At 68.4% G+C, this 114744-nt stretch carries 108 protein-coding genes and 1 riboswitch (2 of these 109 running past the window's edge); of the genes, 37 read left to right on the forward strand and 71 right to left on the reverse strand.

The window, feature by feature from the left end:
• Positions 1–254, reverse strand: the beginning of a protein-coding gene (locus ACZ50J_RS16745; RefSeq protein WP_464298287.1) for a thymidine phosphorylase. 1030 nt of this gene lie to the left of the window's left edge; 254 of the gene's 1284 nt are visible here — the first part of the coding sequence; its start codon is at positions 252–254; its stop codon lies beyond the left edge, outside the window.
• A 172-nt stretch (positions 255–426) separates the two neighbouring features.
• On the opposite strand from ACZ50J_RS16745, the gene ACZ50J_RS16750 reads away from it, so the two are divergent.
• A complete protein-coding gene (locus tag ACZ50J_RS16750; protein WP_464298288.1) occupies positions 427–789 on the forward strand; it encodes a hypothetical protein in 363 nt (120 codons plus the stop codon).
• A 98-nt stretch (positions 790–887) separates the two neighbouring features.
• Complete coding sequence (locus ACZ50J_RS16755) at positions 888–1334, forward strand: hypothetical protein (RefSeq protein ID WP_464298289.1); 447 nt, start codon at positions 888–890, stop codon at positions 1332–1334.
• 12 nt (positions 1335–1346) lie between these two features.
• Here ACZ50J_RS16755 and ACZ50J_RS16760 read toward each other — a convergent pair whose 3' ends face one another.
• From ACZ50J_RS16760 to ACZ50J_RS16805, 10 genes are all read right to left on the reverse strand, one after another.
• Entirely contained in the window at positions 1347–1775 is a 429-nt protein-coding gene (locus tag ACZ50J_RS16760) for a cytidine deaminase (RefSeq protein ID WP_464298290.1), read from the reverse strand.
• Positions 1762–3111 (reverse strand): ABC transporter permease, encoded by a 1350-nt coding sequence (locus tag ACZ50J_RS16765; protein ID WP_464298291.1) that lies wholly within the window; start codon positions 3109–3111, stop codon positions 1762–1764. The genes ACZ50J_RS16760 and ACZ50J_RS16765 overlap by 14 nt, the downstream gene beginning before the upstream one ends.
• A complete protein-coding gene (locus ACZ50J_RS16770; protein WP_464298292.1) occupies positions 3108–4436 on the reverse strand; it encodes an ABC transporter permease in 1329 nt (442 codons plus the stop codon). Before ACZ50J_RS16770 ends, ACZ50J_RS16765 begins: the two co-directional genes overlap by 4 nt.
• Positions 4433–5950: an ABC transporter ATP-binding protein gene (locus tag ACZ50J_RS16775; RefSeq protein WP_464298293.1), complete on the reverse strand. Its 1518-nt coding sequence runs from the start codon at positions 5948–5950 to the stop codon at positions 4433–4435. The genes ACZ50J_RS16770 and ACZ50J_RS16775 overlap by 4 nt, the downstream gene beginning before the upstream one ends.
• A gap of 126 nt (positions 5951–6076) precedes the next feature.
• The gene (locus ACZ50J_RS16780; protein WP_464298294.1) at positions 6077–7189 is read right to left on the reverse strand and encodes a BMP family lipoprotein; all 1113 of its coding nucleotides are present in this window, start codon (positions 7187–7189) and stop codon (positions 6077–6079) included.
• A gap of 192 nt (positions 7190–7381) precedes the next feature.
• Positions 7382–8590, reverse strand: a complete 1209-nt coding sequence (locus ACZ50J_RS16785; protein WP_464298295.1) for an amidohydrolase — start codon at positions 8588–8590, stop codon at positions 7382–7384.
• The gene (locus ACZ50J_RS16790) at positions 8587–9009 is read right to left on the reverse strand and encodes a barstar family protein (RefSeq protein ID WP_464298296.1); all 423 of its coding nucleotides are present in this window, start codon (positions 9007–9009) and stop codon (positions 8587–8589) included. The genes ACZ50J_RS16785 and ACZ50J_RS16790 overlap by 4 nt, the downstream gene beginning before the upstream one ends.
• Entirely contained in the window at positions 9006–9431 is a 426-nt protein-coding gene (locus tag ACZ50J_RS16795) for a guanyl-specific ribonuclease (RefSeq protein ID WP_464298297.1), read from the reverse strand. The genes ACZ50J_RS16790 and ACZ50J_RS16795 overlap by 4 nt, the downstream gene beginning before the upstream one ends.
• 95 nt (positions 9432–9526) lie before the next feature.
• Complete coding sequence (locus tag ACZ50J_RS16800) at positions 9527–10576, reverse strand: quinone-dependent dihydroorotate dehydrogenase (RefSeq protein ID WP_464298298.1); 1050 nt, start codon at positions 10574–10576, stop codon at positions 9527–9529.
• 2 nt (positions 10577–10578) lie between these two features.
• Positions 10579–11679, reverse strand: coding sequence for a mannose-1-phosphate guanylyltransferase (locus ACZ50J_RS16805; RefSeq protein WP_464298299.1), 1101 nt, complete (start codon positions 11677–11679; stop codon positions 10579–10581).
• Positions 11680–11776: 97 nt separating this feature from the next.
• Here ACZ50J_RS16805 and ACZ50J_RS16810 point away from each other — a divergent pair, with 97 nt between their 5' ends.
• From ACZ50J_RS16810 to ACZ50J_RS16825, 4 genes are all read left to right on the forward strand, one after another.
• Positions 11777–12874, forward strand: coding sequence for a glycosyltransferase family 4 protein (locus ACZ50J_RS16810; RefSeq protein ID WP_464298300.1), 1098 nt, complete (start codon positions 11777–11779; stop codon positions 12872–12874).
• 63 nt (positions 12875–12937) lie between these two features.
• Positions 12938–15676 carry a beta-N-acetylglucosaminidase domain-containing protein gene (locus ACZ50J_RS16815; RefSeq protein WP_464298301.1) on the forward strand — a complete coding sequence of 913 codons (2739 nt, stop codon included), beginning with the start codon at positions 12938–12940 and terminating at the stop codon, positions 15674–15676.
• Between the two features lie 81 nt (positions 15677–15757).
• Positions 15758–16888, forward strand: a complete 1131-nt coding sequence (locus ACZ50J_RS16820; RefSeq protein ID WP_464298302.1) for a glycosyltransferase family 4 protein — start codon at positions 15758–15760, stop codon at positions 16886–16888.
• A 381-nt stretch (positions 16889–17269) separates the two neighbouring features.
• On the forward strand, positions 17270–18208 hold the full coding sequence (locus ACZ50J_RS16825) for a hypothetical protein (RefSeq protein WP_464298303.1): 939 nt from the start codon (positions 17270–17272) through the stop codon (positions 18206–18208).
• A gap of 406 nt (positions 18209–18614) precedes the next feature.
• Here ACZ50J_RS16825 and ACZ50J_RS16830 read toward each other — a convergent pair whose 3' ends face one another.
• From ACZ50J_RS16830 to trpS, 5 genes are read right to left on the reverse strand one after another with little or no spacing between them, the layout of a single operon-like run.
• Positions 18615–19349: a succinate dehydrogenase/fumarate reductase iron-sulfur subunit gene (locus ACZ50J_RS16830; RefSeq protein ID WP_464298304.1), complete on the reverse strand. Its 735-nt coding sequence runs from the start codon at positions 19347–19349 to the stop codon at positions 18615–18617.
• The gene (locus ACZ50J_RS16835) at positions 19349–21340 is read right to left on the reverse strand and encodes a fumarate reductase/succinate dehydrogenase flavoprotein subunit (RefSeq protein ID WP_464298305.1); all 1992 of its coding nucleotides are present in this window, start codon (positions 21338–21340) and stop codon (positions 19349–19351) included. Before ACZ50J_RS16835 ends, ACZ50J_RS16830 begins: the two co-directional genes overlap by 1 nt.
• 10 nt (positions 21341–21350) lie before the next feature.
• Complete coding sequence (locus ACZ50J_RS16840) at positions 21351–22079, reverse strand: succinate dehydrogenase cytochrome b subunit (RefSeq protein ID WP_464298306.1); 729 nt, start codon at positions 22077–22079, stop codon at positions 21351–21353.
• 49 nt (positions 22080–22128) lie between these two features.
• Positions 22129–22644, reverse strand: coding sequence for a 2'-5' RNA ligase family protein (locus ACZ50J_RS16845; RefSeq protein WP_464298307.1), 516 nt, complete (start codon positions 22642–22644; stop codon positions 22129–22131).
• Complete coding sequence (gene trpS, locus ACZ50J_RS16850) at positions 22644–23705, reverse strand: tryptophan--tRNA ligase (RefSeq protein WP_464298308.1); 1062 nt, start codon at positions 23703–23705, stop codon at positions 22644–22646. The genes ACZ50J_RS16845 and trpS overlap by 1 nt, the downstream gene beginning before the upstream one ends.
• Before the next feature lie 206 nt (positions 23706–23911).
• On the opposite strand from trpS, the gene ACZ50J_RS16855 reads away from it, so the two are divergent.
• Complete coding sequence (locus ACZ50J_RS16855) at positions 23912–24706, forward strand: DeoR/GlpR family DNA-binding transcription regulator (RefSeq protein WP_464298309.1); 795 nt, start codon at positions 23912–23914, stop codon at positions 24704–24706.
• A 4-nt stretch (positions 24707–24710) separates the two neighbouring features.
• Here the strand turns inward: ACZ50J_RS16855 and ACZ50J_RS16860 are convergent, their stop codons facing one another.
• A complete protein-coding gene (locus ACZ50J_RS16860; protein ID WP_464298310.1) occupies positions 24711–26183 on the reverse strand; it encodes a peptidoglycan DD-metalloendopeptidase family protein in 1473 nt (490 codons plus the stop codon).
• A gap of 93 nt (positions 26184–26276) precedes the next feature.
• Here ACZ50J_RS16860 and ACZ50J_RS16865 point away from each other — a divergent pair, with 93 nt between their 5' ends.
• Together ACZ50J_RS16865 and ACZ50J_RS16870 are read left to right on the forward strand one after the other, a co-directional pair.
• Positions 26277–27761 carry a S10 family peptidase gene (locus ACZ50J_RS16865; RefSeq protein ID WP_464298311.1) on the forward strand — a complete coding sequence of 495 codons (1485 nt, stop codon included), beginning with the start codon at positions 26277–26279 and terminating at the stop codon, positions 27759–27761.
• Between the two features lie 49 nt (positions 27762–27810).
• Positions 27811–28755 (forward strand): UDP-glucuronic acid decarboxylase family protein, encoded by a 945-nt coding sequence (locus ACZ50J_RS16870; protein WP_464298312.1) that lies wholly within the window; start codon positions 27811–27813, stop codon positions 28753–28755.
• Between the two features lie 13 nt (positions 28756–28768).
• Here the strand turns inward: ACZ50J_RS16870 and ACZ50J_RS16875 are convergent, their stop codons facing one another.
• The 5 genes from ACZ50J_RS16875 to ACZ50J_RS16895 form a co-directional block, all read right to left on the reverse strand.
• On the reverse strand, positions 28769–29569 hold the full coding sequence (locus ACZ50J_RS16875) for an HAD-IIA family hydrolase (protein ID WP_464298313.1): 801 nt from the start codon (positions 29567–29569) through the stop codon (positions 28769–28771).
• Positions 29570–29606: 37 nt separating this feature from the next.
• A complete protein-coding gene (locus tag ACZ50J_RS16880; protein WP_464298314.1) occupies positions 29607–30491 on the reverse strand; it encodes a LamG-like jellyroll fold domain-containing protein in 885 nt (294 codons plus the stop codon).
• Positions 30488–31300 (reverse strand): S24/S26 family peptidase, encoded by an 813-nt coding sequence (locus ACZ50J_RS16885; protein WP_464298315.1) that lies wholly within the window; start codon positions 31298–31300, stop codon positions 30488–30490. The genes ACZ50J_RS16880 and ACZ50J_RS16885 overlap by 4 nt, the downstream gene beginning before the upstream one ends.
• Positions 31301–31308: 8 nt before the next feature.
• Positions 31309–31944 (reverse strand): hypothetical protein, encoded by a 636-nt coding sequence (locus tag ACZ50J_RS16890; RefSeq protein ID WP_464298316.1) that lies wholly within the window; start codon positions 31942–31944, stop codon positions 31309–31311.
• Between the two features lie 236 nt (positions 31945–32180).
• Complete coding sequence (locus tag ACZ50J_RS16895) at positions 32181–33398, reverse strand: NADP-dependent isocitrate dehydrogenase (protein ID WP_464298317.1); 1218 nt, start codon at positions 33396–33398, stop codon at positions 32181–32183.
• Positions 33399–33571: 173 nt separating this feature from the next.
• Between ACZ50J_RS16895 and ACZ50J_RS16900 the strand changes: the two genes are divergently transcribed.
• Complete coding sequence (locus ACZ50J_RS16900; RefSeq protein ID WP_464298318.1) at positions 33572–34558, forward strand: malate dehydrogenase; 987 nt, start codon at positions 33572–33574, stop codon at positions 34556–34558.
• Between the two features lie 74 nt (positions 34559–34632).
• On the opposite strand, the gene ACZ50J_RS16905 is transcribed toward ACZ50J_RS16900, so the two are convergent.
• The 5 genes from ACZ50J_RS16905 to ACZ50J_RS16925 form a co-directional block, all read right to left on the reverse strand.
• A complete protein-coding gene (locus ACZ50J_RS16905) occupies positions 34633–34908 on the reverse strand; it encodes a DUF3017 domain-containing protein (protein WP_464298319.1) in 276 nt (91 codons plus the stop codon).
• Positions 34905–35765 carry a bifunctional methylenetetrahydrofolate dehydrogenase/methenyltetrahydrofolate cyclohydrolase gene (locus tag ACZ50J_RS16910; RefSeq protein ID WP_464301366.1) on the reverse strand — a complete coding sequence of 287 codons (861 nt, stop codon included), beginning with the start codon at positions 35763–35765 and terminating at the stop codon, positions 34905–34907. Before ACZ50J_RS16910 ends, ACZ50J_RS16905 begins: the two co-directional genes overlap by 4 nt.
• 48 nt (positions 35766–35813) lie before the next feature.
• Positions 35814–36218 (reverse strand): YjbQ family protein, encoded by a 405-nt coding sequence (locus ACZ50J_RS16915; protein WP_464298320.1) that lies wholly within the window; start codon positions 36216–36218, stop codon positions 35814–35816.
• A 50-nt stretch (positions 36219–36268) separates the two neighbouring features.
• Positions 36269–39382 carry an adenylate/guanylate cyclase domain-containing protein gene (locus ACZ50J_RS16920; RefSeq protein ID WP_464298321.1) on the reverse strand — a complete coding sequence of 1038 codons (3114 nt, stop codon included), beginning with the start codon at positions 39380–39382 and terminating at the stop codon, positions 36269–36271.
• Positions 39383–39564: 182 nt separating this feature from the next.
• A complete protein-coding gene (locus ACZ50J_RS16925; protein ID WP_464298322.1) occupies positions 39565–42633 on the reverse strand; it encodes an adenylate/guanylate cyclase domain-containing protein in 3069 nt (1022 codons plus the stop codon).
• A gap of 236 nt (positions 42634–42869) precedes the next feature.
• Between ACZ50J_RS16925 and ACZ50J_RS16930 the strand changes: the two genes are divergently transcribed.
• Positions 42870–43295: a cyclic nucleotide-binding domain-containing protein gene (locus tag ACZ50J_RS16930; RefSeq protein ID WP_464298323.1), complete on the forward strand. Its 426-nt coding sequence runs from the start codon at positions 42870–42872 to the stop codon at positions 43293–43295.
• Between the two features lie 68 nt (positions 43296–43363).
• Here the strand turns inward: ACZ50J_RS16930 and purH are convergent, their stop codons facing one another.
• The 3 genes from purH to ACZ50J_RS16945 all read right to left on the reverse strand — a co-directional run bounded on the left by purH (position 43364) and on the right by ACZ50J_RS16945 (position 46944).
• Positions 43364–44971, reverse strand: a complete 1608-nt coding sequence (purH, locus tag ACZ50J_RS16935) for a bifunctional phosphoribosylaminoimidazolecarboxamide formyltransferase/IMP cyclohydrolase (RefSeq protein ID WP_464298324.1) — start codon at positions 44969–44971, stop codon at positions 43364–43366.
• Between the two features lie 29 nt (positions 44972–45000).
• A riboswitch (ZMP/ZTP riboswitch) is annotated at positions 45001–45077 on the reverse strand.
• A gap of 1 nt (position 45078) precedes the next feature.
• Entirely contained in the window at positions 45079–45696 is a 618-nt protein-coding gene (purN, locus tag ACZ50J_RS16940; protein WP_464298325.1) for a phosphoribosylglycinamide formyltransferase, read from the reverse strand.
• Positions 45697–45723: 27 nt separating this feature from the next.
• Positions 45724–46944, reverse strand: a complete 1221-nt coding sequence (locus tag ACZ50J_RS16945) for a cell division protein PerM (protein WP_464298326.1) — start codon at positions 46942–46944, stop codon at positions 45724–45726.
• Positions 46945–47152: 208 nt separating this feature from the next.
• On the opposite strand from ACZ50J_RS16945, the gene ACZ50J_RS16950 reads away from it, so the two are divergent.
• From ACZ50J_RS16950 to ACZ50J_RS16960, 3 genes are all read left to right on the forward strand, one after another.
• Positions 47153–47524, forward strand: a complete 372-nt coding sequence (locus ACZ50J_RS16950; protein ID WP_464298327.1) for a DUF192 domain-containing protein — start codon at positions 47153–47155, stop codon at positions 47522–47524.
• Positions 47521–48180, forward strand: coding sequence for a prepilin peptidase (locus ACZ50J_RS16955; protein ID WP_464298328.1), 660 nt, complete (start codon positions 47521–47523; stop codon positions 48178–48180). The genes ACZ50J_RS16950 and ACZ50J_RS16955 overlap by 4 nt, the downstream gene beginning before the upstream one ends.
• Positions 48181–48244: 64 nt before the next feature.
• The gene (locus ACZ50J_RS16960) at positions 48245–49327 is read left to right on the forward strand and encodes a hypothetical protein (protein WP_464298329.1); all 1083 of its coding nucleotides are present in this window, start codon (positions 48245–48247) and stop codon (positions 49325–49327) included.
• On the opposite strand, the gene ACZ50J_RS16965 is transcribed toward ACZ50J_RS16960, so the two are convergent.
• From ACZ50J_RS16965 to ACZ50J_RS16975, 3 genes are all read right to left on the reverse strand, one after another.
• The gene (locus tag ACZ50J_RS16965; protein WP_464298330.1) at positions 49324–49869 is read right to left on the reverse strand and encodes a hypothetical protein; all 546 of its coding nucleotides are present in this window, start codon (positions 49867–49869) and stop codon (positions 49324–49326) included. The genes ACZ50J_RS16960 and ACZ50J_RS16965 overlap by 4 nt on opposite strands.
• A 132-nt stretch (positions 49870–50001) precedes the next feature.
• Positions 50002–51369: a hypothetical protein gene (locus ACZ50J_RS16970; protein ID WP_464298331.1), complete on the reverse strand. Its 1368-nt coding sequence runs from the start codon at positions 51367–51369 to the stop codon at positions 50002–50004.
• Positions 51366–51821: a hypothetical protein gene (locus tag ACZ50J_RS16975; RefSeq protein WP_464298332.1), complete on the reverse strand. Its 456-nt coding sequence runs from the start codon at positions 51819–51821 to the stop codon at positions 51366–51368. The genes ACZ50J_RS16970 and ACZ50J_RS16975 overlap by 4 nt, the downstream gene beginning before the upstream one ends.
• Positions 51822–52106: 285 nt before the next feature.
• On the opposite strand from ACZ50J_RS16975, the gene cpaB reads away from it, so the two are divergent.
• The 9 genes from cpaB (at position 52107) to ACZ50J_RS17020 (ending at position 60232) form a co-directional block, all read left to right on the forward strand.
• Positions 52107–52841 carry a Flp pilus assembly protein CpaB gene (gene cpaB / locus ACZ50J_RS16980; RefSeq protein WP_464298333.1) on the forward strand — a complete coding sequence of 245 codons (735 nt, stop codon included), beginning with the start codon at positions 52107–52109 and terminating at the stop codon, positions 52839–52841.
• The gene (locus tag ACZ50J_RS16985) at positions 52838–54451 is read left to right on the forward strand and encodes an AAA family ATPase (protein ID WP_464298334.1); all 1614 of its coding nucleotides are present in this window, start codon (positions 52838–52840) and stop codon (positions 54449–54451) included. The genes cpaB and ACZ50J_RS16985 overlap by 4 nt, the downstream gene beginning before the upstream one ends.
• On the forward strand, positions 54448–54798 hold the full coding sequence (locus ACZ50J_RS16990) for a hypothetical protein (protein ID WP_464298335.1): 351 nt from the start codon (positions 54448–54450) through the stop codon (positions 54796–54798). The genes ACZ50J_RS16985 and ACZ50J_RS16990 overlap by 4 nt, the downstream gene beginning before the upstream one ends.
• A complete protein-coding gene (locus ACZ50J_RS16995; RefSeq protein ID WP_464298336.1) occupies positions 54795–56153 on the forward strand; it encodes a CpaF family protein in 1359 nt (452 codons plus the stop codon). Before ACZ50J_RS16990 ends, ACZ50J_RS16995 begins: the two co-directional genes overlap by 4 nt.
• A gap of 2 nt (positions 56154–56155) precedes the next feature.
• Positions 56156–57082 (forward strand): type II secretion system F family protein, encoded by a 927-nt coding sequence (locus tag ACZ50J_RS17000; protein WP_464298337.1) that lies wholly within the window; start codon positions 56156–56158, stop codon positions 57080–57082.
• A gap of 1 nt (position 57083) precedes the next feature.
• A complete protein-coding gene (locus ACZ50J_RS17005; protein WP_464298338.1) occupies positions 57084–57986 on the forward strand; it encodes a type II secretion system F family protein in 903 nt (300 codons plus the stop codon).
• Positions 57987–58008: 22 nt separating this feature from the next.
• Positions 58009–59145, forward strand: a complete 1137-nt coding sequence (locus ACZ50J_RS17010; RefSeq protein WP_464298339.1) for a sensor histidine kinase — start codon at positions 58009–58011, stop codon at positions 59143–59145.
• 16 nt (positions 59146–59161) lie between these two features.
• A complete protein-coding gene (locus ACZ50J_RS17015; protein ID WP_464298340.1) occupies positions 59162–59836 on the forward strand; it encodes a response regulator in 675 nt (224 codons plus the stop codon).
• A gap of 186 nt (positions 59837–60022) precedes the next feature.
• A complete protein-coding gene (locus ACZ50J_RS17020) occupies positions 60023–60232 on the forward strand; it encodes a hypothetical protein (RefSeq protein WP_464298341.1) in 210 nt (69 codons plus the stop codon).
• A 192-nt stretch (positions 60233–60424) separates the two neighbouring features.
• On the opposite strand, the gene ACZ50J_RS17025 is transcribed toward ACZ50J_RS17020, so the two are convergent.
• The 10 genes from ACZ50J_RS17025 to ACZ50J_RS17070 all read right to left on the reverse strand — a co-directional run bounded on the left by ACZ50J_RS17025 (position 60425) and on the right by ACZ50J_RS17070 (position 70444).
• Positions 60425–61060 carry a hypothetical protein gene (locus ACZ50J_RS17025; protein WP_464298342.1) on the reverse strand — a complete coding sequence of 212 codons (636 nt, stop codon included), beginning with the start codon at positions 61058–61060 and terminating at the stop codon, positions 60425–60427.
• Positions 61057–61710 carry a hypothetical protein gene (locus tag ACZ50J_RS17030; protein ID WP_464298343.1) on the reverse strand — a complete coding sequence of 218 codons (654 nt, stop codon included), beginning with the start codon at positions 61708–61710 and terminating at the stop codon, positions 61057–61059. Before ACZ50J_RS17030 ends, ACZ50J_RS17025 begins: the two co-directional genes overlap by 4 nt.
• Positions 61707–62756 (reverse strand): OmpA family protein, encoded by a 1050-nt coding sequence (locus ACZ50J_RS17035; RefSeq protein ID WP_464298344.1) that lies wholly within the window; start codon positions 62754–62756, stop codon positions 61707–61709. The genes ACZ50J_RS17030 and ACZ50J_RS17035 overlap by 4 nt, the downstream gene beginning before the upstream one ends.
• 46 nt (positions 62757–62802) lie before the next feature.
• Positions 62803–63471, reverse strand: coding sequence for a pilus assembly protein TadG-related protein (locus ACZ50J_RS17040; RefSeq protein WP_464298345.1), 669 nt, complete (start codon positions 63469–63471; stop codon positions 62803–62805).
• 58 nt (positions 63472–63529) lie between these two features.
• Positions 63530–63706: a hypothetical protein gene (locus tag ACZ50J_RS17045; protein WP_464298346.1), complete on the reverse strand. Its 177-nt coding sequence runs from the start codon at positions 63704–63706 to the stop codon at positions 63530–63532.
• Between the two features lie 172 nt (positions 63707–63878).
• A complete protein-coding gene (gene sucD, locus ACZ50J_RS17050) occupies positions 63879–64763 on the reverse strand; it encodes a succinate--CoA ligase subunit alpha (RefSeq protein WP_464298347.1) in 885 nt (294 codons plus the stop codon).
• Between the two features lie 35 nt (positions 64764–64798).
• Complete coding sequence (gene sucC / locus ACZ50J_RS17055) at positions 64799–65971, reverse strand: ADP-forming succinate--CoA ligase subunit beta (protein ID WP_464298348.1); 1173 nt, start codon at positions 65969–65971, stop codon at positions 64799–64801.
• Between the two features lie 306 nt (positions 65972–66277).
• Complete coding sequence (locus ACZ50J_RS17060; RefSeq protein WP_464298349.1) at positions 66278–69070, reverse strand: ABC transporter permease; 2793 nt, start codon at positions 69068–69070, stop codon at positions 66278–66280.
• 58 nt (positions 69071–69128) lie between these two features.
• Positions 69129–69854, reverse strand: coding sequence for an ABC transporter ATP-binding protein (locus ACZ50J_RS17065; RefSeq protein WP_464298350.1), 726 nt, complete (start codon positions 69852–69854; stop codon positions 69129–69131).
• Complete coding sequence (locus ACZ50J_RS17070) at positions 69851–70444, reverse strand: PadR family transcriptional regulator (RefSeq protein WP_464298351.1); 594 nt, start codon at positions 70442–70444, stop codon at positions 69851–69853. The genes ACZ50J_RS17065 and ACZ50J_RS17070 overlap by 4 nt, the downstream gene beginning before the upstream one ends.
• A 206-nt stretch (positions 70445–70650) precedes the next feature.
• On the opposite strand from ACZ50J_RS17070, the gene ACZ50J_RS17075 reads away from it, so the two are divergent.
• Entirely contained in the window at positions 70651–71460 is an 810-nt protein-coding gene (locus ACZ50J_RS17075) for a M23 family metallopeptidase (protein ID WP_464298352.1), read from the forward strand.
• A 92-nt stretch (positions 71461–71552) separates the two neighbouring features.
• Here the strand turns inward: ACZ50J_RS17075 and pcrA are convergent, their stop codons facing one another.
• The 3 genes from pcrA to ACZ50J_RS17090 are packed head-to-tail and all read right to left on the reverse strand — an operon-like array spanning position 71553 to position 75678.
• On the reverse strand, positions 71553–73973 hold the full coding sequence (gene pcrA / locus ACZ50J_RS17080; RefSeq protein WP_464298353.1) for a DNA helicase PcrA: 2421 nt from the start codon (positions 73971–73973) through the stop codon (positions 71553–71555).
• A 57-nt stretch (positions 73974–74030) separates the two neighbouring features.
• Positions 74031–74366, reverse strand: a complete 336-nt coding sequence (locus ACZ50J_RS17085; protein WP_464298354.1) for a TfoX/Sxy family protein — start codon at positions 74364–74366, stop codon at positions 74031–74033.
• Positions 74367–74406: 40 nt separating this feature from the next.
• The gene (locus ACZ50J_RS17090) at positions 74407–75678 is read right to left on the reverse strand and encodes an MFS transporter (protein ID WP_464298355.1); all 1272 of its coding nucleotides are present in this window, start codon (positions 75676–75678) and stop codon (positions 74407–74409) included.
• A gap of 65 nt (positions 75679–75743) precedes the next feature.
• Between ACZ50J_RS17090 and ACZ50J_RS17095 the strand changes: the two genes are divergently transcribed.
• The 3 genes from ACZ50J_RS17095 to ACZ50J_RS17105 are packed head-to-tail and all read left to right on the forward strand — an operon-like array spanning position 75744 to position 77354.
• Positions 75744–76355, forward strand: a complete 612-nt coding sequence (locus tag ACZ50J_RS17095; RefSeq protein WP_464298356.1) for a TetR-like C-terminal domain-containing protein — start codon at positions 75744–75746, stop codon at positions 76353–76355.
• Positions 76356–76368: 13 nt separating this feature from the next.
• Positions 76369–76728, forward strand: coding sequence for an MmcQ/YjbR family DNA-binding protein (locus ACZ50J_RS17100; protein WP_464298357.1), 360 nt, complete (start codon positions 76369–76371; stop codon positions 76726–76728).
• Between the two features lie 56 nt (positions 76729–76784).
• Positions 76785–77354, forward strand: coding sequence for a GNAT family N-acetyltransferase (locus ACZ50J_RS17105; protein ID WP_464298358.1), 570 nt, complete (start codon positions 76785–76787; stop codon positions 77352–77354).
• Positions 77355–77371: 17 nt separating this feature from the next.
• Here ACZ50J_RS17105 and ACZ50J_RS17110 read toward each other — a convergent pair whose 3' ends face one another.
• From ACZ50J_RS17110 to ACZ50J_RS17120, 3 genes are read right to left on the reverse strand one after another with little or no spacing between them, the layout of a single operon-like run.
• Complete coding sequence (locus ACZ50J_RS17110) at positions 77372–77938, reverse strand: dihydrofolate reductase family protein (RefSeq protein WP_464298359.1); 567 nt, start codon at positions 77936–77938, stop codon at positions 77372–77374.
• 53 nt (positions 77939–77991) lie between these two features.
• Entirely contained in the window at positions 77992–78915 is a 924-nt protein-coding gene (locus ACZ50J_RS17115) for an exodeoxyribonuclease III (RefSeq protein ID WP_464298360.1), read from the reverse strand.
• A 15-nt stretch (positions 78916–78930) separates the two neighbouring features.
• Positions 78931–80406 (reverse strand): HNH endonuclease, encoded by a 1476-nt coding sequence (locus ACZ50J_RS17120; RefSeq protein WP_464298361.1) that lies wholly within the window; start codon positions 80404–80406, stop codon positions 78931–78933.
• Between the two features lie 672 nt (positions 80407–81078).
• Here ACZ50J_RS17120 and ACZ50J_RS17125 point away from each other — a divergent pair.
• The 4 genes from ACZ50J_RS17125 (at position 81079) to ACZ50J_RS17140 (ending at position 83961) form a co-directional block, all read left to right on the forward strand.
• Positions 81079–82431 (forward strand): serine hydrolase domain-containing protein, encoded by a 1353-nt coding sequence (locus tag ACZ50J_RS17125; protein ID WP_464298362.1) that lies wholly within the window; start codon positions 81079–81081, stop codon positions 82429–82431.
• A gap of 48 nt (positions 82432–82479) precedes the next feature.
• Positions 82480–83109 carry a DedA family protein gene (locus ACZ50J_RS17130; protein WP_464298363.1) on the forward strand — a complete coding sequence of 210 codons (630 nt, stop codon included), beginning with the start codon at positions 82480–82482 and terminating at the stop codon, positions 83107–83109.
• A 176-nt stretch (positions 83110–83285) separates the two neighbouring features.
• Positions 83286–83573: a hypothetical protein gene (locus ACZ50J_RS17135; RefSeq protein ID WP_464298364.1), complete on the forward strand. Its 288-nt coding sequence runs from the start codon at positions 83286–83288 to the stop codon at positions 83571–83573.
• A 16-nt stretch (positions 83574–83589) separates the two neighbouring features.
• Entirely contained in the window at positions 83590–83961 is a 372-nt protein-coding gene (locus ACZ50J_RS17140) for a hypothetical protein (RefSeq protein ID WP_464298365.1), read from the forward strand.
• An 11-nt stretch (positions 83962–83972) separates the two neighbouring features.
• Here the strand turns inward: ACZ50J_RS17140 and ACZ50J_RS17145 are convergent, their stop codons facing one another.
• Both ACZ50J_RS17145 and ACZ50J_RS17150 read right to left on the reverse strand, forming a co-directional pair.
• On the reverse strand, positions 83973–84635 hold the full coding sequence (locus ACZ50J_RS17145; RefSeq protein WP_464298366.1) for a LuxR C-terminal-related transcriptional regulator: 663 nt from the start codon (positions 84633–84635) through the stop codon (positions 83973–83975).
• On the reverse strand, positions 84632–85936 hold the full coding sequence (locus tag ACZ50J_RS17150) for an ATP-binding protein (protein WP_464298367.1): 1305 nt from the start codon (positions 85934–85936) through the stop codon (positions 84632–84634). Before ACZ50J_RS17150 ends, ACZ50J_RS17145 begins: the two co-directional genes overlap by 4 nt.
• A 125-nt stretch (positions 85937–86061) precedes the next feature.
• On the opposite strand from ACZ50J_RS17150, the gene ACZ50J_RS17155 reads away from it, so the two are divergent.
• Positions 86062–87453 (forward strand): PspC domain-containing protein, encoded by a 1392-nt coding sequence (locus ACZ50J_RS17155; RefSeq protein ID WP_464298368.1) that lies wholly within the window; start codon positions 86062–86064, stop codon positions 87451–87453.
• On the forward strand, positions 87450–87893 hold the full coding sequence (locus ACZ50J_RS17160; protein WP_464298369.1) for a hypothetical protein: 444 nt from the start codon (positions 87450–87452) through the stop codon (positions 87891–87893). Before ACZ50J_RS17155 ends, ACZ50J_RS17160 begins: the two co-directional genes overlap by 4 nt.
• Before the next feature lie 4 nt (positions 87894–87897).
• On the opposite strand, the gene ACZ50J_RS17165 is transcribed toward ACZ50J_RS17160, so the two are convergent.
• Positions 87898–88986, reverse strand: a complete 1089-nt coding sequence (locus ACZ50J_RS17165; protein ID WP_464298370.1) for a glycosyltransferase family 4 protein — start codon at positions 88984–88986, stop codon at positions 87898–87900.
• A gap of 92 nt (positions 88987–89078) precedes the next feature.
• Between ACZ50J_RS17165 and ACZ50J_RS17170 the strand changes: the two genes are divergently transcribed.
• On the forward strand, positions 89079–89882 hold the full coding sequence (locus ACZ50J_RS17170; protein ID WP_464298371.1) for a PIG-L deacetylase family protein: 804 nt from the start codon (positions 89079–89081) through the stop codon (positions 89880–89882).
• Positions 89879–91042, forward strand: coding sequence for a lysylphosphatidylglycerol synthase transmembrane domain-containing protein (locus ACZ50J_RS17175; protein WP_464298372.1), 1164 nt, complete (start codon positions 89879–89881; stop codon positions 91040–91042). The genes ACZ50J_RS17170 and ACZ50J_RS17175 overlap by 4 nt, the downstream gene beginning before the upstream one ends.
• A 21-nt stretch (positions 91043–91063) precedes the next feature.
• Here the strand turns inward: ACZ50J_RS17175 and ACZ50J_RS17180 are convergent, their stop codons facing one another.
• The 9 genes from ACZ50J_RS17180 to ACZ50J_RS17220 form a co-directional block, all read right to left on the reverse strand.
• On the reverse strand, positions 91064–91933 hold the full coding sequence (locus tag ACZ50J_RS17180) for a phosphatase PAP2 family protein (protein ID WP_464298373.1): 870 nt from the start codon (positions 91931–91933) through the stop codon (positions 91064–91066).
• Positions 91934–92042: 109 nt separating this feature from the next.
• Positions 92043–93620: a glutamine-hydrolyzing GMP synthase gene (gene guaA, locus ACZ50J_RS17185; RefSeq protein WP_464298374.1), complete on the reverse strand. Its 1578-nt coding sequence runs from the start codon at positions 93618–93620 to the stop codon at positions 92043–92045.
• A gap of 23 nt (positions 93621–93643) precedes the next feature.
• Positions 93644–94024, reverse strand: coding sequence for a DUF3817 domain-containing protein (locus ACZ50J_RS17190; protein ID WP_464298375.1), 381 nt, complete (start codon positions 94022–94024; stop codon positions 93644–93646).
• Entirely contained in the window at positions 94017–94814 is a 798-nt protein-coding gene (locus ACZ50J_RS17195; protein WP_464298376.1) for an SURF1 family protein, read from the reverse strand. The genes ACZ50J_RS17190 and ACZ50J_RS17195 overlap by 8 nt, the downstream gene beginning before the upstream one ends.
• A gap of 34 nt (positions 94815–94848) precedes the next feature.
• Positions 94849–96573 carry a GMC oxidoreductase gene (locus ACZ50J_RS17200; RefSeq protein WP_464298377.1) on the reverse strand — a complete coding sequence of 575 codons (1725 nt, stop codon included), beginning with the start codon at positions 96571–96573 and terminating at the stop codon, positions 94849–94851.
• The gene (locus tag ACZ50J_RS17205; protein WP_464298378.1) at positions 96570–98189 is read right to left on the reverse strand and encodes a succinic semialdehyde dehydrogenase; all 1620 of its coding nucleotides are present in this window, start codon (positions 98187–98189) and stop codon (positions 96570–96572) included. Before ACZ50J_RS17205 ends, ACZ50J_RS17200 begins: the two co-directional genes overlap by 4 nt.
• 67 nt (positions 98190–98256) lie before the next feature.
• A complete protein-coding gene (locus ACZ50J_RS17210) occupies positions 98257–99378 on the reverse strand; it encodes a GuaB3 family IMP dehydrogenase-related protein (protein ID WP_464298379.1) in 1122 nt (373 codons plus the stop codon).
• Positions 99371–100768 (reverse strand): MFS transporter, encoded by a 1398-nt coding sequence (locus tag ACZ50J_RS17215; protein WP_464298380.1) that lies wholly within the window; start codon positions 100766–100768, stop codon positions 99371–99373. The genes ACZ50J_RS17210 and ACZ50J_RS17215 overlap by 8 nt, the downstream gene beginning before the upstream one ends.
• Before the next feature lie 50 nt (positions 100769–100818).
• Positions 100819–101280: an NUDIX domain-containing protein gene (locus ACZ50J_RS17220; RefSeq protein ID WP_464298381.1), complete on the reverse strand. Its 462-nt coding sequence runs from the start codon at positions 101278–101280 to the stop codon at positions 100819–100821.
• A 167-nt stretch (positions 101281–101447) separates the two neighbouring features.
• Here ACZ50J_RS17220 and ACZ50J_RS17225 point away from each other — a divergent pair, with 167 nt between their 5' ends.
• A complete protein-coding gene (locus ACZ50J_RS17225) occupies positions 101448–102701 on the forward strand; it encodes a phosphodiester glycosidase family protein (protein ID WP_464298382.1) in 1254 nt (417 codons plus the stop codon).
• A 34-nt stretch (positions 102702–102735) separates the two neighbouring features.
• On the opposite strand, the gene guaB is transcribed toward ACZ50J_RS17225, so the two are convergent.
• The 10 genes from guaB to ACZ50J_RS17275 all read right to left on the reverse strand — a co-directional run bounded on the left by guaB (position 102736) and on the right by ACZ50J_RS17275 (position 113715).
• A complete protein-coding gene (gene guaB / locus ACZ50J_RS17230; RefSeq protein ID WP_464298383.1) occupies positions 102736–104283 on the reverse strand; it encodes an IMP dehydrogenase in 1548 nt (515 codons plus the stop codon).
• Positions 104284–104336: 53 nt separating this feature from the next.
• A complete protein-coding gene (locus ACZ50J_RS17235; RefSeq protein WP_464298384.1) occupies positions 104337–105230 on the reverse strand; it encodes a hypothetical protein in 894 nt (297 codons plus the stop codon).
• Entirely contained in the window at positions 105227–105805 is a 579-nt protein-coding gene (shbA, locus tag ACZ50J_RS17240) for an RNA polymerase sigma factor ShbA (protein WP_464298385.1), read from the reverse strand. The genes ACZ50J_RS17235 and shbA overlap by 4 nt, the downstream gene beginning before the upstream one ends.
• A gap of 293 nt (positions 105806–106098) precedes the next feature.
• Complete coding sequence (groL, locus tag ACZ50J_RS17245) at positions 106099–107706, reverse strand: chaperonin GroEL (protein WP_464298386.1); 1608 nt, start codon at positions 107704–107706, stop codon at positions 106099–106101.
• Between the two features lie 144 nt (positions 107707–107850).
• Positions 107851–108147 carry a co-chaperone GroES gene (groES, locus tag ACZ50J_RS17250; RefSeq protein WP_464298387.1) on the reverse strand — a complete coding sequence of 99 codons (297 nt, stop codon included), beginning with the start codon at positions 108145–108147 and terminating at the stop codon, positions 107851–107853.
• Between the two features lie 294 nt (positions 108148–108441).
• Complete coding sequence (locus tag ACZ50J_RS17255; RefSeq protein ID WP_464298388.1) at positions 108442–109485, reverse strand: hypothetical protein; 1044 nt, start codon at positions 109483–109485, stop codon at positions 108442–108444.
• Positions 109482–110600, reverse strand: coding sequence for a hypothetical protein (locus tag ACZ50J_RS17260; protein ID WP_464298389.1), 1119 nt, complete (start codon positions 110598–110600; stop codon positions 109482–109484). The genes ACZ50J_RS17255 and ACZ50J_RS17260 overlap by 4 nt, the downstream gene beginning before the upstream one ends.
• 63 nt (positions 110601–110663) lie before the next feature.
• Positions 110664–111650 carry a ribose-phosphate diphosphokinase gene (locus tag ACZ50J_RS17265; protein ID WP_464298390.1) on the reverse strand — a complete coding sequence of 329 codons (987 nt, stop codon included), beginning with the start codon at positions 111648–111650 and terminating at the stop codon, positions 110664–110666.
• A gap of 69 nt (positions 111651–111719) precedes the next feature.
• Positions 111720–112397: a potassium channel family protein gene (locus tag ACZ50J_RS17270; protein ID WP_464298391.1), complete on the reverse strand. Its 678-nt coding sequence runs from the start codon at positions 112395–112397 to the stop codon at positions 111720–111722.
• Positions 112387–113715: a TrkH family potassium uptake protein gene (locus ACZ50J_RS17275; protein WP_464298392.1), complete on the reverse strand. Its 1329-nt coding sequence runs from the start codon at positions 113713–113715 to the stop codon at positions 112387–112389. The genes ACZ50J_RS17270 and ACZ50J_RS17275 overlap by 11 nt, the downstream gene beginning before the upstream one ends.
• Before the next feature lie 61 nt (positions 113716–113776).
• Between ACZ50J_RS17275 and ACZ50J_RS17280 the strand changes: the two genes are divergently transcribed.
• Positions 113777–114744, forward strand: the 5' portion of a protein-coding gene (locus tag ACZ50J_RS17280; RefSeq protein WP_464298393.1) for a class I SAM-dependent methyltransferase. 259 nt of this gene lie beyond the right edge of the window; 968 of the gene's 1227 nt are visible here — the first part of the coding sequence; its start codon is at positions 113777–113779; the stop codon falls past the right edge of the window.

Raw genomic sequence — 114744 nt, forward strand, 5'->3', positions numbered from 1 at the left:
TTGTCCGAGGTCGGACGCGACAGCGACCCGAAGTCCATCCGCTCACCGGACGCGATCATCGCCGCCGTCCAGTGCTTGATCTCCTCACGGCTCATGCCGTTGAGGAAGATCGCCATGGCGAGCGCGGACATCTGCTCGTCCGCGACGACACCCCGCGTATAGGCGTCGATGACCCAGTCGATCTGCTCCTTGCCCAGCGGCTGCTTGTCCCGCTTGGTGGCAATCACGTCGACGGCATCAAAGTTCTCGCTCATAAAGCCAGATCCTGCCAGCCGGCGCCCAATGCCCGAAACCGGCCGCGGATAGGGCACAGTAGTCTGCGGCCCGGACTGGGAGGACACCGGGAACCATCACCCCCGCCGGTGCGTCCATGCTCCGGAAACCAACGACCTCACACCCCACAGAAACACGCCACACGGAGGAACCATGAAGCTCATTTCCCGCACCGCGGCCGCCGCCCTGATCATCAGCCTGCCGATGGCGCTCGGTGCCTGTGGCGGCGGCAAGCCGAGCAAGGCCGACGTCAAGGCCGGTTACGTCAAGAGCGTCAAGGCCCAGGCCAAGAAGTCCGGTGTCAAGATCCCGGACTCGACCCTGGACAAGATGGCCGGCTGCATCATCGACAAGTCGTACGACGACGTCAGCAGCGACAGCCTGAACAGCATCAAGGACGGCAAGACCAACAGCGACGGCGAGATCAAGGTGACCTCGAAGGACAAGCCGAAGTTCGAGTCCGCGTCCACGGCCTGCCAGACGAAGTACAAGGACGAGCTCAGTAAGCTCGGCTGATTCGTCCCGCACGACAGCACGAATGCCCCGGCCGGTGTGCAACCGACCGGGGCATTCCTGCGTCACACCTTCGACATCGCCCCTCCGGAGAGGACATCATGCGTTCGCTTCCCACCAAGCAGGCTGCCGCCGCCGCCCTCCTGCTCACCCTGCCGTTGAGCCTGGCCGCCTGCAGCTCGGGCTCGTCGGACAAGGCGACCAGCCCGAAACCGTCGGCCAGCTCGACCAGTGCACCCACGTCGAATGGCACACCGGGCGGCGGCGACAGCTCCGCCGCCGACAGTGGCAAGCCGAGCAAGGCACAGGTCGCGGAAGGTATGACGAACTACTTCGTGGGCAAGGGCGTTCCGCGTTCGCTGGTCGGTGACGTCGCGAGCTGCGTTGCCGACAAGGGCTATTCGCAGTTCTCCGATGCCACGCTGCGCGCCCTGAAGAGCGGCAAGGTCAACGAACTCAACCCGCTGGACAGCGGCAAGCTGACCAAGGTCACCACGACCTGTCTGGCCGGTGGCAAGGGCGGGTCGCTGCCCAGCAGTGTCGGCTGACCGCCGAGACGGTCAGTCGCCCGATCCGGCCTGTTCGTCGGCGACGTGCTGCAGGTCCGCGAGACCGAAGGCCTGCGGCAGCACCTGATCCATCGACAGGACGCCCTGCGGCGTCAGGAGGTGGCATTCCGCGCCGCCGTGCTCCCAGAGCAGCTGGCGGCACCGTCCGCACGGCATCAGTGACTCGCCGAGCGCGTTGACGCACGACACCGCCACGAGACGACCGCCGCCGGAACGGATCAACTCACTGACCATGCCGCACTCGGCGCACAGTGTGACGCCGTACGCGGCGTTCTCGACGTTGCAGCCGGACACCACACGACCGTCGTCGACCAGGCCGGCGACGCCCACCGGGAACTTGCTGTAGGGCACGTAGGCGTGCCGTGCCGCCTCCACCGCCTCGGCAGTGAGGGCGTCCCAGTTCACCTCATCCCTTGACATACGGCTCGCCGTCGGCGGCGGGTGCGCGCACCCGGCCGACGAGTCCCGCGACCGCGAAGATCGTCGCCAGGTAGGGCAGCATCTGCAGCAGGTTGGAGTCGATCTTGACCGGTGTTGCCAACAGAGACAGCGCCGTCTGCAGGGCGCTGGCGAAGCCGAAGAACAACGACGCACCGAGCGCGCCGCGCGGCGTCCAGCGACCGAAGATCAACGCGGCCAGCGCGATGAAGCCCTGCCCGGAGGTCATGTTCTTGTTGAACTGACCGACCGACCCGATGGTCAGTGCCGCACCGGCCAGGCCCGCGATGCCGCCACCGATGATGACATTCTGGTAGCGCAGCCGCAGCACGTTGATGCCGACGGTGTCCGCCGCCTTCGGGTGCTCACCGACGGCGCGGGTGCGCAGGCCCCAGCGGGACCGCAGCAGCATGACGTCGATGACGATCACGATGACGTACATCAGGTAGGTGATGATCGTCTGGTTGAACAGCAGCGAACCGACCACCGGCAGGTCGCCCAGCCCGGGGATCTTGATCGGGTTGAAGACGCTCGGCTGGTTGGTGCTGGTGCCGTCGTTGGCCATCACCGCGTCATACAGGTACCCGGTGAGGCCCAGCGCGAACGCGTTGATGACGACGCCGAGGATCACCTGGTTGACGGTGAACTTGATCGCGAACACCGCGAGCAGCGCACCCGCGAGACAACCGATGACGACAGCGGAGAGCAACCCGAAGTAGCTGCCGGCGATGGTTCCGAAGAGGGCGCCGGCGAACGCGCCGAAGAGCATCTGCCCCTCGATCGCGACGTTGATGACACCGGTCTTCTCACACATCACACCGGCCATCGAGCCGAGGATCAGCGGCGTCGCCAGGAACAGTGTCTGCTGCAACAACGAGCCGACCTGCACCGACTGCTTGCCCTCGGTGCCAGCCCAGACCAGGAACGCCACCAGGAACAACACGCCGGCAGCGATGCCGACCCAGCGCAGCGTGCTCTTGCTGAAGCCGCGCACGATCTGCGCGACGCCGAGCAGCATGATCACGACGCCGCAGGCGACGATCACGCCGACACCGGGCACCGAGAATTTCGGCACCGAGATGCCGGGGTCGGAGCCGTTGAGGTCGAACTTCGCCGAGTGCGAACCGGCCGACATACCGAGCACCACGGCCGCGACCAGGCCGAGCACGACGATGGCCGCGCCGGTGCCGATCCGGCGGGCGGTGGTCTGCTTCAGCTCGACGACGTGCTGCTCGACCACCTCGCCGGGCGCGACCTCGACGGTCGCGACCGCGGAGTCGACGACGTCGACGGAGTCCTTGTTCAGCTCGGGGCTCATCCGTTCCATCCCTTCGCCAGGACCGCCGAACCGGACGACTTGCTGCGCCGCAGGCGGAAGATCAATCGGATCAGGCCGGGCGCCGCGATGAAGATCACGACGAGGGCCTGCAGGACCTGCACGAGGTCCGGTGGGGTCGGGGTCGACGCCTGCAACTGACCACTACCGGCGGTCAGTGCGCCGAACAGCAGGCCGGCGGCGAACGTGCCCCATGCGGTACCGCGCCCGAGGAGGGCGACGGTGATGGCGGTGAAGCCGACGCCGCCGTCGACACTGGCGGTGATCTGGTAGTTGTTCGCGTCGCCGAGGACCTGCGAGGCACCGGCGAGACCGCAGAGCGCACCGACGACGATCATCACGCCGATGTAGGTCGCCGAGATGCTCATGCCGGCTGTGCGAGCCGCGTCCTGGTTGGCGCCGACCGCGCGGATGCGGAAGCCGAAGGTGCCGTACTTCAGCAGCCACCAGACGAACGCCGTCGCGGCGATCGCCAGGATGAACGAGAAGTTGACCCGCAGGTCGGAGCCGAACAGGTGCCAGAACTGCGCGTTGCCGTCGACCGTCCGCGACACCGCCTGGTTGTATGGCGGGGCCTGGAACCAGGTCTCGGTGAGCAGCCAGTTGATGAAGAAGACCGCGATGTAGTTGAGCATGATCGTGGTGATCACCTCGTGTGCGCCGGTCTTCGCCTTGAGCAGACCCGCGAGCGCGGCCCAGATCGCACCGCCGACGATGCCGCCGACGATCGCAACCACGATGTGCAGCACGGCCGGCAGGTGCCAGGCGAAACCGATGTACCCGGCGAGCGCCGCGGACATCAGGATCTGGCCCTGGGCGCCGATGTTGAACAGTCCCGCGCGGAACGCGAGCGTGACCGACAGGCCGGCCAGGATCAGCGGGGTCGCGTAGACCAGCGTCTCGGAGATCGGCGCCAGGACCTGCGCGCCGTTCGGGTTGTAGATCGCGCCCTGGAACAGCGCCACGTAGGCGTTCTTGACGGCGCTCCAGCCGGCGCTGAGCGTGTCGCCCGGCGCGGCCGTGAAGTACTTCGCGTTGTTCCGGGTGTTCTCGTCCGACGCGACGATCAGGATCGCGCCGACGATCATCGCGCAGATGACCGCGAGCACCGTGACCACCGCGGGGTGGTCGCTGCGCAGGATCTGGGCGATCGACTCGTGGGTCTTGTCGTCGTCGGAATCGGCTTGCTTGACCAGGGTGTCGCCCTCGGCCGCGGAGCCGGTCGCAGTCTCCTTCTCGGGTGCAGGAGTGCTCTCCTCGCCCGGATCCTGCTTCCCGAGGTCGGGCCCGCTGTCTTCTGGACTCATGAAGCTTCCTTGGTTTCCGAGGTCTGGCCGGCCATCAGCAGGCCGAACTCCTCCGCTGTCGCGGTCGGCGGCAACTCGCCGATGATCTTTCCGGCATACATGACGCCGACGCGGTCGGCGAGGCCGATGACCTCGTCGAGCTCGGTGCTGACCAACAGCACCGCGGTGCCGCGGTCGCGTTCGGCGACGATGCGCTTGTGCACGAATTCCTGGGACCCGACGTCCACGCCGCGGGTCGGCTGCGAGACGACCAGCAGCCGCAGCGGTCGGCTCATCTCGCGCGCCAGCACCACCTTCTGCTGGTTTCCGCCGGACAGGGTCGACGCTGCGGCCTCCGCACTCTGGGTGCGCACGTCGAACTCGTCGACGCGCTCGCGTGCGTTGCGGGAGATCGCGCCGAGGTTGAGGGACACCGAGTTGCCGAAGGGCGCCTCGTCATACGTGTCGAGCACGAGGTTCTCGGCGATGCTGAAGCTGCCGACCAGGCCGTCGTGCATGCGGTCCTCGGGGACGTAGCCCACGCCGCGGCCGAGGATCTTGTCGGTGCTCTCGTCGGTGATGTCGGCGCCCTCCAGGTGGATGCGCCCGGCGGTCGGCTCGATGAGCCCGACGATCGCCTCGGTGAGCTCGGACTGGCCGTTGCCCTGCACGCCGGCGATCGCATAGATCTCGCCGCCGCGGACATCGAGCGAGACGTCGTCGACCAGCACCTGCCCGGTGGGTCCGGTGACGCTCAGTCCGTCGATGTCGAGGATGACCTCACCCTCTTCCGCGGGCTTCTTGTCGACCTTCAGCTGCACCGGGCGACCGACCATCATGGCCGCCAGTTCGGCCGGGCTGGCAGTGGGTTCGGCCTGGCCGACGACCTTGCCGCGGCGGATGACGGTGATCGTGTCGGCGATCGCGCGGACCTCGCGCAGCTTGTGGCTGATGAAGACGATCGACGTGCCGCTCTCCTTGAGCGAGCGCATCACGTCCATCAGGTGGTCGGTCTCCTGCGGGGTGAGCACGGCGGTCGGCTCGTCGAGGATGAGCACCTTCGCCTCACGGGCCAGCGCCTTGAGGATCTCGACGCGCTGCTGGATGCCGACCGGCAGGTCCTCGACGAGGACGTCCGGGTTGACCTCCAGGTGGTAGTCCTTCGACAGCCGGCGCACGACGTCGCGGGCCTTCTTCTGGTCGAGCAGCCCTGCGGAACGGGTGTATTCGTCGCCCAGCATGACGTTCTCGGCAACGCTCAGCACGGGCACGAGCATGAAGTGCTGGTGCACCATGCCGATCCCGGCGCGCATCGCGTCGCCCGGGCCGTTGAACGTCACCGGCTCGCCGTCCACGACGATCTCGCCGCCGGTGGGTTCGTACAACCCGTAGAGCACGTTCATCAGGGTCGACTTCCCGGCGCCGTTCTCACCGAGGAGGGCGTGGATCTGCCCCGGCTCGACCACCAGGTCGATGTGATCGTTCGCGGTGAACGACCCGAACTTCTTGGTGATGCCGCGCAGTTCGAGTTTCACTCGTGCTCCTTGTCACGTCGTCGGCGGGCGTGGTGGATCGCACCGCTTCCCCGCCATACTCCCCACACAGAACTGTGGGTGGTCGGCAGCATAACTGCCGACCACCCACGCCCTGCTGGTAGTTGCTTACTTCGGCTGGCTCGGCGAGGTGATCTTGATCTTGCCGGAGCTGATGTCCGCCTTGACCTGCGTGATCTCCTTCTGCAGCGCACCCGGGACCTTCGACGAGAAGTCGTGGTACGGCGCGAGGCCGACACCGTTGTTCTTCAGGTCGCCGACGTAGTTGCCGGTCGGGAAGGTGCCGTCCGATGCCGACTTCAGGTAGGTCTCGACACCACCGGAGAGGTTCTTGGTGGCGCTGGAGATGAAGTACTTGCAGTAGTTGGCGGCGCTCTGGCAGCCGTCGGTGTCGACCCAGATCAGGTTGAGCTTGCCACCGGAGGCGGCGGCCGCCGCACCGGCGCCGAGGCCCGACGCGCCGGCGACCGGGAAGACGATGTCCGCGCCCTGGCTGACCATGGCCTGGGTGATCGACTTGCCCTTGTTCTGGTCGGTGAACGAACCGGAGAAGGTGCCGGCCTTCTGGTTCTTCTCGTTCCAGCCGAGCACCTTGACCGACTTGTTCTTGGCCTTGTTGTAGTACTGGACGCCCTCCCAGTAGCCGTCCATGTAGATCGTCACCGGCGGGATGGACAGACCGCCCCAGGTGCCGACGGTGCCGGTCTTCGTCATACCGGCTGCGAGGTAACCGGCCAGGAAGCCTGCCTGCGCCGTGTTGTACTCGATGCCGTAGATGTTGCTGGCGCTCTGGTTGCCGTTGTCGATCTCGGCGAAGTGCACCTTCGGGTACTGCTTGGCGACCTTCTTCAGCGCGTCGCCCATCAGACCGCCGACGGCGATGACCGAGTCACAGTTGCCCTGGGCGTACTTGGTGAGGTTCGGGGTGTAGTCGCTGCCGGAGTTGGACGGCACGTACTTGACCGAGATGTTCGGGTTGGCCTTCGACGCTGCCTGCATGCCGGCCCAGGAGTTCTCGTTGAACGACTTGTCGTCGACACCACCGGTGTCCAGCACCATGCAGGCGCTGAGCTTGTTGCCCGAAGCGGTTCCGGTGGCAGCGGCTCCCGACCCCGAGGCGCCGCCGCTGGCGGAGTTCTTGTCTGCAGGTTTGCTGCCGCAGCCGGCCACGGCCATCGCTGCAACGGCCGAGACGGCCGCAATCTTCATCACCGAACGCACGGTGTCTCCTTTTCGTGGTGCAACTTCTACTGAAAGCCTGGGCGGTGGCTCCGCGGTTGCGGGTGCCTGAGGCGTTGATGGATCCCCCGAGGTTCAGTCACCCGTGTGGGGCAAGTCGGCAGCCTAGCCTGCCGATCGTGACCGGAGCCACATATCACGTTTCTGCGACCGAACCGTTATGCGTCCGCCGCGTCATACCTCGCTCAGGGCTGCTACGGCCAGCAGTCGGGTGCCGACGCCGATCGCCGTCTCGTCGATGACCAGGTCGCCCTGGTGCAGTTCGTAGGTCGCGCCGCCGGGAGCACGGGTGCCGAGGCGGGCCAGTGCTCCGGGGGTCTTCTGCAGCAGCCAGGAGAAGTCCTCCCCGCCGAGCGACTGCCGGGTCGGGACGACGCTGCGCTCCCCCGCCGTCGCGCGGGCCGCGGCGGTGAGCGCGGCAATGGCCGCCGCGTCGTTGACGACCGGCGGCACACCGCGGATGTGCGCGACCTGCGCCGCCACCTTGTATGGCGCCACGACCTCCTGCACCACCTGCTCGACGAGCCCGTCCACACGTTTCCATTCGTCGGCGTCGAGCATCCGCAGCGTGCCGACGACCCGTCCGCTCGCGGGTATGACGTTCGCGGCGTGCCCGGCATCGACCCGTCCCCACACCAGCGCGACGCCGGACCGGGGGTCGAGGCGGCGGCTGAGCACGGCGGGCACGTCGGTCAGCACCTTGCCGAGCGCGAAGGTGAGGTCTGCGGACAGGTGCGGCCGGGAGGTGTGCCCGCCCGGGCCGGTCAGCGTCACCTCGACCTGGTCGCAGGCTGCCGTGATCGGTCCGACGGTCAGGCCGACGGTTCCGACATCGATACTCGGGTCGCAGTGCACGGCGAGCGCCCGATCGACGCCGTCCATCGCTCCCGCGTCGAGCACGTCGTGCGCGCCGCCGGGCATGACCTCCTCGGCGGGCTGGAAGATGCAGCGGATCGCGAGGCCACGGTCGACCAGGGACGGCTCGATCGTCTTCAGTGCCAGGGCGACTCCGAGGACGACGGTCGTGTGCACGTCGTGTCCGCAGGCGTGGCAGACGCCGTCGGTGGTGGACCGGAACGGCAGGCCGCTGCGCTCGGGCACCGGCAGTGCGTCGAGATCCGCTCGCAACGCGACGCGGCGGACCGGCTCGGTCGCGCCGAGGTCGGCGAGCAGCCCGGTGCCGGGCAGCGCGGTGACCTCGATGCCGGCGGCGGTCAGGGTGTCGTGCAGGAAGGCGGTGGTCCGGGTCTCACGGCGTGCCACCTCGGGGTGGGCGTGCAGATCGCGGCGCCAGGAGACCAACTGCGGGAGCAGCCGCTCGATCTCGGCGACGACGGCCGCAGCGGGGTCCACGGTCGCGCACGAAGGGGCAAGGTCACTCACAAGTCGTTCATGGTACGTCCGGCGCCCGAGTCATTGCCGACCAGCACCAGGAACGTGCTCAGTCCGCGACTCGTCGCCTGCTCCGCGCGGTCGGCGAAGATCTCGGCCGCGGTCTCGCGCACCGGTGCCTCGAGTGAGCCGGCACCCTGCCAGAGGACGAGTGTGCCCGGGGTGTTGTCGACGTCGGTGAGGCTGTCGGCGAGAGCGTCCCAGTTGTTGCCGAACCAGTCCGGCAGGTCGAACGCCGTGCGGCATACGGCCAGGAAGTGCGCCTTGTCCGTGCCGGCGGAGGTGTCGAGTTCGACGACCCGCCAACCCTTTTCACGCGCGACGAGCCGAGCGCCCGTGATGTCGTCGGTGGGATGGAGGCCGGAGGCGCCCCGGTCGATCAGGTCGGCCGGTGAAGTCGATGGAGTCACTGCACGATCCTCTTGAAGCTCTCGTAGTGATCGGAGGTGTAGTAGAGCGTGCCGTCGCGTGCCTTGATGATGCGACGGGCGCCGCGGTCCGATGAGCCCGGTGTCCTGACGGTGTATTCGTGGTAATAGCCGGAGGATTCGCGCGGCAACAGCCGCTCGCGGTTCTGGAAGACCACCCCGTCCTGGCGGTAGGGGAAGGGCCCGCCGGTCTTGATCAGCGACAGCGTCGTCCGGGCCTCGTCCGGCAACTGGGCGACCGCCACGGTCGACATGCCGTCCTTGTGCTGGTTGCCCTGTCCGCCCTGGCTCGCTCCGGAGCTGGTCGTGCAGCTCGCCAGCACACACACCAGCGCGATGAGCGCGAGCAGGGCGAAGACACCGGGTATGAAGAGTTCGCGAATCCGCTTGACCCGATGCAGCATTCACTCAGGTTACCGGCGAGCCCATCGTTCGTCGGGGACGCCGCCGGACCGAGTCGTCCGGGCTGTGGTCGCCGGACTGTGGTGGCCGAGGTACGTCAGTGCAGCGCACGGTTGAGTTCGGCGACGAGCGCCGGCCCGCGGTAGATGAATCCGCTGTAGACCTGCACCAGCGATGCGCCGGCGTCGATCATCGCGCGGCCGTCGTCGGCGTTCATCACTCCCCCGACACCGATGACCGGCAGCGACGAGCTCGACGCGATGCGCTGCACGACATACCGGGCACGGCGAGTGAGCGGCGCGCCACTGAGCCCGCCCGCCTCGTCGGCGAGCGGCAGGTCGGCGGCGGCGAGACCCTCCCGCGACAGCGTGGTGTTGGTCGCGATCACGCCACTGGCGTCGGCCCGCTGGGCCACCTCGAGGACGTCGTCGATCGCACTGTCGGTCAGGTCCGGCGCGATCTTGACGAAGATCGGCGTCTTCGAGCGCGCGGCGGTCGCCGTCACCAGCTCGGCCAGCAACTCGGCGAGCGGTTCCTTGTCCTGCAGCGAGCGCAGACCGGGGGTGTTCGGGCTCGAGACGTTGATCGCGAAGTAGTCGGCGTGGGCGTCGAGTGCGGCGAGGCTGGTGAGGTAGTCCTCGATCGCGTCCTCGACCGGCGTCACCTTGGTCTTGCCGATACTCACGCCGATCGGTATGCCGATCGGGCCGGCCTGCGCCAGGCGGTCGGCGAGCGCACGGGCCCCGTTGTTGTTGAAGCCCATTCGGTTGATGATCGCGTCGCTGCCGCGCAGCCGGAACAGTCGCGGCTGCGGGTTGCCGGGCTGGGCCTGCGCGGTGACCGTGCCGAGTTCGATGTGCCCGAATCCCAGGTGTTTCCACACCTTGACCCCGAGGCCGTCCTTGTCGACTCCGGCGGCGAGGCCGACGCGGCCGGGGAAGCGCACTCCGGCGACCTCGACCGGCGACGACGGCTGCGGCATACCCAGCGCCAATGCCCGTATGGCGGAAGGCTTTTCGCCGAGTTGCGCCATACGGCGGAGCGTGAGGTGGTGCGCGGCCTCGGCGTCACCGCCACCCACGCGGAAGAGTGCAGGTCGAACGGCGGCGCGGTATCCGGCACCGAGCGCCCAGGTCGGCAGCGCCATGGTCAGACGAGCTCCCCGCGACCGCCGGACTTCAGACGTTGCACGACGCTCTTGACGTCCTGCGCCCGCTCCCGGGTCGTCACGAGCAACGCGTCCGGGGTGTCCACCACAATGATGTCCTGCACCCCGAGGGTCACCACGACCCGGCCGGAGCGCGGCGCGATGACACCGCTGGTGTCCTCGGCGACGACGTCCTCGGCATTGCCGAGGACCTTGACCCCGTCGATCGAGTCGTTGAGCAGCGAGCCGAGCGAGTCGAAGTCACCGACGTCGTCCCAGTCGAAATGCCCTGGTATCACTGCGACTCTGCCGTCCGCTGCGGCCGGTTCGGCGAGTGCCTTGTCGATCGCGATCTCGGTCAGCCGCGGCCACAGCTCGGTGAGCCGCAGCGGGTTGTCCGCGATGGCGCGCAGGTCGCTCGCCAGACCCGGCTGGTAGTGATCCAGCATGTCCAGCAACATGCTCGCTCGGAATACGAACATGCCCGCGTTCCAACGGTATTCGCCGCTTGCAAGGTAGGAGCGAGCGGTCTCGACATCGGGCTTCTCGACGAACGAGTCGACCCCATGCGCACTCGGAGCACCTTCGACGTCGAGCGGCTTGCCGAGCTTGATGTAGCCGAATCCGGTTGCCGGACCTTTGGGTTCGATGCCGATGGTCACCAACCGGCCGGTACGGGCGACCGCGATCGCCTCACGCACACTGACCCGGAACGACGCGTCGTCACGGATGACGTGGTCGGCGGCGAAGGACCCGATGATCGCGTCGGGGTCCCGCTGCTCCAGGATCGCCGCAGCCAGACCGATGGCCGGCATGGACTCCCGCGGCGACGGCTCGACCAACAGCGCGTCGATGCCGAGGTCGGGCAATTGCTGGCGCACCTCGGGCGCGTGCCGGAGTCCGGTGGCGATCAGCAGCCGATCCTCGGACAGCGGCGCCAGCCGGTCGACGGTGCCCTGCAGCAGCGACCAGCCGGACCCGGTCAGGTCATGCAGGAACTTCGGCGAACCGCTGCGCGACAGCGGCCACAGCCGGGTGCCCGAACCACCCGCGGGGATGACGGTCCAGAACCCCTCGATGGGCCCGGTCTCCTCGGTCGACATGAGCAACAAGCTAATGCACGTTTCTTCATCGTCCGCTCACGGGTTCGGACACGCTCAGTTCACCTTCCGGCCACCTTCCACGAGGACCCTGTGGAGCGTGCGAATTGCGATCGTCACCGATTACTTCATCCCGACATTCACCGGTGTGACCACCAGCGTCTGCCAGGTGCTGGATCGGCTCGCCGCGACAGGCCACGAGGCGATGGTGTTGTGCCCGGGTCCCGCACCGTCGTCATACCGCGGCTTCCCGGTGCACACGGTGCGCGGTGTGTCCGTAGGTGGCCTGCGGCTGCGCGGCCGCACCGCCGAGCTGGAGCGCCACCTGACCGACTTCGCGCCCGACGTCGTGCACGTCGCCTCCCTGCTCGGCCTCGGCACCCGCGGCGTGAACGCCGCCGATCACCTGGACATCCCGAGCGTCGCGGTCTTCCAGACCGACCTGCCCGACCGGCTGGCGCACCCGTCGTCGAAGTCGTTGCGACGTGCCCTCTCGGTCGCCGGTATGACGCTGGCCCCGAGCACCGCCGCCATGCAGCTGCTCGCCGACAGCGACGTCCCGCGCGTCGGGCACTGGGCCCGCGGCGTCGACACGACCATCTACCACCCGGATCGGCGCGGCAGTGAACTCACCCGCGAACTGCGCCAGTGCCTGGCACCCAACGGCGAGACGATCGTCGGGTATGTCGGCCGGCTGACGCCGGAGAAGGAGCTGCACCGGCTCGCCGAACTTGCCGACCTGCCGGGTGTCTCGCTGGCGATCGTCGGGGACGGTCGGGAACGCGACCGGCTCGAGCAGCTGATGCCGCGGGCATCGTTCCTCGGCCACCGTCAGGGCATGGAGCTCGCCGGCACCTACGCCGCCTTCGACCTGTTCGTCCACCCCGGCCGCCACGCGACCTTCGGACAGACGCTTCAGGAGGCCATGGCCTCGGGCCTGCCGGTCGTCGCCCCTGCCGCCGGCGGACCACTGGACATCGTCCGACCGGGGGTCACCGGACTGCTCTTCGACCCGGACCGGTGCGGCGCACTGCGCGAGACCGTCGGCGGACTCGTCGCGGACCCGGCCATGCGCACCCGGATGGGACAGAGCGCCCGCACCAAGATCACCCGGCGGAACTGGCCGATCGCGGTCGACGAACTCGTCGGCATCTACCGCAAGGTCACCGCTCCGTCATACATCCGGCGGGTCGCCTGACCCTTTCGGATCGCCTGGCTCGGGCACCACTGCGGGACACCGAGATTCGCTAGCGTCGTTCGCGTGATCACACTCATGCCACGACACAGGACAGCAGCGCTCTGCACGGCCGTCGCCGTCGCGTTCGGACTCACCGGTGCGGCCGTCTCGCCGTCCCGGGCGAGCACGCCGTCCGCCTCCGGATCGGCCGGGTCCGGACTGCCCACCGTCTTCCCCGCGCCACAGGAGATGCACGCGTCCGGCGAGCAGGTGCCGCTGAGCGGCAAGGTGCTCATCGTGACCGGGGACGACCCGGACGCCTCGACGGTCGCTCTCGTCCGGCAGATCGTCACGGCAGCCGGGGGTCACCCCGTCGTCAGCCGGACCGCCACCGGCGGCGGCAAGCGCATCTACCTCGGCACCGTCGCCGACAACCCGGCGATCGCCGATGCCGTCGACGGCCTCGGCGCGAAGGATGCCGGCGGGCTCAAGGCGGACGGCTATGTCCTGGCCAGCGGCCGGTATGACGGACACCCCACCGTCGCCCTGAACGGCGTCGACCAGCGGGGCACGTTCTACGCGGCACAAACCCTGCGGCAACTGGTCACCCACAAGAAGGTGCCCGGCGTCAGCATCCGCGACTGGCCGCTGATGTCGATCCGCGGCGCGATCGAGGGCTTCTACGGCATCCCCTGGTCGCAACAGGCCCGCCTCGACCAGCTGAAGTTCTACGGCGAGCACAAGATGAACACCTACATCTACACGCCGAAGGACGACCAGCTGCTGCGCGCGAAATGGCGCACGCCATACTCGGGCGCCGACTTGGACCGGATGAAGGAACTCGTCAAGACCGCGAACGACAACCACGTCGACTTCACCTTCGCGCTGTCGCCGGGCAACGACATCTGCTACTCCTCCGACGCCGATCTGAAGGCCACCGAGGCGAAGTTCGACCAGCTGCGTGACCTGGGGGTGCGCTCCTTCTACATCGCGCTGGACGACATCCCGCTGCAGTTCCACTGTGCCGCGGACAAGGCGAAGTACCCCGACAACGGCGACTGGCACTGGCTGGCCGATGCGCAGGCGGACTACCTGAACCGGCTCAACCAGGACTACATCAAGCCGAATCACCTGGCGCCGCTGCAGACGGTGCCGACCAACTACAACGGCTCCGGCCCGGATCCCTACAAGGCCGAGTTCGGGACCCGACTCGACGACGACATCCTGGTGCAGTGGACCGGGGAGGGCGTCTTCTCCGACACCATCACCGCCGCGTCGGTGCAGCGCGCGAGCACGTCATACAACACCGACCACCTCTACATCTGGGACAACTTCCCGGTCAACGACGGCAAGCGGGGCCGGTTGTTCCTCAACCCGCTGACTGGTCGGGCCCCCGACCTCTACAAGTACATCGACGGCTTCACGTCCAACCCGATGATCGAGCCGTACGCCTCGATGCCGGCCCTGGCCAACTACGGCGACTACACCTGGAACGGCCCGGAGTACGACGCGAACGCGTCGATGTCGGCCGTGCTGGACGAGTTGGCCGGACCGGATCAGGGCACCCGCGACGCCCTGCGGACGTTCGCCGACCTCAACCAGGAATGGCCCTACCGCAGCAGCACCGAGAAGGCGCCCGCGCTGAGCAAGGACATCGCAGCGTTCTGGGCGGCGCGGGACGGCGGGACCACGGGCACCGCGGCGCTCACGAAGCGGCTCGCGGCGATCGTCGCACTCCCCCACACCCTCGCCGGTATGGCGCAACCGGGGTTCGCCAGCGACGCCGGGCCGTGGATCAATGCCGCCGCGCAATGGGCGACCGCCCTGCAGCACGAGATCAAGATGCTGCAGGCGATCGATGCCGGTGACGGGTCCACCGCGGCGCGGGAGTACTTCGCGGCGCAGGACGCGATCACCAAGGCCAAGAAGCCGACCGTTCCGGACCAGGGATCGGACGGCAACCCCGTCCCGAACCAGATCGTCCCGTCCGTCGGTGACGGTGCGTTCGAGGCGTTCACCGCGAAGGCCAACCAGGAGTTCATCAGTTGGCTGGGCGCGAAACCCATTGACACCAAGGGCTATTCGAGCACGCCCAGTAGCTCCATGGGCACCTACCAGACGTATGCCGTCAGCCGGATGACCGACAACGACCCGACGACCTACTACTGGTCGAACGCGGCTCCGAGCACCGGCAGCAGCGTCCAGGTCGACCTGGGCTCGGTGAAGACGGTCGGCAACGTGGTGGTCCGCCAGTCCGACAACGACAGCGAGACCGGCGACATGATCTACCACGCGGCGCTGGACTACTCGAGCGACGGTGAGCACTGGACCACGGCCGCCGAGTTCGACACGCAACCGGTGGTCCGCCATACGTTCGACAGCCCGGTGCAGGCACGCTACGTCCGGTTGCGGGCGGCCGCTCCCAACCCCGGCGGCCAGTGGGTGAAGATCCGTGACTTCGCCGTGTCCGCGACGTCACCGGTCTCGTCGAATCTGCCGGCTGCGAACGGCAGCGGCCCGGCGGACGCCTTCGATGCCGACCTGAGCACGGCATACCGCGCGGGTTCGCAGCCGGTCGACGGTTCCTATCTCGCCCGCACGTATGACGCGCCCGTGTCGTTGCACGAGGTCGCGGTGGTCGGCACCGGCGCCGGCGAGTTGCAGGTGCAGCACGACGGGCAGTGGTCGACCGTCGGCCGGTTGGCGACCGGTTCTTCCTACGCCCACGGTGCCGTCGACCCGTCCTGGCAGGTCACCGGCGCGCGGGTGCTCTTCACCGCGGGCTCGGCGGCACCGGTGATCAGTGAGTTGGTCGCGCGCTAGCCCCAGGACACCGCACCACCTTCGGCAACACGCCACCTCGGATTCATCACCCGGCCAGTTCAGGTCGGGAGCGTTGCCGACGTGCGAGTTGCCATCGTCACCGAGTCGTTCCTCCCGACCTTCAACGGAGTGACCACGAGCGTGTGTCACATCCTCGATCGCCTGGCCTCGGCCGGGCATGAGGCGCTCGTCGTGTGCCCCGGCCCCGCGCCGGCGACATACGGGGAGTTCCCGGTGCAGACCGTCCGCGGGGTGACCGTCCGCGGCTTCCGGGTCGGGCTGCCCACGGTCGACCTAACCCGGCAGCTGCGTGACTGGCAGCCGGACATCGTCCACGCGGCATCGCCGTTCGGGCTGGGCGAGCGCGGGCTCGCCGCCGCGCACGAACTCGGCCTGCCGAGCGTCGCGATCTTCCAGACCGACATGTCCACCTACCTCGCGCAGCACGCCGGCGGGCTGCGTGGTCCGGTCGGTCGCCTCACCTGGCGGTGGCTGCGACACGTCCACTCACTCGCCGATCTCACGCTCGCACCGAGCTCGGAAACGCTGAACGCCCTTGCGGAGAACGGCATTCCGCGGACCGCACGGTGGGCACGCGGGGTCGACGCCGAGATGTTCCACCCCCGGCACCGTGACTCCGCCCAGACCCGTGAACTGCGGGAACGGCTCGCGCCGAACGGCGAGACGATCGCCGGGTATGTCGGCCGGCTGGCACCAGAGAAGGAACTCGAGCGCCTGCAGGAGATCGCCGACCTGCCCGGGTTGTCGCTGGTGCTCGTCGGCGACGGCCCGTCCCGCACCCGGTTGGAGCGGCTGCTGCCGCGGGCGACGTTCCTCGGCTACCGCGAAGGACTCGAACTTGCGAGTGGTTATGCGGCATTCGACATGTTCGTGCACACCGGCAGCCACGAGACGTTCGGCCAGACCCTGCAGGAAGCGATGGCCACCGGCCTGCCGGTCGTGGCACCGGCCGCCGGCGGACCGCTGGACATCGTGCGCCCCGGAGTCACCGGTCTGCTCTTCGAACCGTCGCGTCCCGGCTCGCTGCGGGAGACCGTCGGTGGCCTCGCTGCCGATCCGGCGATGCGGGACCGCATGGGTCGCAGCGGCCGCGCCCGGGTCGAGCACCTGTCCTGGTCGGCCGTGGTCGACGAGCTGATTGGCATCTACGCGGAGGTGTTGCGCCCGGTCACCGGACGGCACGCCGCCTGACGTGGTTGTCCGCCGTACCCATCCCTCCCCTGGGTAGGGATCGGTACGCCCGCACCCGCCCCGCCGTACCCAAGCCTCCCCAGGGTAGGGATCGGTACGCCCGCACCCGCCCCGCCGTACCCAACTCTCCCCAGGGCAGAGATCGGTACGCCCGCACCCACCCCGCCGTACCCAACTCTCCCCAGGGCAGAGATCGGTACGCCCGCACCCACCCCGCCGTACCCAACTCTCCCCAGGGCAGAGATCGGTACGCCCGCACCCACCCCGGCCGTACCGAACCTGACCCTGGGGAGACTTCGGTACACCCCTTCGGGTCCGCGGCCGAAGCGCACCTGTGGATAACGTTCCGCATGGTTCTGCGGCGGCAGTCATCCTGTGAGGATGTCCGAGCAGTTCGATCCACGCGTTCCGTTCCGCCGCGCGGTGGGTTTCCAACACGGCCTCGGCCGAAGAGCGTTGCAGGGCAACGCTTTCCGCCAATTGCACCGAGGGTGTTATGTCGCCGCAGAGACGGCGACGCACTTCGACACCCGCGTACGTGCTGCGCTCGAAATGGTGCCCGGCGCCTACGGCCTGAGCCACCAGAGCGCTGTGACCTGGTGCGGCGGAACGGCGTCCGACACTCCCGACATACACCTGGCAGTCCCCCATCGGCTCCGCTGTGACCTCCCGGGAATCCGCACACACCGCTACCGCACCCCGCCGATGCTGTGGACCCGACGTGGCGTGAAGGTCACTGCCCCGCCGCAGACCTTCGTCGACCTCGCAGCGTCTTCGGACCTCGTCGAACTGGTGGTGGCGGGAGACTCGCTCGTACGGCGAACCCCTGTCACCCCAACAGAATTGGCCGCGTTCGCTCGACAAGCGCACTCCAACGGTGTCGGTCGCGCGCGCCGGGCGGCGGCCCTGGTCCGTTCCAACGTCGACTCCGCCCAGGAGACCCGCTCGCGCATGCTGATCGTGCTCGCCGGTTTACCGGAACCGACAGTCGACCTGCGTTTCCACTCCGAGGAGGGCGTCCTCTTGCGGCGCATGGACATGGGATACGAGGACGCGAAACTCGCCGTGGAGTACGACGGACGTCACCACATCCAGCGGAAGGCCCAGTGGGCCCGCGATCTCGAACGCCGCGAATATTTCGAAGGTCTCGGATGGCGTTTCATCATCCTGATAGCTCCGGACATCTGGACCACGCCCGGCAACACCATCCAGCGGGTCAGCGGCGGTCTGGCCGAGCGCGGCGTCCCGTTGCCGCGATTGAAGGACGAATGGCGACTCCACTTTCGGGACCGCGACGGGCTCGACTACGCGTCTGCCTGAGCCCAGCTCTCCCGTGGGGAGACTTCGGGTACGCGCCGCCCGGCATACCCGTACCCAGCCCTCCACTGGGGAGACTTCGGCACGCACAGCACGCCACACCCGGACCCAGCCCTCCACTGGGGAGACTTCGGCACGCACCACCCGCCATACCCGTACCCAGCCCTCCACTGGGGAAACTTTGGGCACGCACCACCCGCCATACCCGTACCCAGCTCTCCCCTGGGGAAACTTCGGGCACGCACCACCCGCCATACCCGGACCCAGCTCTCCCCTGGGGAAACTTCGGGCACGCACAGCACGCCACACGCCGTACCCATCCCTCCCCTGGGGAGACTTCGGTACGCGACACAAAGGGCCGGACGGGAGATTTCCCGACCGGCCCTTCTGCTGTATGACGAAACCCGCGTCAGTGCTTGGCCTTCAGGAAGTCGCGGTTCAACTGGCTGATGACGTCCAGCGGGATCTCCTTGGGGCAGGCAGCCGAGCACTCGCCGAGGTTCTGGCAGCCGCCGAAGTCCTCCGCGTCGTGCTGGTTGAGCATCTTGACCACGCGGGCGTCGCGCTCGGCCTGACCCTGCGGCAGCTCACCGAGGTGGGTGATCTTGGCGCCGAGGAAGAGCATGCCGGAGGCGTTCGGGCACGCGGCGACGCAGGCGCCGCAACCGATGCAGGTCGCGGTGTCGAAGGCACGGTCGGCCTTCTCCTTGCGCACCTGCAAGTTGTTGGCCTCGGGCGCCGCACCGGTGTTGACCGAGATGTAGCCGCCCGCCTGGATGACCCGGTCGAATGCCGAACGGTCGACGATCAGGTCGCGGACCGGCGGGAACGCCTGGGCGCGCCACGGCTCGATGGTGATCGTCTCGCCGTCGGTGAACGAGCGCATGTGCAGTTGGCAGGTCGTGGTGACCTCGGGGCCATGCGCCTCGCCGTTGATCATCAGCGAGCACATACCGCAGATGCCTTCACGGCAGTCCGAGTCGAAGGCCACGGGCTCCTCGCCCTTGCCGATGAGCTCCTCGTTCAGGACGTCGAGCATCTCCAGGAACGACATGTCCTCCGAGATGCCGCTGACCGGGTAGGTGACGAGGCGACCTGCGTCGTTGGGGCCGTCCTGGCGCCAGATCTTCAGTGTCAGGTTCATTACTTGTAGCTCCGCTGCTTCAGCTCGATGAAGTTGTAGACCAGGTCTTCCTTGTGCAGGACGGGCGGCGCAAGGACGTTGTCGTCATCGCCGCCGAACTCCCAGCCCGCGACGTACGCGAACTGCTCGTCGTCACGCAGTGCCTCGCCGTCCTCGGTCTGGCTCTCCGCCCGGAAGTGCCCACCGCAGGATTCGCGACGGTGCAGGGCGTCGATGCACATCAGCTCGCCGAGCTCGAGGAAGTCGGCGACGCGGCCGGCCTTCTCCAGCGACTGGTTGAGCGAGTCGGCCGTGCCGAGCACACGCACGTTGCGCCAGAACTCCGCGCGCAGCGAACGAATCAGGTCGATCGCCTTGCGCAGTCCCTCCTCGGTGCGCTCCATGCCGCAGTACTCCCACATGATGTGGCCGAGCTCGCGGTGGAAGGAGTCGACGGTCCGCTCGCCGTTGATCGACAACAGGGTGTCGATGCGCTGCTGGACGGACTGCTGCGCCTCGAGCACCTCGGGCGCATCCTCGGCGACGGGCTCGTAGGGACCCGAGGCGAGGTAGTTGCGGATGGTGTTGGGCAACACGAAGTAGCCGTCGGCCAGGCACTGCATCAGCGACGACGCGCCGAGCCGGTTCGCACCGTGATCGGAGAAGTTCGCCTCGCCCACGGCATACAGACCGGGGATGGAGGTCTCCAGGTCGTAGTCGACCCAGAGGCCGCCCATCGTGTAATGCACCGCCGGGTAGATGCGCATCGGCACCTCACGCGGGTCGTCACCGGTGATCCGCTGGTACATGTCGAAGAGGTTGCCGTACTTGGCGTCGATCGCCTCGCGGCTCATGCGCGACAGCGCGTCGGAGAAGTCGAGGTAGACGCCGCGGCGGAAGTCGCCGACGATCGGGCCGACACCGCGGCCCTCGTCGCACATGTACTTCGCCTGACGGCTGGCGATGTCGCGCGGCACCAGGTTGCCGAACGCAGGGTAGATCCGCTCCAGGTAGTAGTCGCGGTCCTCCTCCGGGATCTGGCGCGGGTCCTTCTCGACGTCGTCCTTGCTCTTGGGCACCCAGATGCGGCCGTCGTTGCGCAACGACTCACTCATCAGCGTCAGCTTGCTCTGGTGCTCACCGGAGACCGGGATGCAGGTCGGGTGGATCTGCGTGTAGCACGGGTTGGCGAAGTGCGCGCCCTTGCGGTGCGCCCGCCACGTGGCCGTGACGTTGCAGCCCATCGCGTTGGTCGACAGGAAGAACACGTTGCCGTAGCCACCGGAGGCGAGGACGACGGCGTCGGCCAGGTGCGTCTCGATCTCGCCGGTGACCATGTCGCGGGCGATGATGCCGCGCGCCTTGCCGTCGACGACGATGACCTCGAGCATCTCGTGGCGGGTGAACTGCTCGACGGTGCCGGCCGCGACCTGTCGCTCCATGGCCTGGTAGGCGCCGATCAGCAACTGCTGACCGGTTTGGCCGCGGGCGTAGAAGGTACGGGCGACCTGGACACCACCGAAGGAGCGGTTGTCCAGCAGGCCGCCGTAGTCCCGGGCGAAGGGCACACCCTGCGCGGTGCACTGGTCGATGATGTTGGTGCTGACCTCGGACAGTCGGTAGACGTTGTCCTCGCGGGACCGGTAGTCGCCACCCTTGACCGTGTCGTAGAACAACCGGTAGGTCGAGTCGCCGTCGTCGTTGTAGTTCTTGGCGGCGTTGATGCCACCCTGCGCCGCGATCGAGTGGGCGCGACGCGGACTGTCCTGGTAGCAGAACGATTTCACGTGGTAGCCGGCTTCACCGAGGGTGGCTGCCGCGGATGCGCCGGCCAGTCCGGTGCCCACGATGATCACCGACAGCTTGCGGCGGTTGGCCGGGTTGACCAGCTTGTTCTCGAACTTCGCCTTGGTCCACTTCTCGTCGATGGGACCAGCGGGAGCCTTGGTGTCCTTGATCGGGTCGCCGAGGCGGTAGAGGTTGTCGATCAGGTCGGAGGTGTGTTCAGGCATCTGGCAGTCCTTACTTGATTCCGCCGAAGGCGATGGCGAGCGGCGGGATGACGAAGCCGACGGCGACGATCAGGGCGACCACGATGCCGACGGTCTTGGCGATCGAGCGGGCGCGGGGCGTCGAGGTGAACCCGAGGGTCTGCGACGCGCTCCAGATGCCGTGGTGCAGGTGCATGCCGAGGGCGAACATCGCCAGCACGTAGATGACGGTCACCCACCACACGTTGAAGCTGTGCACGACCAGCTCGTAGGGGTCGTTGGTGATCGCCGCGCTGTTGCCGCCGCTGCCGACGTTGAACTTCACGATGGTGAACTCCAGCAGGTGCCAGATCAGGAAGAGCAGCAGGAACAGGCCGCCCCAACGCATCCACTTGCTCGAGAACGACTGGGCCACGGACTTCTTCACGGCATATCGCTGCGGGCGCGCCGCCTTGGCCCGCTTCCAGAGCACCACCGCGCTGTAGACGTGCAGCACGACGCTGATGCCGAGCACGATCTCCATGATGGTGAGGAAGCCGTGCCGCGGCAGCATCGGCTCACCGATGGTGCGCAGGTGCTCGGAATACTCGTTGAAGGCCAGATGGCCGTCGAACAGCTTGTAGAGATTGCCGTACATGTGGGCAATCACGAAAAGCACGAAGATGACGCCGGTCACAGCCATCAGCGATTTGAGGAAGATCGTGCTTCCTGCCTTGCCGGTGCGGACTCGAGGCGGCTTGGAGACGGTTGAGGTTGCCACGGGCTTCAGGTTACGCCGCAAAGTACCTTGACATCGAAATAAGGTTCACCTAAGCGCCAGAGAGCCGCCAGGCGAGCACCGAACGCCATACCTGATCGTCGCCGTGCTCGTAGAGATCGAAGCCCTCGACGGTGAAACTGCGGTCGTATGACGACAGCTCGGCGAACGCACGATCCAGCGCGCCGTCCGCCACACCGTGCGCGATCGTCACGTGCGGGTGATACGGGAAGACCAGGGTGCGTTCCACCGGGCCGGACCGGACAGCGCCCTCCAACTGCTCGCAACTGGCGATGCCCTCGGCCACCGCGACGAACACGACGGGCGAGATGGGCCGGAAGGTGCCGGTGCCGCGCAGCGTCATCCGGAACGGCGCGACTCCGGCGGCGACGGTCGCCAGGTGTGCGCGCAACGCCTCCTCGGCGTCCGGCTCGACCGGAGTCGGGGGCATCAACGTGACGTGCGGCGGCACGGCGTGCGCCAACGGGTCACCGGCGTCGACGCGAGCGCGCTGCAGCTCCTCCGCGAACGGCGGTGGGATCGGGATCGAGACACCGATCGTCTTCATCAGCGAGCAGCCCCCGCAGGGATGAATCCGACTGCGGCGTAAGCACGTTCGAGCACGACCGAGGCGACGGACCGAGCACGCTCGGCGCCGCGGGCGAGGATGCGATCCAGCTCCGCCGGGTCGGCAAGCAACTCCTCGACGCGCTGCTTGAACGGTGCCTGCACCTCGGCGACGAGGGCGGCGACGTCCGTCTTCAGCGCGCCGTACTTGTTCTCGCCGGCGTAGCGCTCGACCAGCGCTTCGATCGAGTCGTTGGACAAGGCCGAATGGATGCGCAGCAGGTTGGCGATGCCGGGCTTGGCCTCGACGTCGTAGCGGACCTCGTTGTCGGTGTCGGTCACCGCGGACTTGATCTTCTTGGTGTTGACCTTCACCTCGTCGAGCATCATCAGGTTGCCGTTCTGGTTGTCCGCCGACTTGCTCATCTTGGCGGTCGGCTCCTGCAACGACATGATCTTCGCGGTTCCCGACGGGATGTGGCCCTCCGGTACGACGAACGTCTTCCCGTAGCGGGAGTTGAACCGCTGGGCCAGGTCCCGGGTCAGCTCCAGGTGCTGACGCTGGTCCTCACCGACCGGGACGGACGTGGCGTCATACAGCAGGATGTCGGCCGCCATCAGCATCGGGTAGGTGAACAGCCCGACGTTGGTGCCGTCGGTGCCGCGCTTGGCGGACTTGTCCTTGAACTGCGTCATCCGGGCCGCCTCGCCATACCCGGTGATGCAGTTGAGGACCCAGGCGAGCTGCGCGTGCTCGGGCACGTGAGACTGCACGAACACGGTCGAGGTGTCCGGGTCGATGCCCCCGGCGAGGTATTGCGCCGCGGTCACCCGGGTGCGCCGCCGCAGTTCCTCCGGCTCGGGGTTGACGGTCAACGCGTGCTGGTCGACGACACAGAAGAAGGCGTCGAAATCCTGCTGCATGCGCACCCAATTGACTTGCGCGCCCAGGTAATTGCCCAGGTGCAGGGAGTCATGCGTGGGCTGCATACCGGACAGGATCCGCGGGGTGATCCGGGGGGCATCACTGCTGGGCGGGGTCGTGGGCGCTGTGTCGCTCATGGACGTACGTGCTCGCTTTCGTTGCACTGAGGCTTGACTCACTCGAACCGGATCGCGGCACAGTCTCTCACTCCCGGGCGAACGGAACAGCGGTCGGCCGTCCCGACCTGCGCGGGACGGTGCGGAACACCCGGTGTTTGATTGTGTTTAGAATCTTTTGGTTCGACTCTGCAGGAGGGGACCTGTCTCGTCGAGAGGAGATCGCGATGTTGGCCCGCCAGCGCCAGGAGCTCATCGCGCGCGCCGTGGAGGAGCACGGCGGGATCCGGGTGTCGGAGTTGGTCGCCGAGCTCAACGTCAGCGACATGACGATCCGGCGCGACATCGAGACACTGGCCCGCAAGGGCGTGGTGCGCAAGGTCCACGGCGGGGCGACCCGCGCCGACCGCAGCGCGGACGAGCCGGGGTTCACCGCCAAGTCCGAGATGAATCCGCTGCAGAAGGCGGAGATCGCCCGCATGACCGCGAGCCTGATCTCCCCCGGCTCCTCGGTCGCCATCTCGGCCGGCACCACGGCGTACGCCGTGGCCCAGGAGTTGCGCGACGTCAAGCGACTCACCGTCGTGACGAACTCCCCTCCCGTGGCCGAACTGCTCTTCGACCCGGACGAGACCTCTCGCATGGTGGTGCTCACCGGCGGGGTCCGCACGCTGTCGGATGCGCTCGTCGGGCCGGTCGCCAACGAGATGCTCGCATCGGTGCACGTGGACACCCTGATCCTCGGAGTTCACGGGATCGACATCGCCGCCGGACTCACGACACCCAATCTGCAAGAGGCACAGACCAATCGGGCGCTCATCAAACCCGCGAAGCGCGTCGTCGTCGTTGCAGACCACACCAAGTGGGGCATCGTCGGCCTGTTGACCATCGCCACGCTGGACAAGGTCGACACGTTGGTCACCGACGCCGAGTTGGACGAGGACGCCCGGCGCGAACTCGGCAGACGGGACATCAATCTGGTGATCGCCGCACGGGACGACGCGGCACCCACCGCCGACTGAATCGTCAGCGCTTGGCCGGGACCTTCACCCGCCATACCTCGAAGATGTGCTTGCTGTGCTGCTCGCCCGCGTAGCTTCCGGAGGTCACGTTGAGTCGCGGGTTGCGCGCGGCGACGGCCTGCTGTGACGCGGGGTCGGTCACGAGCATCACGAACCCGACCTGGTCCGGCCCGAGGTAGCTGTCCTCGAAGATCAGGTCACCCGGTCGCTCATCACCCGGCTTGACCCGCGTGCCGTGTCCGGCAGCCAGCCAATCCCGTTGCTGCCGTGTCGATCTCGGGATCCAGACGCCCGCCTTGCCGTATGCCGCCTGCACGAATGCCGAGCTGTCCCACTCCTCCGGACCGTCGGCGCCGAACCGGAAACGGTGCCCGACCTGACCCTGTGCCCACGTCACGGCGCTCGCGGCCTGCCGGGTTGCTGCCGTGACCGGGCCGCTGGTGCAGGCGACGCCGCCGGACCGCCCGGCGTACTGGGCGGCGTAGTACAGGACATCGTTGACGTACCAGTCCGCGTGGTTGTAGGAGTACAGCGCCTTGCGCACACCGGCCGCTCCCTCCGAGGCACCCCACGCCCGTAGCGCGTTGGCGGCGGAGTAGACGCTGTCGGCCTTGTCGTGGATGTCGACCTTTCCATCGCCGTTGCCGTCCACGCCGTAGCGCGCGAACGTGCTCGGCAGGAACTGCATGACGCCCTTCGCCCCGGCGGTCGAGGTGTGGTCGACGCGGCCCTGCGCCGTCTCCTCCATGCCGACGCCGGCGAGCAGGGGCCACGGCACGCCATACTTCTGGCTGGCCGTCTGGTAGAGGTTCATCAGGTCGCTGGGCACCGGCAGCGCGACACCCTTCAGAGTCTGCTTGCGGGGCGAACCCGCTGCCGGCAGACCGAAACCCGTCGAGGTGGCAGGTGCGGGTGCCCGACCCGTGAGCGGCGCACCGCGCGACTTCATGAACGGCACCGGGTTGACCGGTTTGCCGTCGACGTGCACCTCGAAGTGCAGGTGCGGACCGGTGCTGGCGCCCGTCGACCCCTCCTGGCCGAGGATCTGGCCGGCTCGGACCGTGGTGCCCGGCTTCAGGCCGTCGGCGATGCGGGCCATGTGCCCGTAGAGGGTCTGCACCCCGCCGGCGTGCTGCAGGGTGACCTCGTTGCCGAGACCGCCGTACGGACCGGAGCGGACGACGGTGCCGGCATCCGCCGCGACCACCGGTCCCGGACCGGGCAACATCGCCAGGTCGACACCGGCATGCAACCGGTAGGAATGCGAGATCGGGTCGGTCCGGTCACCGAACGGTGAGGTGATCGCGTACTGCTGCGCGACAGGTGCGCGCCAACCCGCCGAACCGATGACGCAGTTGCCACTGGTGGAACCGGCGGCCATCGCGGGCGCGACAGGCAACACAACGGCGAGCGCTGCCGCTGGGATGATCGCGACGGGTGACAACCACGAGCGGCGACCGCCCGGCCCAGCCTGCATGGTGACTCGCTTTCTTCCTCCCCGAGATCACGATCATAAGAGGATGCGCCGCGCCACGGCCAGACCTTTCGTCGGCTGATTAGCATCGGTCGGGTGAACGAAGATCCGGCCGCCACGCCCACCGACCGCAGCGATCAGACTGCCACCCCGTCGCCCACCGATGTCCTGGTTCGTCGCTCGCACACGCTCGACACCGCGTCCGGGCGGCTCTCCTACACCAGCGAATCGGGCACCGTCGTGCTTTACGCCGACGAGCTGAAGGACGGGGTATGGCGGGGCCGCAAACCCGTGGCGGAGGTGGCCGTCACGGCATACACGATGGACGACGCCGACCCCCGCGAGCGACCGGTCACCTTCGCCTTCAACGGCGGTCCGGGCAGTTCCAGCCTGTGGCTGCACATGGGGCTGCTGGGCCCGCGCCTGGTGGACATGGGTGACGCGGGCGAGCTCGCGCCGCCGCCGTACGGCCTGGTCGACAATCCCGAAACCCTTTTGGCCACAACCGATCTGGTCTTCATCGACCCGGTCTCGACCGGCTTGTCGCGAGTGGTGTCGGGCGAGAAGCCGAAGGACTTCCATGGCTTCACCCCGGACATCGAGTCCGTCGCGGAAGTCATCCGGTCGTGGGTCACGCGCAACAACCGCTGGCTCTCCGCGAAGTTCCTGGCCGGTGAGTCCTACGGCACCACGCGTGCGGCGGGCCTGGCGCAGCACCTGCAGGAGAAGTTCGGGATGTACCTGAACGGCCTGATGCTGATCAGCAGTGTGCTCGACTTCGGCACGGCCAATTTCGAGAAGGGCAACGACCGCGCGCACGCGCTCTACCTGCCCTTCTACGCAGCGGTCGCGCACTTCCACGGCAAGCACGAGGGGCGCACCCTTCGCGAGGTGCTCGACGAGGCCGAGGAGTATGCCGCACGGGACTACCCATGGGCATTGTCCCGTGGCAACCGGCTCACCGAAACCGAACGCGCAGAGGCTATTTCGCGAGTGGCCGCATTGACCGGCCTGTCCGAGGGCTACGTCGACCGGGCCGACCTGCGGATCGAGCACTGGCGCTTCTTCGGCGAATTGCTGCGCGATCAGGGGCTGACGGTCGGCCGGCTCGACGCCCGGTTCACCGGCCCGGCCGCGAGCCGGATCGCAGAGGAGATGGACGCGGATCCGTCGATGGACGCGATCACCGGGCCCTACGCCGCGGCTTTCCAGCACTACCTCGGCACGGAGCTCGGGGTCACCAGCGACCAGGTCTTCCGGATCATCAGCGAGGACGTCAGCCGGGAATGGAGCTTCAAGGAATTCGAGAACTCCGCCGTCTACGTGATCGACCGGCTGTCCCGTGCCATGCGCCAGAACCCACATCTGGCAGTGCATTTCGCCTACGGCTACTACGACGGCGCAACGCCGTACTACTGCGCCATGGACGACGTCGCACGGCTGGCGCCGACACTGCTCCCCCGGCTCGAGCACCACTTCTACGAGTCGGGGCACATGACGTACGTGCATCAGCCCACGCGCGTGCAGCAGAGTGCCGATCTGGCCGACTTCGTGCGACGGCACAGCGGCATGGTTCGATGAGGCGGCTGCGCCGGCAGCATCGCGGATGTTCGACGAAAGGTGAGGTCTCGTGACCGATCGACGGGTTCTGGTCACCGGCGGCGCCGGGTTCATCGGATCGCACTTGGTGGAGCGGCTCCTCGAACGTGGTGACGAGGTGCTGGTCGCCGACAACTTCTACTCCGGAATGCGCTCCAATGTGCATCATCTGCTGGCCAATCCGGCGTTCGAGTTGATCCGGCACGACGTGACGTTCCCCTTGTATGTCGAGGTCGACGAGATCTTCCATCTTGCCTGCCCCGCGAGTCCGGTCTACTACCAACGGGATCCGGTCCAAACCACCAAGACGAGCGTGCACGGCTCGATCAACATGCTCGGCCTCGCCAAGCGGACCGGCGCCAAGATCCTGTTGACGTCCACCTCGGAGGTCTACGGAGACCCCGGGGTCCATCCCCAACCGGAGGACTACTGGGGGCACGTCAACCCGATCGGCATCCGCTCCTGTTACGACGAGGGCAAACGGTGCGCGGAGACGCTCTTCTTCGACTACCGCCGCCAGCACGACCTGCCGATCAAGGTGGCGCGTCTGTTCAACACCTACGGCCCGCGAATGCGACCGGACGACGGTCGCGTCGTCTCGAACTTCATCATGCTGGCGCTGCGCGGGGAACCCATCACGATCTACGGTGACGGCCGGCAGACCCGTTCGTTCTGCTTCGTCGACGACATGGTCCGTGGCCTGCTCACGCTCATGGACTCGGACCCGTCATTCACCGGACCGGTGAACCTGGGCAACACCGGCGAGTTCACGATGCTCGAGCTGGCGCAACTGGTCGTGGAGATCACCGGCAGCAACTCGCCCATCGTGCACGAGCCACTGCCACAGGACGACCCCGCGCGACGTCGGCCGGACATCGCTCTCGCGAAGGAGGCGCTCGGTTGGGAGCCGACCACGGCCCTGGCCGAGGGGCTCGCTCGAACGATCGAGCACTTCCGAACGTCCGAGAACCTCTGAGGTCGCGCGAGGTTCAGCTCTGCGGAGCGAACTCGTCGACCAGTGGAACGACGTCGGCGATGGACTCGACGACGCGGGTGGGTACGAACGGATGCCGGGCGACCTGCTCCTGCGTCGTGGAGCCGGTGAGCACCAGGATCGTCCGCAGGCCGGCCTCGAGCCCACTGACCACGTCCGTGTCCATCCGGTCACCGATCATGACGGTGGTCTCGGAGTGGGCCTCGATGCGGTTGAGCGCACTGCGCATCATCAGCGGGTTCGGCTTGCCGACGTAGTAGGGCTCGACGCCGGTGGCCCTGGTGATGAGCGCGGCGATCGCCCCGGTCGCGGGCATCAGTCCGTCCGGCGACGGTCCGCTCGGGTCGGGGTTCGTGGCGATGAAGCGGGCGCCGCCGGCGACCAGTCGGATGGCACGAGTGATGGCTTCGAACGAATAGGTGCGGGTCTCCCCCAGCACCACGTAGTCCGGATCCCGCGAAGTCATGATGTAACCGATGTCGTGCAGCGCCGTCGTCAGCCCCGATTCGCCGAGCACGTAGGCGGATCCGTTGGGTCGCTGGTCGTCCAGGAACTGCGCGGTGGCGAGGGCGGACGTCCAGATCGCCGCCTCCGGGATGTCGATCCCGCTGGCGTGCAAGCGTGCTCGCAGGTCACGCGGCGTGTAGATCGAGTTGTTCGTGAGCACCAGGAAGCGCAGTCCCAGCGCCTGCAACCGGCCCAGGAACTCCGCGGCGCCAGGTATGGCGCGCTCCTCGTGCACCAGGACACCGTCCATGTCGGTCAGCCACGTCCGGACCTCTTTGCGCTCGGTCATGCCGTCAGTATTGCGGGTCGTCGTCCGGGAGTGGTCCCTACCCGGCCGACAGGGCCGCGCCGGCACGGTAGTGAGCGCTGACCGCAGCAGCGGAGAGCGCCGACCGGTAGAGCGCGGCCCACTGCACACCACCCTGGAAGTAGTTGCCGGCCGACTTCTGTTGCCAACCCGCGAGGGTGTCGTATCCGATGCGCCAGTACGCGGCGGCCAATGCCTGACCCGTGGCCGTGTCGGAGCTGCGGAGCTGGCCGTCGACATACAACTGCTTCGTCCCGCCGTTGTAGACCGCCACCACTTGATGCCAGCCGCCGTCGGCGTAGTTGGTGCCGGCCGACGTGAGGAGTTCGTCCTTGGCTGCTCCCGAGCCGGTCGCGAAGTCGAGTCGCCCCGTGTCCGTGACGAAGACCTGCAGCGCGGTGTTCGACGACGTGCTGGTGCCCAGCAGCCCGCCGTCGCTGTCGCCGAACCCCACCAGCTGACCACCCTTCACGCTTGTCTGGAACCACACCTCCTGACTCACGATGCTCGTCCCGGTGAGGCCGGTCGTGCCGGCCGTGCTGACCCACCGAGCGGCGAGACCCAGCAGCCCGGGCGACGCGGTGTAGTAGCTGAGCGGATCCCGGAGGCAGCCACCACCGGTCTGGAACCCGCTGCCGAGCACACTGCCGATGAACGTGGCATTGGTGCCGGCGCCCGCACTGCCCTGGTTGGTGCCGCCACCGGTGCTTGCGAGCGAATACATCCGGACGGGAGCGTCCGCCGATTCGGCTGCCTGGCAGGTCCACAACGCAGAGCGAACACTGTTGCTGTTGTTGGTGATCGATCCCGAGAATGCCGAGAAGGATCTGCCGTCCCACAGCACGAGCACCGCGGCAACCACAGCGGCCAGGACCACCACCGTCGCGGCGGGCCGCTTCGTCATACCGGCGCCCCGCCCGCCACCCGAGCCCTTCGTCCGAGCCACAACGCGGCAATGAGGGGCGCAGCACAGACGAGTATGACGGCGACCAGCCACCAACCCCTCAGATGCGGTGCAGCGTGCAGCGGCAGTCGTTGGTGCGCATCGAGATGACGCCCCTCGACCGTTCCCAGCTCGCCGGCGGACAGGTGGGCGTCCGCGCCACCCGTGGCATGCACCGCGATCGGGAAGACTCCGGTGGACACGACATTCGCCGTGGTCACGCCGTCTTCATGGCGAGCGGATGCGACCTGCACGCCGACCAGCGGATGCTGAATCACCGCGATCCCCGCGATCAGCAACGACGCACCGAGCAGCCGCAGCGCCGTACGAACCGGACCGCGGCGCAGCCGACCGGTCAAGAACCAGCCGAGTGCCGACAGGACGAGCAGATATGGCAGGGCTCGCAGCACGAATCCGATGGGCCACCAACGGGCGACGACCTTTCCGACCAGGTCGTCGTCGGTCGTGCGATAGGGATCGACGGTGCCGTTGACGTCGCCCTTGGTCCGGACGACGCCGTGCTTCACCCGCACGACGCGGTGGGTGTAGGTCGCCCCGGTGGGCGTGCGGAAGGACACGATGTCGCCGGCGTGCAGGGCACCCGCCGTCGTCGGCCGGGTCAGCACGAGGGTGCCCACCGGTGCAGCCTCACCCATGGACGCCGTCTCGATCGTCATCCAGCGCCCGCCGGTACCCCGCCATACGGCGGCGGCGAGTAGCAGCGCACCGAGCAGGACGGCAACACCGACCAGCACGGCCCGTCGGTTCACAGGCGATCTCAGGACGACATGGCCCAGGTCATGGGCTGCGAGGCGGTCAGTCCCTGGTAACCGTTGCCGAGGGAGGCCGGCAGGGACACGACGAACGTGTAGGCCTGCGTCGCCTTCGGTGCCAGTGCCGTCAAGGTCTGTGGAGTGGTCGTGAAGTTGTCCAGGGAGCCGGTGTAGATCGGTGTCCCGGTCGCTGTCGCCGCCGCATAGACGTTGAGGCTGACCTTCGAGCAGAAGTCCGTGGGCGCAGGAACACCCTGCGGTGGCGTGCCGCTCTGCGTGCAACCGGCGGCTGTCAACGTGAAGGTCTTCGGCGTGACGGTGCCCTGGTTGGTCAGCTTCACGGTCGTCGTGCTCGAACCGCCGGGGAGCAGTGACTGCCCGCCGTACTTGTTGATGGTCGCGCAGGTGGCGGCATTCGTTGTATTGCCGTCGGTGCTCAGGCAGGTGACCGAGCCGTCGGAGTTCTGCTCCTGCAGCACCAGAGAGCCGGTCGTGGTCGTGTTGACGGTGTTCTGGATGGATGCGGCGAACGCCGACAGGGTGCCAGTGGTGGCCAGTGCGAGTGCGGTGGTGCCGAGCACCCCGGCGATGACGACGGTGGGCGCGATCGGGGCGTTGGACAAACGAGAGCGGAAGGACATCAGGGCTCCTCAGGCGGTGTGTCTACGGAACGAGCTGTGCTCTGATCCACCCGCGGGCCCAGGCAAGAGGTGACCGCGCATGAACCAACGCATCACCTCCTCCCACCACATTTATTGCAAAAATCAGGACCCTGCGCAACAACCTTGTGCTCCGACGAAACAGCGCCTGTCACGAACGAGTTCGTGACAGGCGCTGTTTCGTGGCGCGTGAGTCGTGGCAAACGACCCGATTCGACTCAGGCCATGGCCTTCTGGAGGTTCTCGTCCAGCGCGGCCAGGAACTCCTCGGTGGTGAGGAACGGCTGGTCCTTGCTGATCAGCAGCGCGAGGTCCTTGGTCATCTGACCGCCCTCGACGGTCTCGATGCAGACCCGCTCGAGAGTCTCGGCGAACTGGGTGACCTCCGGGGTGCCGTCGATCTTGCCGCGGTGCGCGATGCCGCGCGTCCAGGCGAAGATCGAGGCGATCGGGTTGGTCGACGTCGCCTTGCCCTGCTGGTGCTGGCGGTAGTGCCGGGTGACCGTGCCGTGCGCGGCCTCGGCCTCGACCGTCTTGCCGTCCGGGGTCATCAGCACCGAGGTCATCAGACCCAGCGAGCCGAATCCCTGTGCGACAGTGTCGGATTGGACGTCACCGTCGTAGTTCTTGCACGCCCAGACGTAGCCGCCCTCCCACTTCATCGCGGCGGCGACCATGTCATCGATCAACCGGTGCTCGTAGCTGATTCCGGCGGCTTCGTACTGCTCCTTGAACTCGTCCTCGTAGATGCGGGCGAAGATGTCCTTGAACTGGCCGTCATACGCCTTGAGGATGGTGTTCTTGGTCGACAGGTAGCAGGGCACCTTGCGCTGCAGCGCATAGTTGAGCGACGCGCGGGCGAAGTCCTCGATGGACTTGTTGAAGTTGTACATGCCCATCGCGACGCCGCCGTCCTCGCCGTACTCCGCGACCTCGTGCACCTCGGGCTCGCCGCCGTCGGCGGGCGTGTAGGTGATGGTCACCTTGCCCGCGCCGGGGACCTTGAAGTTCTGCGACTTGTACTGGTCGGCGTGCGCGTGACGGCCGATTATGATCGGCTTGGTCCAGCCCGGCACCAGGCGCGGGACGTTCGAGATGATGATCGGCTCGCGGAAGATGACACCGCCGAGGATGTTCCGGATCGTGCCGTTCGGGCTCTTCCACATCTCCTTGAGGCCGAACTCCTCGACCCGCGCCTCGTCCGGCGTGATTGTCGCGCACTTGACGCCGACGCCGTACTCCTTGATCGCGTTCGCCGCGTCGATCGTGATCTGATCGTCGGTGGCGTCGCGGCTCTCGATGCCGAGGTCGAAGTACTTCAGGTCGACGTCGAGGTAGGGGTGGATCAGCCGGTCCTTGATGAACTGCCAGATGATGCGCGTCATCTCGTCACCGTCGAGTTCGACGATCGGGTTCTTGACCTTGATCTTCTCCATGCCTGTTTCTGGCTCCTTGCTGGGATGGTGCCGGCTGATCGAACCGGGTGGTCGTGGCGCTGTCGCGCCATACCAGGCTATCCGCAGTGCGACAAGACCTCGGTGCCAGGCCTCTCCCGGGCGCTGCTAGCGTCATACGGGAAACATCATTCATCCTGCAATAGGGAGTTCTCGTGAGCGCTTCGCCCGTCAAGGTCGCCGTCACCGGCGCCGCCGGCAACATCGGTTACAGCCTGCTTTTCCGTATCGCAGCAGGTGACCTCTTCGGCCCGGACACCCCGGTCGAACTCCGTCTGCTGGAGGTCACTCCGGCACTCAAGGCGCTCGAGGGCGTCGTCATGGAGCTGGACGACAGCGCGTTCCCGCTGCTGGCCGGCGTCCAGATCGGCGATGACGCGAAGAAGGTCTTCGACGGTGTCAACCACGCACTGCTCGTCGGCGCCAAGCCGCGCGGGCCGGGCATGGAGCGCGGCGACCTGCTCAAGGACAACGGCGGCATCTTCGGCCCGCAGGGCAAGGCCCTCAACGAGGTCGCGGCCGACGACATCAAGGTCACCGTCACCGGAAACCCGGCCAACACCAACGCGCTCATCGCGATGAACAACGCGCCCGACATCCCGAACGAGCGCTTCACCGCGCTCACTCGTCTGGACCACAACCGTGCACTGGCCCAGTTGGCCGCCAAGCTCGGCGTCAAGACGACCGACATCTCGCAGATGTCGATCTGGGGCAACCACTCCGCGACGCAGTACCCCGACCTCTTCCACGCGCAGGTCGGTGGCAAGTCCGCGGCCGAGGCGATCAACGACCAGGACTGGCTCGAGAACACCTACATCCCGACCGTCGCCAAGCGCGGCGCCGCGATCATCGACGCCCGTGGCGCGTCGTCGGCTGCCTCGGCAGCCTCCGCGACGATCGACCACGCCCGTGACTGGCAGCTGGGCACGAACGGCGCCTGGGTCTCGATGTCGGTGCCGTCCGACGGCTCCTACGGGGTCGCCGAGGGCATCATCAGCTCGTTCCCGGTGACCGTCGCCGACGGCAAGTGGAGCATCGTCCAGGGCCTGGAGATCGACGACTTCTCCCGCAGCCGCATCGACGCATCCGTCAAGGAGCTCGAGGGCGAGCGCGACACCGTCAAGGAACTCGGCCTCATCTGAGGTTCCGTTCGCTGACAACGAAAGCGGGCGCCGGTCATCTCGACCGGCGCCCGTTTCGTATGTCGGGGCTGCGCTCAGCCGGCGAGCGGGGTGAGCTTCACAATGCTGAAGAGGAATCCCACCGCGATCGCCAGGATGAGGAACGCGGCGCCATCCACACCCCGGGAGCGTACGACGAACGCGCCCAGCAGTCGCTCGGGCAGCACGAGCCGCGCCAGGCCGGCGACGGCGAGCACCGCCGCCAGCAGGTAGCCGCCACCGCGGACCGGACCGGTCGACAGCACGATCAGACCGGCGACGCTGCCGATGATCACGAACCACCAGAGCGGACCGAGCCGGAATTTGTTCACGCCCGCTCCGCGAGCTCTGCCTGCCGTTCGGCTGCGGCCACCACGTTGGTCAGCAGCATCGCGCGGGTCATCGGGCCGACGCCGCCGGGGTTGGGTGTCAGGTGACCTGCGACCTCGGCGACATCCGCCGCCACGTCACCGGCGATCTTGCCGTCGACTCGCGAGACACCGACGTCGAGCACGGCGGCACCGGGCTTGACCATGTCGGCGGTGATCAGGCCGGGCACGCCGGCGGCGGCGATGATGACGTCTGCCGTCCGTGTGTGTGCGGCCAGGTCCCGCGTGCCGGTGTGACACAGCGTGGTGGTCGCATTCTCCGAACGCCGGGTCAGCAGCAGCCCGAGCGGCCTGCCGACGGTCAGGCCGCGGCCGACCACGACCACCTCTGCGCCGTTCAGGTTCACGTCATACCGACGCAGCAGTTCGATGACCCCGATCGGAGTGCAGGGCAACGGGCCGTTCTCGCCCAGCACCAGTTTGCCGAGGTTCACCGGGTGCAGTCCGTCGACGTCCTTCTCCGGGGAAACCCTTGACAGTAGAGCGAATTCATCGAGTCCGGTCGGCTGCTGCACCAGGAAGCCGGTGCACGCCGGGTCGGCGTTCAACTCGTCGATGACCGCCTCGGCCTCCGCCTGCGTGGTTGTCGCGGGCAGGTCTCGCCGGATCGAGGTGATCCCGATGCTGGCGCAGTCCTTGTGCTTGGCGCCGACATACCACTGCGAGGCGGGGTCGTCGCCCACCAGGACAGTGCCGAGCCCGGGCACGATGCCGCGCTCGGCCAGTGCCGCCACACGGGCGCGCAGCTCGTTCTTGATCGTCGCGAGGGTTGCCTTGCCGTCCAGGAGAGTCGCCGTCACGTCAGGCATCTTTTCACGCTGCGCTCCGCGACCGTCGGACCCCGTCGGTCAGCCGGGGATCAGCGAGAACCGCACCGAGCGATCCGGGTTGTCGACGTTCAGATCGACCAGGCAGATGCTCTGCCAGGTGCCGAGCGCGAGCCGTCCGTCGACCACCGGCACCGTCGCGTATGGCGGGATGAGCGCCGGCATCACATGCGACCGTCCGTGACCGCGGCTGCCGTGCGCGTGCCGCCACCGCTCGTCCGCGGGCAACAGATCACCGAGCGCCGCGAGCAGATCGTCGTCGCTGCCCGCACCGGTCTCGATGATCGCGATCCCGGCGGTCGCGTGCGGGACGAAGACGTGCAGCAGGCCGTCGGGTCCGGCGGCTGCGAAGTCGGAGCACTCGGCAGTGATGTCGAGCACCACTTCCGTTGTGCCCGTGTGGAATTGCCGTGTCTCGGTGCGCACCAGTCTTCTCCTCGTCCATGGTCTCGATACGCTCGCTCGTGCCTCACGAGCTACTCGACCCGCTTGCTGAGTTTCTCGGCAGCACTCAACCAGTCGTCGACGTGATCGGCCATGATCTGGGTTCCCTTGCGCTGATAGGCCTTTCGCGCTCGGTCCGCGGCAGCATCGGCGGCGGTCCGATCGCCCACCAGCAGCAGCGCCACCCCCTCGTCGACGGCCTGCTCGGCGAGCGTGATCGGCATCGACATACCGGCCGTCGCCTCCCTCGCCTGCTGCACTCGCTGCACGGCGAGCTCGGAATTGCCTGTCGCCGCGAGCAACTGGGCGGCGACGGACTCGCGCAGCCCGGGTGCGTAGCCGTCGTCCTCGAGCGTGGGCGCCTCCGGATCGCCGTCGAACGCATCGAGCGCGGCATCCAGGTCCCCGGTGCGCAGCAGCATCCGGGTGATCCACATGCTGTTGTCGAGCTGCGCGATCGGGGCCAGCCGTGGCAGCGCCTCCTGCAACACGTCGGCCGCAGCGCCGGGGTCGCCGAAGCTGTAGAGCGCCATCGCCCACCGGTCGGTCTCGCGCGCCAGATAGTCCGGGCCGCTGGACAGTTCCTCGACGCGTTCCCAGTCGGCGGTCGCACCGGCCCGGTCACCCTGCATCGCACGCAGCCACACCCGCAGCGGCAGCAGCGCCAGGACACGGTCGTGCTGCGCCGCGCCCGCCGCGATCGCCTGGTCGACGTCCTCCAGCACCAGGCTGACCGATTCGTCGCTCCACATGCCGTATTCGACGCGGGCGTTGGTGAGCCGGCGGCGCACCGGACGGTCCTCGAGCTGTTCGGCGAGCGCGGTGAGACGACTGACCTCGCCGAGCCCTTCCGTCATACGACCGGCGAGACCGTAGGCGATCACCCGCGCCCACCCGACGTCCAGATGCACCGACGGTATGTCGAAATCTCCTGCCGCACCTATGAGTTCGGTCGCGACGGCGATGCCCTCCAACGGTAGCGTCGCAGCGGTCTGCAGCCGTCCGGCCAGCAGCATCCCCTCCCGGTGCACCAGCCAGGCGGGCGCCTCGTCGAGCTTCTTGTCGAACCGCTGCACGACCTCTTCGACCTCGTGGAAGTCCATGTGGTCGGAACGCATGAAGGCCCGGTGTGCGACGTCGTGCAACCGCGGATCGCCGTCGGCATACAGCGGGACGAGGTCGAGGTATGCGGCCCGCGCGCCCGGCTCGCCGCGCAGGTCCAGTTCCTCGGCGGCGTCGAACGATGCCTGCGCCGCGCGGTCCCGCACGCTCTCGATCAGCGCGGTGTCGGACGACACGACGGAGATCTCGGCATACGCCTGACGCACGTGCTCGGCGATCGCGCGCCGCTGCGAGCCTTCGAGTTCCTCGGCGTGCGCGGCGATCCAGTCCGCCGCCCGCAGGTGCCGTTCCGAGCGGACCTGGCGCGCCTGGGTCCGGTAGGCGGTCTCCATCAGCATCGACTGGGCGAATTGGTAGCGAGTGAACCCGGAGTTGTCCTGGTCGCCGAGTTCCAGGATGTTCAGCTGACGCAACCGGTGCGCCACATCGTTGCCGTCGTCCTCCGGGTCCGGGTGCGCGGTGCGCACCGGGCCGACCGCCTCGGCGTAGAACTCCCGCCCGAGGATCGACCCGACCTCGCAGAAGGCCCGCTCCATCGGGGTCAATCGGTCGAGCGTTGCCTCGAAGAGGGTGTGCACGGAGACGGGCAGCTCTTCCCCGTCGCACATGGAGTCGACCAGCACCTCGAAGACCTGCGGGTTGCCGTCGCTGCGGCGGATCAGCGCGTCCAGCGTGACCTCGACCGAACGACCGGATTCGGCTGCGGCTGTTTCGAGTTCGGACATCCGGTCGGCGGCCATCTCGCGCAACTCGTCGGCGCTCAGCGGGTCGACCGGCTCGACCCGGGACTGTTGGCCACCGCCCCACATCGGACGATGCTCGAACAGCTCGGGACGTGTGGTGCAGATGGTCACGACCGGGTAGGTCAACAACGGCTCGACCAGTTGCTCGATCAGGTCGAGCATCGGCTCACTCGCCCAGTGAATGTCCTTCCACCACACCGCGATCGGGCCGCCGAGTGCGAGTCGCGACAGCACCTTGCGGACCGCCCAGACGATGTCGTCGGTGGAGGTGGACTCCTCCGAGCGTGCGGTCGCCGACTCGAGCCGGCGGATGATCGCCGTGGCGGTGCGCTCGTCGAACATCTTGGTGACGGTCTCGGTCCAGTCCTCACCGATGCTCGACAGCAGCTTGTTGAGTGGGCCGTAGTTGCCGTCGGTGCCGAGCGGTTGCGCCGTGCCGCGCAGTACGCGCAGCCCGTCACGCTCCTCCACCAAGTGCGCGACCATGCGGTTCTTGCCGATGCCCGGCTCACCGACATACGTGACGAACCAGCCCTGGCCGAGCCGTCGGGAGCGGTCCGCGATCGCGTCCAGGTCGCGCAGTTCGACCTCGCGCCCGACGAACGGGGTGCGGCGGATCTCCCCGGAGCGCCCGTCACGGTCGACGACCTTGTAGACGTCCTGCGGCTCGGTCTTGCCGCGGTGGGTGATCGGCCCGACGAAATCCAGCGCCACCTCGGAACCGACCAGCGCGGCGACGGTGTCCCCGACATAGGTCTCGTCCGGCCCGGCCGCCGCCTCCAGTCGGGCGGCGACGTTGACGGCGTCACCGGTCACCGAGAACTGCCCGTCCGGCTGGTGGGTCACGAAGACCTCGCCGGAGTTGATGCCGACACGGACCCGCAGGCGCTGACCGAGCCGAGCCTGCATGCGCTTGGACAGCTCACGCATCGCCAGGTGTATGTCGGTGGCGGCCGACACGGCTCGCAGCGCGTCGTCCTCGCGAGTCGCCGGCACACCGAATACCGCCATGACGGCGTCACCGATGAACTTCTCGACCGTCCCGCCGTACTTCCAGACCACCCGCGAGATCGCGTCGAAGTAGCGGGACAGGCTGGCCCGCAGTGCTTCCGGATCCAGCGACTCCCCGAGGCTGGTCGAGCCGACGATGTCGACGAAGAGGATGACCACGTGCTTGCGCACCGGCGCCTGCAGGCCGCCCTGCGCCAGAGCCGCACCGCAGTTCGGGCAGAACTTCGTCCCGACCGGCGACTCGAATCCGCAACGCCAACAGGTGATCACGATCGGTCATTCTTCCAGACCCCAGGCGGGTCGAGTGCCCGGCGGAGCGCAGCGGGGGAGGGTGTATCGAGACCAGGCGCCCGGCTCATCGACTCCCACGCAGTATGTCGGCGTTGCCGACCCAGCCGTCGACCTGGTCGCGCAGCGCGACCGCGCCCTTCCGGTCGAAGGCGTAAACGAGCTCAAGCTGCGGTCGCGCGCAGCTGGTCGGCGTTGCCCACCCAGGTGTCGACCTGCGGCACCAGAGCCGTCACGCCCTTCTCGGTCAGTATGTCGCGGGCGCGGTCCGCGGCGGCGCGCGATGCAGACCCGTCCCCGAGCAGTTGCTCGATGATGGCCGTCATCGCGTGCAGGAAGGCGGCGTCGAGCGGGTTCTCCTCGGGTCGCTCGATGCGGGCATTCAACTCGATCTGGTGCAGCGCGCCGACCCGGTCTCCGCGCAACGCACACTGCACCGCGATCATGAAGGCGGCGTTGGCGTCCTCGAGGAACGCCATGGTGGACGGCAGCTCGACCATGACGAGCTTGCGGCAGCAGTCCACCGCGAAGGCGAGGTCGCCCGCGAAGATCGCGTCCCGCGCCGCGCCGCCGAGCAGATTCGCGGCGAAGCTCGGCATACCGGCACCGGCCGCCAGCTCCGAGGTGAAACGCGCCGAGTCCGACGGACGGCCCTCGGCGAGCAACAGTTGCGGGTAGTGCTGCAGGTCGAACGTGCGCTCGACAACCGACTCATCCGCATGGGCGGCCTGCACCGCGGCCCATTGGGTCCGCGCCCCGTCGAGATCGCCGGTGCCGGCCAGCGCGCCCGCGAGCACCGACGTGGTGGTCCGCCAGAGCTGTCGTTGCCCGGACACCATGCCCTGCAGGGTGCGTGCGTCGGCGATCACCTCGGGCAGCGGCGTGGTTCCGATGTAGGCGGCCTGTATGTCGAAGCTGCGCCACATGCGCTCGATGTAGGTCCGGTTGGCGCGCTGCGCGCGGACGATCCCGGCGACGCAGATCCGGTGGCAGGCGGCGTAATTGCCGAGATCGGCCTCGGCCTGCGCCAGCAGGTTGGACACGATGTCGACGGCGAGGGGGTCGGCCGCGTCGCCGAACCGGTCCAGCATCTGCCGCGTCTCGGCGCGGGTCTGCTCCAGGCTCACGTCCCCGGTGCGGGTGGCGGCCAGGTTGCGCGGTGCCCGCCGCATCGACTGCCAGATCGGATCGTCCGCCATCGCGACGTCGAGACGATCCAGCCACCCGAACCAGCGCTCCGGCTCGACCCGGTTGCGCAGGTACCAGGCCGCGTGGGCGGCCTCGAAGTGCCGGGCGTCGCCCACCGGCGTGACGTCGAGCAGCCGATCGATCCCGTCCGGCAGGCCGGGGTCGCCGCGCAGCTCCATCGCCAGCAGCGATTCGAGCGCCGCGTCGACCGCCATACCGCGTAGTGCGGTGCGCTCGGCGGGCGAACCCTCGATCTCCTCCAACAGGTCGAACGCGCGTTTGCGGTGCGACGCGATGAGTGCGACCGCGTCGGTCCGCAACTCGTCACGATGCTCGGCCACCCAGTCCGCCAGAGCCGAATGTCGTGAGATACGAGTGCGTTTGGACATCGTGCGGTAGGCGGTTTGCATGAAGACGGTCTGCGCGAAGCGGTAGTCGCTGTCGCCCGCGACCTCGAGCACGTTGCGCTCCCGCAACCGATCGAGGACCGCCACGGGATCCGAGACCTCCGCGACGGCACCGACCGGAGCGGCCGGGAAACGACGCCCGTAGACGGCCGCGGCCTCGACCATCGAGCGCTCGTCGGCGTTCAGCCGATCGAGCGCGGACTCGTAGAGCTGGGTGACCGAGGCCGGCAGAGCGCCGCCCGCGGCCGCCGATTGCGCGAGCAACTGCACGACCTGCGGGTTGCCGTCGGCACGCTGGACGAGGTCCTCGGCCGTGATCGCGACGTCGCCGCCCTGCAACGCGATCCGCTCCGCGGCCACGGCCAGCATCTCGTTGTAGTCGAGTGGCTCGACGTCCTCGACCCGCGCCTTGCGGCCGCCGCCCCAGTCTGCGGCGACGTCGAACAGCTCGGGGCGGGCCAGGCAGATGGTGAGCACCGGAAGCGCTCGGCTCGCCGCAGCCAGTTTGCCGATGAAGTCCAGTTGCGCCGTGGTCCCCCAGTGCAGGTCGTCCCACACGGACGCCACCGGAGACGACTCGCACATCGCGGCGAGGACTGCGTGCACCGCCCATACGACGTCCTCGGTCGAGGTCTGCGCGTCCGACATACCGACTGCTGATCGCAGTCGTTGCAGCACGGGCGTCGCGTCGCCCGCGAGCAGCTCCGCGACATACGCCTGCCAGTCGTCGGCGAGGTTGCTCAGCCAGCCGGAGAGCGGCGCGAAGGCGCCGGTGCTCATCGCGTCACAGCCGCCGACCACCACCCGCAGCCGCTCCCGGCCGGTGACGAACTGCCGCACCAGCCGTGACTTGCCGATGCCGGCATCACCGACGTAGGTCAGCAACCAGCCCTGCCGGCGGGCGGCGGACCGATCGGCGAGGGTCGCCAGGTCAGCGAGTTCGACCTCGCGCCCGACGAACGCCGGCTCGCGGACGGCGAGCACGCGGTTCTGGTCGGCGGCGACCTGATAGACGCGCTGCGGTGTGCTGCGGCCCTTGTGCAGGATCTCGCCGACCTCGTCCAGCACGATCTCGTCCCGGACCAGCTCGGCGACCGTGTCACCGACATAGGTCTCGTCGGTGCCGGCGGCGGCCTCCAGACGCTGTGCGGTGTTCACGGCATCGCCGGTGACCGAGAACTGCCCGTCCGGCTGGTGCGCCACGAACACCTCGCCGGAGTTGACGCCGATCCGGACGTGCAGCTCCTTGCCGATCTCCTGCTGGCTGCGCGCGGACAACTCCGCAACCGCCTCGTGTATGGCGCTCGCCGAGCGAACCGCCCGGATCGCGTCGTCCTCCCGCGAGCTCGGGACACCGAAGACCGCCATGACCGCGTCGCCGATGAACTTCTCGACCGTGCCGCCGTGCTCCCAGATGACCTTCGACACGGCCTGGAAATAGCGGCCGAGTCGTTCCCGCAGCGCCTCCGGGTCGGCAAACTCGCCCAGGGTCGTGGAACCGACGATGTCGCAGAAGAGGATGACCACGTGCTTACGCACCGGCGCCTGCAGTGCGCCCTGGGCCGCGGCAGCGCCGCAGGACGAGCAGAACCGCGCCCCGGCGGTCAGCTCCGCACCACAGCGAGCACACGTCGTCACGGTGCGAACCTACCTCGCGGCACCGACGAATTCCGGAAACGTATCGGTCGGCGAATCTGCCCGGCGCAGCCTGCGCCGCGCTGCTAAGTTGGCTCGGTTACCGCACGGGTGTGCATCGAGGCTTGTTCTGCGTCGGCGTTGCGAGTCGCAAGCTCCCTACAACCGCCAACGCATCCCAAGCTTCCTGTGCCGACATCGAATTAACTACATCGTTCTCTTTTCAAGGGGTTCATTTCATGGCAAGCGCCCAGTTGAAGCAGATCCTCGCGGGCATCGACCTGTTCGCGGGGCTCAGCCCGGCCGCGATCTCGCAGATCGCCGAGAGCGGGTCGACCTTCCGCAGCGGTCCCGGGTCCCACGTGATCACCGAGGGAGCGAAGGACAGCGGTCTGCGAGTCGTCCTGCAGGGCTCCGCCAGCGTTGTCGTCGGCGGCGAGGAGCGCGGCCAGATCGGTGTCGGCGACTACGTCGGCGAGTTGTCCATGATCGACGGGGCCGCACGCTCGGCGACGATCACGGCCGGACCCGAGGGTGTCGAGACCTTCGCGCTCTCCCCCATGGCCTTCATGCCGTTGGTCCGCGGCGACGGCGACATCGCCGCCGCCCTGTTGAAGACGCTGGTCGCGCGCCTGCGCAAGGTCGAGGCGGCAGCGCACAAGTAGGAACGGCGCCCAAGAACACAGACACTGAAAAGAAGGAGGGCGGGAGCTTGCTCCCGCCCTCCTTCTTTTCAGTGTGCGAAATGCCGGGTGCCGGTGAAGTACAGGGTGATGCCGGCGTCCTTCGCCGCGTCGATGACGGCCTGATCCCTCATCGAACCGCCCGGGGCAACAACAGCTCGCACGCCCGCGTCGATGAGCACCTGCAGCCCGTCGGGGAACGGGAAGAACGCGTCGGAGGCCGCAACGGAACCGCGGGCGCGCTCCTCGCCGGCCCGGTTGACCGCGAGGTGGCAGGAGTCGACCCGGTTGACCTGACCCATGCCGACGCCGACGGATGCACCGCCGGAGGCGAGCAGGATCGCGTTGGACTTCACCGCACGAATGGCGCGCCAGGCGAACTGCAGGTCGTCGAGTGCGGCCGCGTCGGCGGGTTCGCCCGACACCAGCCGCCAGTTGGCCGCGTCGTCCCCACCGGTCACGTTGCCGTCCTCGTCCCGCACGACCGCGTCGACCTTGTCGATGCGTTGCATCAGCATGCCGCCGCTGATCGGGCGGATCTCGACCGGGTCACGGTGCTGGGCGGCTTCTGCCGGCAGCTTCAACAGCCGGATCGCCTTGCGCTTGCTGAGGATGTCGACGACGCCCGGCTCGAAGTCGGGCGCGATGACGACCTCGGTGAAGATGTCCTTCACCGTCTCGGCCATCTCGACGGTCACCGGCCGGTTGGTCGCGATGACGCCGCCGAACGCCGACATCGGGTCGCACGCGTGCGCCTTGCGGTGCGCATCGGCGATGTCCGAACCCACAGCGATGCCACAGGGATTCGCGTGCTTGATCACGGCGACGGTCGGCTGGTCGCCGTGGTCGTATGCCGCGCGCACGGCGGCATCGGTGTCCACGTAGTTGTTGTAGGACATCGCCTTGCCGAAGAGCTGCTCGGCGGAGGCGACACCGGCGCGCCAGTGCCGGTAGAGCGCGGCACCCTGGTGGGGGTTCTCGCCATACCGCAGGTCCTGGGCCTTGTCGAAGGTCGCACCGGACCAGTTGGGGAAGCCGGTGCCGTCGCTGGTGTCGACATACACGTTGCTCATCCAGTTGGCGACGGTGTTGTCGTAGTCGGCCGTGTGCTGGAAAGCCTGTGCTGCCAGCAGCTTTCGTTCCTCCAGCGTGAAGCCGCCGGCGGCGACGGCCTCGAGCGTCGCGGCGTATGACGCGGGCGACGTCACGATCGCAACGCTCGGGTGGTTCTTGGCGGCGGCGCGGACCATGGACGGCCCGCCGATGTCGATCTGCTCGATGCACTCGTCCGGGGTGGCACCGGAGGCGACGGTGGCGCGGAACGGGTAGAGGTTGGACACCACGAGTTCGAACGGTGCAACGCCCAATTCGTCCAGTTGCGAGAGGTGTTCGGGGATCCGGGTGTCGGCGAGGATGCCGGCGTGCACCCTCGGGTGCAGCGTCTTGACCCGGCCGTCGAGGCACTCGGGGAAGCCGGTGAGGTCCTCGACCTTGGTCACCGGGATGCCGGCCTGCTCGATGAGGGCGGCGGAGCCACCGGTCGAGATGAGTTCGACGCCGGCGTCGTGCAGGCCGCGGGCCAGATCTTCCAGGCCCGTCTTGTCGTAGACCGAGACGAGTGCGCGCTTGATGGGACGTCGGCCCTGTTCCTGAGACATGACTCTCCTTCGGGAGGGTTGGCAGTACTGACGTGCACCCAGGCGATCGATGCACGCGACTCCACTCCCTGGTGGTTACCCACCTGCGCCAGTCGTGTGTGGCGATTCTATCCGACGCGCACGCGACGCCCGTCGACGGTGAAGCCGTCCCGCGCCATCCGGCCCACCCACTCGACAAGCTGCGGGCGTTCGGCGTCCTTGATCCGATCGGTCAGGCTCTCCACCGTGTCGTCGCCCTCGACGGGCACCACGCACTGGGCCACGATCGCACCCGTGTCGACACCGGCATCCACGACGAAAAGCGTTGCGCCGGCTACCTTCACGCCATACTCCAGCGCGTCGCGCGGGCCGTGTATGCCGGGAAAGCTCGGCAGCAACGCATTGTGACTGTTGAGGTAGCGGCCACCGAACGACTCCAGGAAGCGCTCCCCCACGAGTTTCAGGAAGCCGGCGGAGACGACCAGCGCCGGTTCGTATGCCGCAACCTGCTCGGTCAGGGCCGCGTCCCACGCGGCGCGATCGGCATGGTCCTTGACCCGGCAGACGAACGTCGGCACGCCGGCGCGTTCCGCCCGCGCCAGACCCTCGATGTCCGGGCGATCGGCGCCGACGGCGGCGATCCGCACGCCGTACGCGGGATCCTGCGCGGCGTCGAGCAATGCCTGCAGGAGGGTGCCGGAGCCGGAGACGAGTACGACGACGGGTACGGGCTGGGTGTCGACCACGGCCCGCACGCTAGCGCACCGGCCGACTCAGCGACGCAGCGCGCGCTTCCAGTGCAGGAAGAGCGTGGCGAGCAGGGCGCCCAGCAGCAGCTCGACCACCAGCAGCGGCACGATCAGCAGGGACGGCCCGATGTAGTCGAGCGACCCGCCACTCACCCCGGCGGTCGACAGCCAGCTGAGCAGCAGGACGATGGCTGCCGTCATACCGGCGGCCTGTGCGGCCGTGACCGCCTTGGTCTTCAACGAGGCATAGGTGGTCAGCTTGCCCAGCGACCGATAGCCGACGAAGGCGCCGAGGAGCACGGGGATCAGCGGAGCGAGGCTCGTGCCGGTCGGCAGCGCACCGGCGCCGGGGACCGCACCGAGCACCGGGATCATCGGCAGCAGGCCGCCGTGGACCGACGTGCTGCCGACGCTGACGGCGCCGATGTGCATCGACGCGCCGGTGGTCCACCCGGCCGACCAGACCAGCAGATTGGGCAGTGCCGCGAGCTGCCCGACCCAGAGCACGACACCGCCGAGGAGCCCGGGCTGCAGCTGACCGTTCAGGTCGCCGATCGCGGACGCGTGCGTCACCAGCAGCACGAGGACGAGCACGAGGCCGATGCCGAGGTAACCCAGCGCACCCTCTGTGGCCGGCCGCAGCGCGCGACGGGTGGACAACGAGATGCGTTGATCGACAAAGGTCTTCGCGTGTTCCGCGAGCGGGTCCTCGCTGCGCAGCAGCGCCCACGCGCACCCCGCGAATCCGACCACCAACGCACCCGGGAAGACGGTCAGCAGGTTCGGATGGGCCGGGCCGGAGAGCGAGAGGCCGGTGATCAGCAGGCCGGTCACGACATACCCGACGAGGTATGCCGCAGGGCCTTCCCACCACGCACCCGAGCGATCGGACAGGTGGGTCAGCATCGCCTTCGCCGCCATCCGGGCCAGAACCACCGCGAGCGCGGTGAGCATCAGGGGCGCGAAGGTCACCGAGTGGGCCGCACCGACGGCGACCGACACGTGACCGCGATGGGCCAGCGCCCAGCCGTCCCCGGCGAAGGTCAACGCGTCGGTCCACGACGTGGTGCTCTGCGTGTCCGCGGCCCAGGCGACCATGACCGGAACGATCAGCACCAGCCCGAGCGTGACCGCTCCGACCGCGCCGTACCCGGCCGCGATGGACAGCTGACGCCAGTCCCGCGGTCCGTCCGACGAGGCGAGGGACGACGGCAGGTTGGTGCGAACGCGATCAAGAAGGCTCATGTCGCTAGTCATGGTCGCCGCCGCGACGGCCCGCGTCCTGCCGACTCGCCGGTGGCCGGCAGATCCACACCGGGTGGCGCGGTGGTTCCGGTCACACCCGGGTCGAGCCCAGATCGGGCCCAGGTCGGGCCTACAGACCCACCCACGGACGCCGGCCGGCGGTTAATCTCGGTCCGCGCCCACCGTGGCGCCGGAAGAGGGGAAAGCCATGGGGATCAGGACATTCGGGCCGGGCCCGCACCGGCTAATGCGCAACGGGGTGCCGGTCGGTGCCTGCGCCGTCGCGGACAACGCGCGCAGTCGCCGCAAGGGCCTGCTCGGCACCGACGAGGTCGCCGGTGCACTCTGGCTCACCCGCTGCCCGTCGGTGCACATGGTCGGCATGCGCTACCCGATCGACGTGGCGGTCCTCGACAAGGCCGGGACGGTGCTGCGCGTCGCGACGCTGCGCCCCTGGGTCGGTATGACGCGACCCCGGCTGCGCGCCGCGGTCACGGTCGAGGCAGCCGCCGGCGCGCTGTCCGCCTGGGGCGTGCAGCCGGGTGACCAGCTGTCGGTGGACCGGTCGGACCACGCGTGAACCCGTGGGTCGCCGGCGTCATCGCCTGCTGTGCCGCCATACCGGTCGGCGTCCTGGTGTGGCGCCGGCTGCGCACGGCCGAGCACCGCCTCGAGGACGAACTCGACACGCCACCACGGCAGCACGTGTGGCTGCTGGTCGCGCTGCCGCTCGTCGCCCTCGTCGTCGGGCATGCCCTCGCCGCGTCGCACAACGCCGGTGTCGCACTCGCCTACTGCTGCAGCCTGCCGGTGCTCGCCGCACTGACCGCGATCGACCTCGACGTCCACCGGCTGCCGAACTTCCTGACCTTCCCGCTCGTGCCGCTCGCGGTCGTCATCGCCGCGATCTCGAGTGCATCGACCGGGCACTGGTTCGCCCTGCTGCGGGCGATCCTGGCCGGTGTCGCGCTGGGCGCGGCATACCTCGTGCTGTTGCTGGTGTCCCGGGGTGGCGCCGGCCTCGGACTCGGTGACGTCAAGCTCGCCGTCGGGCTGGGCGTGCTGCTCGGCTGGTTCTCCTGGTCCAGCGTGCTGAGCGCAACGCTGCTCGGCTTCATCCTCGGTGGCCTGTGGGCCGCCGGGCTGTTGGTGGCGCGTCGCGCGACCCGCCAGACCTACATCGCCTTCGGTCCGTTCATGATCGGTGGCACCGTGATCGCACTTCTCGCGTCATAGGTGCGACCAACCGGGCCCGGGGTTCACCCAGGCGGCCCGTGAGCACTGCCCGCGAGAGGGAGAGATGAACCAGCAGTCCGCACCCATTCTTGGGGTCATCGCGCGAGGCGGAGCCGGCCCGACCACGGAGTCGCCGATGATCGCGGTCGTGGACCCGGCCACTCCGACCTGGGCGAACGAACTCTTCCGCAGCCACGGTCCGGTCGGCGACGCGATCCTGTTCGTGCCGCAACTGGAGCGCAATCCACGCATCGGCCGCGGCACCCAGCTCGACGAACTGCTGCCCGAGCACAGTCCGCGGGTCGCCGTCGTCACCCTCAGCACACACGTCACCGGAATCCAGGCGGCGGTCCGGGACTGCGCGCCACGGTTCGGGCACCGTGCCGAGTTCATCGCCGCCGTGCGCGCGCACGTCGCCGCCTCGTATGCCGGCACCTGGCTCAAGCGCGTCGGCAAGCTCGAGTCGCCGAGCCCATCGTTCGGCCAGCATCTGTCCTCGTGGTTGCCGTTCTCGCCCGGCTACTTCGTGACCCTGCATCCGTCCCTCGCGGTACGCCGTCGGCCCGAGCCCGCTGTGGGCGGCGTCGACGGCGCCCGGTTGCTCCGGACCAGCACCGCACCGACGCGCCGGGTGAGCGACGCGCTGCGGGCGGCATACGGGACACAGCAGGCGGAGGTGGTCGGCGCCGCGCACCGGCTCGCGCCGCGATGGGGCGTCGAGCGGGCCGTCGAGTATGTCGTCAGCCCCGAACCGGCCGCCCTCCGGCTGGCGCAGCCGGACGGGCACTGCCCGACCTGCGGTGATCCGATCTGGGGCCAGTGCGCCTTCTGTCATCTCACCCCGCCGCGACTGGACCGTTGGCTGACCGTGAACGTCCCCGGGCTGGCACCGGCCGCACCGGTTGCACCGTCGGTGGCGGCCGCGCCAGCCGAGCCGGAAATGCCGGAGCCCGTCTCCGCGCCCGAGCCAGCACCTGCACCCGAGCCGGCACCTGCGCCCGAGCCGGCCCCCGCGCCCGAGTCGGCACCTGCACCCGCACCGAAACGGGCGTTCCAACTGCCACGACACCGCCCGAAGGCGGCCGCTTCCGCGACGTCACCGGCCGAGTTGTCGGAGAACCCCTGGCTCTCCGACGACGAGGGCTAGCCGTACTGGCCCGGTCCGGCCCAGGGCGCGGTCCGGCGACGCCGCCGTCGCAGCATCAGTCCCGCGACGGTGAAACCGGCGGCGAGCAGTGCGCCCAGCGCCGCGACGCCGGTCATGATCAACGCCGGTCGCCTGTCCTCGGCGGCCAGCAACGCCGGACCGGAGGCGCCCGAGCAGGTGATGCGGTCCCCCGTGCGCCAGCCCTTCGGCAACTCCAGGACACTCGACCAGTGGGTGCCGTGTCGTGTCGCGGACGCGTTGTCCAACAGCGAGCCCTGCCAACGCTGTCCGGATGCGGAGCGACACTGGAACTGGTTCGCCGCCAACGGGCCGGCGACGTCGTCCGGTAGCAGCAGGTGCAGCGTCGGCCGGTCGGCCGACGAGGGGGTCCGGAACGACGTCACATCGGCAACGTCGGTGTATGACGGGGCCGTCGCGACCAGGCGCCATACGCCCACACCGCAGAGCACGACGAAGAAGATCGTCGCGATCGCGAACAGCCACCACACCGACCCCAGCAGACGACTCGCGCGTCCGGTCACCGTGTCTCCCTTTCGTTCATGTCGCGTCGTTCATGTCGCGTCGTTCATGCCGTGCAAGTTCACGCACCCCGCCGGTCATGCGGCGGTGCGGCCGACAGCACCGAGGCTGCCGACCGCACCATGATGCGTCGATCAGGACGCGCCGCCACAACCCGGCCAGTCCACGAATTGGGTGCCGTCCCAGTACTGTCCGCCGGTCGCGGTCAGGTTGTTCGTATTGACCTCGACGGATCCGCCGACCTCGGCCAGCAGCTTCGCGTCGAAGTCCGCACCGTAGCTGTGGCTGTCCTGCTTGAAGTCCTGCTTGGTCACGTACCCGTGATCACGCGCAGCGTCCGCGAACTGCAGGGTCGCCGGGACACTGGCCGCAGCACCGGCAACGCCGGCCGGCGGGAAGATCATCGATCCACCGAGCGCCAGGCCCTGCGACAACAGGAACTCGTTGGCCACGGTCGCGTCGTGGGCGTTCTTGATCGGCAGCGTCATCGTCGTCTCCTGATAGCCGGAGGCGTCGGGGTCTCCCCCGGCGTAGCCGTCACCGGTCGCGTTGGCGTTGCCGGCCAGGACGGTCTTGACCGTGACACCGGTGACCTTGCCGTTCTTGTCCCGGGTGACCTGGGTCAGCAGCTTGGCCTTGCCGTCAGCGGTCGCCTTCGCCTGCTTCGGCGCGTCGTCGCCATACAGCATCTCGGCCTGCGCCGAACCCTTCACTTCGGCCTGGTAGTACGCAACCGTCGAGCCGTCGCTGTTCTTCTGGTAGCCCAGTCCCTCGGCGACGCTGACCTTGGCTGCGGCGCCGTCGGCGACAGCCGTGACGTTCGCGGCCGCGCCACCCTCGATGCCGCCCTCGATGAACTCCGAGGTCGGATCGGGCAGGTTCTTCTTCAGCCCGGTCACGTCGAGGGCATGGTCGGCGACCCAACGGATCGGTCCGGTCCCGACGATGTGGTCCTCCATGTTGCTCTGCAGCAGCGCACCCATGACGTTCTTGAGCTCCGCCGCGGAGTGCGCCGTGTAGACCTTGCCCTGGGTGAACTCGAGTCCGATGTGCGCATTGGCATTCGCGCTCGCGCCGTACTTGTCGCCGTCCCAGGTCCCGGTCACGTCGAACCCGACACCGACACCGACCGAGGCACCGCCGCTGGTCGCGTTGGTGATGCGGTAGGTGCCGTCGCTCATCTGGTCGACCTGGTACTTCTGCCCCTCACTGCCGGTCACCACGAAGCTCACCGACACCTTGGCGTCGGCAGCCTGCGAGCTGACGACGCACGGATCCTTGGGGATGTGGGTGATCGCCTCGGGGCTGCTCGCGTGACAGCTGCCCTGACCGAGCGTGACGACCTTGCAGATCGCGGCGCGGGCCTGACTGGCCAGGGCCGGTGCGCCGGTGGTCATCGAGGCGACCAGCGCAAGGACGAGCAGGGCGGCCAGCGCGAGCATGCCGGTGGTCTCGAGCGTGGCCTGACCGCGCTCGTTGCGAATTCCCTTCCGGCACATCATGATCCGGACCCCTCACTCACGTAGCTGTTCTCGCGGAGGGAACGGTGGCTCTCCGGGCGAACCAGGCGCGCACCGAGTGTCACGGTCAGCACACCGGTGAGCACCAGCAGCAGGAGCACGTCGACGACTGCTGCCGCTGGACCTGCGCCGAGCACGGTCTGGGCGACGTACGCCCGCCCTTCCCAGGTCGCCGGATCGGCGACGAAACCGACCGCCGAGCCGACGACGACGGACCCGGCGAATGTATGACGCTGGCCGAGCCGCACACTGCGGCCGGCCAGGATGACCACGGTCGCCACCACCACGACGGTGAACACGACAGCCCGCATCGCGTATCCCCGCTCGATGTCGTTCCCGGCGCCGACCATCAGCGCGCCGGCGACCGCCGCCACGGTTCCGCCGAGAGCGGTGATCACCGCGGCTCGCCACGCCGTCCCCACCTGAATGTCCATCGTCATCTCCTCCACGAGCGGCCGATCACCTGTGCCGGCCACCCCAGCAATGCTTCCGATGCGAGGGCACGCACCGATGGGTCCGGGACCCCCAATGCAGACCCAGCTCCACTGGGACCAAATGTGGGCCCAGGGTCCCTGTCGCGACCGGGCACGAAGGCGAACCCTTGGGGATTCGTGGAACCGATTTGCGTTCCGCCACATCGATATTCGGGTAAGAACGCACAGCCCGCGTCGCCCGCACTGAGGCGAGCAGGCCAACCCGTCGGAAGGGAAGAACCAGCGATGAACCCGCGTCAACGCAGGGGCATGGTGTTGATCATCGTCGCGGTCCTCGGAGCCATCGCGGTCTTCGCCGGAGTCTCGTCATACGTCAGCAACGTGAACACCCAGGTGGGGTCCAAGGTGACGGTCCTGGCGCTGAAGAAGTCGCGCTCGGCGTTCGCAGTGATCCGGCAGACCGATCTCAAGACCGTCGAGGTCCCCAAACGCTGGGTCGGTGCGCAGACGATCACGGATCCGAGCCAGGTGGTGGGCCACAAGCTCGCCGTCAGCGTCTCCGCCGGAGCGACCCTGACCTCGGATCTGCTGGTGGCACCCACCGACCAGACACAACATCAGCGCTTCATCACCATCAAGGTCGACGCGGTGACCGGAGGTGCCACCGCGGTGCGTGCCGGCGACTCCGTCGACGCGTATGCCGTCTACTCGGATGTCGAGGGACTGCCTAAGCAGGTGCGGGTCCTGGTGCACAACGTCAAGGTTGTGTCCGTGAGTTCCCCACAGTCAGAACAGAATTCGTCGGGAGCCAAGGGAACCAGCGGCTCGCCGGCCAACTACATCGCCGTGACATTGGCGCTCACCGCCGAGGACTCGTTGGCGGTGACCTACGCGTCCGCCTTCGCGGCCGACCTGCGCATCGTGAAACTGCCTCCGGTCGGCGAACAGGATTCGAGCAGCGACGACCCGTATGACGCGACGAAGCTCGGCGGCAAAGCAGTGCCGGAGGGATCGAAGTGAGCAACCTAGTGGTGATCGGCTGCGCCGATCAGGCCCTTGCCTACGAATTGCGTTCTCAATTGGACGAAATCGGCGATCTTGAGATCGGTTACATCGCCGAGACGACGAGCGAGTTCAGCGCCGCCGTGATCCGACTCGAGCCCGACGTCGCGATCCTGCACGACGCCATCGGCCCGCAGACCGCGATCGACGTGGTGCGCGAGCTGTCCCTGCGCCGTCCGACGATGTCGACGATCGTGGTGTGCAACGCCCCGTCCCCGGAGTCGCTCATGCCACTCGTCGAGGCGGGCGCCCGCGGCATCCTGACCTACCCGCTGGCCTTCGAGGAGGTCGAAGCCAGGCTGCGTGCTGCGGCTGAGTGGTCGCGGGCCATGACGGATGTTGTTGCAGCACCTCATGATTCGGTCGGAGGCGTCGGCGCGCGAGTCATCTGCTTCACCGGGTCGAAGGGCGGCGTGGGCACCTCGACCGTGGCGACGCACATCGCTCTCGACGTCGCCCGCGAGGTCCCGGGTTATCGCGTCGCGCTGCTCGACCTCGACCTCGAGAAGGGTGACGTTTCCAGTCTGATCGACGTTCGCTACCGCAGTTCGATCGCCGACGTCGCGCGCGTCTCCGACGACCTGAACGTGCGAACCATCGCCGACGCCGTCGTCCCGCACGACTCCGGTCTGCACCTCCTGCTCACACCGCATCAGGTGCAGGACGTCGAATTCATCACCCCGCAGTCCGTCCGCGTCATCATCGCCACGCTGCGCCAGGCGTACGACCTGGTGGTCATCGACGGTGGCTCACACGTGACACCGACCCAGGTGGCCGCCGTCGAGCTTGCCGACGAGGTCGTCATGGTGACCACTCCTGACGTGCTCTCCCTGCGCGGTGTTCGACGCAACCTGGATTCGTGGGACGGACTCGGCGTCCGCAAGGCAGACACGACCCGGGTGCTCGTCAACAACAGCAGCAAGCGCAACGCCATCCAGGCCGACCTGGTCCACCGCTTGGCCCAGGCACCGGTCATCTCGGTCGCACTCCCCTCGCTCCACAAGCAGCTCGAGGCCGCGGTCAACTCGCGCGATCCGCTCACCCTCCGGGAGACCTCCTGGTGGAAGGCGCTGCGCGCGATCGGCAAGGAGATCGAGGTCGTCCCGGTCAAGCCGCGGACCGATGTCGCGGCCGAGGCGATCAAGGCGGAGATCACGACCCGACGCAGCGAACGCCGCCGCAGTCGTGGCAAGCGGTGGCAGCGGGATGCCAAGGCCACCGGAGCAGAGTCCGGGCAGATCAGCATCGAGACCGTCGGCCTGCTGCCGACCATCCTGCTGGTCTGTGTGTTCCTCTGGCAGATCGCCCTCGTCGGTATGTCGTCCATCTACGCCTCGCACGCCGCGGATGCCGCAGCGCGACAGGCGTCGATGGGACAGGCGCCCGGACCGACCGCTTACGAGAAGGTGCCCAGCTACTTCCGGGACGGCATGAGCGTCGATCCGAGCACCAGGGCCCCGGCCGACGGCGTCGTGCACGTGCACGTCAAGGTGCCGATCTTCGTCCCCGGCGTGTTCACCGGGCCGTGGTCGATCGATGCGACCCGCAAGGTGGTGCAGGAACCATGAGCATTCGCAACGGAATTCGGCGATCGTCCGCTCGTGATCGCGGGGTCGCCAGCATCGAGGTCGTCGGCCTGCTTCCGCTCGTCGCGCTGGTCGTGTCGATGATCCTGCAGTTCGTCGCATCGGCATACACCGCGGATGCTGCCGAGTCCGCTGCGCGGGCAGCCGCACGTGCCTACTCGCTCGGACAGGATCCGACCGCAGCGGCTCGTCGCTCGTTGCCCTCGGGCATCCAGCCGGCATCGGTCACGGTGCACGGCCCGCGACACGCGGCGACCGTCACGGTGCACATTCCGCGGATGAGCGTGCTGCCGCTGCACGACGTCAGCAAGACGGTCGTGATGCCATGAGAGGGCACTTCTCGACCGCGTCCGACGAGCGGCAGGTGATCGCCCCGCGGACGCCGCGATCCAGCAACCAGCAGCCCCTGGACGACGCCGACGAAGCGGTGATCCGCCGGTTCAAGGCGATCCTGCTCGACGAGATCGACCTGGGCGAGCTCAGTCGCATGGACGCGTCGCAACGACGGGTCCGCCTCGAGCGCGTCATGGCCCACCTGGTGTCGCGCGAGGGACTGATCCTCAGCTCACGGCAACGCAATCAACTGGTCCGTCGGGTCGTCGACGAGGCCGTCGGACTCGGGGTCCTGGAGCCGCTCCTCGCGGACGACACGATCAGCGAGATCATGATCAACGGCCACCAGGAGCTGTATGTCGAGCGCTTCGGCAAGCTGCAACGGCTGCCGTCGGCGTTCTCCAGCGAGGAGCAGCTGGTGCAGACCATCGACCGCATCGTGTCGACGGTCAACCGCCGCGTGGACGAGTCGAATCCGATGGTCGACGCCCGCTTGCCACCGGACGCTCGTATGCCGCGCGGGGCTCGCGTGCACGTCGTGCTTCCGCCGCTCGCGCTCAACGGACCCGTCGTCACGATCCGGCTCTTCCCGAAGGCGTACGGCCTCGGCGAACTGCTGGCGCGCGGCACCCTCGACGCGACGACCGCGGAGTTCCTGCGCCGCTGTGTGCAGGCCCGTCTCAACGTGATCGTCTCCGGCGGCACGGCGTCCGGCAAGACCACCATGCTCAACGCGCTGTCCGCGTTCATCCCCGATCACGAACGCATCATCACCATCGAGGACGCCGCAGAGTTGTCGCTCGAGCAGGAGCACGTCATCCGCCTGGAGACACGGCCGGCGAACGTGGAGGGCACCGGTGCGGTGCCGATCCGCGAGCTGGTGCGCAACTCACTGCGGATGCGCCCCGACCGGATCGTCGTCGGTGAATGTCGTGGCGGTGAAGCGCTGGACATGCTGCAGGCGATGAACACCGGGCACGAGGGGTCACTGACCACGGTGCACGCCAACACCGCGGGCGATGCGTTGACCCGCTTGCAGACGCTGGCCTCGATGAGCGATGTGGAAATCCCGTTCCAGGCGCTGCACGAGCAGGTCAACCAGGCGGTCGACGTGATCGTCCAGCTGCAACGCGGCTCGGACGGAGCCCGCCGGGTCGTCTCGTGCGACTACGTCGCCTCCGAGTACGACGCACCGTTCCGCCTGCACTCGCTGATGCGTTGGGATCCGGGCGCAGTGGGACCGAACGCGAAACCCGGTGGCTTCGTTGCCGGTTCGGCTCCCGCGCGGCTGCGCGATCGGCTCGAGTCGGCCGGCGAACACCTCCCCGACGGTATGCCGGTGGTGGAGTGACCATGAACAGTCCGGTCCTGCTCCTCTGCGCGACACTGCTCGTCGCCGCCGTCTTCGTTGCCGGCGTACGTGACATCGCCGGGGTGCTCACCGAGCGCTCCCGACTGCACGACCTGATCCTCGCCGAGGACGACGCACCGCAGACCAGTGGCTTCAGCAAGCTCGACGCCCGGTTCCGGCGGACCCGGCCCGGACAGTGGGTCAACACCCACCTGGTCCTGGCCGGCATCAAGCGGCCGCCGTTGCAGGTGGCTCTGCTGGCCGCGGCCGCCGCCATACTCTTCGCGCTCATCCTGGACAAGCTCCTCGCGCCGGCCTTCGGCGTCCTGGGGCTGGCGGTGTCGGTGCAGGGCCTGCGGGTCTTCCTGCGCCGAGCTCGCGAACGTCGCCGGGAGGCCTTCATCCTGCAGATGCCGGAGCTGGCCCGCGTGCTGGCGAACGCCACCGGCGCCGGTTTGTCGATCCGGACGGCCGTCTCGCTCGCCTCGGACGAACTCGCCGAGCCCGCCTCGGAGGAGCTGTCCCGCGTGGCGCGGGCCATGCAGTTCGGCGACTCGTTGGAGAACGGGCTCACCGGGATCCACGAGCGCCTGCCGTCCCGGGAGATCCAGGTGCTGGTGTCGACACTGCTCGTCTCGTCGCGCAGCGGCGGCTCGCTGGTCACCTCGTTGCGGGACATCGCCGACACGCTCGAGGCGCGCAAGGAGACGCGTCGCGAGATCCGGACAACCCTGGCGCAGGCCACCCTGACCGGCTACATGGTGGCCGGGATGGGACTGCTGATGCTCGTCATGCTCAACACCCTCAACGCGGGAACCGTGGAGAAGATGACCACCTCACCCTTCGGCCAGATCGCGCTGGTCGCCTCCGGCGGCCTCTACGCCCTCGGCCTGTTCCTGATCCGCCGCATCACCCGGATCGAGCCCTGAGATGAGTTCGCTGATGCCTCTGGCGGCCGGCGCCGCGCTGACGACGTGCTTCGTGCTCTTCCTCCTCGGCTACCGGCGGATGCGGTCCGACGCCGCCGAGGGACTCGCCGTCGAGGACCTCGTCCTGCTGCGCGGCGCCCAGCGTGAGGAGGCCAAGGGCCTGCGGCCGCTGGAGAAGCTCGCATCCCGCTTCGTCCCGGCGGTGCGCCGGACGCTCGGCCCGAAGCGCACCGCCAACCTGCAACGCCGCATCAACGAGGCCGGCCGACCGAACGGTATGACGGTCGACTCCTTCCTGCGTCGGCTGGTCATGTGGTACCTCCTGACCCTCCCGCTGTGCGTGATGTTCCTCGGCCAGGGCAACCTGGTGCTGGCGATCGCACCCCTCGGCGTGCCGTTGCTGATGACGTTCGGCGGGCTGAGCGGCGCCCGGCGCAAGCGCCGCGAGGCCATCGACAACAACCTGCCGGACTTCCTGGACATCCTCGCGGTCACGGTCAAGGCCGGCGTCGCGTTCCGCCCCGCCCTCGCCCGCGTCGGTGAGCGTTTCGGTGGGCCGCTCGGCGAGGAGATCAACGTCGTACTCGGGCAGTTGCAGAACGGCGCGAGCATCCGGCAGGCCTTCACCGGCCTGAAGGAGCGCAACGCCGCGGCGTCGATGACACAGTTCGTCGCCGCGTTCCTGCAGTCCGAGGAACTCGGCGCACCACTCGCCGACACGCTGAACACCATCGCCACGGACATGCGGCGTGAGTCCGCACAGCGGATGCGCCGCAAGGCCGCCCGCGCGGCTCCGCAGATCACCCTGATCACGTCGCTGATCCTCGTGCCCGCCGTACTCATCATGGTGCTCGTCGGCATCGTGATCGGCTCCGGCGCCGACCTGGGTGGTCTCCTTGGTTGAGCACTTGAATCCCGCTGCGCCCGTGTCGAATCGGCTGTTTCGCATCGTGGTGCGCAGCGCCCTGTTCATTCGGCTCGCGGCACTCGTGCTGGCGGTCTCGGCATCGGTGTCGGTGAGTCGGACGGGCGGCTTCTGGGGGTGGGCGCTGGTGCTCGCGGCGCTGACCTTCGTCGGGATCACCGACCGGATGGGTGGGATCGGCTGGCTGCAACGGCACCCGGTCCTGGCGATGCTCGACGTGGGCGTGGTGACGATCATGATCTCGGTCACCGGCCCGGACAACGTGCTGCTGCTCGCGACCTTCCCGACGGCTCTGCTGATCGGTGCGCTGTTCCGCTGGTTCGTCGCGATGCTGCTGCTGCTCGTCCTCGAGCTGGGTTATCTGAGCGCGCTCGAGGCGCACACGGGGCTCGGCGGGGCGCCATACATCAGCACCGTCGGGGTGCCGTTCGTCTACCTGGCGATGGCCGGGATCGGCTTCGCCATCAGTTACGGAACGCAGCAGCTGACCGCGATGGTCGCGGAGCTGCAGCGGGTCCAGGGCGACCGGGCAGCCGCCGACGAGCGCGCCCGGCTGGCTCGGGACATGCACGACTCGCTGGGCAAGACCATGCACGGGATCGCCCTGTCCGCGGCGTCCCTGCCGCACTGGATCGAGCACGACTCGCGCCGGGCGAACACCATGGCCGCCGACCTGGCCACACACGCCGAACGCGGCGCGCAGGAGGCCCGCGCGATCCTCGTCGGGCTGCGCACCCACCAGAGCGACCGACCGCTGCTCGAGGTGCTCACCGAGCACTGCCACCAGTGGTCCGAGACGACCGGCATTCCCGTGCACACCAGCAGCGAGGGCATCGCCGATGTCGGCGACCGCGAGCGCGAGGTCGTGCTGGCGGTCCTCGCCGAGTCATTGGAGAACGTCCACCGGCACGCCGCCGCGCAGAGCGTCGACGTCGTCTTCACCGGCGACGCGGAACGCATCGCCCTCAGCATCCACGACGACGGCGTCGGTTTCGCCGACAGCCTGGCGGCGGCCGTCAAACGCAAGCGCTTCGGCCTGCTCGGCATGCGCGAGCGTGCCGTCGCCGCCGACGGTTCCCTGTCGATCGCCCGCCGTACGCCGCGAGGCACCACGGTCCAACTCTCCCTGCCCCGATGAAGGAGCTGACGCTGTCATGACGTCCCTGGACGCCCGCGGGGTGGAACCCGCGACCGCGAACAACCACCTGCGGATAGCGCTCGTCGATGACAACGAGATCATCCGCGTCGGGTTGCGCAACATGCTCGAGGTCGACCCGTCCCTGGAGGTGGTCGGCGAGGCCGGCGACGGACGCGCTGCGATCCGGCTGATCCAGCGCGAGCGCCCGGACGTGGCCCTGGTCGACGTGCGTATGCCGTTCGCCGACGGCATCAGCGTCGCCCAGGACGTCCACGAGATCACCAACGTGCTGATGCTGACCTACTCCGATGCGCCGGACATCATCCGCGGCGCGCTGACGGCCGGCGCGCGCGGCTACCTCGTGCACGGTGCGTTCTCGCCGCCGGAGCTGTCTGCGGCGATCCGATCGGTCGCACAGGGCGGATCCGTGCTGTCGCAGCCGGCGATCGACGCCGTGCACAGCGCCCTGACGGCGTCGGCGCCGCTGCCCGACGCGAGCCGGCACGACGTCTACGGGCTCAGCCGCCGCGAGCTGGAGATCATGGACCTGATCGCGACGGGCCTGGCCAACGGCGAGATCTCCGGGAAGCTGTTCCTCGCGGAGAAGACCGTCAAGAACCACGTCAACCACATCTTCGCCAAGCTCGGCGTCACCACCCGCTCCGCAGCGGTCTCTCTATGGTTGACCTGACGGGGCAGCACGCGCCCACGGCCCTCGGGCCCAGGCGGACATCGTGCACAGATGGGCCCGGGATTGGGCCTGCGGGCCCTGCCGATGAATACCCGTCTCGCATATTGTTTTCTTCATCAGGAAAAAGAAATCCCCGAGGGGGGACGGGAAAACTCTTCCCGTTGAATTCAATCAAGGAGAAGACCAATGACTCGTGCACTTGTTTCCACTCGTATCCGCCTCGCCAACGCTTTCGAGGCCCGCGCCGAAAAGGGCCAGGGAACGCTGGAATACGTCGGCATGATCGCACTCGCCGCCCTGCTGGTCATGGCGATCGTGACCGCCTTCGGCAACGGCAGCTCGCTGGGCACCAAGGTGACCAGCGCCATCACCAAGATCACCGGCATCGGTGGCTGAACCAGCCACCGGACGACGAATGGCCACCTCCTCCGGGAGGTGGCCATTCTTCTGTTGTGGGGCGCATTGGCGGCGCGCTCAGGACAGGAATCGCATTCAGGTGAGCTACAACAGAATGGGCGGCCATCCGATCGGATGGCCGCCCATTCTTTCGTATGCCGCGCCAGTGGTATGGCGTGACGACGATTGATTTCAGGTACCGCTGGACGCCTTCGCCAGGCGCAATGAACCACAGATGGATTCGACCTGCAACGGCGCCTTCAGCGACGCCGGGGATTTGGCGGTGACCGAAATGTACTGTCCGCCGGCGTCCTCGCCCATCAACACGAGGGTCTGCATCCCGGGCGACACATTGTGGTCGGTGTAGGCGAATTGATAGGCGTCCTGCAGCCCCGGCCAGCTCACCTTCACCATGCGCAGGTCCTTGACGTGTTCGACGTCGAGCAACTGGCCGCGGAACGCCTGCGCCTCCTGCTTCGCGGACTTGCCGTCCTTGCTGTTGGACCAGGTCACCCCGATCGCGACCCGCTGGGTGCCCTCACGGCGGGTGGACCCGTAGGTCACCGTGGTCGATGTGCTCTGCTTGACCGCATCGCCCTGCTGCTCGAAGGTCGGCGGCACCGCGAGCGACACCGGCCCATGAGTGACCCGCTCGGCTCCGCCGGGTCCGTCGGAGGCCGGGAAGATCGGCTTCTCGGTGCTCCTGGCGGACGGCGGCAGCGCCGTCGACGGAGCGACCGACTTGTCGGCCCCACCGGAGCTGCCGCCGCAGCCGGCGACGGACAGCAGGACGCTCACGGTGGCGGTCACGACCAGCATTCGTCTCATGACTGCACCTGAACGCCGGTCATCGTCTTGAAGCCTGGAAGGCTGACGTTCACGGTGGACACTCCGGTCGGCAGCGCGGGCAGTACGGCATACATGACGGTGCCGGTGGCGTTGACCGAGTCCGGGAGACTGCTGCACGCACAGTCGGTGTCCGTGCCGTCACCTCCGGCCGGGACCAGCGTGTAGGGATGAAATGTCTTCTTCGTCTGCGGGTCGACCACCCCGAGCAGGCGGGTGTCGAAGAGCGGCGGCCGCGCGAACTGGAACGACTTGGTGTTCGCCGTTGCGGACGTTGCGCTCTTCAGCCGCCAGGTGACCCGGGTCGCCTGCGCCGAGCTCGTCACCTGCAGCACCTCGGCGACGACCGCCGCCGAACCGGTGCTGCTCTTCAGCGTGCCCTTGCTCGAGGCGAGCACGCGCAGATCGTTGCTCGATCCCATGACCTTCGCGATCGCTGCGTCCGCTGCCGACGGCCCCTTGCCGGTCGGCTGTCCCCCGCCCGACGACGACGTCGTGCCGGAGCCGGCGGTGCCGGACGAGGACACCGTGCCGGACGGCGAGTGGCCACTGCACCCGGCGACGGCGATGGTCAACAGGGCGGCTGCGGACAGCGCAGCCCATTTCGGTCCCGTCCATTTCGGTGCGCTCATTTCGCGCCCCCCGTCTTGAAAGTCACGGTGACGCGCCGGTTCAGCCGTCGGCCGTCGGCCGTCGTGTTGTCGGCGATCGGGTCGTTCTCGCCCTTGCCGGAGGAGGTGAAGGTCAGGCCGTCCTTGTGCACCAGCTTCTGCAGCGCGCGTTGCACGGACTGCGCCCGCTTCTCCGACAACGTCTGGTTGAACGAGTCACTGCCCGAGCTGTCGGTGTAACCGACGACGGACACCTGGCCCGAGCCCTTCGCGGACAGCTGGGCGGCGACCTTCTGCAAGGTCCCCTGCGCCTTCGGTGTCAGATCGGCATTGCCGTAGTCGAACAGCACATCGGTGTCCACCGAGATGGCGGTCTGGTCCGATGTGCGTTTCGTGGCGGTGTCCGGATCCGCGACGTTGCTCACCAGCGGACGGATCGAGGGCTTCGGGTCGGCCTGCTGGATCGTCGCTTCGTCCGGCAGCTTCGGCCAGCCGTTGCCGAGGGTGACCGGCGACGCCGACGTCGTGGGTGCCGGCAGCGAGTCGGTGACAGGGACGTCGACGACAAGATTGCCGAACCCGAACTGCACGGTCACGCTCTTGAGGTCCTTCGGCAGCGGCGGCAGCACGGCATACCCGACCTGCGGTTTCGTCGTGCCGCCGTAGTCGGTGACGTCAGTTTGACTGCTGCACAGGCACTTCTGGCCGTTGGAGGCGAGCGGCAGGTAGAGCTTCAGCCCCTTCGTGTCGACCACCGACACCGCCCACGCCGAACCGACCGCGTATGACGAGCCGAGCCCGACGCTCGGCATCACCGCGCCCGGGCTCGCGCCCTTTCCGCCGATCGAGAAGTAGACCGCGGTGCCCCCGGGCACTCGCACGACGGCATGGATCGCGCCGTGGATCTCCGCGTTCGAGGGGTCGTTGTACCCGTTGTAGACGAAGGTTCCGGCGATCGGGATCTCGTCGGTGCCGGCTGCGGCCGCCGGGCCGGCAACGGCGCCGGCCAGCAGTACAGCGGTCGAGGCGGCGAGAGCACCTGCTCGGACTCGCACTCTGGAAAGCACGTCGGTGGTTCCTTTCTCCGGGGAAACGTCTCGGTCAGGACCTCGGTCAGTCCACCAGGCGAGGTTTCAACATATTGCGCAGCGCTTGCTGATCGTGGAGCACGAGGTGCCCGTCTTTCAGGTCGTAGTCGATCGTCGTACCGCCGCACACCAATTGGACGGGTTCCGCGGGTGTGCTGCTCGACGGAGTCGGTGACGGGGATGTGCTGGGTGAACTGGGACTCGGCGTCGGCGTGGGTGACGGGGTCGGCAGGCCGACGAAATGGCAGTCGCCCCACGGAACACCAGTGCGCGCAACGGCTTTCGCCTTGGAGTGCTGTCCGCCGGACAGCGCCTTGTCGGACGCGACCTCGACGGTGGCTTCGTCGGTGTGCCAGTCGTAGCAGTAGCTCGTCACGTGCGCACCGTTCTCTTTCGCGAGGCTGCGCGCGTCCGTTTCGCCCAGACCGCAGAAGAAGGTGTCGGGTTCGAACGGCCCGACCGGCAGCGTGCGCACGTCCTGAATGACATGTGCGACCACGTCGTCCGCGCCGGCCAGGGCGGCGGCATCGGCCGCGTTCTGCACCCCGGACTTCTGGTTGACCGCGGACCCGATCGGCAGCATCACCCAGAACGCGGCCGCGACCAGGCCCAGCAGGGAGCAGATGATCAGACCCGTGGCCACCTGACCGCTGTCGTCATCGGCTCGACGGAGCCGTCGCATCACGGTCCTCACCCGGCATACCTTCCTGTCGGCAACGCACATTCACGGCTTGGACGCCGGAAGTGCCCGATCAGATCCCGGTGATTTTGGCCAGGGCGCCACTCACGACATCGGCGAGGCTGGTGCCCTTCCCGAACGCGGCGACGATGGCGATGACCAGCAGAGCAGCCAGCGCGATCATGCCGACATACTCCAACGTCCCCTGGCCGCGTTCGCTGCGCGATCGGGAATGAACTCTGCTGGTCATACCGAACTTCCTGTCGTGGCTCCGGGTCGACGCACGGAATCTGGCGAAAAACCAGGCTACTGAAGGGAACCGATCGGTCACAGGGCCCACGGGCCCAGTCGAGCGGGGCCGGAACGACGAACCGGCCGCCGGAAGAATCCGACGGCCGGTTGGTGGTTGTACGTACGTGCGCCTAGGCGAGGTTCTTCAAAATCTCGCGCATCAACTCGGCGGTCTCGGACGGCGTCTTGCCGACCTTGACGCCGGCCGCCTCGAGTGCTTCCTTCTTCGCCGCGGCGGTGCCGGACGAACCGGAGACGATGGCGCCTGCGTGGCCCATGGTCTTGCCCTCCGGGGCGGTGAAGCCTGCGACGTACCCGACGACGGGCTTGGTCACGTGCTCCTTGATGTATGCCGCGGCACGCTCCTCGGCGTCGCCGCCGATCTCACCGATCATGACGATCGCCTTGGTGTCGGGGTCGGCCTCGAACGCCTCGAGCGCGTCGATGTGCGTGGTGCCGATGACCGGGTCACCGCCGATGCCGATGGCCGTGGTGAAGCCGAAGTCCCGCAGCTCGTACATCATCTGGTAGGTCAGCGTGCCGGACTTGGAGACCAGGCCGATCGGACCCCTGCCCGCGATGGTGTGCGGCGTGATACCGGCCAGCGACTCCTCCGGCGTGATGATGCCGGGGCAGTTGGGGCCGATGATGCGGGTCTTCTTGCCGATCGAGTAGTTGTAGAACTCGGCGGAGTCCTTCACCGGTATGCCCTCGGTGATGACGACCAACAAGGGGATCTCGGCGTCGATGGCCTCGACGGCGGCGTCCTTGGCGAACTTCGGCGGCACGAAAGCTACCGAGACGTTCGCACCGGTGGCCTCCATGGCCTCCTTGACGGTGCCGAAGACGGGCAGCTCCTGGCCGCCGATCTCGGCCTTCGTGCCGGCCTTGCGAGCGTTGACACCGCCGACGATGTTGGAGCCCGCCTCGAGCATCAGCGCGGTGTGCTTGGAGCCCATGCCACCGGTCATGCCCTGGACGATGATCTTGCTGTCAGCGTTCAAAAAGATTGACATTCTTGAAGATTCCTTTTTCGTATGCCGTCAGCGGATCACTTGGAGGCGAGCTCGGCGGCCTTGGCCGCGGCGCCGTCCATCGTGTCGACCTGGGTGACCAGCGGGTGGTTCAGCTCGTTGAGGATCGCGCGACCCTTCTCGACGTTGTTGCCGTCGAGGCGGACGACGAGCGGCTTCTTCGCATTGTCGCCGAGGATCTCCAGCGCACCCTTGATGCCGTTGGCGACCTCGTCACACGCGGTGATGCCACCGAAGACGTTGACGAAGACGGAGCGGACCTGCTCGTCACCGAGGATGACGTCCAGACCGTCGGCCATGACCTGCGCGTTCGCGCCGCCGCCGATGTCCAGGAAGTTGGCGGGCTTCACGTCATACTGCTCGCCGGCGTAGGCGACGACGTCGAGCGTGGACATGACCAGTCCGGCGCCGTTGCCGATGATGCCGACCTGCCCGTCGAGCTTGACGTAGTTGAGGCCCTTCTCCTTGGCCTTGGCCTCCAGCGGGTCCGCCGCACCCTTGTCCTCGAGCGCCTCGTGGTTCGGGTGGCGGAAGTCGGCGTTCTCGTCGAGCGTCACCTTGCCGTCGAGGGCGACGATGTCGCCGGCCCCGGTCTGGACCAGCGGGTTGACCTCGACGAGCGTGGCGTCCTCCTCGCGGTAGACGTCCCACAGCTTCTGCAGCACCGGAGCGATCTTGGCGCCGAGCTCGGCGTCGAAACCGGCCGCGTCGACGATCTCCTGCGCCTTGGCCGCGTCGATGCCGACGTTGGGGTCGACGGCGATGCGCGCGAGCGCGTCCGGGCGCTCGACGGCGAGCTGCTCGATCTCCATGCCGCCCTCCTTGCTGCACATCGCAAGGTAGGTGCGGTTGGCTCGATCGAGCAGGACGGAGAAGTAGTACTCCTCCTTGATGTCCGCGCCCTGGGCGATCATCACCGTGCCGACGGTGTGGCCCTTGATGTCCATGCCGAGGATCTCTGCGGCGCGGTCACGCGCCTCCTCCGGCGACTTGGCGACCTTGACGCCGCCGGCCTTGCCGCGGCCACCGGTCTTGACCTGCGCCTTGACGACGGTCACGCCGCCGGACTTGGCACCGATCTCGGCTGCGGCCTGCTCGGCCTGCTCGGCAGTCGTGGCGATCTGTCCGGCCAGCACGGGTACGCCGTGCGCCTCGAACATGTCGCGCGCCTGATATTCGAAAAGATCCACGCGGAATCCGTCCTCGTCCCGGGAGTCGGCCTCGCGTACCGGCCCGTCGCAGCGTGTACGCCGGCCGTGGCGTGAAGCAGGCCCCCTCATTGATTCGTGATGAACTTCTGAAGGGATGAGGTCTCCGCGCTCGCCGAAGCGACGTGTCCGGGACCTCGTTGTCCAGTCCGGATGCTAGTAGCCCCAGCGTCGAACGCACAGGCTGGCCCGGGCATACCCGTGATTACGTGATCCATCTCACGCTTCACGCTGATCGAGTGGCGCGAGGAACGAGCGCCGTATCCAGATCCGCGGTGCACTTCCGCCTCAGGTGACCCGCCGAGTCATCGGCACCCGTCCCTTCGTCGCGAGCGCGGCGAGCGTCCCCGCGAGCAGGGGTACCCCGATCGCGACGAGAAGCATTGTCGGCCACGGTATGACGGTGATGGCCGCCGACTGCTTGCCCTCGCCGAAATCCTGGATGGTCAACGGGTGTGACACCGCGATCCCCGGGACGAGTCCGACTGCTACTCCGAGGAGGGCTCCGAGAAGCCCGACGACTGCGGCATTGGCCCCCGCGGTGAAACGTCGCAACCGGGCGGGTGCGCCGAGTGAAGCCAATGTCGCACTGTCTCCTCGGGATTCGGCCTGCGAGAGCGCAGTCGACGCCAATGTTGCGACCAGCACCAGCAGGGCGAATACACCCGCGATGAGTCGGAAGATCCAGGTGTTGGGGTCGCTCGGGCCGCGTTCGACATACAGGTCCACGCCGGGTGCGAGTCGTTCTGTCATGGCAGTCTGCTGAGCTTGGCTGAACCCACCCGGCGCGCTGATCACCACGGCTGCAAGATGCCTGGCGCCCGGGAGCCTGTCCACGGCACTGCTCGCGACGAGACCACTCGGGTAGACCGAGTCACCGGCAGGCCCGCCGCGGTAGGTGAAGCCTCCCTTCCCGTCCTGCTTGCTGAAGGTGAACGCCTGCTGTGTGCTGCGTGCGATGGGCAGCGCAACAGCCCGTGAGACTTTCGTGCGCCCACCGGTCACTCTGCCCAGGACGAGGTGGACGTAGGTTGTGCCGTCCCGCCCCAGCTGCGGGAGAAGGACCTGCCCGGCGCGCAACGCGGCACGATCAGCGGCGGACAGACGGAACACCCGTGCCAACTCGTCTGGACCGGCCACGACGAGATCATCGCCCTGGCCGGGAACGAACATGGCTGAGCACGTGGTGCTTGCGCCGCCGCCGCTCACTGCTTGTGCGAGTGTCTGCTGATCGGTGCAGCCGCCGTCGCCCGCCGCCACGAGCCGCCGTGACTGCGACGTCGAAGCGGTCGACGGGCCGAACACGGACAACTGGGTGATCACGGCCGATGGCACGACCCGGTGGACGAGTGGGGCCGCCGACGCGATGTTCGTGCCTCCCGTGATCAGTCCCTCGCCCGTCTGCAACGGCGCAACGTACTGCTCGCGTTCGGCCGCCATGACGCTGCTGTACGCGACACCCACCGTGGTCAACAAAGCCATCGTGGCGAGGATCGCGCCGGTTGTCGCCACGGCCCGACCGCGCTGTCGGCTGATGTCGCGCACAGCGAGCCGCATCGGCAGTGGTAGCGCCGCCGCCCAGTCCCCGCACCTTGCGAGGATCCACGGGACCGCCAGCAACACCCCCGCGAACAGCGCAATCGCGCCCAGCACGATGGCGATGGTGGGAACGGTGTCCGTCGGTGCGCCCCGCGTTGTCGACACGAGGGCAGCCGTCACGAGTCCCCCTCCCACAACGGCCAACGCGATCCCGAGAAGTGGCAGCCCGATTCGCACCCGAGGCCTCGAGACATGCCCGCCGAGGACCTCGATGAGGTTCAGCCGGCTTGCCGCCCTCGCTGGGACATATGCCGCCACCAGCGCTGCGAATACCGCTATGCCGAAGAGCAACAGGCCCCATCCCCAACGTAATTCGAGCGGACCGGGGGCCGCGGCGCGTGGCGACCAGTGCGCGTATCCCTGCGTCGCCACATCTCCGGCCAATGCTCCGACAAGGAGCGAGCCGGCCGCGGACGCTGCTCCGAGCAGCACGGCTTGGGCCAACACGTATCGACGCAATTGACGTCGGCTCGCGCCGTTGCTCGCGAGTTGCCCCAGTGCGCGGCGGTGTCGAGCGCTGCTTGCCGCGAAAGCCGGCCCGGCGAGCAGCGCGATGACTATCACCAGTCCGGTGCCCAGCAGGACCCACACCGTGTTCGGCAGCGCCCTGGAGACTTCTTGGGACTGCTCAACCGGGTCTGCCTTGGCGACCGCGGGATGGTTGATGACTTCCCGACTGCGGACACTCAGCCCGTAGCGGTTCAGTTGCCGCACTTCCGGCCAAGCCACCGGAGTCTTGCGCTGCAGGATCCAGGTATGCGCTCTCCCGCGTGGTAACTCGACGATGCTCTCGGCACGGGGCGTCGACGCTCGACCCACCACCGTCACCTGCCGAGTCTTCCCTCGGGCATCGACCAAGGTCAGACGGCCGCTGATGGGAACACCGCTCGCAGCACCCGCGCGCGACACGAGTACTTGGTCGGGTGTCGCGGGCCAGTGTCCGCTCGTCAGTTGTGCCATTCCGGTGTACGCCGTACGCCGGCCATCGATGCCGAGGGTCTTCGCAGCGATGTTTCGGCCACCGACGCGCACACGTGGCTCGTCCGTTGTCACCGGGAGCACTACTCCCCCGGTGACCTGGCGCACGGCCGTCGCGGTCGGCTTCGCGGATCCGCCGGGCAACGCCAGCGGTGCAGCGGTCCCGGGGCCACGTAGGTCTCCGGTCGAAGTGCCATCAAAATTCTGAGCCGTCGTGCTCCCCGCGCCGCTGGTGAGTGTCAACAGCGCCTGACCGGATCCCATGGTCCGGTTGATCCCTTCACGCGCGCTCACGTCCTTGGTGAATCCGAACGTCGCCGCGGCACTGATGAAGAACAGCGGCAAACCGATCAGCAGCACCACCAGCGCTGCCCGCCCACGGTGCTTCCGTATGTCGCGGGCGGCGAGCCGCAAGGCGACCCGCCAGCCCCCGACATACCCTCCGAGGCCCCCTGAACCCCGGAGCGGGTGACTCTTGGTGGACTCCCCCGAGCTGCCCATCATTGCGGGGTCCCCGCGAAGTATCGGAGCGACGAAGGAGCGGAGAACTTCGTGGGGTGCATCAGATCACCTGGCTCAACAGCGACTCGGGCGTGGCCGCATCGCCGGTCGTGTCGACGACCAGCCCGTCCCGCAGGAACACCACCCGGTCGGCCCAGGCCGCATGTCGCGACTCGTGCGTCACCAGCAGTCCCGCGGCACCGTCGTCGCACTGGTCGCGCAGGGTGCGCAGCACGGCTTCGCCGGTCGTGGAGTCGAGGGCACCGGTCGGCTCGTCCGCGAGCACCAGTCGACGGTCCCCGACCAGCGCGCGAGCGATCGCGGCACGCTGCTGCTGGCCCCCGGACATCTGCTCCGGAAAGCGGTCGGCCAGTTCGAGAATGCCGACCTTGCCCAACGCATCACGGGCGGCAATGCGTGCCTTGCGGACGCTCACTCCGTCCAATTCCATGGGGAGAGAGACGTTTTCGATCGCAGTCAGCGACGGGATCAAGTTGAGATCCTGAAAGACGAAGCCCATCGTGCGGCGTCGGATGCGGTCGAGCGCGGGACGGCTGAGCGCGGCGAGATCGGCACCGTCGACGGACACGGTTCCGCCGGTGGGCGTGTCCAGCCCGCCGGCCACATTGAGCAACGTCGACTTGCCGGAGCCGCTCGGGCCCATCACCGCAACGAGCTCGCCGGCACTCACCGAGAGACTGACTCCGCGCAGTGCGTGGACGGCAGTCTCACCCGTGCCGTGAGTGCGTTCAACATTGTCGAGAAGAAGAGTCGCCTGCTCGGTCATTGCTTCGCCCCCTCACGCGCTCCAGCGTTCCCCACGGTGACGACGGGCGCCTTCCGCGAGGCTTTCGCCCGCGTAGGGGTGAGGCGGCCGATCCTCGCTTCCACGTGGTCCAGCCAGCGCACTTCCGCCTCGTCGGCGAAGATGAGCGACTCCAGCACGAGCTCCCACGCGAGGTCTTGGCCGTCGGCGCCGCGCTTGAGCTTGGTGAGGTCGCGCAGATGGGTCATGGTGGCCGTTCGCTGGGTCTGCACGATGCGTTGGACGTCCACGCCGGGCAAGGTCACGGCGAGCGCGAGTTTGATCGCGAGCTCGTTGCGCGGCGTCTGCTCGCGGCCGACAGGGACCACCCACCACTGCCGCACCTCGTCGCGCCCCGCGTCCGTCAGCTGGTAGGCGATGCGCCCCTCTTCATCGGCGGTGCCGGTGCTCTCGACGAGCCCGTCGCGCTCCAGCCGACCGAGGGTCGTGTAGACCTGTCCGACGTTGAGCGGCCAGGTGCCGCCGGTGCGGTGCTCGAACTCCTGACGCAGCTGTGCGCCATACATCGCGCCGTCCTGGAGCAGCGCAAGCAGACTGTGTTTGATCGACATGCGAACCATCCCCCGACTCGGATACATACCCGGTATTCACCGTGGTCACAGTATGTATACCGAGTATGTCGTCGGCGTGCAACCGTATGCCGACGGCGCATGACGCGGCACCTGCAAACCGATCGACCCGCAAGCACCCAACGAACACACGGGACTTCTAGGATGTTGCGGGTGTCCTTCCTCGGCCGAGAACCGCGCGCGCATCGATGACCACATACGAAGGACGCCACCGACCCAGCCCCGCGCGACCGCAGGGACGCCATCGCGCCAGCTCGACCAAGACGCGGCAGTTGCGCCTCGTCGGAGTCCCCGCCGGTGTCGCCGTCGCAGCGACCGTCGGCGGAGCCGCGGTCGCCGGGATCGCACCGATGCCGTTCGGCAGCCGGACCTTGGCCATCGACCCCGGCCCGCAGGAGATATCCGACGCAGCCGGCATCAAGGCGAACGCCGCGCGACCGACAGCCGTCGCCACTCCGCCTCGGACGCTCCCAGGGGCTGCGTCTCGGGACCGCACGGTCGAGAGGCCGCAGCCGAAGACGTCGAAGTCGCCCGCCAAGAAGCCGACATCGGCAAAGTCGAAGAAGGCGAATCCTCCTGCGAAACCTCAGAATCCGTGGACCTGCGCAGTAGCCGACTGCGTCGGCCCGCTGACCTCCGGGTTCGGTGCACGCATCTCACCGGGCGGCATCGGCTCGACCTATCACGAAGGTGATGACTTCGCCGTCGCCTGGGGAACCCCGCTGCGCGCGATGCACCAAGGCACGGTCGTCGCCACCGGTTGGGACTCCGGCCTCGGAAACCACGTCACGATCGACTACGGCAACGGTGTGCAGAGTGTCTACGGCCACATGTCGTCGATCATCGTGCGCCCCGGACAGTGGCTCGCCCGCGGACAGTCGGTCGGCTACTCCGGCGACACCGGCCACTCCACCGGGCCACACCTGCACCTCGAGATCCACCTGGCCGGCGTGCCGATCAACCCCGCACCCTGGCTGCAAGCACGCGGCATCTTCTGAGCGCACCGGCCGCAGAACAGTCAAGCGCGTCGGCCGAAGGACGGACCAACAGCATCAGAAGCTCTGCCACTGACCAGGAACGAGTCTGTGCGTCAAAGCTTTTCGACGGGCGCGTACCGCAACAAGAGACGCTTGACGCCGGTGTCACCGCCGAAGTCGATGTGCGCCATCGACCGATCGCCCTGACCCTCCACCCGTATGACGGATCCCAGCCCGAACGTGTCATGAGTGACCTTGTCCCCGGCATCGAGTGCGATGACCGGGCGGTTGCCGGGGCTGCGCACGCCGGGGCGGGACGCCAACCGGGCGACGGCCGGAGTCGACGACGGACGTGTCGCCGTCGTCGTGACGCGTTGCCAATCGACCAGACCGGAAGGGATTTCGTCGAGGAACCGCGAGGGCGGGTTGTACTGCGGTGCACCCCAGGCGGAACGAACCTCGGCCCGGGACAGGTGCAGGCGCTCGCGAGCGCGGGTGATCCCGACATACGCCAGCCGTCGTTCCTCCTCGAGCTCCTTGGGGTCGCCGAGCGCACGCAGGTGCGGAAAGGTCCCGTCCTCCATGCCGGTGAGGAACACGACCGGGAACTCCAGCCCCTTCGCGGTGTGCAGGGTCATCAGCGTGACGACGCCGTTGTCCTCGCCCTCCTCTTCCGGGATCTCGTCGGTGTCGGCGACCAACGACACCTGCTCCAGGAAGTCCTCGAGCGAGCCGCCCGGGTAGTTCTCGTCGAATTCCTTTGCCACCGCGACGAGTTCGGCGAGGTTCTCGACGCGGGTCTCGTCCTGCGGGTCTGGGCTGCGACGCAGCTCCGAGAGGTATCCGGTCTGGTCGAGGATGGCCTCGAGGAGGTCGCCGACACCGGCCTGGTCGGACTCGTGCACCCCGCGCAACGACTCGAGCAGGGCGGTGAAGCCATTGATGCTGCTCACCGAGCGCGTGGCGATGCCCGGTGCATCCGCCGCCCGACCGAGTGCGGCGACGAACGGGATGCGTTCCCGCTCCGCCAGGGCCGACACACACGCCTCGGCACGGTCACCGATGCCTCGCTTGGGCACGTTGAGGATGCGGCGCAGATTGACGGTGTCGAGCGGGTTGGACACCACGCGCAGGTAGGCCAGCGCGTCCTTGACCTCGCGGCGCTCGTAGAAGCGGGTGCCGCCGACCACCTTGTAGGGCAGCCCGACACGGACGAAAACCTCTTCCAACGCACGGGATTGGGCGTTGGTGCGGTAGAAAACCGCGACATCCTTCGGCTTGACGCCCTGCTCGTCGCCGAGCACGTCGATCGTGCGCGCGACGAATGCCGCCTCATCGTGCTCGGAGTCACCGACATACCCGACGATCGGCGCGCCCGCGCCGGACTCGGACCACAGGTTCTTGGGCCGGCGTCCTTCGTTCTTGGCGATGACCGCGTTGGCGGCCTGCAGGATGTTCTGGGTGGAGCGGTAGTTCTGCTCCAGCAGGATGGTGTGCGCCTGCGGGTAGTCCTGCTCGAACTCCACGATGTTGCGGATCGTCGCACCGCGGAAGGCATAGATCGACTGGTCGGCATCGCCCACCACGCAGAGTTCGGCGGGAGGGACCTCGCCGAGCGCGGCATCCGAAACCTGGTGTCCGACAAGCTCTTTCACCAACGCGTATTGGGCGTGGTTCGTGTCCTGGTATTCGTCGACCAGCACGTGACGGAAGCGGCGGCGGTAGTGCTCCGCGACGTCCGGGAAGACGCGCAGGATGTTGACCGTCGTCATGATGAGGTCGTCGAAGTCGAGCGCGTTGGCCTGCCGCAGGCGCCGTTGGTATGACGAATAGGCCTCCGCGAGCGTCCGCTCCTGATGCGTGCCCTCGACGACCTGCGATGCGTAGGTCTCCTCGTCGATCAGCTCGTTCTTGAGGTTGCTGACCTGATGGCTGAACGATCGCGGCGGGAACCGCTTGGGGTCAAGGTCCAGGTCTCGCATGACCAGCGCCATCATCCGCTGGCTGTCGGCGGCGTCGTAGATGGAGAAGGTGGACTTCAAACCGACCTTGCTCGCCTCACGACGCAGGATCCGCACGCACGCCGAGTGGAAGGTCGACACCCACATCGATCGGGCCACCGGCCCGACCAAGGCCTCCACACGCTCGCGCATCTCCGCGGCGGCCTTGTTGGTGAAGGTGATCGCCAGGATCTGACCGGGCTGCACGTGGCGTGCCGCCATCAGGTGGGCGATCCGGTGGGTGAGCACGCGGGTCTTGCCCGAGCCGGCACCGGCCACGATCAGCAGCGGCGGACCCTCGTGCAGCACGGCCTCCCGCTGTTGCGGGTTGAGACCGGCGACCAGGCTCTCCGGATCGGCGGTCGACGGCCGCGCCGCGGGCTTCGCGGCCCCGGCGGGCGCCTCCTTGCCGAGGCCGGCCCAGGTCGGCACCCCGCGCTCGTCGACGTCGGCCGAGGGGTGGGTCGGGACGGTCGCCGACGCGGCATCGGGCGGGAATCCGGGCAGGGGAAGGTCGTCGAAAAGGCTGCTCATCTCGGACGCAAGCCTACTTGGCGCCACCGACGGCGATCGCGATGCCGGTGGCGCCCGTCACCCGCTCTTGGCGGGCAGACTGCGCGCGAAGTCCAGTCCGCGATCGACCCACTCGGCCAGCTCCGCATCGCCGAGGTGTCCCTCCTCGACACGCAGCCAACCGTTCATCGCCCGACCGCCCATGACCATCCGGGAGACGCCGTCCCGCAGCAGGAGCTGCTCGCTGTCCTCTGGGTCCACCCGGGCCATCAGCCCGCCGTTCCGGGATGCGGCAACTGCCATGTGCCCACCGGTCAGGAACGCCACTCCCCCGAACATCCGCTTGTCGGTCACGTCCAGCTCGCCAACCAGGAGATCCCGGATCCGCTCGACGAGCTCACCGTCATACGCCACGCACCGATTGTGCCCGCGCACACCGACAAGCCACGCGAACTCAGCCCTCCGGAGCAGCCGGCACCAGGGTCCGAGGGCACGCCTCGATCACGGCAGCTGCAGCCCGTCGTGCAGCGCGTATGGCGAGTGCTCCCGCGAGGACGACCAGGGAGACATCGAGCACGCCATACCCGACGAGCGTGGGACGCAAACCCCAGTCCTGCACCGCGAGCCCGGCGAGGACCGCCGGCACGCTGAATGCCGTGTAGCTCACCACGAACGTCGTCGCGAAGGTCTGCGCCCGCTCGGCGGGCGGTGTGGCCGCGGCCAACGCACTCATCGCCACCTGGAACGTGACGCCGAACCCGATGCCCGCGAGGACGGAGCCGACGACGTAGACAGGGGTGGCAGCCGTCAGGACCCCGACGACGGTGGTGGCCACCCCGATGCCCAGGGAGGCCAGCCCGAGACCACGTCGCATCGCGGTCGGCACCAGCCGAATCACCAACAACACCAACGCTGCCGGCGTGAAGAAGCTGGCGAGCACGAGTCCCACGACGAAGTGGTCGGTCACTCCGAGGATCCGCGCGACGGCGGACGATCCGAGCGAGAGGTAGAGCCCACCGAGCGCCCACGTCGCGACGAGCGCGGGAACGAGTGTCGCGAAGACGGCTCGTGCCGGCTCGGCGACGCCGACGCTCGGCCGCAACGCACGGCGGATGGCGCGCCCGTCCGGGCGACCCCGTTTCGGCTCGGGGACGAAGAGCAGCGCGACACCGAGCACCAGGTACGTGCCGAAGAGCACCCAGAAGACGAGTTCGTGCGGCCAGGGCGCGTGCTGCACGAGCCCGCCGGCGAGTGCCGACCCGACGGCCAGCCCGAGTGCCGGCGCGCCGCCGGTCACGACCGAGCCGGTGTGCGGATCGGGCTGCAGGTCGACGACCATCGCGCTCACCGCACCGGTGATCGCACCGGTTGCGACACCTTGGACGATCCGCGCGATCAGCAGGTCACCCACGCCGCCGGCATGGGCGAAGATCACCATCGCGACCGCCAGGAGCAGCAGGCCGCCGATCAGGACCGGGCGTCGCCCCAGGTGGTCGGCCAGCGAGCCGATCGTGAGGAGGGTAACGAGCAGGGCGGCGACATACACCGCGAAGATCACCGTGAGGGTGAACGACGAGAAGCCCCAGAGCTGTTGGTAGACCGGGTAGAGCGGCGAGGGCGCCGCGGCGGCGGCCATCAGGCCGACCATCGTGAGACCGGCGACGGCGAAGCCGAGCGGCCGGGACAAGCGGAACGTCATACCCACCTCATCAATTGCAACAATCATTGCTTTAGTCGAGAAGAGTACGCCGCGCTTTCGCTAATGCCAAGTGCACTGCAATAATGGCACGTATGCCGACGAAGTCCAGCCCTGAGTCCGCCCGGGAGTCCACCCCCGTGAAGCGCCGCCCCGGAGGCCGCAGCGCGCGCGTGCAGGATGCGGTCTACACGGCGGTCGGCAAGCTGATGGCCACGAAGCGGCCGGACCAGATCACCATCCCGATGGTGGCCGAGCTGGCCGAGGTCAACCCCACCAGCGTCTACCGACGCTGGGGTGACATCGACGCCCTGCTCGAGGAGGTCGCGGTCGCGGCCTTCACTCGCGAGGACGAGGTGCTGCCGAACACCGGCTCGTTGGAGGGCGACCTGCGCGAGTGGGCGAGCGTCATCACCGAGGACATCCTCCGACCACACCGCACCCGCTACCTGCGGGCGATGGTCAACGCGCGGGACGGCATCCTCGTCGAAGCGTGCCCGTGCTGGACCGCACGCCGCGAACAGCTGGCCGAGATGATCAGCCGGGCGCGTGCCCGCGGGGAGGAGACGCCGTCGGTCGAGCAGGTGCTCGATCACGTCATCGCGCCGATCTATCACCACGTCGTCTTCGCCCTCCCCGCCGACGCCACGTATGCCGAGCGATTGGTCGGCGACGTGTTGTCGATGCGGTCGAACGTCAAGGCCTGACAGGCTTGTTCGTATGGCGTCCGTCGACGACGTCCTCTCGCTCGGGGACGAACTGGAGCGCTCGTACCAGGTGTACGTCCGCGGCCGGCTGAAGTTCCGCGTCGGCCAGATCGTCTACGTCGCCTTCTCGCTCGACGAGACCGTGATGGGCTTCGGCTTCCCCAAGGAGGAACGCGCCGCGCTCGTCGCCGGCGAGCCGGAGAAGTTCCAGCTCCCGTCGACGTCCGACCTGCGGTTCAACTGGGTGCACGCCACGCTGGCTGCCCTGGACCCGGTCGAGGCACGTGAGCTGGTCGTCGATGCCTGGCGGATGGTCGTGCCGCAGAAGGTATGGCGCGCGTACGACCTCACCCATCCGGACGGCCCGGGCTGACCTCCGCGCCGGAATCTCGGTGGCGGAAGCCGTCGCGGCCGTGTGACGATCCATGGATGGTCAACGCGTCCACGGCCCGAATTCGCTTGATACAGCCCACTGTTGGACTGCACGCAGCGTTCCTGGAGAGCGCCCTCGAGTTCGGGGCCGGACACCGGGACGGCTACGCGACGGACTCGATCTCCGATGCCGACCTGAAGAACCCCGAGCTGTTCACCGCCTGGGTGAACACTCGGCTGTCGTATGCCGATGAGGCGACCGAGCTGCCACCGGACCGCGTGCACGACACGTTGTCCTGGATCGTCGACGAGCGCGAGCCGGAGCGGGTCCTCGGCTCGATCTCGCTGCGGCACCGGCTGAACGACTTCCTGCTCCACGTCGGCGGTCACATCGGGTATGGCGTGCGGCCATCCGCCCGCCGCCGTGGTGTCGCGACCGCCGCGCTCGGCCTGGCCCTCGAGCAGGCGAGATCGATTGGCCTGCAACGGGTTCTGATCACCTGCGGCAAGGACAACGTGGCGTCGGCGTGCACCATCGAGCACTGGGGCGGCGATCTCGAAGATGTCCGGGAGACACCGGATCACGGGGTGATCCGCCGCTACTGGATCGATCTCGCGCGGGACTGACGCGCCGCCCGGAGGCGTCATACCGAGGGGCGAACGACCTTGTAGCGCACGTCGAGCCGCTGCCCGACCTGCCGCACGTCGACGAGGGAAAGCCGCTCCGAGGTGATGCGGCGTGGCAGCATCGGCGCGCCGGAGTCGAGCGCGACCGGCACCATCCCGAGACAGATCTCGTCGAGGGCACCGGCGTCGTCGAACGCTCCGACGAGCTCGCCCCCGCCGAGCAGCCAGACCTTCCGGTGACCGGCGGATGCGCTCACCTCGTCGAGGTGGTCGGCGACGTCCCCGGAGACGAACCGGATGTCCGCTCCCGGGATGGTGGGCAGGTTGCGATGCGTGAACACCCAGGTGGGTCGGTCGCCGTACCAGTCCTGCCACTTGTCGGGCTGCTCCCGCACGTGCTCATGCTCGAGCAGCCAGGAATAGGTCGTCGCACCCATCACGAGCGCACCGACGCTGTCGATGTAATCCGGGATGGCCGTGTCCGCCTCGACGGTGGGCACGTCGAACAGCCATTGCAGCGAGTTGTCCGAGTCTGCGATGAATCCGTTGATGGTGCAGGCCGCGAAGTATGAGAACTCGGTCATCCGGAGCACGGTAGCCGCGGCCACCGACACTCAGTGCTGGTGTTCTCGGGCGCTCATCGATGATCGACGACCACTGCTGCGTGGTCGCTCCACCTCTCGGCATATGACGGTGCCCGCCCGATCTCGTGCCCCACCACACGATCGGCCAGCGACGGCGAGTCCAGCACGTAGTCGATCCGCCAGCCGCTGTCGTTGTCGAACGCCTTCCCGCGCCAGGACCACCAGGTGTAAGGGCCGTCCACATCACCGGCGCGATGGCGGACGACGTCGACCCAGCCGGATTCGAACCAGGCCGTGAGGTGCTTCTGCTCCTCGGGCAGGAAACCCGCCTTGCCGCGGTTTCCCTTCCAGTTCTTCAGGTCTCGCGTTGTGTGGCAGATGTTGAAGTCGCCGGTCACCACGGCGTCCTGGTCGACCAGTTGCGCCATACGGTCGCCCATGGCTTCGAGGAAGGCGAACTTCTCGTCCTGCTTCGGGGTGTCCGCCTCACCGGTGTGCACGTATGCCGACACGATCGTCGTGCGTCGGCCGTCGATCTCGATGACCGCTTCGAGCCAGCGCCCGTCGTCCTCGAATCCCGGGAGCCCGTGGGCACTTTCGAGGATCGGGTGCTTGCTGAGCACCGCAACGCCGGCGCGCCCGGCGGCTGCTGCCGGTGCGTGCGCGACGCGCCAGGACGCGAACTCGGTGCCGTCGAGTGCCTTGGCCAACTGCTGCTCCGAGGCGCGAACCTCCTGCAGTGCCAGCACGTCCGCCTCCTGTGCGGCGAGCCAGTCGAGCCCACCCCTCCGGACGGTCGCTCGGATGCCGTTCACGTTCGCCGAAATCACTCGCACGCAGCCGACCCTCTCATTCGCGCCGGCGAGCGCATTCGGTGCCCTCGGCGTGAGCATCAGCGCCGCCGCATCGCGCCCGGCCCTCGCGCGCGCCCACGTCGTCGCGAACGTCCTGGCGCCCAGGATCGTCATCGTGGTCATCAGCCATCGCGGGCGTCATCCGTCGTCGGCGTTGTCGCAGGCGTCGTTGTCAGCTGGCGTGAGTGGGCCGTTCCAGGTGATGTCCATCAGCCGGCGTTCGAGGGTCGAGGTGGTGGGTGGTGGCAGCCCGGGTGGTGCGGGTGGTCGGCTGGTGGCGGTGAATCCGCCGGACCGGGTGGTGGTTTCACCGGCGGTGCCGGTCACGGAGTGGTCGGGGTGTTCCTTGACGTAGTTGCACCGTTCGCACAGGCCTTGCCCGTTCCGCTCACTGGTGCGCCCGCCGCTGGTGTGGGAGCGGATGTGGTCGGTATGCCGGATCGGTGCCCCACACCACGGGGTGCGGCATACCTGATCACGAAACAGGATCAGCGTCGCCAACAACCCCGGGTAGTGCCGGGCACGGGTTTCCATCCCGACCAGGTCACCGGTCCCGGGGTGAGTGAACAACCGGCGCACCAACGGCCCGGTCGGGTCACCGGTGCTGAACCAATCCCGCACCAGATCCGCCGGCACCGGACCGTACCCGGGCACGTGTGCCGGAGTGTCCCCGGTCAGCGTGTCCAGGGGCATCAGCAGATTCACCCGTACGTCGGTGCCACCCGTCGCCGGCCGCCGACCCGTCACCCGTTCGACGAACGCGTCGGCCATCCGCTGCCCACGCGATGGACCACGCCCGGCGCCGGCGCCGGCATCCGCGACGCCGCCACTACTCCCCGCACCTGCGTCCGCCGCGTCAACGGTGTTCCCCTCAGCGATGGGCCCGCCGGTCTCGCGCTGGCGGCGGGCGTTAGTGCTGCTGGTTTGTTGGGCCACCGAGTGGGCTTGGTCGGCGGTGTTGTTCAACGCGGCCATGCAGGCCAGGGCGTCCTTGACGGGTAGGAACGCGGTCAGGTATGCCATCGCGTCGGGTGCGGGCCGCAGCGTGACCCGCCGGGTTGCTTCAGCCGCAGTGCGGCGTTCCCGGGCACCGGCGGGGTCGACCCGGTAGGCCAGGGCACGGGCGGCATGGATCAGCCGGGTGCCGGCAACAGTCCCGAGCTGGTCGGCGAGCCCGGCATCCACCGCGGCCCGGCCGACCCGGGTCAGGCCGGTGACCTCGCGGACCAGCCGGGTGGCGTCCCACTCCGACATGACCCCGGCCGCCAAGGCTTGCAGGGTGTGCGCGACGGTCAGGAACACCGACCCCGCGCGCGGGGCGCACCGGCGGGCCAACCCCACATCGGATCCGACCTTCCGGGCAGTGCTTGCAGCCTCGATCCCGCGGGGCACGTCTCGGGCCGCCTGCACCTCGGCGGCGGCCACGGCCAGGCGTGCTTGGCGGGCGCTGATCGCGTTACGTAATTCCTCCAAGGCCCGCAGCTCACCCAACGGGTCGCCGGTGTCGATGGGTGCGTCGAGTCGGTCGTGGAACGCGCGCACACGAGTCGCGTCGAGATCACCCGCCCGGGTGCTCGTCGCGTCTTGTTGCATGTCGTTCATGTGTTCGATCATCGCATGAATATGGTTGCAACACAATGGTTTTCGCGTCCGAGTGTTATCCACATCCCCCTGGTCGGAACGTGTTTCCTGGCGGGGGATGTGGACAAGTATCGGGATCCTCGAGACGCTCCCCGCTACGCTCCGCCGCTCTTCGGCCACCTCATGCGGTCGGTGGTTTCGAGACGCTCCCCCGCTACGCTCCGCCGCTCCTCAACCACCTCTCGGCGAGTACTGATCGACCGATCGTCGGGCACGAGCGTGAGCGAACGATGAGCCATCCGGAACCGGACGACGAAGGTGAAGCGGTCGGCGGCGGGTGCGTCGTCGGGCCGGGCCTATGCAGCGGAACGGAGCGCTAGCGCAGTGCAGCGGAGTGAGACCGGCACGACGGCGTATCCGACGCCACCCGGTGACCACAGGGTCTCGACACACCTCCCCCGCTGCGCTCCCCTTCGAGACGCCCGCTCGTCCCTCACGGGCTCCTCAGGGCACAACTCCGGCACTCGACCGACGTCGAGGACACTCGCGGCCTTTCGAGACGCTCGTCCCTCGCTCCTCAAGGACCTTGACCGGACGCTCGTCCCCCCCTTCGAGACGCCCGCGCGCCCCTCACGGGCTCCTCAGGGCACAGCTCACGAACTCCTCAAGGACCTTCCGCGCCACCTCGTGATTGGATCGGATGTCATGGCCTTGGACCCAAACCTGACCCACCTGTTCGACGCCCGCCTGGCCGAGGCCCAGCGCGCCAGTCGTGCGCCGTCGGCGACGGCTGCGGTCATCGGAGCAGGCCAAGTCGTGTGGTCCGGCGCGGCGGGCCACCTCACCGGCCGAGCAGATGGCGAAAAGGCAACGACAACAACGCAATACCGGATCGGCTCGATCACCAAGACCTTCACCGCGGTGCTCACGCTGCGGCTCGTCGACGACGGGCTCGTCGAGCTCACCGACCCGATCGCGAAGCACCTGCCCGAGCTCGCCGACCGCCTCCCCGGAGTGCGGGTCAGCGAGCTGCTCACGCACGGTGCCGGACTGCCCGCGGAGACGGAGGGCACCTGGTGGGAGCGCAGCCACGGTCGCACCTGGGAGGAGTTGCTCCCCAGCGTCCGGGCGATGCATCGCCCTGGACGCCGATTCCATTACAGCAACGTCGGATTCGCGGTCGCGGGCGAGCTCGTCGCCCGCCTGCGCGAAAGCACCTGGTGGGACCGGATGCAGGCGGAGGTGCTCGAGCCACTCGGCCTGACCGACACGACATACGCCCCGACGGACGGCGCCGCGCCCGGCCTGGCCGTCCACCCTTATGCCGATCTGCTGCACGACGAACCCGCCACCGACACGCTCTCGATGGCACCCGCCGGCCAGTTGTGGTCAACCGTGCACGACCTCGCCGTGTTCGCGACGTTCCTGGCGCGCGGCGACGAGCGCATCCTCTCCGACGAGCTGCGCCGCGAAATGCACCTCCCCGCACTGATCAACGACGAGCCCGGCACGACATACACACGGGCCTACGGGTTCGGCCTCGACATCATCAACGCCGACGGGCAACGCTTCATCGGGCACGGCGGCTCGATGCCGGGTCACCAATCGGTGCTGCGGATCGACCCCGACACCGCGGACGGCGTGATCCATTTGGTGAACAGCACGGCCGGTCTCGCCCTGGACAGCCTCGGGCTGGTGCGCACGTTGCGCGACCACTCCCCCACGCACCCGGCGCACTGGACCGCGGCCACGCCGCCGGCGGCGACCGCCGACATCACGGGCACCTGGTTCTGGGGGCCGCGACCGCACGTGCTGACCGCAGAGCGGGACGGGCTGCGGATGACCCCGGTCGACGGTGGCCGTGGATCCCGGTTCGTGCCGCACTCATCCGGCGGCTGGGTCGGGATCGACGAGTACTTCGCCGGCGAGCGACTCACCGTGCACGCCGGCGCCACGGGCAGCGCGCCATACCTCGACCTGGGCAGCTTCCGATTCACCCGCACGCCGTACGATCCTGACGGGGACATACCCGGCGGCGCCGGAACCGGCTGGCGCTGACCGACGTTAGGGACTGCGATGGATCATTGGCTGACGACGATCCCGCCCATGGCGGTCTATCTCCTCGCGGGCCTCGCGGTGGGCATCGAGAGCCTCGGCGTGCCGATCCCCGGCGAGACGATCCTGGTCGCCGCCGCCATCCTGTCCTCCCGGCACGAGGTCTCCGTCAGCCCGCACGGCATCGCCATCGCCGCGGTCCTGGGTGCGGTCATCGGTGACACCATCGGCTACACCATCGGCAGGCGGTACGGCGAGCACCTCTTCGGCTATCTCGAGCGCCGCTTCCCGCACCATTTCAGCCGCGACCTGGTCGACTACGCCGAACACGTCTTCAAACGGTGGGGTATGGCGGCCGTCTTCGTCGGACGCTTCATCGCGCTGCTGCGCATCTTCGCCGGCCCGCTCTCCGGCTCCCTGAAGATGCACTACCCGCGCTTCCTGCTCGCCAACGCGACCGGCGCGATCTGCTGGGCCGGCGGCACGACCTACCTCGTCTACTACATCGGCACGACTGCCGAGCAGTACCTCAAGAACTTCTCGTATGTCGCGCTCGGCCTCGCCATCGTCATCGGCCTGCTCGGCTCGACGGTGCTGCGCCGCAAGCTCGAGCGCAATGTGAAGGCCTTCGCTGAGGAGCGCGCCCAGGTCGAGGCGGACGCGGGACGTCCCACCACCTGACCGGTCGTGAGTGGGCCCAGCCGGGGCACGCATACACCGCAACCCATACGCCGCAACCCATACGCCGCAAGCTCGATCAAGCGGCTCCCTGCTGCTGGTAGGACGCTGAGTGCGTCAGCACACCACGACACACGAGGCTCGTTCTGCGCCGGCAAGAGCGCCAGCAAGCTGCCGCCATGCCCACGCAGTCCAAGCTCGCTGTGCTCGATCAACGTCAACTTCAGGAGGACGCCATGAGCGACCCCGATGCACTGCCGGTCAGCGACCCGCTGCGGCACACCGCCAAGATCCAGGTCCGCCTGACCGACCTCGCCGAACACCTGCGCGGCGATGTCCAGAAGGTCGACGAACCCCGGGCGAAGGCGCTCTTCGAGACCGCCGCCGAAGTGTTGCTCGGCCTGCGCAACGCCTTCGCCGACTACGAGAAGGGCGACGAGCCCGCCTGGCAACGCACCGCGAGCTGAGATCGGACCGGCAGGCATGACCGGATCGACCTGGCGCGACGTCGAGGAGCTGGCGAGCCGACTCCCCGATGCCGTTGCCGGCCAGGCACATGAGGGATCGCCGGCGTTCTACGCCGGCCGCCACCAGTTCGCGCGACTGCGCTGGGACGAGCGCGACCGTGAGCTCGTGCAACTGTGGAGCGGCGACCTCGCTCTCGCCGATGCACTGGCCGGCCGCGCGACGGTCTTCCCGGTGATCCACACCTTCCAGGTCCGCGTGTCGCTCTGGGGCCGTCTGGAGCTGCTCGACCGCCGCGAGCTGGCCGAGTTGATGCTCGACTCCTACCGCATCCGGGGTGGCATACACCGGGCAGACCGGGTGGACGAAGCGGCGTTCCTCACGGACTGAGCGCCGCCCTGTTACAGCAGACGGCGCTGCATCGCCCATGAGGTGAGCTCGTGCCGGGACGACAACTGCAGCTTGCGCAGCACCGAGGACACATGCGTCTCAACGGTTTTCACCGAGATGAAGAGTTCCTTGGCGACTTCCTTGTACTGATAGCCGCGCGCGATCAACCGCATCACCTCACGCTCCCGCGCGGACAGCCGGTCGAGTTCCTCGTCGACCTCGGCGATCTCGCCGGCGGTCGCCCCGAAGGCGTCGAGCACGAAGCCGGCCAGGCGCGGGCTGAACACCGCGTCGCCGTCCTTCACCCGGTGGATCGCCGAGATGAGATCGGTCGGGCTGATCGTCTTGGTGACGTAACCGCGAGCGCCGGCCCGGATCACGGAGATGACGTCATCGGCAGCGTCGGACACCGACAGGGCGAGGAACCGGACGGGGGCGTCGTTCTCCGCGTGCACGCCGGCGCACCCAGTGACGACGTCCGCGCCGCCGTTGCCGTTGCCGCCGGGCAGGTGCACGTCGAGCAGCACCACATCGGGCCGCTGCTCGCGGATGACCTTGATGGCCGCGTCGACGTCGGGTGCTTCGCCGACGACGGTCACCGTGTCGTCGAGCTCGGCCTTGACCCCCGACCGGAACATCCGGTGGTCGTCCACCAACACCACGCGCACGGTCATCGCTGCTCCTTGCTCCAGTTGTCGTCGCTGCTGCCGTCATTGCGGCCGTTGTTGTCATTCGCCCCGTTGTCAGTCGCACCGGTGTCGGCGCCGGAAGTGTTGGTTTCCAACGGCATCCGCAGCCGCACCTCGGTGCCGTCGTCGAGGCGGCGTACCTGCGCCTCGCCACCATGTCTGGTCATCCGGCCGATGATCGACTCCCGCACCCCGAGCCGGTCCTCGGAGACGGCCGCCGGGTCGAACCCGGGGCCGTGGTCCCGAACGAACGCCTCTGCGGCCGTCGGACCGACCTCGAGATAGACCGACACCGGCGGCGCGCCGTGCCGAACGGCATTGGCGAGCGCCTCACGCAGCGCGCGCAGAAGGGCTTCCTCCGCCTCGCCGAGCGGCCGGTCACCGGTGACTACCACGTCGATCGGTATGCCGTGCAGTGTCTCGATCTCGCCGGCCGCGTCGGTCACCGCGGTCGCGAGCGTGCGGTCGCTGGACGCCTGCTCGGCATACAGCCAGTTGCGCAGTTCGCGCTCCTGGGCGCGGGCGAGCAACTGCACCGCATTCGGATCGTCGGCACGACGCTGGATGAGGGCCAACGTCTGCAACACCGAATCGTGCAGGTGCGCGGCGATGTCGGCCTTCTCGGTCGCGCGGATCCGCTCGGTCTGCTCCTTGCGGAACGTGTCGACGAAGCGCGCGATGAACGGCGCGCCGAGAATGCCGACCCCGAGCAGCACGACCAGCACCGCGACAGCAACGTCCCGCAACCGGCCCACGCCGCCGCCCTGTGACAGCAGCAGGATCAGTCCGGCCAGCGCGAGAATGATGCCGATCACGGTGCGAATACGCGTTTCTCGGCGGTCCGCGGTGCTGATCCACTGCCGGCGTTCGGCGCTGCCCAGCCGCGACCAGGCCAGCACCAGCCCGACGCCGATGACCAGCAACGGGATGGTCAGCGAGAGTTTCGCCACCGACGTGACGGCGCTGGCGGTCGCCATACCGCCGACGATGAGGACGGGCACTCCGAGCAGCAGCAACCGCCGGATCGAGATCCGGTTGGCGGTGGACTTCTCGAACGGCGTCAGCAACGCCGGCCGGTCCGACTCGGGCATGGTCAGCCAGAGGAAGACATAGACGGGTATGCCGAAGAGGAACACCAGCGACACGGCGGTCATCACCCGCAGGGGCAGCAGCGGCACGCCGAGATGGCTGCTCACCCCCGCGCAGACACCGGCCACCCACCGACCCTCGCGGGGTCGGGTGAGCGGTGGGCGGGGCACCGCTTCGGTCCGGACTGTCTGGCTCACCCCCCAAGTCTGACCCACGATTGCCGGTGCTCCGAGCCATCGGCGCAGGTTTGAGGGGTCGCTCAGGGGGTCTTCAGGGTCGACCCGCATGGCGAGAGCACCCGCTCGCCAGCATGGTTGTCGGTATGACGCAACACACCTCCACGAGCCAGCCGCCGCCTCCGGCACAGCACGGCGACGCACGCGACCGTCTCTTCGCCGCCGTCCGCCGGTTCGGCGTCGCCCGGAGCGCGGACGGCAAGTGGTTCGGCGGCGTCTGCGCCGGACTGGCCCGCCGGTGGAACGTCGACCCGCTCATCGTGCGAGCACTCTTCGTGCTCGCGACCGTCGTGTTCGGGATCGGCGTCCCGGCATACTTCGTGGCCTGGGTGCTGCTGCCGGACGACGCGAGCGAGATCGTCGCCGAGAAGGCGGTCCGACACGGTCACGCATCGTCGATCGTGCTGTGTGTCGTCGCAGCCGTGTTGTCGTTCGGCGGCTTCGGGGTGTTCTGGTCGATCGGCTCGGGATGGGGCGTCTTCGGCCAGGCCGTCGGGCTGGCGTTCCTCGCCTGGTTGTTCCTGGCCTGGAACGGTCATGGCCCGGGCGCCCGCCGTCCGGACGAGACGGCCCCCGAATGGGGCAACCGGCTCGGTGACTCGGTGCGCAACCAGCAGACGGATGCGGCCGCGCCGCAGCCGACCGCGTCGACCGCCAACCCGGCGACGCTCAACCCGGCGACCTCCGGTGCAGCGCCGTCGAGCGTCGGCAACCGTGCCGCGGCCGCCGGTGCCGCCGCGCGTGACGGCCGGATCGATCTGACCAAGCAAGCACCGGCCGCCCCCGTCGTGCCGCCCGTGACGCCGATGGCACCCAGTGCGCCGGCGCGTCCCAAGCGTCGCCGGCTCGGCGTCGCCCTCAGCTTCGCAATCATCGGAATCTCAGTGTTGACAGGCGCTTTCACGGCGTTGGTGCTGGTCAGCACTTCCCACGGCGACAGTGCCCTGCAGGTGGGCCTCGCCGCCGGAGCCGCCGTCGCGGCGCTCTCGCTGGTCATCGGGGGACTGGCGGGGCGCCGTGGCGGCGCACTCGGCCCGCTCGCGACGGTGGTGGCACTGGTGGCCCTGCTGACGTCCGCGGCGCTGCCGACGGGTATGCCGTGGACCGGTCGCATCGGGGACCAGACCTGGCGCCCGGCTTCGATCGCACCGGGCACACAGCACAACTTCGCGATGCGCGTCGGTGACGGCAAGCTCGACCTGCGAGACGTCGGCGGCACCGATCTGGCCGACCACACGCACCTGCACGCGCGCGTCAACGTCGGTCAGCTGACGATCACAGTGCCGCCCGACACCACGGTGCGCGTGCAGAGCCACGTGAACATCGGTGGCGTCGAGGTGGTCCGCGGCAATGACCACGTCAGCAACCACGGCGGCGTCGACACCCGTCGCACCATCACCGTCGGTGACGGACCGAAGACCATCGACCTGGACGCAGAGGTCGGCATCGGCAATATCACGATCAAGGAGCAGTCATGAGCGACGACCCGAACCAGGACACGACGCGCAGTATCGCTCCGCTGGCACACCCGACCGAGGAGATGCCGACCTACCGCACGGTGGCCGCATACCCCGAGGCGGCCGCCGCACCGGAGCCCACCCGGCCGATGAACCCGCCGCCATCGACCGAGGCCGCGTCCACCGGCCAGCTGCCGGTGACGGGCGTTCCGGTCACCGCACCGCCGGCCTCCGGCCCGCGTGGTCCGCACCTGCCGACGGTCGTCCGTGGCGTGGTGATCCTGGCGATGGCCGCGATCGTGGTCGTATGGCGGATGGTCGAGCACCCGAACTGGCCGATCGTCGGCATCAGCGTCGGGATCGGGGTCGGCGTCGTGTTCCTGCTGGTCGCGGCGGTCAGCGCGGTGTTGCACCGCACCCGGGACCGGTTCGACGTCGACCGCATGCTCGCGGGCAGATGAGCCTTCAGCGCTGCGCCGCGAGCTCGCGCGCGCGGTCGTACTCGGCAAGGGTGGCGGACAGCACGTCGTCCCATCCGAACGCCACAGCGCTGCTCCGCGCTCTCGTCGAAAGTCGTTCTCGCAGTGCCGGATCCGTGGCGATAGCGGCAAGCGCCGCGGCGAACTCGTTGTCGTCCCCGACCACCAGGCCGGTGCTGCCGGGTTCGATCATCGATGCCACCGCGCTCTCCCGCCGGGTGACGACCGGCAGCCCGCAACTGCGGGCTTCGGCGGCAGCGATGCCGAACGCCTCGAGCACGGCCGGCGCGGCATACACGTCGGCGGAGCGGTAGAGATCGCGCAGCGCGGTGGGCGACAGCCGGCCGGGCAACGCGCACCAGCCCGGGCGGCGCGCCTCGAGCCGGCCCCGCAGCGGTCCGTCGCCGGCGATCGTCAACCGGATGTCGCGTCCGCTCGCGGCGCGGGCGCGATCCACCAGCTCCACGAGTTGTTGCGGCCGCTTGCGGCCGGCCAGCCGCATCGCACTGACCACCTGCAGGCCGTCGCCCGAAGCGCGGCGACACGCCGCCGACCAGAAGGAGTTGTCGATCCCGTTGGGAATCAACGTCACCGGCGCCTTCGCGGCGCGTTCGACGGGGGCCGCGGCGACCGCCGACACCGCGGACAACGCGACGCCACGCCGCACCCATCGCGCCGGGTACCCCAGTGCGCGCACGATCGGTTCGGAGTGTCCGGTCACGCTGTGCCAGGTGGCAGCGATCGGCAGCGAGGCGGCCAGGGCGAGCTGCACACCGTCCATCGCGAACGGGCTGACGACTCCGAGATGTGCGTGGACCACGTCGAAATCGTTGTCCACCAGCGCTTTTCGCAGCGAGCGACGCGCCGCGGGATTGACCAACAGACCGGCGGGCAACTCCCGACGCAGCCCCAACCGGTGCACCGGGATCGGGTCGTACGTCTCCGGACCGGGGGTGATCGTGAAGACCTCGACAGCATGCCCCGCACCGGCCAGGGCACGGGCCAGACCGTGCACCTGTGCCTCGATGCCACCCAGTCTCGGCGGGTAGCAGTCCGACAGCAGCGCGACCTTCATCGGTCACCCAGCGTGCCATGGCGGATATTCCGGCGGACAGCTTGCCGACGCCCGTGCCAGCAGAACAAGCCTCATGGGGAAGGATGGACCTGATGTCTCACACCTTGGTGGCGTTTCACGCTCACCCCGACGACGAAGCGCTGCTGACAGCGGGCACCCTGGCCAAGGCCGCCGCTGCCGGACATCGCGTTGTCCTCGTGGTGGCCACCGACGGTGCACTGGGCCTCACGTCCGATGCCTTCCAGGACCAGCTCGGCGCCCGCCGACTGCAGGAGCTGCAGCGCAGCGCGTCGGCGATGGGTGTCGCACGCGTCATACATCTCGGGTATGCCGACTCGGGCATGGTCGGCGACGTGCCTGCTGACCCGCCGGGCGGGCGCCGGTTCGTTCGCGCCACGGGTGCCGCCGTACTGCTCGCCGGCATCCTGCGCGAGGAACACGCCGACGTGCTGATGTCGTATGACGCAGCGGGCGGCTACGGCCACCGCGACCACGTCAAGGTGCACGAGGTCGGCGCCGAGGCTGCGCGGCTGGCAGGGACGCCGCGAGTGGTCGAGGCGACAGTCCCGCGCGAGCTGCTCACCCGGGCGGTTCGGCTGGTGTCGCGCCTGCACCGGCTGCCCAGCGACTTCGATCTGGAGGTCTACGAACGCGCGTTCACGCCGCGTGCCGGGATCACCCACCGGATCGACGTACGCGGCCAGATCGGTGCCAAACGCGCCGCGATGCGTGCCCATGCGTCGCAGGCCGCGGCCGATGACGGTGCCGATCGAACGCTACGTGGGTTCCTGCAGATCCCCCGTCCAATTTATGATGTCGTTTTCGGACGGGAATGGTTTCGCGACCCAGCGCACACCGGACCGGTCGGTGACGACATCTTTGCGGGGTTGGCATGAAGAGCTCGAAGCGCGCGGCCACGCCCGCGAGCGCGGCCGAGCACGTCGTGCAGCTCGACGACATCGTCGCGAGCAACAAGCTCACGCCCGACGAGGACGACGGCACCCCACCCGTCATGCCGAACCTCAGCCCGCGGCTGATCATCAACGCCGTCCTGGGCATCGCACTCGCGGCGGTCCTCATCGGGGCGCTCCCCTGGTTCACCAAGACGACCTGGGGTGAGATCGGGCATCACCTGCACCTGGTCGGGCCGCAGGCGGCACTCGAGTGCATGGGCATCATGCTGACCGGCCTCGCCGTCTACACGTTCACCTTGTCCGCCGCGTTGCCCGGCCTGTCCCACCTGCGGGCCTCGATCATCAACGTGTCCGGGTCGGCGGTCAGCAACATCCTGCCGGGTGGCGGCGCGGTCGGCATGGCGTCGACCTACATGATGTTGCGGTCGTGGGGCTTCGCCCGGCGCAACATCTCGACGGGCCTGATCGTCAGCGGCATCTGGAACGTCCTGTTCCGGGTCGGCCTGCCGCTGATCGGCATCGCCGCCGTCTCCCAGTCGACCGACACCCTGCCGTCCATCGTGCGCCGTGGCGCGTGGTGGGGCGGCATCATCGGCCTGCTGCTGCTCGTCGGCTTCGTCGTGGCCCTGATCCGACCGACCTGGACCGCCTGGCTCGGCGACCAGCTCGACGAGCGGGTCGGCCCGCTGATCGGCCGGATGCGCCGCGGCGAGAACAAGGGCAAGCCCTACAACCTCAAGCACCTGCTGCTGGACCAGCGTGCCCGGATCAGCACGGTGACCAAGCACGGCTGGTTCCCGATGTCGTTCGGTGTCATCGGCCAGCTGGCGTTGTGGTTCCTGCTCTTCTGGCGCGTGATGGCGGCGGTCCATGTCGATCTGCCGGTCGCGGACCTCTTCGCGGCATACGCGATCGGGCGCCTGATGACGGCCATCCCGTTCACGCCGGGCGGGCTCGGCTTCACCGAGGCCAGCACGGTCGTCATCCTGGTCTTCTGGGGCGCGAACCCGGCGGCCGCCAGTGCGGGCGTCGTGGTGTTCGCGATCTTCACGCACATCGCCGAGATCCCGATCGGCGCGCTCGGCTGGCTCGCCTGGTGGGCGATGCCGAAGGTCGGCCTGGCCGCCAAAGCCTCCGGTTAGCGAAGTTCTCAGGCGCCGTTCTCAGGCGACGGTACGGTCCACGGCGATCGAGACCCAGCCGACGACCACGGCGAACATCGCACCGAGCAGACCGAGCGTCACGAACGCCAGCGGCAGGTCGTGTATGCCGAAGCTCGGCCGCACGCCGATCACGACGACACCCAGGCCGGCGAGCACCACACCCAGCAGTGACGCGGCGGCGAGCAGCCCGGAGTGCCGCCCGCGCGGCACGCGGCGCTGCAGCCCGCCGGAGACGGCCAGCGCGACGGCCGCCCACCCCAGACAGACCATGCCTGCCGCGAGCACGTCACCCGGCCGGTGCCAGTGCGCGGCGACGGTGCCCGCTCCCACGAACGTGGCGAGTGTCGAGGCACCCGCGGTCACCAGCGGACGCCACCGGTGCGATGCCACGATGACTGCCGCCAACGCCAGTGACAGGCCGACCGTGGTGTGTCCGCTCGGGAGCGTGTTGGGCGGCGAAACCGAGTGCAACACTTGGTATTTCAGCACCTGCGTCGTCACGTTGGCGCCGGCGATCAGCACTCCGGCGGACACGGCGACCGCCCAACGCCGCTGCAGGACAGCGACGACGACACAGGCCGCCAGACAGATCGCGACACTGACGTCGGTGACCAGCCCCAGCACGTCCAGGATCCGCGTCCAGGCGCCGGGTGTGGTGCCGAGCGAATCCATCATCCGCTCGTCGAAGCGGAAGCCCCGGCCCGAGTGGATCGCGTACCGGACGACGACCGCCAGACCGACGACGGCTGTCACAGCCATGACGATCGCATGCAGCCAGGCCGGCAGCCGACTGGGCGCGGGCGGCCTGGCCTCGGGTTGCCACCCGTAGTCGTACTCCTGCCGCACAGGGGTCGGAGTCGCGGTGGTCATGGCAGGATCCTGCGCGCTCGCGGTGTGCGACGCCCGAGCACGGCTTGTGCGCGCGCTGTGCGTCGCGTCGCCGTCACCCGTGACTCGGTGGTCGCTCATGCGGGAATCGTCACTCCCACTCGATGGTGCCCGGCGGCTTGCTCGTCACGTCGAGGACGACGCGGTTGACGTCCTCGACCTCGTTGGTGATCCGGTTCGAGATGCGGGCCAGCACGTCATACGGCAGGCGAGTCCAGTCGGCGGTCATCGCGTCCTCGGACGACACCGGGCGCAACACGATCGGGTGGCCGTAGGTGCGACCGTCGCCCTGCACGCCGACCGAGCGGACGTCGGCCAGCAGCACGACCGGGCACTGCCAGATCTCGCCGTCCAGACCCGCCGCGGTGAGCTCTTCGCGCGCGATGAGGTCGGCCGCGCGCAGGATCTCCAGCCGCTCCCGGGTGACCTCGCCGACGATCCGGATGCCCAGACCCGGACCGGGGAACGGCTGGCGCTGCACGATGCCGTCGGGTACGCCGAGCTCGGTGCCGACCTGACGCACTTCGTCCTTGAAGAGCAGCCGCAGCGGCTCGACGAGGGTGAACTGCAGGTCGTCCGGCAGGCCGCCGACATTGTGGTGCGACTTGATGTTCGCCGCGCCGGTGCCGCCGCCGGACTCGACGACGTCCGGGTAGAGCGTGCCCTGCACCAGGAACTTGACCGGGTGCTCCTCGTCTCCCCGGTCGGTCACGATGTCGCGTGCGGCCTTCTCGAAGACGCGGATGAACTCGCGACCGATGATCTTGCGCTTCTGCTCCGGGTCGCTGACACCCTCCAGGGCGCCCAGGAACTGCTCGGACGCGTCGACGACGACCAGATCGACGCCCGTGGCGTCGACGAAGTCCTGTTTGACCTGCTCGGCCTCACCGGCGCGCAGCAGTCCGTGATCGACGAAGACACAGGTCAGCTGGTCGCCGATGGCGCGCTGCACGAGCGCACCCGCCACCGACGAGTCGACGCCACCGGACAGCGCGCAGATCGCTCGCGCGTCACCGACCTGGTCGCGGACACTGTCCACCAGCTCCTCGACCATCGCCTTCGGCGTCCAGTCCGCCTTCAGCCCGGCGCCGCGCAGCAGGAAGTTCTCCAGGACGCGCTGGCCGAACGTCGAGTGCAGCACCTCGGGGTGCCACTGCACGCCGTAGAGCTTGCGCTCGTCGTCCTCGATGGCGGCGACCGCGGCACCCGGCGTGGTCGCCGTGACGCGCAAACCCTCCGGAGCCTGCGAGGCGGAGTCGCCGTGGCTCATCCAGACCGACTGCTCCTCGGGCTGGCCGTTGAAGAGTGTGGACGTGGTGTCCTCGATCTGCGCCTGGGTGGCGCCATACTCCCGCAGTCCGGTGTGTTCGACGGTCCCGCCGAGCGCGGCGACCATCGACTGGAAGCCGTAGCAGATGCCGAACACCGGCACCCCGGCCTCGAGCAGTGCGCTGTCCAGGGACGGCGCCCCGTCGGCATACACCGACGACGGTCCGCCGGACAGCACGATGGCGGCCGGGTTCTTGGCCAGGATCTCCTCGGCCGACATCGTGTGCGGCACGACTTCGCTGTAGAGCTGCGCCTCGCGCACTCTGCGTGCGATCAGTTGCGCATATTGGGCGCCGAAGTCGACGACGAGAACGGGCTTTTCGGTGAGCGGCGCAGTCACGCGGCCGATTCTATCGGCCGTTCTTACGACCGGTTGTCCGCCTGCTCGACCAGTGCACTCACACCCGCATTGACCTTGCGCTCCAGCCAGAACGACAGGACCGGCACGAACGCCGTGCAGATGTAACCGACCATCCGCACGGCGGTCCAGCGCAGCTTGGTGCCCAGGTTGTAGACCGATCCCATGAAGACGATGAACAGCAGTCCGTGGATCGGGGACCACCAGGCGAGCGCCTCGTTGTCGAACCCGTAGTGCAGGATCAACTCGACGCACAGGATCAGCAGTGCGACACCGGCGATCACCGCCATCACGCGGAAGAACTTCAGCGCGGTCTCGACCTTGGCGAGGTCGTCGGTCGGGCGCAGCTCGCCCGCCGCGGTGGTGAGGACCTGCGTCTCAGACATGACTTCCTTCGGTCTCGTCAGTGGGTATGGCGGGGGTGTCCCCCGCCCGATTGTCCGGCGTGGCTTCGCCGGCACGTAGCTCGGGGTGCGCCTCCCGGCGCAGCTCCCGGAAGTAGAGGAAGCCGGCGAAGACCGCGAAACTCCACCATTGGAGCGCGTATCCGGCGTTGACCAGGCTGAGTCCCCCGTTGCCGGGCTGTGGCGGCGGGAACGGTTGCACGCCGGCCGTGTGCATGGCCGGTTGCTCCGCGGTCAGGAAGACGAAGCCGTTGTAGATGTTGCCGCCCCACCGGGTCAGCAGCGCGGCCAGGTCGACGGTCGTCAACTGGCCTGCCGGTGTGCCACTGGCCGAAGGGGCCTCGCCCGGAGCGAGGGCTCCGGTGACGGTCACCGGCTGTATGCCGGGCCGGGTGGCACGCGCCGGCTTCGCGACGAAACCGCGCACGACCGGGATGCGCGCACCGGTGCCGTCGACGACGACGGGTGTCACGACCCAGTAGCCGTGCGTCCCGTGCAGCAGCCGGCCACTGACCAGCACCTGTCCCTTCGGGTCGTAGTGCCCCTTGAAGCGGACCGGTTGCAGCGAACCGTCGGCGGGGAACTGTTGCTGCGGCCGCAGCGCCGAGTTGAGCGCCACCACGGGGCGGTTGCTGTCGTCCCGCATGGACTTGGAGCCGCGGTCCTGCGCCACGCCCCACTGCCAGAACCCGGCGAGCACGCAACCGATCGCGAAGACGACCGCGAGTGCCAGCAGTCCCAGCATGCGGGGCCGGACGACTGCTCGAAACACCCTCGCAGGATACGTCCCGGACCTTGGCGTTCCCTCAGCCGGCAGCCACCCGCGGCATACCGAGGTCGACGCCGGGTACGCGAGCGGCCGGGGCGGGGATGCGCTGGTATGACGCACCCTGCTCCGGACGCGAGTCGTGCTCCCCCTTCGCCGGCCACATCGCGATGGCCCGCTCGGCCTGCGCGGTGATGGTCAATGACGGGTTGACGCCGAGGTTCGCGCTGATCGCGGATCCGTCGACCACGTGCAAGCCCGGGTAGTTCCAGACCCGGTGATAGGGGTCGATGACGCCGTGCTGTTCATTGTCGGAGATCGCGACACCGCCCAGGAAGTGCGCGGTCATCGGCATACCGAAGAACTCAGGCCAACAGACACCGGCGATGGCGTCGACGTCGCCGATCTTCTTCAGCTGCTCGGTGATCGCCTGAATCGCCTTGTGCCCGGCGGGAATCCAGCGCGGGTTGGGCTCGCCATACCCTGGTGATGTCGTGAGACCGATCCGTCCGAAACGACGACGCGCCTTGACCGTGATCGAGTTGTCGATGCTCTGCATGACCAGCGCAATGATGGTGCGCTCGCTCCACTTCGGTCCCAGCACCCGTGCTGCTCGCAGCGGCCCCTTCGCGAGCTGACCGACCAGCTCCGCGGTGCGACCCACGACGTTCTTGTCGCCATTGACCAGGAACGTCGACATCAGCCCCATCAGGTTGGAGCCCTTGCCGTAGCGGACGTTCTCGATGTGGGTGCGCTCGTCGATGTGGAACGACGTGGTGATGGCGACGCCGTGCGTCAGGTCGATGCTGTCCGGGACCTTCACCGCCGCTGCGCCGCCCAGCTCCTCGGAGTTGGTCCGGGTCAGCTCACCGAGCGTGTCCGACAGCTGCGGCAGCCGCCCGGTCAGCTTCATCCGGTGCAGCAGGTTCTGGGTGCCCCAGGTCCCGGCCGCCAGGACCACCTGCCCGGCGGTGACGGTGCGACGGTCCTTGGCCACCCAGGCGCCGGTGCGCTCGGTGGTGACCCGGAAGCCACCGGTCACCGGCTCGACGTCGACCACCGTCCGGAGCGGCTCGATCGTGACGCCCCGGCGCTCGGCGAGCGCCAGGTAGTTCTTCATCAGGGTGTTCTTGGCGCCGACCCGGCAGCCGACCATGCAGTTTCCGCACTCGGTGCACCCGGTGCGCTCCGGCCCCTCACCGCCGAAATACGGGTCGGGCACCTGCTTGCCGGACTCGCCGAAGAAGACACCGACCGGGGTCTTGCGGAAGGTCGAACCGACACCGAGGGAGTTGGCCGTGTCCTTCATCAGCTGCTCGATGGGTCCCTCGCACGGGTTCTCGTCGACGACGCCGAGCATTCGGCGTGCCACGTCGTAGTGCGGGGTCAGCTCGGCGTTCCAGTCGGTGATGTCGCCCCACTGCTGGTCGGCGAAGAACTCCGGGGGCGGCTTGTAGAGGGTGTTGGCGTAGTTCAGCGAGCCGCCGCCCACGCCGGCACCGGCGAGGATCATCACGCCCGGCAATTGGTGGTAGCGCTGCACGCCGAAGCACTTCAGCCGCGGCGCCCAGAGGTACTTGCGCAGGTTCCAGGACGTCTTGGCGAACTCGTGGTCCTCGAAGCGGCGGCCGGACTCGTAGACGTGGACGTCATAGCCCTTCTCGGCAAGACGGAGAGCGGAGACGGAGCCACCGAAGCCGGAGCCGATGATCACCACATCGTGATCGAATGCCTTCTGCTGCAGGTGGTTTCGGATGTCGGTCATGACAGGCGGAACGCCTTCATCACGCGCATGCCGGTCGACATCGAGCGGGCCCATGCCTTCTCCGGAACGCCCGGCGGGATCTTGAAGGGTGTCCCACGTTGGACGCTGATGTTCTGCGACTCGGTGTATTTGAGGATCCCCTCGGCGCCGTGCCGGCGACCCAGACCGGACTCGCCCATGCCGCCCATCGGTGAGCCGTTGCTGCCCCAGGCGGCGATGTAGCCCTCGTTGACGTTGACCGTGCCGCAGCGGATCTGCGCGGCGACCCGCCGGCCGCGACGGGTGTCCTTGGTCCAGACCGAGCCGTTGAGGCCGTAGTTGGTGTCATTCGCGAGCGCGACGGCCTCCTCGTCACCACTGACGCGGTAGACGGCGACCACCGGTCCGAAGGTCTCCCCCATCCGGCAGTCCATGCCGGAGGTGACGCCCTCGAGCACGGTCGGCTCGTAGAAGTACGGCCCGAGCTCGGGTCGGGCATTGCCGCCGGCGAGCACGGTCGCACCCTTGGCGCGCGCGTCCTCGACGTGCTGCGTGACCCGATCCAGCTGGGCCTGCGAGATGAGCGAACCCATGTCGACGCCCCACCCGAGGTCGGCGCCGAGCGTCATCTTGCGCACCTTGGCCAGGAAGTACTTCAGGAAGTCGTCGGCGATCCGCTCGTGCAGGATGAGCCGCTCGATCGAGATGCACAACTGCCCCGCGGACGAGAAACACGACCGCACCGCGCTCTCGGCGGCATTGCGCAGGTTGGCGTCGTCGGCGACATACAGGGCGTTCTTGCCGCCCAGCTCCAACGACGCGCCGACCAGCCGGGAGGCGGCCCGCTCGGCGACCTTGCGTCCCGTGGCGGTCGAGCCGGTGTACATCACGTAGTCGGCGCGGTCGAGGACCGCTTCGCCGATCGTCTGGCCCGGGCCGAGCACGACCTGCAGGACGCCCTTCGGCAGACCCGCCTGGTCGAGCAGTTCGACGGCGCGCAGGGCGGTCAGTGATGCCTTCTCGTCCGGGCGCAGCACCACGGCGTTGCCGGCGATGAGGGCGGGCAAGGCGTCGGTGATGGACATGGACAGCGGGTAGTTCCACGGTCCGACGATGCCGATCACACCACGCGGCTGGTGCAACTCGGTCGACTGCGTCAGCAGAGGTATGGCGCCCAGGTGCTGCTGCGGCTTCAGGTAGTCCGGTGCCTTACGGGCGTAGTGCCGGCAGATCCCGGCGACGTCGAGGACCTCCTCGAACGCGTGCTTGCGGGCCTTGCCGGACTCGAGCTGGATCAGGTCGAGCAACTCGTCCTGGTGGCGCAGGATCAGGTCGTGGTAGCGCAGCAGCACCCGCGCCCGGTCGGCCACGGAGCGTGCGGCCCACCCGGTCTGCGCGGCCCGCGCGGCGTCATACGCCTGCTCGACGTCGGCGACGGTCGACACCGGCAGCGTGGCGATGACCCCGCCGGTGAACGGCGTGAAGCACTCGAAGCGCTCCGCGGCACCACCGGCGCGCACCCGCCCGGCGAGTCGTGCGGGCAGGGTCGGGTCGACCGTGTGGGGTGCCGGACTGGGCCGATGCTCGGCCACGGAGTCGTCAGCTGTGGTCTGCGTCGTGAGCAACTGATCCGTCATTACCCAAGGGTAACGTGGCCCCGGTCACAGCGGGAAGGCGATGCGCGGCTTTCTTACTATTCGGTAACTAGGAGCGCTGGTACGGCGCGACGAGCGTCTCGACGCGCTGGAATTCCTTCAGCTCCGAGTAGCCCGTGGTGGCCATCGCCCGACGCAGCGCGCCGATCAGATTGGTGGTGCCGTCGGCGCTCTGGGCGGGGCCGGTGAGGATCTGCTCGAGCGTGCCGGCGGTGCCGACCTCGACGCGCTCACCGCGCGGCAGCGCCTCGTGGTGTGCCTCGCTCCCCCAGTGGAAGCCGCGACCGGGAGCGTCGGTGGAACGCGCGAGTGAGGCGCCCAGCATGACGGCGTCCGCACCGCAGGCGAAGGCCTTCACGATGTCGCCGGACAGGCCCATGCCGCCGTCGGCGATCACGTGCACGTAGCGACCACCGGTCTCGTCCATGTAGTCCCGACGGGCAGCGGCCACGTCGGCGACCGCGGTCGCCATCGGCACGTGAATGCCGAGCGCACGGCGGGTCGTGTGTGCCGCTCCCCCGCCGAAGCCGACCAGCACGCCGGCCGCGCCGGTGCGCATCAGGTGCAGCGCTGCGGTGTAGGTCGCGACACCGCCGACGATGACCGGCACGTCGAGCTCGTAGATGAATCGCTTGAGGTTCAGCGGCTCGGCGCGGCCGCTGACGTGCTCAGCCGACACGGTCGTGCCACGTATGACGAAGAGGTCGACGCCCGCGTCGACGACGGTCTTCCAGTGCTCCTGGGTCCGCTGCGGCGACAGCGCGCCCGCAGTCGTCACACCGGCCTCGCGAATCTCGTTGAGCCGCAAGGTGATCAGGTCCGGTCGGATCGGCGCGCGGTAGATCTCCTGCATGCGGGAGATGGCGTCCGACGGGTCGAGCTCGGCGATCTCGCGCAGCAGCGGTTCCGGGCTCTCGTACCGGGTCCACAGTCCCTCGAGATCGAGCACCGGCAGCCCGCCGAGCTTGCCCAGCTCGATCGCCGACGCCGGGCTCATCACCGAGTCCATCGGCGCGGCGACGACCGGCAGCTCGAAGTGGTAGGCATCGATCTGCCAACCGACGGACACGTCCTGCGGGTCGCGAGTCCGGCGCGACGGCACGATCGCGATGTCGTCGAAGGAGTATGCACGGCGGCCACGCTTGCCTCGGCCGATCTCGATCTCAGTCACCAGAGCAGGCTACCGATCCGGCGAGCACCGTGGCTCGCCGGGCGGACGTCGCAGGCTGCAGCCGATGCGAGACGACGATGCCCAGCCCGGCAGCCAGCGCCGCGAGTGCCAGACCGCTGACGAAGGCGACGGTGTGCGAGTGCGGAGTCAGTCCGCCGAAGACGATTGCGGACACGGCCAACAGCACGGACGTCGCGAGCATTTCGGCCGTCTGCAACGACGACGCGTTGCGGCCCTGCTCCTCGGGTGCCGACATGCCCATGAGTAGGACGGTGAGCGGCGAGTAGGCCAGCCCGATGCCCCCGCCACCGATGAGCCACGCGCCATACAGGATCCAGGACGGGGTGGCCGGCCAGGCGGCGGACAGCGCAATGCCGATCCCGATCGCCAGCAGCACCAGGCCGGTCCGCGCCAACCGCCGCTGGTCCTCGTATGACGAACGTCGTCCGGCGATCCAGGCACCGGAACTCCAGGACAGCGCTCCCACGGTCAGGACCAGGCCGGCTTCGGTCGCGCCCATGCCGTGCTGCCGGGTGAGCATGAGCGGCAGGTAGATGTCGGTCCCGAGGAAGGCGGCACCCAGCAGAGCGCGCGTCGCGATGACGGACGGCATCCCGCGGCGGCCGCGGATCGTACCGGCCGGGACGAGGCGCGGCACGGACAACACCAGCAGCACCACGCCGACAACCGCGAGCGCGATCGCCGGCAGCACCGGCCGGTCGGCCGCGATCGACAGGACGACTGATCCCAGTGCGGCGCCGGCGGCTGCGACGAACCGGCGCCGGACACGCGACGCCGGTTCCTGCTCGCGCACGACCGCCGGCAGCCGGCGCATCGCCGGCAGCAAGAGGGCCAGCGCGGGTATGGCGAGCGTGGCCCCACCCCAGAAGACCCAGCGCCAGGTGAGATGCGTGGCGAGATAGCCCGCGAGTGGCGGACCGAAGAGTGACGGCGCGACCCACGCGGCCGAGATGCTCATGAAGATCTTCGGTCGCAGGGCTTCCGGGAAGGCCATCGCGATCAACACGTACAGCGCGACGCTGTCGAGGCCGCCGCCGATGCTCTGCACGGACCGACCGACGATCAGCATCGTCATCGATGATGCCGATCCGGCGATCAGGAGTCCGGACACGAAGAGGCTGACTCCGGCGAGGACGACGACCCGCGGGCCGGCCGAGTCGGCCCACGGACCAGCGACGACCATTGCCAGCACGGCCGTCGCCAGTGGCACCGCGAACACCACCGGATAGATCGCCAGGCCGTGCAATTCCCTTGCTGCCGTGGGCATCGCCGTCGCCACCGCGATCTGCTCGAAGGCGACCAGCACCTCCAGCAGGACGACACCGATCAGCGTCATCCGACGTAACGGCGTCCACGGGCTGTTCTTCACCCGGGAAACGCTAGAACCTCAAGTGGACTTGAGTACAACCCTTTCCGCGGTCAGACCCAGCCGAGTGCTTCGAAGGTACGCCGGGCGAACGGCCCGACCTCCGGCCCTTCCAACTCCGAGCGCGCGAACCAGCGCGCCTCGCTGACCTCGTCGTCGTCGACCGTGATCTGCTCGGTCGACGGGATCCGGGCCGTATAGATGACGCTGACGTAGTAGCACTCGTCACCGTTCGGGTATGTCGCCCGGAACTGCGGACCGCCGATGGCGTCGAGCAGTCCGGTGATCTCGACCTCGACGCCGATCTCCTCGCGCGCCTCCCGGCGGGCGGCGTCGGCGGGTGCTTCGTCCTCGTCGATCGCGCCGCCGACGGTGCCGAACGTGCCGAAGTCGTTCTGTCGCACGAGCAATACCCGGCCGTCCTCGTCGATCGGCAACACTGCGACCGACGGCAGGACGAGCAACTCATGACCGACCTTGGCGCGCAGTCGCGCGATGTGCGGAGCAACCCCCATGCGACCGACCCTAACTCCGAGGGAGCCTCTACCAGGCCTGATCCTGCGGCGACCTACCTGCGATCCGTGCCGGCGAGGGGGCGGCACGGGTCGCAGGCATCACGTCGTCGGCGAGCGTTCACGCGGGTGTCACTCGCGACACCCGGCCGGTGCGAGAACTTCGAGGCATGACCAGACACCGTCTCACCGTCACCGTCACTGCTCTCGTCCTCGCCGCGTCCGTCGCGCCCGCGGCATACGCCACCGGATCGTCCGGCACCACAACGCCGAATCTCCCTCTCGGCGCAGCGAATCTGCCCGAGGTCCGCTCCACAACGACCCTCGCCCGGGGCATCACCTGGACGCACATCGTGCGTGGCACCACCCCGGCCGACCCGGCGGACTTCAACACGACCGACCAGGGGCCGTGGGTCGTCAACCGGATCACCATCAACCCGCGCGTCGCGCGCGGTCGGCTCCAGGCGACCTACGGGAGGGACCTGGCGACCGCCGACCCGGTCTCGCGGCTGGTGGCGTCCTCCCGCGGCCTCATCGGGACGAACGCGTCGTTCTTCACCTTCACTGCCAGCAAGGACTACCCCGGCGACCCGGTCGGCCTCGGTGTGTATGGCGGCAAGCTGCTCTCCGAACCCACGACCGATCCGGCCGAGCAGGACGTCGTCTTCAACTCACGGACCGGGGCGATGACGTTCGGTCACACCCAGTGGTCGGGCAAGGCCGTCAACAAGCGCACCGGCGCAGCCCTCACCCTGGACGGCATCGACCACCCACCGGCCGTTCCGGCCGGTTGCACCACAGGGACGAGCTGCACCCAACCGGGCGAATCCGATTGGATCACACCGGAATTCGGACAATCGACACCGGCCGGAGCCGGCGCGGAGGTCGTCCTCGACCGCCGCGGGTGCGTCGTCCGGAGCGCCAGCACTCGCGGCACCAGCCTGGCGAAGGGTCAGGTCGCGATCCAGGCGACCGGTTCGGACGCGACGGCACTCGAACTACTCGCCGGTCGGCGGGCCTGCTTCACGTTGCGTCAGTCGTTGACCGACGAGCAGGGCAGACCGGTGGCGCTCACCCCGTCGACGTATGGCGTCAACGGCCGCTACCGACTCGTCGCGGGCGGCACGATCGTCGCCCCGCCGGGCACCGGCAGCATGTTCGACCGCAACCCGCGAACCATCATGGGACGGACCGCGGACGGCCGCATCTCGCTGATCACCATCGACGGCCGGATGACGTCCAGCGTCGGCACCACCATCGACGAGACCGCCGCGGTCGCGAAGTCACTCGGCCTGGTCGACGCCGTGAACCTCGACGGCGGCGGGTCCACCACCCTGGCCTCCCCGACCGGCGCCCTCAACACGCCCAGCGGCGCAGGCGGCGCGGAACGTCTGGTCGGCGACGCCGTGGTCTGGGTGCCCTGAGCCGAACGGGCCTGGCAGGTTCGGACGGAGGCGCTCAGCGCGAGTAGTTGGGCGCCTCCACGATGCCCTGGACGTCGTGCGGGTGCGACTCCTTGAGGCCCGCGGTCGTGATGCGGACGAACCGGCCACGTTCCTGCAGTTGCGGGACGGTGTTGGCACCGACGTAGAACATCGACTGGTGCAAGCCGCCGATGAGCTGGTGCAGGACGTTGCCGAGCGGGCCGCGGTAGGGCACCCGCCCCTCGATGCCCTCGGGCACGAGCTCGTCGTCGCTGGCCACGTCGGCCTGGAAGTAGCGGTCCTTGGAGAAGGACTTCTTGCCACGCGAGGCCATCGCGCCGAGCGATCCCATCCCGCGGTAGGTCTTGAACTGCTTGCCCGCGACGAGCATCAGGTCACCGGGCGACTCCTCACAACCGGCGAGCAGGGAGCCGAGCATGACCGTATCCGCGCCGGCGACAAGGGCTTTGGCGATGTCGCCGGAATACTGCAGGCCACCGTCACCGACCACCGGCACCCCGGCCGGCCGGCACGCGAGGGATGCGTCGTGGATCGCGGTCACCTGCGGGACGCCGACACCCGCGACGACACGAGTGGTGCAGATCGACCCCGGCCCGACGCCGACCTTGACGCCGTCGACACCCGCCTCGACCAGTGCCGCCGCGCCCTCGCGGGTCGCGACGTTGCCGCCGAGGATCTGCACGTGCCGGGTCGCGGGGTCCGACTTCAGTTTGCGGATCATGTCCAGCATCAGCCGTGCGTGACCGTTCGCGACGTCCGGGACGAGTACGTCGACACCGGCCTCGACCAGCGTCGTCGCGCGCTCCCAGGCATCCCCGAAGTAGCCGACCGCTGCGGCGACCAGCAGGCGACCGTCGGCGTCGTACGACGCATCGGGGAACTGTTCGGACTTCACGAAGTCCTTGACGGTGATCAGACCCGCGAGGCGGCCGTCGTCGTCGACCAGGGGCAGCCGCTCCCGCTTGTGCTGGCGCAGCAACGCGGTCGCATCGTCGCGGCTGATGCCGACCGGCCCGGTGACCAGCGGGGCCGAGGTCATGACCTCGGACACCTTGGTCGTCGCCCACTCGGCGACCGGTGTGAAGCGCAGGTCGCGGTTGGTGATGATGCCGATCAGGTGGTTGTCGACATCGACGACCGGCAGGCCCGACACCCGGTAACGGCCGCAGGTCTCGTCCAGCTCCTCGAGCGTCGCGTCGGGACGGATCGTGACCGGGTTGGAGATGATGCCGGTCTGGGTCCGCTTGACGAGGTCGACCTGCTCGGCCTGGTCCTGGATCGACAGGTTGCGGTGCAGCACGCCGATGCCGCCCTGGCGTGCCATGGCGATCGCCATACGGGACTCGGTGACGGTGTCCATCGCCGCGGAGACCAGCGGCACACGCAGGCTGATCTCGCGGGTCAGCCGACTGGTGGTGTCGACCTCACTGGGGATGACATCGGTCTCGCCGGGCAACAGCAGCACGTCGTCATACGTGAGACCGAGCTGGCCGAACTTTGCCGGGACGTCATACGAAGGATCGAAGGAACGGGCGGTCGCGGGCGACTCCTCGAAAGCCATTTCCAAAGTGTAGAAGGCGACTGCGCGACCGCAAAAAGAAGGTCAGCGACCCGTCAGCGTCCTGTTGAGGAGCTGCTGCTCGAGGACTCCGTGCTCGACGCACTGGACGGCGAGGTCGAGGTCGTCGTCAGTGTCGGCGGTGTCGACCGGGAGGCCGACGGTGACGCGGTGGGGGTGCCGGAGGTCGACGTCGGCTTCGGGGTGCGGGTCGGCCTCGGCGAGTGCGTCGGATGTGTCGGACGTGTCGAAGCGGTCGGGCTGCCGGACGACGACGGCGAACCCGACGACGTCGAACTCGGCTGACCCGACGACGACGTCGATGTCGACGATGCCGACGAACTGGAACTCGAGGTCGAGGTCGAACTCCGCGTCGACGACGAGGGAGACGAACTCCCGGTGCTCACCCAGGACGGCAGCCCGCTGTGACCCGGCCGCCGCGAACCGCCGGCGGGCACGAGCGCACCCGGCAGCACGCGCTGCGGGATGGTGCTTCCGGGCAGCGCCGCACGGCTGGACACCGTCGCGGCAGTCGTGGCGGTGGCATAGCTCCCGGACGTGCTCCCGGTCGTCGTGCTGGCCGGCACCGGGGCTGCGGCGTCGGTGCTCGTCGGACCGCCGGCACCCGAGCCGAAGTCGGCACTGCGATGCACGAATCCGATCTGTGCCGCCACTCGTGAGATGCCGTGTACTCCCCCGACGGCCGCTGCGACTCCGGAGATCGACAGGGCCGCGACGGTGACAGCGGTCATCACGCCGACCCGTGCGGGAGTGCGGTGCGATCGGCGGGCGTAGCGGCCCGCGGCAGCCGGCCGATCGGGTGCGTCGATCTCGCGGACCCAGTGACCGAGCACGTCGGCCACCGCATCACGGCGGGTCGGCGTATGACGCGCGCCGAGCGCGTCGAGCAGCTCGTCGTCGCGACGTATGTCGTCGATGCTCGGCGTCACAGGTGGTCCCGACCTTCGTCGAGGAACCCGCGGAGCCGCGCGAGGGCGCGGTGCTGAGCGACTCGAACGGCGCCGGCAGACGTCCCCAGCGCATCGGCGGTCTCCTCCGCGGAGAGCCCGACCGCGACACGCAGCGTCAGGATCTCGCGGTGTTGCGGTGACAGCCGGTCGAGCAATGCCCACACCCGGGTCGACTCCTCGTCGGCGACGGCGCAGTCCTCCGGACCCAGCGCCTCATCGACGGTCTCGGGCAACTCGTCGGTCGGCGTCGGCCGGCGGATCACGCCACGCTGGACATCGGCGACCTTGTTGGCAGCGATGCGGTAGACGAAGGCCTCGAACGGCGCTCCACGGTCGGTGTAGCGCGGCAGGGCGGTCAGAACGGCCACGCACACCTCCTGCGCCGCATCGGCCGCGGCATCGGCAGCAGCCGAGAAACGTCCCAGCTTGCCGCGCGCATAACGCACGGCCAACTGGTGGACGGCCGCCATGAGTTCGTTGGTCGCAGCCGCATCTCCCTCTTGCGCGGCCGCTGCCAGGGCGCGCAACGGGGTGTGCGCGTCCGACGGTGTCATCGGTGCAGGGCGCGAAAACGTTACGGGGGCAGGCTCGAATGACCCGGCCAGGTCCTCCTGGCCGGCACTGGATCGTGGAGTCCCCGAGCTCACGTCGTCCCAACGTTCGGTTGCCGAAATGCGTTTCCCGCGCATGGCGTCTCTTCAGGGTAGGACGTCGGCACCCCTCTCGCCTACTCGGCGACAGATCTGTGGACAACTGCGAACGCATCGCAGAAACGCGAACGGTGCTTGGACGAGGCGCGAGCCTCGTCCAAGCACCGTTCGCGGTGCGCCCGTTGCCGGGCCGGAGGTCAGTGACCGTGGCCGTGGCCGGCCTCGGGCTCCTCGTCCTCCTTCTTGTCCACGACGAGCGTGTCGGTGGTCAGGACCATCGACGCGATCGACGCGGCGTTGCGCAGCGCGGAGCGGGTGACCTTCACCGGGTCGATGACGCCCTGCTTGATCAGGTCGCCGTACTCGCCCGTTGCGGCGTTCAGGCCGCTACCGGTCGCCTCCTCCTGCACGCGGGACACCGCGACGTAGCCCTCGAGGCCGGCGTTCTCGGCGATCCAGCGCAGCGGCTCGACGGCGGCCTTGGCGATGATCGCCGCACCCGTCGCCTCGTCGCCGGTCAGGTCGAGCTTGTCGACCGCGCTCGCGGCGTGCACCAGTGCGGAGCCACCACCGGCGACGATGCCCTCTTCGATGGCCGCGCGGGTCGCGGAGATCGCGTCCTCGATGCGGTGCTTCTTCTCCTTGAGCTCCACCTCGGTGTGTGCACCGACCTGGATGACGCAGACGCCGCCGGCCAGCTTGGCCAGCCGCTCCTGCAGCTTCTCGCGGTCCCAGTCGGAGTCGGTGCGCTCGATCTCGGCCTTGAGCTCCTTGACGCGGCCGCCCACGGCCTCGGCGTCGCCCTGACCGTCGACGATCGTCGCGGTGTCCTTGGTGACGACGACACGACGGGCCTGACCCAGCATGTCCAGGTCGACCTGGTCCAGCTTGAGACCGACCTCTTCGGCGATGACCTGGCCGCCGGTCAGGATCGCGATGTCCTGCAGCATCGCCTTGCGGCGGTCGCCGAAGCCCGGTGCCTTGACGGCGACGACGTTGAACGTGCCGCGGATCTTGTTGACGACCAGCGTGGAGAGCGCCTCACCGTCGATGTCCTCGGCGATGATCAGCAGCGGCTTGCCGGACTGCACGACCTTCTCCAGCAGCGGCAGGACGTCGGCGATCGCCGAGATCTTGCCCTGGTTGATGAGCACGTAGGCGTCCTCGAGGACGGCCTCCATGCGCTCGGTGTCGGTCACGAAGTACGGGGAGATGTAGCCCTTGTCGAACTGCATGCCCTCGGTGAACTCCAGGGCGGTCTCGGCGGTCGAGGACTCCTCGACCGTGATGACGCCGTCCTTGCCGACCTTGTCGAACGCCTCGGCGATCAGGCCGCCGATCGTCTGGTCCTGCGCGGACAGCGCGGCGACCTGGGAGATCTCGTCCTTGCCCTCGACCTCGCGGGCGTCCGCGAGCAACTGCTCGCTGATCGCGTCGACGGCCTGGTCGATGCCGCGCTTGAGCGCGGCCGGACCGGCACCCGCGGCGACGTTGCGCAAGCCCTCGTGGACCATGGCCTGGGCCAGCACGGTCGCGGTGGTGGTGCCGTCACCGGCGATGTCGTTGGTCTTGGTGGCGACCTCCTTGGCGAGCTGCGCACCGAGGTTCTCGTAGGAGTCCTCCAGCTCGACCTCGCGAGCGATGGTCACACCGTCGTTCGTGATGGTCGGTGCGCCCCACTTCTTGTCGATGACGACGTTGCGACCCTTGGGTCCGAGCGTCACCTTCACGGCGTTGGCGAGGGCGTCGACGCCCCGCTCAAGCGCCTTGCGTGCGGAGTCGTTGAACTCCAGTTCCTTTGCCATTGTTGGCCTTTCGTATCAAGTACCGGTTTACCGAGTGCCGCGGAATTGGACCGGCGGCGTGGTGACGACCACTGACGACAGCGGCGCCCGCGAACTCGTGAGCGGGCGCCGCTGTCGGCAGTGCGAGGAACTGCGCCCGAAGACTCAGTTCGTGACGACTGCGAGCACGTCGCGAGCCGAGAGGATGAGCAGCTCCTCGCCGGAGTACTTCACCTCGGTGCCGCCGTACTTGGAGTAGATGACGCGGTCGCCGACTGCGACGTCGAGCGGGACGCGCTGGCCGTTGTCGTCGATGCGGCCGGGGCCGATCGCCAGGACCTCGCCCTCCTGGGGCTTCTCCTTGGCGGTGTCCGGGATGACCAGGCCGGAGGCGGTGGTCTGCTCGGCCTCGACGGACTTGACGACGATGCGGTCTTCGAGCGGCTTGATGTTCACCGACACGGTGTGACCTTCCTGTTCTGGGGCCCGATCTGGCGGGCCGTGGATGCGTGCCCTGGGATCACTCTGGCTCGACTCCTCGCAGGTCGGCCCCGGCCGGGTGCTCGCAAGCTCGCACACCGTCTGGTGCCGCCCTGGTCGTCGTCTCGCATGCAACCGTTGGTCACGTCGTGGGCGCCGTCGCGGGGGTCGACCACGAAATGCGGTTGGCACTGTCCCAGGAAGAGTGCCAGCACCGAATCTAGGCGTTCGTTAGCACTCATGCAACTCGAGTGCCAAACCCGTTGGCTGCGGCTGTCAACGAGCCGACGGATCGCTGCCCTGAAGGACCACCGTCGTACCGACATCGACCTGGTGTGTCTTGGGCCCTCGCGGCTGATCGGTCTGCGTCTCGTCGAGCGCTGTGGGCAATTGATAGCGAAGGCGCACTGTTGCCGTCAGGTCCGTCGGCACCAGCCAGGCTCGTGACGCGACGCGAACCGAGTCACCCACGGTCACGTCCTCCCCCGCCTTGCGCGGACTCGACTTCACGCCGTCGAGAGAGACACCGACCGAGGGTTTCCCCGACGGCAGGTAGCGGGCGCCCCTGTCCTTCGCGTCATACACCGAGACTCGTCGATCCGAGCGGGTCACGGACGCGTCATGGACGACGAGCCACTCCTTGCCGGCGGGCGCTGCACCCAGCCCGGGGACATATCCGCCGCGGTAGACGGGCACCGTGCACTTCACCCAGGAGAACACCTTGTCCGACGTGTCGTCGCACGACCGGAAGCCATCGGTCTGCACCTTCGGCGGCATGGCATCGGCGGGCTGCGACTGCTCCACGCGACCGTCGAAGCGGGCCTCGACACGGGCATCGGTCCCGTCGCCCTTCACCACGACCAGCACCGAGCCACCGTCGTCGGCCATCGTCACCGCCTGTGCGATCGGATAGCGGCGACCATCGCTCACCAGAGTCAGCGTGCTGCCGGGATCCCGCCGTTGCGCTGCGGTTGCGGTCGGCCAGACGGGCGGCACACCGGTCGTCGTACCCGCCGACCAGGACACCTCGACGAGCGCGGCCCCGGCCGGCGCCTGCACCCGGTGCCTGAGTTCGTCGACCTCAGCCCCGATGCCGATCGTCAGCCGCAGCGCGCCGAACGGAAGCTGGACAGACGCATTGTTCTCGCCCAGCTGATCGGAGTAGACGGTGACATCCGCGAACCGATCGCCGACGTGGACGGAGTCGCGTCGTTGCGCCACCTGCCAACCGACAAGCAAGGCGATCACCGCGAGGACGACGGCAGCAACGAGGAGTCCGCGGCGATGGCGACGAGACGCGCTCCGGGTGGCCCCGGTCATCGGCGATTCCCTGAGGTCGGGTCGACCGCGGCCGGATACGAGTCGTTGTCGCGTAGCTGCATGGTGGAGGACGCGGGCGCCGTTGCGTCACCGCTCGTGCGGTGGACCTTCGTGCGGACGACCGTCTCGATGCTGAAGGCGTTTCCGGTCGGCACCGAGAACACGCAATCACGCGAACCCGTCTGGAAGTCGTACGACGTGCGGACTCCCATCTTGCCGAGGAACTTCACCGGCGCCCGGCCGTCCAGCGTCACCGCCACCACCGGCGTGCCGGTCGGCGAATATCGCGCGTAGGCGTCGGCAGTGCTCCACGACACGGCGTCGGTCGTATCCATCGTGTAGCCCGCACCGCGCACGAGAACCCACTCACGGCCGACCGGCGCCCAGCCGAGCCCCTCGACATACGGGAGCCGAAGCGCCCTGCCGGCCGACGCGCTGCCGGACCAGCGGAAGGGAGACTTCGGATCGGTGGGCTGCGACTGCTGAATGGACACCGGCTGCGTCCCACCGAGATAGACCGCCGTCCGATACAGCCCCGCGAAGTCACCGGGCTCCCGCCGGCCGTCGATCACTTGCACCGCCTGGGTCCGACCGGCGAACTCGACCTCGACCACGACGTCCGACAGCTTGCCCGGCAGTGCGACGATCTTCTGCTCCTTCTCATCGTCCGTGTCGGCAGCCGATGCCGGATCCGGTGACAAGGACGGGTCCACCACCACGGCCGTGTCGCCTGATCGCACACGGAGGCGACTGGGTCGTGTCCCGGCGTCGCTCCCGTCGGCTGCGGTCGACGTGGACGTCCACGACAGGTGAGCCAGCAGCCCACCGCCGGGGGCGCGGACGGTCTGCAGCTTGTCGTTGTGCGTCCGGATGCCCTTCCGGCCCAGCTCGATCGACACCCGCACCTGCGCATTGGGAACGGTGAAGTCGATGCCCGCAGAACGGTAGCCGTCGGACATCGAGTACTCGCCGGTGCGGCTCGCACCGGCGGCGAGCCGGTCCTTCGTCTGCTGATGATGTACGACGACACCGGTCGCCACGACGGCGACGGCGAGCAGTCCGGCCCAGAGCCGCACGCTGCGGCGACGCCACCAGGTGTTGTTGTCGGGGTTCACACCAGCATCGACGTGATGTGGCGTCCGAGCGTTCCAGGCCCGCAGTCCCCGATTCCGGGGGGGTCAGCCGAGCGGGAGCTTGGCAGCAGGCGGTGCGTGCTGCGGGTCGACGCCGTCGAAAAGGCTGCTGACCGACTCGCCGGCGTGGATGCGCGCGATCGCCTCCGCGAACAGAGCGGCGACCGAACGCACCTGCAACTGCGGCCAGTTCACAGGTGTCGGCACCGTGTCGGTCGTGACCACTTCCCGGATCAGCGGATGCCCGGAGAGCCGCTCGACCGCCGGCCCGACGAAGAGCCCGTGCGTGCACGCGATGTCAGCGGATGTACAGCCTCGCTCCGCGAGTCGATCCAGCAACTCCACCACCGAGCCGCCCGTGGCGATCTCGTCGTCGAGCACGATCGCGCGCTTGCCGTCGACGTCACCGACGATCGTGTCGATGATGACCTTGTCGTCGGAGATGCGCTTCTTGGATCCCGCGGCGACGGGCAGGCCGAGCAGCCGCGCGAACTGTTGCGCCGTCTTGGCGTTGCCGAAGTCCGGCGACACGATCACCGAGTCGGCCAGGTCCTCGTCGCGTGACCGGAAGTAGTCGGCCAGTTCACCGATCGCCGTGAGGTGGTCGACGGGTGTGGAGAAGAACCCGTGCACCTGGGGCGCGTGCAGCGCCATGGTGATCACCCGGTGCACTCCGGCGGCCGCCAACAGGTCCGCCACGAGCCGCCCACCGAGCGAGATCCGCGAGGCGTCCTTCTTGTCCGACCGCGCGTAGGCGAAGTACGGGATGACCGCGGTGATGCGCTCGGCGGACGCACCGCGAGCCGCATCGATCATCAGCAGCAGCTCCATCAGATGGTCCTGCGTCGGCGGCACCAGCGGCTGCACCAGGTAGACGTCGCGCTGGCGACAATTGGCCAGTAGTTGCGCCTGCAGACAGTCGTTGCTGAAGCGCGTCATGTCGACATACGAGCGAGGCACGCCCAGGTGCGTGCAGATGCTGTCGGCGAGGGCAGGGTGGGCTGATCCGGAGAAAACGACGATCTCGCGCACGGGCGGTGATCCCTTCCAGGGGGCGGAAATCGGGAACAGTGCCGACTCTACTGAATCTTCCCGATCCCCTCAGGCGCGACCGGAGAAGCGCTGCAGCCGATCCGTGGAACCGGTGATCACCAACTGGTCGCCGCGGCCGATGACGGTCTCCGGACGCGCGTCCTCGAACGTGCCGCCCGGATGCTTGACGGCGACCACCGTGACGCCGTACTTCCCGCGCAGGTTGAGTTCGGCGAGGGTCTTGTCGGCGAACTTGTCCGAGCAGGCCATCCGACCGATGCCGAAGCCGCTCTCCAACTCGTAGTAGTCGGCGAGCGAGCCGACGAGAAGCCGCCCGATGCGAGCGCCCATCTCCCGCTCCGGGAGCACGACGTGATGGGCGCCGATGCGTTGCAGGATGCGGGCGTGCTGCTTGGTCATCGCCTTGGCCCAGATGCTCGGCACGCCGAGGTCGGCGAGGTTGGCGGTCGTGAGGATGCTGGCCTCGAGATTGGAGCCGATGGCCACCACCGCGCGCTCGAAGTCGCCGGCGCCGATCTGCCGCAGGGCCTCGGGATCGGTGCTGTCCGCCTGCACCACATGGGCGAACCGGTCGGACCACTTCTGCACGAGTTCCAGTGACTGGTCGACCGCCAGCACGTCCCAGTCCTGCTCGGTGAGGGTGTCGGCGACGGCCAGGCCGAACCTGCCCAGGCCGAGCACCAGCACCGTGTGCGGGTCCAATGTGCCGCGTCGTTTAACCGACAATGGGGAACTCCTCCGGTAGTTGGTAACGCCGCCTGGTGCGCCGCATGGCCAGCGCGCTGCCGACAGTCATCGTGCCGACTCGGCCGATGAACATCAACGCGATCAGGACGTAGTGGGCCGCCGTCGGCAACTGAGCGGTCAGGTTGGCGGACAGTCCGGTGGTCGAGAACGCCGAGATGGTGTCGAAGAGCACCAACTGCATCGGCTGCTCGCTGATCGTCAGGATCGCGATCATGCCGACCATCACCGTGCCGACGCCGAGCAGCGCAACAGTCAGAGCCTGCCGCTGCACCGCCACGGGTATGGCGCGATGCCCGACACGCGCCTGGGGTTCGCCCCGGACCTCGGAGATGATGACCGCTCCGAGCAGGAAGAACGTCGACACCTTGATGCCGCCCGACGTGCCGGCGCTGCCACCGCCGATGAACATCAGCACGTAGTTGATGGCCATCGTCTCCGGGCGCACCGCGGTGTAGTCGACCGTGGCGAACCCGGCGGTCCGCGGGAAGACGGCCCCGCTGATGGAGTTCCACATCTTGTCGGTGGGGTCGAGGTGCGCGAGCGTGCCGGGATTGCGCCATTCGAACGCGACGAACGTGACGAGACCGACGACGAACAGCACCAGCGATCCGCCGATCGTCAGGCGGGTGTGCATGGTCCACTCCGACGGTCGCTTCCCCCGCATCAGCTCGAACCACACGGGATAGCCCAGGCCGCCGATGAAGACACCGCCGCAGAGCATCGCCAGCACCCACGGGTCGTGCGCGAACCGGGCCGCGCCGTCGGAGTAGGTGCTGAAGCCCGCGTTGTTCACCGCCGAGACCGCGTGGAAGAGGCCGTCCCAGGAGGCGCGGCCGACGCCCTCGCCATACGAGAAATGCAACCGGAGGGCCAGGAGTACGGCGAGCACGGCTTCGAGCGCGAGATAGAACCGGACGATGACCCGGATCATCGAGCGTGCGTGTGCGGGTGTGTCGGTGTGCGCGTCGGCCTGTGCTGCGAGCGTGCCGCCGATGCCCATCCGACCGTGGACCAGCTGCAGCAGGCGCACCGACAGCGTCACGATCCCGAGGCCGCCGGCCTGCACCAACAGCAGGATCACCACCTGCCCGAACGGATTCCAGTAGGTCGCGACATCCACCGGCGACATACCCGTGATGCAGGTGGCGCTGGCCGCCGTGAACAGCGCGGTGCTGAAGTGAGCCTTGCCCTCACCTGCGGTCGTGAACGGCAACGCCAGCAGCAGCGTGCCGAGCGTGACCGTGATTGCGTAGAACACGACAATGGTCCGCGCCGGACCGAATCGGGTTCGCCTCATGCGTCACACTTAACCGCATGGAAGGTGTTGTCGGTGACCCGCTCCGACGGGGTGATGCCCGGTGACGCCCGCCCTGCTGGCCAGACTGCTCAGCGGCGAGGGCGCCGCGCTGCTCGCGTCCCTGCCGCCGTATGACGAGGCGGCGGCGTTCAGTCTCGCCGACCGGCTGCGCACCGAGGGGTTCGACGCCGACCTGATCGCCGCCGCGCTGACCCAGTCCAGGCTGCGGGCTCGCGGCGAGCGCAAGTTCGGTGACGCCGCGCACAGCATGCTGTTCACCGTCGACGGGCTGGAGCAGGCCACACGACAGCAGGTCGCACGGCTGCACGCACGGCGGCTCGGCGACTCCGGCGCCCGGCGCGTCTTCGATCTCGGCTGCGGTGTCGGCGCCGACGCCCGTGCGTTCGCCGAGATCGGCCTGCGGGTCACGGCGGTGGACGCCGATGAGGTCACCTCGTCCGTTGCGGACTTCAATCTGCGTCCCTGGGCGCATGCGACCGCACGCCATGGACTCGCCGAGAACGTCGCGTTGCCCGCGGGCAACGGCGCTCGCGACTGTGCCGTCTGGATGGATCCGGCCCGGCGTACCCCGGGTGTGAGCGACATACAGGGACGCACGCGGCGCACCTTCCGCCTCGACCAGCTCGAGCCGTCCTGGGAGTTGGTCCGCGAACTGAGCGCGGGCGCCGCATCGGCCGGCGTGAAACTCTCGCCGTCCTTCGCGCACGCACAGATCCCGCTGGGAACGCAGGCCCAATGGACCTCGTATGACGGCGAGGTCGTCGAGTGCGTGCTGTGGTGGAACGACGCGGCCTGGGATCCGGGGCGATCCGCCGTCGTCATCCACGGTCAGTTCGCGCACGAGGTGCTGGAGCGGGATGCCGAGGGCGCGAACCCGGAGCCGGCTCGGCTCGATCGCTTGCACGGCTTCCTCTACGAGGCGGACCGCGCGATCATCCGCGCCGGGTTGAGCGGGGCGTTGGTCCGTCGCGTCGACGGCGTCGAGCTCGACACCGGCGTCGGCATCGT

It is taken from the genome of Flexivirga sp. G2 (genome assembly GCF_055397625.1).

Coding starts and splice junctions, on each gene's coding strand:
- ACZ50J_RS16750 (WP_464298288.1), top strand. CDS start 427: ATGAAGCTCATTTCCCGCACCGCGGCCGCCGCCCTGATCATCAGCCTG.
- ACZ50J_RS16755 (WP_464298289.1), top strand. CDS start 888: ATGCGTTCGCTTCCCACCAAGCAGGCTGCCGCCGCCGCCCTCCTGCTC.
- ACZ50J_RS16760 (WP_464298290.1), bottom strand. CDS start 1,775: ATGTCAAGGGATGAGGTGAACTGGGACGCCCTCACTGCCGAGGCGGTG.
- ACZ50J_RS16765 (WP_464298291.1), bottom strand. CDS start 3,111: ATGAGCCCCGAGCTGAACAAGGACTCCGTCGACGTCGTCGACTCCGCG.
- ACZ50J_RS16770 (WP_464298292.1), bottom strand. CDS start 4,436: ATGAGTCCAGAAGACAGCGGGCCCGACCTCGGGAAGCAGGATCCGGGC.
- ACZ50J_RS16795 (WP_464298297.1), bottom strand. CDS start 9,431: ATGCTGCATCGGGTCAAGCGGATTCGCGAACTCTTCATACCCGGTGTC.
- ACZ50J_RS16800 (WP_464298298.1), bottom strand. CDS start 10,576: ATGGCGCTGCCGACCTGGGCGCTCGGTGCCGGATACCGCGCCGCCGTT.
- ACZ50J_RS16805 (WP_464298299.1), bottom strand. CDS start 11,679: ATGTCGACCGAGGAGACCGGGCCCATCGAGGGGTTCTGGACCGTCATC.
- ACZ50J_RS16825 (WP_464298303.1), top strand. CDS start 17,270: ATGTCCGAGCAGTTCGATCCACGCGTTCCGTTCCGCCGCGCGGTGGGT.
- ACZ50J_RS16830 (WP_464298304.1), bottom strand. CDS start 19,349: ATGAACCTGACACTGAAGATCTGGCGCCAGGACGGCCCCAACGACGCA.
- ACZ50J_RS16835 (WP_464298305.1), bottom strand. CDS start 21,340: ATGCCTGAACACACCTCCGACCTGATCGACAACCTCTACCGCCTCGGC.
- ACZ50J_RS16845 (WP_464298307.1), bottom strand. CDS start 22,644: ATGAAGACGATCGGTGTCTCGATCCCGATCCCACCGCCGTTCGCGGAG.
- trpS (WP_464298308.1), bottom strand. CDS start 23,705: ATGAGCGACACAGCGCCCACGACCCCGCCCAGCAGTGATGCCCCCCGG.
- ACZ50J_RS16855 (WP_464298309.1), top strand. CDS start 23,912: ATGTTGGCCCGCCAGCGCCAGGAGCTCATCGCGCGCGCCGTGGAGGAG.
- ACZ50J_RS16860 (WP_464298310.1), bottom strand. CDS start 26,183: ATGCAGGCTGGGCCGGGCGGTCGCCGCTCGTGGTTGTCACCCGTCGCG.
- ACZ50J_RS16875 (WP_464298313.1), bottom strand. CDS start 29,569: ATGACCGAGCGCAAAGAGGTCCGGACGTGGCTGACCGACATGGACGGT.
- ACZ50J_RS16880 (WP_464298314.1), bottom strand. CDS start 30,491: ATGACGAAGCGGCCCGCCGCGACGGTGGTGGTCCTGGCCGCTGTGGTT.
- ACZ50J_RS16890 (WP_464298316.1), bottom strand. CDS start 31,944: ATGTCCTTCCGCTCTCGTTTGTCCAACGCCCCGATCGCGCCCACCGTC.
- ACZ50J_RS16895 (WP_464298317.1), bottom strand. CDS start 33,398: ATGGAGAAGATCAAGGTCAAGAACCCGATCGTCGAACTCGACGGTGAC.
- ACZ50J_RS16930 (WP_464298323.1), top strand. CDS start 42,870: ATGGCAAGCGCCCAGTTGAAGCAGATCCTCGCGGGCATCGACCTGTTC.
- purH (WP_464298324.1), bottom strand. CDS start 44,971: ATGTCTCAGGAACAGGGCCGACGTCCCATCAAGCGCGCACTCGTCTCG.
- ACZ50J_RS16945 (WP_464298326.1), bottom strand. CDS start 46,944: ATGAGCCTTCTTGATCGCGTTCGCACCAACCTGCCGTCGTCCCTCGCC.
- ACZ50J_RS16950 (WP_464298327.1), top strand. CDS start 47,153: ATGGGGATCAGGACATTCGGGCCGGGCCCGCACCGGCTAATGCGCAAC.
- ACZ50J_RS16960 (WP_464298329.1), top strand. CDS start 48,245: ATGAACCAGCAGTCCGCACCCATTCTTGGGGTCATCGCGCGAGGCGGA.
- ACZ50J_RS16970 (WP_464298331.1), bottom strand. CDS start 51,369: ATGATGTGCCGGAAGGGAATTCGCAACGAGCGCGGTCAGGCCACGCTC.
- ACZ50J_RS16975 (WP_464298332.1), bottom strand. CDS start 51,821: ATGGACATTCAGGTGGGGACGGCGTGGCGAGCCGCGGTGATCACCGCT.
- cpaB (WP_464298333.1), top strand. CDS start 52,107: ATGAACCCGCGTCAACGCAGGGGCATGGTGTTGATCATCGTCGCGGTC.
- ACZ50J_RS16990 (WP_464298335.1), top strand. CDS start 54,448: ATGAGCATTCGCAACGGAATTCGGCGATCGTCCGCTCGTGATCGCGGG.
- ACZ50J_RS16995 (WP_464298336.1), top strand. CDS start 54,795: ATGAGAGGGCACTTCTCGACCGCGTCCGACGAGCGGCAGGTGATCGCC.
- ACZ50J_RS17000 (WP_464298337.1), top strand. CDS start 56,156: ATGAACAGTCCGGTCCTGCTCCTCTGCGCGACACTGCTCGTCGCCGCC.
- ACZ50J_RS17005 (WP_464298338.1), top strand. CDS start 57,084: ATGAGTTCGCTGATGCCTCTGGCGGCCGGCGCCGCGCTGACGACGTGC.
- ACZ50J_RS17015 (WP_464298340.1), top strand. CDS start 59,162: ATGACGTCCCTGGACGCCCGCGGGGTGGAACCCGCGACCGCGAACAAC.
- ACZ50J_RS17020 (WP_464298341.1), top strand. CDS start 60,023: ATGACTCGTGCACTTGTTTCCACTCGTATCCGCCTCGCCAACGCTTTC.
- ACZ50J_RS17025 (WP_464298342.1), bottom strand. CDS start 61,060: ATGAGACGAATGCTGGTCGTGACCGCCACCGTGAGCGTCCTGCTGTCC.
- ACZ50J_RS17030 (WP_464298343.1), bottom strand. CDS start 61,710: ATGAGCGCACCGAAATGGACGGGACCGAAATGGGCTGCGCTGTCCGCA.
- ACZ50J_RS17045 (WP_464298346.1), bottom strand. CDS start 63,706: ATGACCAGCAGAGTTCATTCCCGATCGCGCAGCGAACGCGGCCAGGGG.
- sucD (WP_464298347.1), bottom strand. CDS start 64,763: ATGTCAATCTTTTTGAACGCTGACAGCAAGATCATCGTCCAGGGCATG.
- ACZ50J_RS17060 (WP_464298349.1), bottom strand. CDS start 69,070: ATGATGGGCAGCTCGGGGGAGTCCACCAAGAGTCACCCGCTCCGGGGT.
- ACZ50J_RS17065 (WP_464298350.1), bottom strand. CDS start 69,854: ATGACCGAGCAGGCGACTCTTCTTCTCGACAATGTTGAACGCACTCAC.
- ACZ50J_RS17070 (WP_464298351.1), bottom strand. CDS start 70,444: ATGTCGATCAAACACAGTCTGCTTGCGCTGCTCCAGGACGGCGCGATG.
- ACZ50J_RS17075 (WP_464298352.1), top strand. CDS start 70,651: ATGACCACATACGAAGGACGCCACCGACCCAGCCCCGCGCGACCGCAG.
- pcrA (WP_464298353.1), bottom strand. CDS start 73,973: ATGAGCAGCCTTTTCGACGACCTTCCCCTGCCCGGATTCCCGCCCGAT.
- ACZ50J_RS17090 (WP_464298355.1), bottom strand. CDS start 75,678: ATGATTGTTGCAATTGATGAGGTGGGTATGACGTTCCGCTTGTCCCGG.
- ACZ50J_RS17095 (WP_464298356.1), top strand. CDS start 75,744: ATGCCGACGAAGTCCAGCCCTGAGTCCGCCCGGGAGTCCACCCCCGTG.
- ACZ50J_RS17100 (WP_464298357.1), top strand. CDS start 76,369: ATGGCGTCCGTCGACGACGTCCTCTCGCTCGGGGACGAACTGGAGCGC.
- ACZ50J_RS17105 (WP_464298358.1), top strand. CDS start 76,785: ATGGTCAACGCGTCCACGGCCCGAATTCGCTTGATACAGCCCACTGTT.
- ACZ50J_RS17110 (WP_464298359.1), bottom strand. CDS start 77,938: ATGACCGAGTTCTCATACTTCGCGGCCTGCACCATCAACGGATTCATC.
- ACZ50J_RS17115 (WP_464298360.1), bottom strand. CDS start 78,915: ATGACCACGATGACGATCCTGGGCGCCAGGACGTTCGCGACGACGTGG.
- ACZ50J_RS17120 (WP_464298361.1), bottom strand. CDS start 80,406: ATGATCGAACACATGAACGACATGCAACAAGACGCGACGAGCACCCGG.
- ACZ50J_RS17125 (WP_464298362.1), top strand. CDS start 81,079: ATGGCCTTGGACCCAAACCTGACCCACCTGTTCGACGCCCGCCTGGCC.
- ACZ50J_RS17130 (WP_464298363.1), top strand. CDS start 82,480: ATGGCGGTCTATCTCCTCGCGGGCCTCGCGGTGGGCATCGAGAGCCTC.
- ACZ50J_RS17135 (WP_464298364.1), top strand. CDS start 83,286: ATGCCCACGCAGTCCAAGCTCGCTGTGCTCGATCAACGTCAACTTCAG.
- ACZ50J_RS17140 (WP_464298365.1), top strand. CDS start 83,590: ATGACCGGATCGACCTGGCGCGACGTCGAGGAGCTGGCGAGCCGACTC.
- ACZ50J_RS17145 (WP_464298366.1), bottom strand. CDS start 84,635: ATGACCGTGCGCGTGGTGTTGGTGGACGACCACCGGATGTTCCGGTCG.
- ACZ50J_RS17155 (WP_464298368.1), top strand. CDS start 86,062: ATGACGCAACACACCTCCACGAGCCAGCCGCCGCCTCCGGCACAGCAC.
- ACZ50J_RS17160 (WP_464298369.1), top strand. CDS start 87,450: ATGAGCGACGACCCGAACCAGGACACGACGCGCAGTATCGCTCCGCTG.
- ACZ50J_RS17165 (WP_464298370.1), bottom strand. CDS start 88,986: ATGAAGGTCGCGCTGCTGTCGGACTGCTACCCGCCGAGACTGGGTGGC.
- ACZ50J_RS17170 (WP_464298371.1), top strand. CDS start 89,079: ATGTCTCACACCTTGGTGGCGTTTCACGCTCACCCCGACGACGAAGCG.
- ACZ50J_RS17175 (WP_464298372.1), top strand. CDS start 89,879: ATGAAGAGCTCGAAGCGCGCGGCCACGCCCGCGAGCGCGGCCGAGCAC.
- ACZ50J_RS17180 (WP_464298373.1), bottom strand. CDS start 91,933: ATGACCACCGCGACTCCGACCCCTGTGCGGCAGGAGTACGACTACGGG.
- ACZ50J_RS17190 (WP_464298375.1), bottom strand. CDS start 94,024: ATGTCTGAGACGCAGGTCCTCACCACCGCGGCGGGCGAGCTGCGCCCG.
- ACZ50J_RS17200 (WP_464298377.1), bottom strand. CDS start 96,573: ATGACCGACATCCGAAACCACCTGCAGCAGAAGGCATTCGATCACGAT.
- ACZ50J_RS17205 (WP_464298378.1), bottom strand. CDS start 98,189: ATGACGGATCAGTTGCTCACGACGCAGACCACAGCTGACGACTCCGTG.
- ACZ50J_RS17220 (WP_464298381.1), bottom strand. CDS start 101,280: ATGGGGGTTGCTCCGCACATCGCGCGACTGCGCGCCAAGGTCGGTCAT.
- ACZ50J_RS17225 (WP_464298382.1), top strand. CDS start 101,448: ATGACCAGACACCGTCTCACCGTCACCGTCACTGCTCTCGTCCTCGCC.
- guaB (WP_464298383.1), bottom strand. CDS start 104,283: ATGGCTTTCGAGGAGTCGCCCGCGACCGCCCGTTCCTTCGATCCTTCG.
- shbA (WP_464298385.1), bottom strand. CDS start 105,805: ATGACACCGTCGGACGCGCACACCCCGTTGCGCGCCCTGGCAGCGGCC.
- groL (WP_464298386.1), bottom strand. CDS start 107,706: ATGGCAAAGGAACTGGAGTTCAACGACTCCGCACGCAAGGCGCTTGAG.
- ACZ50J_RS17255 (WP_464298388.1), bottom strand. CDS start 109,485: ATGACCGGGGCCACCCGGAGCGCGTCTCGTCGCCATCGCCGCGGACTC.
- ACZ50J_RS17275 (WP_464298392.1), bottom strand. CDS start 113,715: ATGAGGCGAACCCGATTCGGTCCGGCGCGGACCATTGTCGTGTTCTAC.